The 115,343-nt window shown below is 33.9% G+C and carries 106 protein-coding genes and 1 tRNA gene (1 of these 107 running past the window's edge); 74 read left to right on the top strand and 33 right to left on the bottom strand.

Features of this window, described 5'->3' with window-relative positions; genetic code table 11:
• The 7 genes from EQG63_RS08800 to EQG63_RS08770 all read right to left on the bottom strand — a co-directional run.
• Window positions 1-543, bottom strand: partial view of an alpha/beta hydrolase gene (locus EQG63_RS08800; RefSeq protein WP_129436005.1) — the 5' portion only. Its footprint begins 267 nt before the window's first position; only the first 543 of its 810 coding nucleotides appear in the window; its start codon is at window positions 541-543; the stop codon falls past the left edge of the window.
• A gap of 12 nt (window positions 544-555) precedes the next feature.
• Entirely contained in the window at window positions 556-1,191 is a 636-nt protein-coding gene (locus tag EQG63_RS08795) for a DEAD/DEAH box helicase (protein ID WP_129436004.1), read from the bottom strand.
• Window positions 1,192-1,264: 73 nt separating this feature from the next.
• Window positions 1,265-2,428: a sigma-54-dependent transcriptional regulator gene (locus EQG63_RS08790; RefSeq protein ID WP_129436003.1), complete on the bottom strand. Its 1,164-nt coding sequence runs from the start codon at window positions 2,426-2,428 to the stop codon at window positions 1,265-1,267.
• Window positions 2,429-2,514: 86 nt separating this feature from the next.
• Window positions 2,515-3,825: an ABC transporter permease gene (locus EQG63_RS08785; protein ID WP_129436002.1), complete on the bottom strand. Its 1,311-nt coding sequence runs from the start codon at window positions 3,823-3,825 to the stop codon at window positions 2,515-2,517.
• On the bottom strand, window positions 3,825-4,748 hold the full coding sequence (locus tag EQG63_RS08780) for an ABC transporter ATP-binding protein (protein ID WP_129436001.1): 924 nt from the start codon (window positions 4,746-4,748) through the stop codon (window positions 3,825-3,827). The genes EQG63_RS08785 and EQG63_RS08780 overlap by 1 nt, the downstream gene beginning before the upstream one ends.
• A gap of 122 nt (window positions 4,749-4,870) precedes the next feature.
• Entirely contained in the window at window positions 4,871-5,989 is a 1,119-nt protein-coding gene (gene dnaJ / locus EQG63_RS08775; RefSeq protein ID WP_129436000.1) for a molecular chaperone DnaJ, read from the bottom strand.
• A gap of 42 nt (window positions 5,990-6,031) precedes the next feature.
• Window positions 6,032-6,604, bottom strand: a complete 573-nt coding sequence (locus EQG63_RS08770; protein ID WP_129435999.1) for a nucleotide exchange factor GrpE — start codon at window positions 6,602-6,604, stop codon at window positions 6,032-6,034.
• A 149-nt stretch (window positions 6,605-6,753) separates the two neighbouring features.
• Here EQG63_RS08770 and EQG63_RS08765 point away from each other — a divergent pair, with 149 nt between their 5' ends.
• The gene (locus EQG63_RS08765; protein WP_129435998.1) at window positions 6,754-7,416 is read left to right on the top strand and encodes a YceI family protein; all 663 of its coding nucleotides are present in this window, start codon (window positions 6,754-6,756) and stop codon (window positions 7,414-7,416) included.
• Between the two features lie 7 nt (window positions 7,417-7,423).
• Here EQG63_RS08765 and EQG63_RS08760 read toward each other — a convergent pair whose 3' ends face one another.
• A complete protein-coding gene (locus EQG63_RS08760) occupies window positions 7,424-8,338 on the bottom strand; it encodes a TIGR01777 family oxidoreductase (protein WP_129435997.1) in 915 nt (304 codons plus the stop codon).
• Between the two features lie 73 nt (window positions 8,339-8,411).
• The gene (locus tag EQG63_RS08755) at window positions 8,412-8,867 is read right to left on the bottom strand and encodes a DUF4442 domain-containing protein (RefSeq protein WP_129435996.1); all 456 of its coding nucleotides are present in this window, start codon (window positions 8,865-8,867) and stop codon (window positions 8,412-8,414) included.
• Window positions 8,868-9,156: 289 nt separating this feature from the next.
• Between EQG63_RS08755 and EQG63_RS08750 the strand changes: the two genes are divergently transcribed.
• The 6 genes from EQG63_RS08750 to EQG63_RS08725 all read left to right on the top strand — a co-directional run bounded on the left by EQG63_RS08750 (window position 9,157) and on the right by EQG63_RS08725 (window position 14,615).
• Window positions 9,157-9,621 carry a DUF4870 domain-containing protein gene (locus EQG63_RS08750; protein WP_206733264.1) on the top strand — a complete coding sequence of 155 codons (465 nt, stop codon included), beginning with the start codon at window positions 9,157-9,159 and terminating at the stop codon, window positions 9,619-9,621.
• A 176-nt stretch (window positions 9,622-9,797) separates the two neighbouring features.
• A complete protein-coding gene (locus EQG63_RS08745) occupies window positions 9,798-10,127 on the top strand; it encodes a PadR family transcriptional regulator (protein WP_129435995.1) in 330 nt (109 codons plus the stop codon).
• A gap of 5 nt (window positions 10,128-10,132) precedes the next feature.
• The gene (locus EQG63_RS08740; protein ID WP_129435994.1) at window positions 10,133-11,851 is read left to right on the top strand and encodes a PspC domain-containing protein; all 1,719 of its coding nucleotides are present in this window, start codon (window positions 10,133-10,135) and stop codon (window positions 11,849-11,851) included.
• 5 nt (window positions 11,852-11,856) lie between these two features.
• A complete protein-coding gene (locus tag EQG63_RS08735; protein ID WP_129435993.1) occupies window positions 11,857-12,936 on the top strand; it encodes a M23 family metallopeptidase in 1,080 nt (359 codons plus the stop codon).
• Window positions 12,937-12,967: 31 nt separating this feature from the next.
• Window positions 12,968-13,696 (top strand): head GIN domain-containing protein, encoded by a 729-nt coding sequence (locus EQG63_RS08730; RefSeq protein ID WP_235827824.1) that lies wholly within the window; start codon window positions 12,968-12,970, stop codon window positions 13,694-13,696.
• A gap of 82 nt (window positions 13,697-13,778) precedes the next feature.
• Window positions 13,779-14,615 carry a GIN domain-containing protein gene (locus tag EQG63_RS08725; protein WP_129435991.1) on the top strand — a complete coding sequence of 279 codons (837 nt, stop codon included), beginning with the start codon at window positions 13,779-13,781 and terminating at the stop codon, window positions 14,613-14,615.
• 60 nt (window positions 14,616-14,675) lie between these two features.
• Here EQG63_RS08725 and trxB read toward each other — a convergent pair whose 3' ends face one another.
• On the bottom strand, window positions 14,676-15,626 hold the full coding sequence (gene trxB / locus EQG63_RS08720) for a thioredoxin-disulfide reductase (protein WP_129435990.1): 951 nt from the start codon (window positions 15,624-15,626) through the stop codon (window positions 14,676-14,678).
• A gap of 163 nt (window positions 15,627-15,789) precedes the next feature.
• Here trxB and EQG63_RS08715 point away from each other — a divergent pair.
• The 6 genes from EQG63_RS08715 to scpA all read left to right on the top strand — a co-directional run bounded on the left by EQG63_RS08715 (window position 15,790) and on the right by scpA (window position 21,196).
• Window positions 15,790-15,864: transfer RNA gene (locus tag EQG63_RS08715), tRNA-Pro, on the top strand.
• A gap of 299 nt (window positions 15,865-16,163) precedes the next feature.
• Complete coding sequence (gene udk, locus EQG63_RS08710) at window positions 16,164-16,772, top strand: uridine kinase (RefSeq protein ID WP_129435989.1); 609 nt, start codon at window positions 16,164-16,166, stop codon at window positions 16,770-16,772.
• 125 nt (window positions 16,773-16,897) lie between these two features.
• Window positions 16,898-17,227, top strand: a complete 330-nt coding sequence (locus tag EQG63_RS08705; protein ID WP_129435988.1) for an FtsB family cell division protein — start codon at window positions 16,898-16,900, stop codon at window positions 17,225-17,227.
• Window positions 17,228-17,257: 30 nt separating this feature from the next.
• A complete protein-coding gene (locus EQG63_RS08700) occupies window positions 17,258-18,592 on the top strand; it encodes a methylmalonyl-CoA mutase subunit beta (protein ID WP_129435987.1) in 1,335 nt (444 codons plus the stop codon).
• A gap of 12 nt (window positions 18,593-18,604) precedes the next feature.
• Window positions 18,605-19,057, top strand: a complete 453-nt coding sequence (locus EQG63_RS08695) for a hypothetical protein (RefSeq protein WP_129435986.1) — start codon at window positions 18,605-18,607, stop codon at window positions 19,055-19,057.
• 9 nt (window positions 19,058-19,066) lie between these two features.
• Window positions 19,067-21,196 (top strand): methylmalonyl-CoA mutase, encoded by a 2,130-nt coding sequence (gene scpA, locus EQG63_RS08690; protein WP_129435985.1) that lies wholly within the window; start codon window positions 19,067-19,069, stop codon window positions 21,194-21,196.
• Window positions 21,197-21,288: 92 nt separating this feature from the next.
• Here scpA and EQG63_RS08685 read toward each other — a convergent pair whose 3' ends face one another.
• Together EQG63_RS08685 and EQG63_RS08680 are read right to left on the bottom strand one after the other, a co-directional pair.
• Window positions 21,289-24,429, bottom strand: a complete 3,141-nt coding sequence (locus tag EQG63_RS08685; RefSeq protein WP_129435984.1) for a DEAD/DEAH box helicase — start codon at window positions 24,427-24,429, stop codon at window positions 21,289-21,291.
• On the bottom strand, window positions 24,426-24,815 hold the full coding sequence (locus EQG63_RS08680; RefSeq protein ID WP_235827823.1) for a (deoxy)nucleoside triphosphate pyrophosphohydrolase: 390 nt from the start codon (window positions 24,813-24,815) through the stop codon (window positions 24,426-24,428). The genes EQG63_RS08685 and EQG63_RS08680 overlap by 4 nt, the downstream gene beginning before the upstream one ends.
• Window positions 24,816-25,051: 236 nt before the next feature.
• Here EQG63_RS08680 and EQG63_RS08675 point away from each other — a divergent pair, with 236 nt between their 5' ends.
• From EQG63_RS08675 to EQG63_RS08645, 7 genes are all read left to right on the top strand, one after another.
• Window positions 25,052-25,816: a ParA family protein gene (locus EQG63_RS08675; protein ID WP_129435983.1), complete on the top strand. Its 765-nt coding sequence runs from the start codon at window positions 25,052-25,054 to the stop codon at window positions 25,814-25,816.
• 18 nt (window positions 25,817-25,834) lie between these two features.
• Window positions 25,835-26,737 carry a ParB/RepB/Spo0J family partition protein gene (locus EQG63_RS08670; protein ID WP_129435982.1) on the top strand — a complete coding sequence of 301 codons (903 nt, stop codon included), beginning with the start codon at window positions 25,835-25,837 and terminating at the stop codon, window positions 26,735-26,737.
• Window positions 26,737-27,294 carry a DUF5683 domain-containing protein gene (locus EQG63_RS08665; RefSeq protein WP_129435981.1) on the top strand — a complete coding sequence of 186 codons (558 nt, stop codon included), beginning with the start codon at window positions 26,737-26,739 and terminating at the stop codon, window positions 27,292-27,294. The genes EQG63_RS08670 and EQG63_RS08665 overlap by 1 nt, the downstream gene beginning before the upstream one ends.
• Entirely contained in the window at window positions 27,294-27,476 is a 183-nt protein-coding gene (locus EQG63_RS08660; protein WP_129435980.1) for a hypothetical protein, read from the top strand. The genes EQG63_RS08665 and EQG63_RS08660 overlap by 1 nt, the downstream gene beginning before the upstream one ends.
• A complete protein-coding gene (gene dapB, locus EQG63_RS08655; protein ID WP_129435979.1) occupies window positions 27,476-28,180 on the top strand; it encodes a 4-hydroxy-tetrahydrodipicolinate reductase in 705 nt (234 codons plus the stop codon). The genes EQG63_RS08660 and dapB overlap by 1 nt, the downstream gene beginning before the upstream one ends.
• A 136-nt stretch (window positions 28,181-28,316) precedes the next feature.
• Window positions 28,317-29,876, top strand: coding sequence for a signal peptidase I (lepB, locus tag EQG63_RS08650; protein WP_129435978.1), 1,560 nt, complete (start codon window positions 28,317-28,319; stop codon window positions 29,874-29,876).
• 65 nt (window positions 29,877-29,941) lie between these two features.
• Window positions 29,942-30,553 (top strand): WbqC family protein, encoded by a 612-nt coding sequence (locus EQG63_RS08645; RefSeq protein ID WP_129435977.1) that lies wholly within the window; start codon window positions 29,942-29,944, stop codon window positions 30,551-30,553.
• Between the two features lie 4 nt (window positions 30,554-30,557).
• Here EQG63_RS08645 and EQG63_RS08640 read toward each other — a convergent pair whose 3' ends face one another.
• The 6 genes from EQG63_RS08640 to EQG63_RS08615 form a co-directional block, all read right to left on the bottom strand.
• A complete protein-coding gene (locus EQG63_RS08640) occupies window positions 30,558-31,610 on the bottom strand; it encodes an endonuclease/exonuclease/phosphatase family protein (protein WP_129435976.1) in 1,053 nt (350 codons plus the stop codon).
• A 58-nt stretch (window positions 31,611-31,668) separates the two neighbouring features.
• Window positions 31,669-32,643 carry a rhomboid family intramembrane serine protease gene (locus EQG63_RS08635; RefSeq protein ID WP_317125549.1) on the bottom strand — a complete coding sequence of 325 codons (975 nt, stop codon included), beginning with the start codon at window positions 32,641-32,643 and terminating at the stop codon, window positions 31,669-31,671.
• Window positions 32,624-33,364, bottom strand: coding sequence for a rhomboid family intramembrane serine protease (locus EQG63_RS08630; RefSeq protein WP_129435975.1), 741 nt, complete (start codon window positions 33,362-33,364; stop codon window positions 32,624-32,626). Before EQG63_RS08630 ends, EQG63_RS08635 begins: the two co-directional genes overlap by 20 nt.
• The gene (gene mutL, locus EQG63_RS08625) at window positions 33,361-35,214 is read right to left on the bottom strand and encodes a DNA mismatch repair endonuclease MutL (protein ID WP_129435974.1); all 1,854 of its coding nucleotides are present in this window, start codon (window positions 35,212-35,214) and stop codon (window positions 33,361-33,363) included. The genes EQG63_RS08630 and mutL overlap by 4 nt, the downstream gene beginning before the upstream one ends.
• Window positions 35,215-35,386: 172 nt before the next feature.
• Window positions 35,387-35,893: a 6,7-dimethyl-8-ribityllumazine synthase gene (gene ribH, locus EQG63_RS08620; RefSeq protein WP_129435973.1), complete on the bottom strand. Its 507-nt coding sequence runs from the start codon at window positions 35,891-35,893 to the stop codon at window positions 35,387-35,389.
• Between the two features lie 71 nt (window positions 35,894-35,964).
• A complete protein-coding gene (locus tag EQG63_RS08615; protein WP_129435972.1) occupies window positions 35,965-36,765 on the bottom strand; it encodes a tetratricopeptide repeat protein in 801 nt (266 codons plus the stop codon).
• 129 nt (window positions 36,766-36,894) lie between these two features.
• On the opposite strand from EQG63_RS08615, the gene recF reads away from it, so the two are divergent.
• The 15 genes from recF (at window position 36,895) to EQG63_RS08540 (ending at window position 54,517) form a co-directional block, all read left to right on the top strand.
• Window positions 36,895-37,974, top strand: a complete 1,080-nt coding sequence (gene recF / locus EQG63_RS08610; RefSeq protein WP_129435971.1) for a DNA replication/repair protein RecF — start codon at window positions 36,895-36,897, stop codon at window positions 37,972-37,974.
• A 189-nt stretch (window positions 37,975-38,163) separates the two neighbouring features.
• The gene (locus tag EQG63_RS08605; RefSeq protein WP_164974489.1) at window positions 38,164-40,266 is read left to right on the top strand and encodes an ATP-binding response regulator; all 2,103 of its coding nucleotides are present in this window, start codon (window positions 38,164-38,166) and stop codon (window positions 40,264-40,266) included.
• A gap of 63 nt (window positions 40,267-40,329) precedes the next feature.
• Entirely contained in the window at window positions 40,330-41,022 is a 693-nt protein-coding gene (trxA, locus tag EQG63_RS08600) for a thioredoxin (protein WP_129435969.1), read from the top strand.
• A gap of 1 nt (window position 41,023) precedes the next feature.
• The gene (locus EQG63_RS08595; RefSeq protein ID WP_129435968.1) at window positions 41,024-41,698 is read left to right on the top strand and encodes a DUF2461 domain-containing protein; all 675 of its coding nucleotides are present in this window, start codon (window positions 41,024-41,026) and stop codon (window positions 41,696-41,698) included.
• A 1-nt stretch (window position 41,699) separates the two neighbouring features.
• Entirely contained in the window at window positions 41,700-42,749 is a 1,050-nt protein-coding gene (locus EQG63_RS08590) for a glycosyltransferase (RefSeq protein ID WP_129435967.1), read from the top strand.
• A 14-nt stretch (window positions 42,750-42,763) separates the two neighbouring features.
• The gene (asnB, locus tag EQG63_RS08585; RefSeq protein WP_129435966.1) at window positions 42,764-44,611 is read left to right on the top strand and encodes an asparagine synthase (glutamine-hydrolyzing); all 1,848 of its coding nucleotides are present in this window, start codon (window positions 42,764-42,766) and stop codon (window positions 44,609-44,611) included.
• Window positions 44,612-44,637: 26 nt separating this feature from the next.
• Window positions 44,638-45,651 (top strand): UDP-N-acetylmuramate dehydrogenase, encoded by a 1,014-nt coding sequence (gene murB, locus EQG63_RS08580; protein WP_129435965.1) that lies wholly within the window; start codon window positions 44,638-44,640, stop codon window positions 45,649-45,651.
• A gap of 19 nt (window positions 45,652-45,670) precedes the next feature.
• Window positions 45,671-46,273 (top strand): FMN-binding negative transcriptional regulator, encoded by a 603-nt coding sequence (locus tag EQG63_RS08575; RefSeq protein ID WP_129435964.1) that lies wholly within the window; start codon window positions 45,671-45,673, stop codon window positions 46,271-46,273.
• 71 nt (window positions 46,274-46,344) lie between these two features.
• Window positions 46,345-47,457, top strand: coding sequence for a glycosyltransferase (locus tag EQG63_RS08570; RefSeq protein ID WP_129435963.1), 1,113 nt, complete (start codon window positions 46,345-46,347; stop codon window positions 47,455-47,457).
• A complete protein-coding gene (locus EQG63_RS08565) occupies window positions 47,448-47,996 on the top strand; it encodes an RNA polymerase sigma factor (RefSeq protein WP_129435962.1) in 549 nt (182 codons plus the stop codon). Before EQG63_RS08570 ends, EQG63_RS08565 begins: the two co-directional genes overlap by 10 nt.
• Before the next feature lie 90 nt (window positions 47,997-48,086).
• Window positions 48,087-49,331: an MFS transporter gene (locus EQG63_RS08560; protein WP_129435961.1), complete on the top strand. Its 1,245-nt coding sequence runs from the start codon at window positions 48,087-48,089 to the stop codon at window positions 49,329-49,331.
• Window positions 49,332-49,446: 115 nt separating this feature from the next.
• Window positions 49,447-50,268: an energy transducer TonB gene (locus EQG63_RS08555; RefSeq protein WP_129435960.1), complete on the top strand. Its 822-nt coding sequence runs from the start codon at window positions 49,447-49,449 to the stop codon at window positions 50,266-50,268.
• 129 nt (window positions 50,269-50,397) lie between these two features.
• Window positions 50,398-51,270, top strand: a complete 873-nt coding sequence (gene lipA, locus EQG63_RS08550; RefSeq protein ID WP_129435959.1) for a lipoyl synthase — start codon at window positions 50,398-50,400, stop codon at window positions 51,268-51,270.
• Between the two features lie 15 nt (window positions 51,271-51,285).
• Window positions 51,286-52,284 (top strand): type I glyceraldehyde-3-phosphate dehydrogenase, encoded by a 999-nt coding sequence (gene gap, locus EQG63_RS08545; protein WP_129435958.1) that lies wholly within the window; start codon window positions 51,286-51,288, stop codon window positions 52,282-52,284.
• Between the two features lie 31 nt (window positions 52,285-52,315).
• Window positions 52,316-54,517, top strand: a complete 2,202-nt coding sequence (locus EQG63_RS08540) for a tetratricopeptide repeat-containing hybrid sensor histidine kinase/response regulator (RefSeq protein ID WP_129435957.1) — start codon at window positions 52,316-52,318, stop codon at window positions 54,515-54,517.
• On the opposite strand, the gene EQG63_RS08535 is transcribed toward EQG63_RS08540, so the two are convergent.
• Both EQG63_RS08535 and lpxK read right to left on the bottom strand, forming a co-directional pair.
• Window positions 54,504-55,316, bottom strand: a complete 813-nt coding sequence (locus EQG63_RS08535) for a purine-nucleoside phosphorylase (RefSeq protein WP_129435956.1) — start codon at window positions 55,314-55,316, stop codon at window positions 54,504-54,506. The genes EQG63_RS08540 and EQG63_RS08535 overlap by 14 nt on opposite strands.
• Window positions 55,288-56,319 carry a tetraacyldisaccharide 4'-kinase gene (gene lpxK / locus EQG63_RS08530; protein WP_129435955.1) on the bottom strand — a complete coding sequence of 344 codons (1,032 nt, stop codon included), beginning with the start codon at window positions 56,317-56,319 and terminating at the stop codon, window positions 55,288-55,290. Before lpxK ends, EQG63_RS08535 begins: the two co-directional genes overlap by 29 nt.
• A 47-nt stretch (window positions 56,320-56,366) precedes the next feature.
• Here lpxK and EQG63_RS08525 point away from each other — a divergent pair, with 47 nt between their 5' ends.
• The 5 genes from EQG63_RS08525 to rluF all read left to right on the top strand — a co-directional run bounded on the left by EQG63_RS08525 (window position 56,367) and on the right by rluF (window position 60,493).
• Window positions 56,367-57,461, top strand: a complete 1,095-nt coding sequence (locus tag EQG63_RS08525) for a Nif3-like dinuclear metal center hexameric protein (RefSeq protein WP_129435954.1) — start codon at window positions 56,367-56,369, stop codon at window positions 57,459-57,461.
• Window positions 57,462-57,465: 4 nt separating this feature from the next.
• Complete coding sequence (locus EQG63_RS08520) at window positions 57,466-58,242, top strand: zinc ribbon domain-containing protein (protein WP_129435953.1); 777 nt, start codon at window positions 57,466-57,468, stop codon at window positions 58,240-58,242.
• Window positions 58,243-58,277: 35 nt separating this feature from the next.
• On the top strand, window positions 58,278-59,126 hold the full coding sequence (locus EQG63_RS08515; protein WP_129435952.1) for an alpha/beta fold hydrolase: 849 nt from the start codon (window positions 58,278-58,280) through the stop codon (window positions 59,124-59,126).
• Between the two features lie 28 nt (window positions 59,127-59,154).
• Window positions 59,155-59,592: a DUF1801 domain-containing protein gene (locus tag EQG63_RS08510; RefSeq protein WP_129435951.1), complete on the top strand. Its 438-nt coding sequence runs from the start codon at window positions 59,155-59,157 to the stop codon at window positions 59,590-59,592.
• A gap of 130 nt (window positions 59,593-59,722) precedes the next feature.
• On the top strand, window positions 59,723-60,493 hold the full coding sequence (rluF, locus tag EQG63_RS08505) for a 23S rRNA pseudouridine(2604) synthase RluF (RefSeq protein WP_129435950.1): 771 nt from the start codon (window positions 59,723-59,725) through the stop codon (window positions 60,491-60,493).
• Between the two features lie 5 nt (window positions 60,494-60,498).
• Here the strand turns inward: rluF and EQG63_RS08500 are convergent, their stop codons facing one another.
• The 6 genes from EQG63_RS08500 to EQG63_RS08475 form a co-directional block, all read right to left on the bottom strand.
• Window positions 60,499-60,990, bottom strand: coding sequence for a GNAT family N-acetyltransferase (locus tag EQG63_RS08500; protein WP_129435949.1), 492 nt, complete (start codon window positions 60,988-60,990; stop codon window positions 60,499-60,501).
• 1 nt (window position 60,991) lies between these two features.
• Window positions 60,992-61,873, bottom strand: a complete 882-nt coding sequence (locus EQG63_RS08495; RefSeq protein WP_129435948.1) for a bifunctional 5,10-methylenetetrahydrofolate dehydrogenase/5,10-methenyltetrahydrofolate cyclohydrolase — start codon at window positions 61,871-61,873, stop codon at window positions 60,992-60,994.
• 76 nt (window positions 61,874-61,949) lie between these two features.
• Window positions 61,950-63,299: a signal recognition particle protein gene (gene ffh, locus EQG63_RS08490; protein WP_129435947.1), complete on the bottom strand. Its 1,350-nt coding sequence runs from the start codon at window positions 63,297-63,299 to the stop codon at window positions 61,950-61,952.
• Between the two features lie 150 nt (window positions 63,300-63,449).
• Window positions 63,450-63,926 (bottom strand): DoxX family membrane protein, encoded by a 477-nt coding sequence (locus tag EQG63_RS08485; protein ID WP_129435946.1) that lies wholly within the window; start codon window positions 63,924-63,926, stop codon window positions 63,450-63,452.
• Between the two features lie 21 nt (window positions 63,927-63,947).
• Complete coding sequence (locus tag EQG63_RS08480; protein WP_129435945.1) at window positions 63,948-65,045, bottom strand: HmuY family protein; 1,098 nt, start codon at window positions 65,043-65,045, stop codon at window positions 63,948-63,950.
• A gap of 12 nt (window positions 65,046-65,057) precedes the next feature.
• A complete protein-coding gene (locus EQG63_RS08475; RefSeq protein ID WP_129435944.1) occupies window positions 65,058-67,172 on the bottom strand; it encodes a TonB-dependent receptor plug domain-containing protein in 2,115 nt (704 codons plus the stop codon).
• Window positions 67,173-67,279: 107 nt separating this feature from the next.
• On the opposite strand from EQG63_RS08475, the gene EQG63_RS08470 reads away from it, so the two are divergent.
• Entirely contained in the window at window positions 67,280-68,182 is a 903-nt protein-coding gene (locus EQG63_RS08470) for a DUF6607 family protein (RefSeq protein ID WP_129435943.1), read from the top strand.
• A gap of 2 nt (window positions 68,183-68,184) precedes the next feature.
• Window positions 68,185-68,535, top strand: coding sequence for a DUF6686 family protein (locus EQG63_RS08465; protein WP_129435942.1), 351 nt, complete (start codon window positions 68,185-68,187; stop codon window positions 68,533-68,535).
• 29 nt (window positions 68,536-68,564) lie between these two features.
• Here EQG63_RS08465 and argS read toward each other — a convergent pair whose 3' ends face one another.
• Entirely contained in the window at window positions 68,565-70,343 is a 1,779-nt protein-coding gene (gene argS, locus EQG63_RS08460; protein ID WP_129435941.1) for an arginine--tRNA ligase, read from the bottom strand.
• A gap of 195 nt (window positions 70,344-70,538) precedes the next feature.
• On the opposite strand from argS, the gene EQG63_RS08455 reads away from it, so the two are divergent.
• The 3 genes from EQG63_RS08455 to EQG63_RS08445 all read left to right on the top strand — a co-directional run bounded on the left by EQG63_RS08455 (window position 70,539) and on the right by EQG63_RS08445 (window position 80,667).
• Window positions 70,539-75,350 carry a T9SS type B sorting domain-containing protein gene (locus EQG63_RS08455; protein ID WP_129435940.1) on the top strand — a complete coding sequence of 1,604 codons (4,812 nt, stop codon included), beginning with the start codon at window positions 70,539-70,541 and terminating at the stop codon, window positions 75,348-75,350.
• A gap of 213 nt (window positions 75,351-75,563) precedes the next feature.
• Window positions 75,564-77,969, top strand: coding sequence for an outer membrane beta-barrel family protein (locus EQG63_RS08450; RefSeq protein WP_129435939.1), 2,406 nt, complete (start codon window positions 75,564-75,566; stop codon window positions 77,967-77,969).
• A 184-nt stretch (window positions 77,970-78,153) separates the two neighbouring features.
• Window positions 78,154-80,667 (top strand): TonB-dependent receptor domain-containing protein, encoded by a 2,514-nt coding sequence (locus EQG63_RS08445; protein ID WP_129435938.1) that lies wholly within the window; start codon window positions 78,154-78,156, stop codon window positions 80,665-80,667.
• A 58-nt stretch (window positions 80,668-80,725) separates the two neighbouring features.
• On the opposite strand, the gene EQG63_RS08440 is transcribed toward EQG63_RS08445, so the two are convergent.
• Window positions 80,726-81,352, bottom strand: a complete 627-nt coding sequence (locus tag EQG63_RS08440) for a peptidylprolyl isomerase (protein WP_129435937.1) — start codon at window positions 81,350-81,352, stop codon at window positions 80,726-80,728.
• Between the two features lie 3 nt (window positions 81,353-81,355).
• The gene (locus EQG63_RS08435; protein ID WP_129435936.1) at window positions 81,356-82,363 is read right to left on the bottom strand and encodes a 3-oxoacyl-ACP synthase III family protein; all 1,008 of its coding nucleotides are present in this window, start codon (window positions 82,361-82,363) and stop codon (window positions 81,356-81,358) included.
• A 136-nt stretch (window positions 82,364-82,499) separates the two neighbouring features.
• Here EQG63_RS08435 and EQG63_RS08430 point away from each other — a divergent pair, with 136 nt between their 5' ends.
• Window positions 82,500-83,273 carry a sulfite exporter TauE/SafE family protein gene (locus tag EQG63_RS08430; protein ID WP_129435935.1) on the top strand — a complete coding sequence of 258 codons (774 nt, stop codon included), beginning with the start codon at window positions 82,500-82,502 and terminating at the stop codon, window positions 83,271-83,273.
• 66 nt (window positions 83,274-83,339) lie between these two features.
• Complete coding sequence (locus tag EQG63_RS08425) at window positions 83,340-85,754, top strand: S9 family peptidase (protein ID WP_129435934.1); 2,415 nt, start codon at window positions 83,340-83,342, stop codon at window positions 85,752-85,754.
• A 32-nt stretch (window positions 85,755-85,786) separates the two neighbouring features.
• On the opposite strand, the gene EQG63_RS08420 is transcribed toward EQG63_RS08425, so the two are convergent.
• The 3 genes from EQG63_RS08420 to EQG63_RS08410 form a co-directional block, all read right to left on the bottom strand.
• Window positions 85,787-86,722 carry an ABC transporter ATP-binding protein gene (locus EQG63_RS08420; RefSeq protein WP_129435933.1) on the bottom strand — a complete coding sequence of 312 codons (936 nt, stop codon included), beginning with the start codon at window positions 86,720-86,722 and terminating at the stop codon, window positions 85,787-85,789.
• Window positions 86,723-86,810: 88 nt separating this feature from the next.
• On the bottom strand, window positions 86,811-87,506 hold the full coding sequence (locus tag EQG63_RS08415; RefSeq protein WP_129435932.1) for an OmpA family protein: 696 nt from the start codon (window positions 87,504-87,506) through the stop codon (window positions 86,811-86,813).
• 1 nt (window position 87,507) lies between these two features.
• Window positions 87,508-87,993 (bottom strand): lipocalin family protein, encoded by a 486-nt coding sequence (locus tag EQG63_RS08410; RefSeq protein ID WP_129435931.1) that lies wholly within the window; start codon window positions 87,991-87,993, stop codon window positions 87,508-87,510.
• A gap of 155 nt (window positions 87,994-88,148) precedes the next feature.
• On the opposite strand from EQG63_RS08410, the gene htpG reads away from it, so the two are divergent.
• Window positions 88,149-90,047, top strand: a complete 1,899-nt coding sequence (gene htpG / locus EQG63_RS08405; RefSeq protein WP_129435930.1) for a molecular chaperone HtpG — start codon at window positions 88,149-88,151, stop codon at window positions 90,045-90,047.
• Window positions 90,048-90,095: 48 nt separating this feature from the next.
• On the opposite strand, the gene EQG63_RS08400 is transcribed toward htpG, so the two are convergent.
• Window positions 90,096-92,243 carry a TonB-dependent receptor domain-containing protein gene (locus EQG63_RS08400; protein WP_129435929.1) on the bottom strand — a complete coding sequence of 716 codons (2,148 nt, stop codon included), beginning with the start codon at window positions 92,241-92,243 and terminating at the stop codon, window positions 90,096-90,098.
• A 101-nt stretch (window positions 92,244-92,344) separates the two neighbouring features.
• Here EQG63_RS08400 and EQG63_RS08395 point away from each other — a divergent pair, with 101 nt between their 5' ends.
• The 26 genes from EQG63_RS08395 to EQG63_RS08270 all read left to right on the top strand — a co-directional run bounded on the left by EQG63_RS08395 (window position 92,345) and on the right by EQG63_RS08270 (window position 115,084).
• Window positions 92,345-92,743 carry an iron chaperone gene (locus EQG63_RS08395; protein WP_129435928.1) on the top strand — a complete coding sequence of 133 codons (399 nt, stop codon included), beginning with the start codon at window positions 92,345-92,347 and terminating at the stop codon, window positions 92,741-92,743.
• Between the two features lie 12 nt (window positions 92,744-92,755).
• Complete coding sequence (locus EQG63_RS08390; protein ID WP_129435927.1) at window positions 92,756-93,547, top strand: hypothetical protein; 792 nt, start codon at window positions 92,756-92,758, stop codon at window positions 93,545-93,547.
• Between the two features lie 90 nt (window positions 93,548-93,637).
• Window positions 93,638-95,023 (top strand): DUF1800 domain-containing protein, encoded by a 1,386-nt coding sequence (locus EQG63_RS08385; protein ID WP_129435926.1) that lies wholly within the window; start codon window positions 93,638-93,640, stop codon window positions 95,021-95,023.
• Window positions 95,024-95,033: 10 nt separating this feature from the next.
• Window positions 95,034-96,200 carry a DUF1501 domain-containing protein gene (locus EQG63_RS08380; protein ID WP_129435925.1) on the top strand — a complete coding sequence of 389 codons (1,167 nt, stop codon included), beginning with the start codon at window positions 95,034-95,036 and terminating at the stop codon, window positions 96,198-96,200.
• A gap of 72 nt (window positions 96,201-96,272) precedes the next feature.
• Entirely contained in the window at window positions 96,273-97,184 is a 912-nt protein-coding gene (locus EQG63_RS08375; protein WP_129435924.1) for an EamA family transporter, read from the top strand.
• A 56-nt stretch (window positions 97,185-97,240) separates the two neighbouring features.
• Entirely contained in the window at window positions 97,241-97,597 is a 357-nt protein-coding gene (locus tag EQG63_RS08370; RefSeq protein ID WP_129435923.1) for a DoxX family protein, read from the top strand.
• A 19-nt stretch (window positions 97,598-97,616) separates the two neighbouring features.
• Complete coding sequence (aqpZ, locus tag EQG63_RS08365; RefSeq protein ID WP_129435922.1) at window positions 97,617-98,318, top strand: aquaporin Z; 702 nt, start codon at window positions 97,617-97,619, stop codon at window positions 98,316-98,318.
• 59 nt (window positions 98,319-98,377) lie between these two features.
• Complete coding sequence (locus tag EQG63_RS08360) at window positions 98,378-98,977, top strand: alpha-ketoglutarate-dependent dioxygenase AlkB family protein (RefSeq protein ID WP_129435921.1); 600 nt, start codon at window positions 98,378-98,380, stop codon at window positions 98,975-98,977.
• A 44-nt stretch (window positions 98,978-99,021) separates the two neighbouring features.
• A complete protein-coding gene (locus tag EQG63_RS08355) occupies window positions 99,022-99,846 on the top strand; it encodes a sterol desaturase family protein (protein WP_129436101.1) in 825 nt (274 codons plus the stop codon).
• Window positions 99,847-99,926: 80 nt separating this feature from the next.
• Entirely contained in the window at window positions 99,927-100,205 is a 279-nt protein-coding gene (locus EQG63_RS08350) for a TIGR03643 family protein (protein WP_129435920.1), read from the top strand.
• Between the two features lie 81 nt (window positions 100,206-100,286).
• On the top strand, window positions 100,287-102,137 hold the full coding sequence (locus tag EQG63_RS08345) for a M61 family metallopeptidase (protein ID WP_129435919.1): 1,851 nt from the start codon (window positions 100,287-100,289) through the stop codon (window positions 102,135-102,137).
• An 85-nt stretch (window positions 102,138-102,222) separates the two neighbouring features.
• Complete coding sequence (locus tag EQG63_RS08340; RefSeq protein ID WP_129435918.1) at window positions 102,223-102,936, top strand: DUF4369 domain-containing protein; 714 nt, start codon at window positions 102,223-102,225, stop codon at window positions 102,934-102,936.
• An 88-nt stretch (window positions 102,937-103,024) separates the two neighbouring features.
• Window positions 103,025-104,095 carry a tyrosine-type recombinase/integrase gene (locus EQG63_RS08335; RefSeq protein ID WP_129435917.1) on the top strand — a complete coding sequence of 357 codons (1,071 nt, stop codon included), beginning with the start codon at window positions 103,025-103,027 and terminating at the stop codon, window positions 104,093-104,095.
• A gap of 191 nt (window positions 104,096-104,286) precedes the next feature.
• Window positions 104,287-104,823, top strand: a complete 537-nt coding sequence (locus EQG63_RS08330; protein WP_129435916.1) for a hypothetical protein — start codon at window positions 104,287-104,289, stop codon at window positions 104,821-104,823.
• A gap of 180 nt (window positions 104,824-105,003) precedes the next feature.
• Entirely contained in the window at window positions 105,004-105,744 is a 741-nt protein-coding gene (locus EQG63_RS08325; protein WP_129435915.1) for a hypothetical protein, read from the top strand.
• Window positions 105,745-105,926: 182 nt separating this feature from the next.
• Window positions 105,927-106,532 carry a hypothetical protein gene (locus tag EQG63_RS08320; protein WP_129435914.1) on the top strand — a complete coding sequence of 202 codons (606 nt, stop codon included), beginning with the start codon at window positions 105,927-105,929 and terminating at the stop codon, window positions 106,530-106,532.
• Between the two features lie 187 nt (window positions 106,533-106,719).
• Window positions 106,720-107,421, top strand: a complete 702-nt coding sequence (locus EQG63_RS08315; RefSeq protein WP_129435913.1) for a nuclease-related domain-containing protein — start codon at window positions 106,720-106,722, stop codon at window positions 107,419-107,421.
• 175 nt (window positions 107,422-107,596) lie between these two features.
• Window positions 107,597-108,037, top strand: coding sequence for a hypothetical protein (locus EQG63_RS08310; RefSeq protein ID WP_129435912.1), 441 nt, complete (start codon window positions 107,597-107,599; stop codon window positions 108,035-108,037).
• 146 nt (window positions 108,038-108,183) lie between these two features.
• Window positions 108,184-108,768: a hypothetical protein gene (locus EQG63_RS08305; protein WP_129435911.1), complete on the top strand. Its 585-nt coding sequence runs from the start codon at window positions 108,184-108,186 to the stop codon at window positions 108,766-108,768.
• Window positions 108,769-108,947: 179 nt separating this feature from the next.
• Window positions 108,948-109,472: a hypothetical protein gene (locus tag EQG63_RS08300; RefSeq protein ID WP_129435910.1), complete on the top strand. Its 525-nt coding sequence runs from the start codon at window positions 108,948-108,950 to the stop codon at window positions 109,470-109,472.
• A gap of 168 nt (window positions 109,473-109,640) precedes the next feature.
• On the top strand, window positions 109,641-110,468 hold the full coding sequence (locus tag EQG63_RS08295) for a hypothetical protein (RefSeq protein ID WP_129435909.1): 828 nt from the start codon (window positions 109,641-109,643) through the stop codon (window positions 110,466-110,468).
• A gap of 157 nt (window positions 110,469-110,625) precedes the next feature.
• Window positions 110,626-111,651, top strand: coding sequence for a hypothetical protein (locus tag EQG63_RS08290; RefSeq protein WP_129435908.1), 1,026 nt, complete (start codon window positions 110,626-110,628; stop codon window positions 111,649-111,651).
• Between the two features lie 216 nt (window positions 111,652-111,867).
• Window positions 111,868-112,632 (top strand): helix-turn-helix domain-containing protein, encoded by a 765-nt coding sequence (locus tag EQG63_RS08285; RefSeq protein WP_129435907.1) that lies wholly within the window; start codon window positions 111,868-111,870, stop codon window positions 112,630-112,632.
• A 123-nt stretch (window positions 112,633-112,755) separates the two neighbouring features.
• Window positions 112,756-113,604 carry a DUF1398 domain-containing protein gene (locus EQG63_RS12335; RefSeq protein WP_206733263.1) on the top strand — a complete coding sequence of 283 codons (849 nt, stop codon included), beginning with the start codon at window positions 112,756-112,758 and terminating at the stop codon, window positions 113,602-113,604.
• A gap of 4 nt (window positions 113,605-113,608) precedes the next feature.
• Window positions 113,609-114,130 carry a cupin domain-containing protein gene (locus EQG63_RS08275; RefSeq protein ID WP_129435906.1) on the top strand — a complete coding sequence of 174 codons (522 nt, stop codon included), beginning with the start codon at window positions 113,609-113,611 and terminating at the stop codon, window positions 114,128-114,130.
• A 147-nt stretch (window positions 114,131-114,277) separates the two neighbouring features.
• Window positions 114,278-115,084 carry a hypothetical protein gene (locus EQG63_RS08270; protein ID WP_129435905.1) on the top strand — a complete coding sequence of 269 codons (807 nt, stop codon included), beginning with the start codon at window positions 114,278-114,280 and terminating at the stop codon, window positions 115,082-115,084.
• Window positions 115,085-115,343 lie beyond the last annotated feature (259 nt).

Below are 115,343 nucleotides of genomic sequence, written 5' to 3'. Positions count from 1 at the left end.
GACATTATAATAGGGTGACAATAAAATTAATTTTTTCGGGTTATTTTCAGCCGCCAAATAACTGGCTAAACCGGAGCCGATTGAATATCCTGTTATGATGACATTTTTCTCATCATATCGTTTGATTAATTTTTGATAGGCGATAGAAATATCTTTATAAATCTGCTCTTCATCTTCGATAGCCCCTTCACTTTTACCAAAACCTCTATAATCTAATATAAAAATATCATATCCGAATTGTGTATAATTATCAGCAATATCTCCCCACGTATCTAATGCACCTCTATTTCCATGCAGATAAAAAATGAGCCCTTTCGAATTTTCAGCTTTAAATAAAACTCCATTTAATTTGGTTCCATCAAAAGAAGGAATGGAGAATTCTTCAAATTTCTGATTGAAATTAAATTTATAATCCGCCGGCAACTTCGAAGCCAAGAAAACCATTTCTTGCTGGTTGATATAAAAATACCCAACGGCAAATAAATAAAGGATTGCAAAAAGACTCACAACCGAAATAGCAACAAATTTTAGAGCTCTCACCATAGCTAACAGATATTAATCTTCTTCCTCTTCTTCATAATCTTCCACCCCAAACAAGAAAGGCTCTAGCATGATTTTATCGGCTAATACCTCTACTCTTTCGGTCAAATCGGCAGAAAAGAAAATACGTTGTGTTTTTTCGACACTCATCGACAAACGTTGCACGATGGTATCACTTCGGAGTTTGAACAATTCATCGGCATCATCTACCACGAAAATCTTAATGGTATTCATGTTAAACCCTGCTGTGGCGAACATGGCATTGATGCGAGTTGGAGTTCCGACCAATACGTCTACCCCTAAGGAAATTTGATTTTTATCATAATCCAAATCGCCTTTTTCATGCGTTCCAAAAACACGCAAATCGGTGTACTTGGCAAACTTTTCAAACATTTCTAGCATGGCTAAAACAGCCTCTTTATCTTTCACTAGAATTAAAGCACGAGTTGATTCTCCGACTGCTTTTTCTAATTTTTGAATCACCGTATAGACAATGGTAGTCGATTTCCCTTCCCCCTTCGGAAGGATAACAACAGCATCTGCACCGCTTTTAAGGGTACTCCAACAATCGGATTGTACTTCAGTGGCTTCTGTTATACCGTTTTCAATAAGGGCATTTTGAAGGTTTGGATTTATTTTTTTTAAATTCATATGTTTAAAGTTAACAGTTAACGGCTAACAGTTAAGTTCGAAATTTTTAAACTTAAAACTGTAAACCGTAAACTTATTTCGATGCAAACAACTTCACATCATTTTCTGAAATTTCATTTCCGCCCAGAATAATAAGGCGTTCTACCACGTTGCGAAGTTCACGAATATTTCCGGTCCAATCGTATTCTTGAAGCAGTTTAATGGCTGCTTTAGAAAATTCTTTACGAGCGCTTCCATGTTCATCTGCAATTTTTCTTGCAAAATGTTCAATTAAAGCTGGAATATCATCTCTTCTGTCATTCAAAGCTGGCACTTTGATTAAAATTACCGCCAAACGATGGTACAAATCTTCACGGAAACGTCCTTCTTCGATTTCTTTTTTCAAGTCTTTGTTGGTAGCAGCTACCACTCGAACATTTACTTTAATGTCTTTATCGGCACCTACACGTTGAATCAAACCTTCTTGTAAAGCACGTAATACTTTTGCTTGAGCGGGCAAACTCATGTCGCCAATTTCATCTAAGAAAATGGTCCCTCCATCAGCAGCTTCAAATTTACCGGCACGATCTTTTACGGCAGAGGTAAAAGCGCCTTTCATATGACCGAACAATTCGCTTTCAATCAATTCGGAAGGGATTGCCGCACAGTTTACTTCAATTATAGAAGCATTACAACGTTCGCTTTTTTCATGAATTTGGTGTGCTACCAATTCTTTACCTGTTCCGTTTGGACCGGTTATGAGTACACGCGCTTCGGTTGTGGCAACTTTTTCAATCATGTCTTTGATATGATTGATCGCTTCGCTTTCCCCTATCATTTCGTAGTTTTTAGAAACTTTCTTTTTCAAGATTTTATTCTCTACTACCAATTGTTTTCTGTCTAAAGCATTACGAACAGTATTGAGCAAACGATTCAAATCGGGCGGTTTCGAAATATAATCGAAAGCGCCTAATCGCATTGTATTGACCGCTGTTTCCAAATCACCATGACCTGAAATCATGACCATCGGAATTTCCGGTTTTATTTTTTTGATGGCTTCCAATACCTCAACACCATCCATTTTTGGCATTTTGATATCACAAAGGATCAAATCATAATCGTCGTTTTTGGCTTTTTCAAGACCTTGAACACCATCCTCCGCTTCATCTACTTTATAAGTATCGCTTTCTTCCGAAAGAATTTTTACTAAAACTCTTCGAATAGCTGCTTCGTCTTCTATGATTAATATTTTTGACATATCAGTTTATATGTGGATTCGTGGATTTGTTAATTCAGTTATTCGAAATTACAAAATCAAATTAACAAATAAACGAATTACCAAATTTAGTACTTAAGCCATTTGTATAATTCTTTCCAAGTTGGTTTTTTTCCATACATTAAAATACCTACTCGGTAAATTTTGGAAGCAAACCAAACCACTCCTAAAAACGTTCCAAAAAGCAACACTAAGGATAGTATCAATTGCCAAACCGGAACTCCGAATGGAATACGCATTAACATTACTATTGGTGAAGTGAAAGGAATCATAGAGAATACAGTGGCAACGGTTCCGTGTGGATCATTAATTACGGTAAAAAATCCGACATAAATACCCAACATCAACGGCATAATGATTGGTAACAAGAATTGTTGCGAATCGGTTTCAGAATCTACAGCAGCTCCAATCGCCGCATATAACGAGCTGTATAAAAAGTATCCTCCAATGAAATAAATCAAAAAGAAACTTACCGTCAATAATACCGGAATTTCTTGATAATATAAATTGATTTTTTGCATTAGTGAAGCTACAACATTGGCATTTTCTGGAATATTATTCATGGCTTGTGCAGCGGTGGAAGCGTCGGCAGGATTGGTTCCAAAAATCATGGATGCACCAATAATCACTACTAATCCGATAATTACCCAAATCATGAACTGAAGAATTCCGGCCATCGCATTTCCAATAATTTTACCCATCATCAATTGGAAAGGCTTTACCGATGAAATGATAACTTCAATAATTCTTGACGTTTTTTCTTCAATCACACTTCGCATGACAAAGTTTCCATAAATGATTATAAACATCATAATCAAGTAGCCAAAAGCACCTCCAAAAAAGACTTTTACTTCGTTTAAAAATTTCAATCCTTCTTCTCCTGAGAACTTAGTGATGTGTAATTCGGAAGCTACTTTTGCTTTTTCAATTTTGGTAGAATCAAATCCTAATTCTTTTAGGTTATTGTTGGTGAGTTGATTGTCGATTACTTTTTCGATTCCGGAAACAAATTCAAGACTTGGACTTTCATCTGAAATATATTGAACCGAATTCACTAATTCTTTTGGATTTCCAACTTTTGGAACATACAACAAACCTTCATAATTTTTAGAAGCAGTATCTTTTGCTAATTGCAAAGGCATCTGCGACAAATCAACATATTTTGTATCGGTAGTATTTTTAAAATCCGATTTTAAGAGTCCGATTTCGTCGTGAATGGCTATTTTTTTAACTTCTCCTTTATTCATGTTAGTTAAAAAGGCTATTAAAAAAGACATTCCAACAAACAATAATGGACTTAAAAAAGTCATTACGATAAATGATTTATTACGCACTTTGGCAATAAATTCTCTCTTTATAATTAATGATAAAACTCCCATTATTTTTGACTTACAGTTTGAATAAATATATCGTTAACACTTGGAATATTTTCGGTAAAATGAGTGACTTGTCCGTTTTTGACCAAAACTTCTAACAATTCATTTTGCGTGCGATTTCCTAAATCGATTTCTAGTTTTAAATCATCATTTAACGATTTGAAATTGGTTTGACCCACTGTGAATTTTTGTGTCAAATCGTACATAAAACCTTCCACATTGGGAGAAATAATTCCGACTTGGAATTTGTGTGTACGATACTGACGTTTTACATCTTCCAATTTCCCTTCAATTAGTTTATTCGATTTATGAATTAAGGCGATGTAATCACACATTTCTTCCACACTTTCCATTCGGTGGGTTGAAAAAATAATAGAAGTCCCTTGTTTGTTTAATTCGATGATTTCGTCTTTAATCAAATTGGCATTAACTGGATCAAATCCCGAAAACGGTTCGTCTAGAATTAAAAGTTTTGGTTGATGTAAAATGGTCACAATAAACTGAATTTTTTGCGCCATTCCTTTGGAAAGTTCTTGGATTTTTTTGTTCCACCAACCTTCAATTTCAAATTTCTCGAACCAATACTTCAATTGTTTTTTAGCATCGTCATACGGCATTCCTTTCAATTGTGCCAAATACAATGCTTGTTCCCCAACTTTCATTGTCTTGTACAAACCTCGCTCTTCCGGCATATAACCAATATAGGAAACGTGATGGGGTGCCAGTTTTTCACCTTCTAACAATACTTCACCGCTATCGGGTAAGGTAATTTGATTGATGATTCGAATTAGTGAGGTTTTTCCCGCTCCATTCGGACCTAATAGTCCGTATATACTTCCTTTAGGAACTTGTAATGAAACCGAATTTAAGGCTGTATAATCGCCATATTGCTTCACTACATTTTTGACTTCAAGAATGTTGTTCATTATGTTTGTTTGATTTTATGTAAAAGTATTAATCTTATTGCTAGATTAGATACAATTGTAATGGAAATGTTACAAAAAAAATCCCACTATTTTGTGGGACTTTTTAAAATATTTATTTGACCTTATGAAAACATGTCTTTTACTTTTTCGAAGAATGATTTTTCAGATTTTTCAGGTTGTGGAGCGAAATTGGCGTCTTCTAAATTCGATTCGAAAAATTTCTTTTGTTCTTTAGAAAGATTTTTAGGTGTCCATACATTGACATGAACCAATAAATCTCCGCTTCCATAACTATTTAAACTTGGAATTCCTTTTCCTTTCAAACGCAATATTTTACCCGATTGAATCCCTTCTTCCAATTTGATTCTCACTTTTCCATTCACGGCTTCGATATCTTTGGAAACTCCTAAAATCGCTTCTGGATAACTGATATATAAATCATAATGAAGATTCTCCCCTTCACGTTTTAATGTTTCGTGCTCTATTTCTTCGATTGCGACAATCAAATCACCTGCCACTCCGTTTCCGGGCGCATCGTTTCCTTTTCCAGAAACTTTCAATTGCATGCCATCTACAACACCCGCCGGAATTTTGATTGATACAGTTTCGTCTTCCAAAATCATCCCTTGTGCATCGGCATTGTTTGGTTTTTTATCAATAATTTGACCCAAACCACTACAGGTTGGACAAGTTGTTGCGGTTTGCATTCTACCCAAAATGGTATTGGTAACACGCATTACTTGACCTTGCCCGTTACAAGTGGAACAAGTTTTATAGCTTACCCCTTCCGCTTGGATTTTACGTTTAACTTTGACTTTTTTCTCTACTCCATTGGCAATTTCTTCCAAAGTAAGTTTTACTTTAATTCGAAGATTGCTTCCTTTGGCGCGACGTTGCCCGCCTCCACCTCCAAAACCATTAAATCCACCTCCAAAAGCACTTCCGAAAATATCTCCAAATTGACTGAAGATATCGTCCATGTTCATGTGATGTCCGCCACCATATCCACCAGCACCATCAAATGCGGCATGACCATATTGATCGTATTTGGCTTTCTTTTGGGCATCGCTTAACACTTCATAAGCTTCTGCGGCTTCTTTAAATTTTTCTTCAGCAGCTTTGTCACCTGGATTTTTGTCAGGATGAAACTCAATCGCTTTTTTGCGGTACGCTTTTTTAATTTCAGATTCCGAAGCGTTTTTGTTAACGCCTAATATTTCGTAAAAGTCTTTCTTGCTCATAATTCTATCCCTTCGACTATGCTCGGGGCGACAATTTTAGTATTAATTTCCAGTAACTACTTTAGGGAAACGAATAATTTTGTCTCCTAATTTGTATCCTTTCTCGATTACATCTACCACTTTACCTTTTAGTTTATCACCAGCAGGAATTTGAGTAATGGCTTCGGCAAAATCGGCATCAAAAACATCGCCAGCTTTAATATCTACAACCTCTAATCCTTTAGACATTAAAGTAGATTTCAATTTTTCGTGGATTAGTTCGACACCTTTCACTAAAGCTTCATCCTCTGATTTAGAAATTTCAGCCCAAGCTCTGTCAAAATCGTCCATTACTGGCAACATGGCTTGAAGCACATCTTGGTTGGCAGTTTTAAACAACTCGATTCGCTCTTTCGATGTACGTCTTTTATAATTTTCAAATTCAGCAAAAAGACGTAAAAATTTATCTTTTTCGGCAGCTAAATCATTTGTCAATTGTTCTTCAACGCTTAATTCTTCTACTATTATCTGCTCTCCATTAGCATTATGTTCTAATGTTGCTTCATCAAATTCGCTATCCATTTCAGTATTCTCAGTAGTCATTTGTTTATTATTTTTAAATATTTTTTTAAACATAGTTTATAGCTTGCAAAAGTATTGCCAAATCACATATAAATGTCAAAATGTCATTGTTTTTTTTCATTTGGTATTGTAAAGACCGCTTAACTTGCTTAACTTAGTAGCTATTAATACGTTACGACTTTTAAACCATAAAAATTGACTTTATGAAAATTTTATACTTATCACTAGTTTTCGGTGTAGTAACATTCACAACTTCTTGCAAAAAAGAAAAATCAGAACCGAATGAACCTTATAAAATTGCAAAACCTTCGGCAACAGATGGAACGATCTATGCCTTAGATATAAATGAGTCAGTAGTCAATTGGTCGGGTTCAAAACCAGGAGGAAAACACACCGGTATTATTAAATTAAAAGAAGGCTTCATCACACTAAAAGATACTGTGATTACCTCTGGACGCTTTTTCATGGATATGAATACCATCACTGTAACCGATTTAAAACCTGAAGATGGAAAAACAGATTTAGAAAACCATTTAAAAGGATTAGGAGACAAAAAGCAAAAAGACCATTTCTTTAATGTGACCAAATATCCAACCTCTGATTTTAAAATTACTAAAGTAGAAAAAGCTGAAGGCAACTTTTTAATTTATGGCAATCTATCTATAAAAGGAATAACAAAAGCTGTTAATTTTCCAGCAACTCTTACTATTAATCAAAAGGAAGTAACTATCAACAGTGATACATTAACCTTAAATAGAACCTATTTTAATGTAAAATATGCTTCTAAGTCTTTATTTGGAGATTTGAAAGACAAATTCATTAATGACGATATTAAAATACAAGTCAAGATAAGGGCAACACGTTAGTTTTCTTTTACTTTTTTTGCTTCAACAAATTAGAAAAGGCAGATTCAATTTGCGTAAAATGAAATTCAAATCCGCTTTTTTCTGCTTTAAGAGAAGATACCTTTTGTGAATCAAAAAGTAATGCATGCATTTCACCTAAAATCAAATTCATTATAAATTTAGGGATATTTGGGAAAAACAGCGGTTTTTTCATTTCGCGTGCTAAAGCAAACATAAACTCACGATGTGTAACCGGGTTTGGCGCCACTGCATTGTAAGTACCTGTCCAGTTATTTTCAATTGAAAAAACAAACAACTGGGCTAAGTCCTTAATATGAATCCAAGATTGCCATTGTTTCCCTGAGCCAAAAACAGCCCCCAATCCAAACCGTACGGGTTTAATCATACTGGGAAGTGCTCCGCCTTTGGTGGATAATACTAAACCTATTCGAAGTTTACAGACATTGATATTCAAACGTGAAAACTGATTGACAGACTCTTCCCATTTGACCACAACATTACTCAAGAAAATATCTTTAAAATCGGTAAATTCTTCAGTATATAAATTAGAGGTACTACTAGGATAAATTCCAATTGCCGAAGCAGAAACAATTTGTTTGACTTGATTTGGATGATTTTTAAGTGTTTGAAATAATAAATTAGAGGAAAGTACTCGGCTCTCTACTATTTCTTCTTTGTAGTGTGTCGTCCAACGTTTAGCAATTGTGGCTCCTGCCAAATGAATGATAGCATCGACACCTAAAAGGCAGTTTTCATCAATTTCACCTGTTTTAGGATTCCAATAAAAACCTTTGGTATTAGTCTTAACAGTAGCTTTGGAAGCATTGGTGGTTAAATAATGTACCGTAATTCCTTTGGTATGTAAAACTTTTACTACCGCTTTTCCTACTAGCCCTGTTGCCCCTGTAATTAAAACTTTCACGACTACTTCTTTTTTTTATACAAAGTTAATTACAGAAAAATAGTACTTTCAGTTAATTGTGAATAGTTTAACGCTATTTTTTTATTCGTAAGGTCCATTCAAACTCCATAACCGAAACTTGGTCGCCTTTTTCATCAACACCAACAGATTTCATCCAGATGGTTTGTCCTTCACCAGTGGCAATAGTTCTTTCTATTGCTTCGGTAATGAGATGGCCGTCAGTACAGGTAAAAGTAATTCTCCCTGTTGCTTTTTTTGTAAAGGAACCTTTATTATTAAGTACTAACATTGAAATATTCTTCCCGCTTTCTTTGATTTTTTTCATTACCAATGCCCCAGTTGTAAGCTCTGCCGCCATAGCTTGAACCGCAAAATACATAGAATTGAATGGATTTTGGTTGAACCAACGGTGTTTTACGGTTACCACACAATGGTTTTCAGCAATTACTTTCGTACGTACTCCACTCCAAAAAGCAGAGGGTAATTTGAAAAATAAGAAGGTATTTAGTTTTGCAGGAGTAAATTCCATAGTTGATTTTTTTTGCTAAAGTACTAAAAAATACTATGCATGCCTAATAAATTTAAAATTTATCAAAATGCAAAAAAACAGTTCATTTTTAACAAAACTCCAGTATTTAATATACTTAACCCTACTTTTTAGAAAATATTCAAAATTTTAAATTGTTAAAATTTTGTTAATAATTAGTACTTTGCTTTGCATAATACTTGTTTTTAACCTTATCTTTGTATAAGAAATTAATAGTCTAAAGAAAGTATTATTCAGTTTTAATCATCATTAATCAAATAAATCAAAAATCATGGAAACACTAACAGTAACAAAACAAGAAAAAAATTTCGCTTCATTTATTCATTTGAGCGCATTAAGTAAATATTTTATTCCATTAGGGAATTACATATTACCTATCGTTTTATGGACAGTAAAGAAAAACGAATCCGCTTATGCTGATTACAATGGAAAACAAATTATCAATTTCCAATTGAGCATGCTTTTATATAACATTATGTTATTATTAATTTCCATTCCAACTATTTTGGCAACAGTCTTTAGTAATTTTTCATGGAATGAAATAGAAAGTGGCAACTTAGTGTTGAACGAAGCAAACATTGCAAGCTTAACTGGTGTAGGTATTTTTGGAATTTTTTGTATCGTAATTCTAGGAGCTTTAACAATAGCTGAATTCTTCCTAATCATTTATGGTGCCATCAAAGCCAATGAAGGCAAATATTTCAAATACCCATTGACTATTAATTTTATAAAATAAGTTTTAATCATCAATCAATCAATCAATCAATCAATCAATCAATCAATCAATCAATCAATCAATCAATCAATCAATCAATCAATCAATCAATCATCACCCGAGGCGCAACTGAACTGTTTGGAGCGTAGCGGAAAAAATCAAAAAATGAACAGTTTAATCACAAAAAAAGGAATCCTATGAACATTGAGAACACAAAAGCTCAGATGCGTAAAGGGGTTTTAGAATTCTGTATCTTATCGGTTTTAAAAGAAAAAGATGCCTACACTTCTGAAATACTTGACACACTGAAAAACGCAAAGCTACTTGTTGTAGAAGGCACCGTATATCCGCTGCTAACAAGATTAAAAAATGACGGATTACTCAACTATCGTTGGGAAGAATCTACCTCGGGACCACCAAGAAAATATTACGGTTTAACCGAGGACGGAAAAGAATTTTTAAAAGAATTAAGCCTAACCTGGAATGAACTCGCAGGGGCGGTAAACACAATAACCACGCAAAACTAAGTGCTATGAACAAGACAGTAAATATGAATTTAGGAGGTTTCTTCTTTCACATAGATGAAGACGCTTATCAAAAATTAAATCGCTATTTTGATGCGATTAGAGCTTCACTCTCAAAAGATGGTCGCGATGAAATTATGAACGATATTGAAAGTAGAATTTCAGAATTGTTTTCTGAAAAACTAACTACAAACAAGCAAGTTCTTAGCCTTAAAGATGTCGATGATGTTATTGCCGTTATGGGACAACCAGAAGACTATAAAATCGAAAATGACGAACCTACCAATTATGCTTATACCAATACTAGCAACAACAAAAAACTGTATCGTGATAGAGAAAGTGGATTAGTGGCTGGGGTATGTTCTGGTTTAGCGCATTATTTTGGAGTAGATGTTGTTTGGATCAGAGTAGCATTAGTACTATTAGTGTTTGCAGGATTTGGAACTGGAATTTTAGCGTATATCATTTTATGGGCCGTAACTCCAGAAGCCATTACTACCTCTGAAAAATTAGAAATGAAAGGGGAACCGATTAACATTTCCAATATAGAGAAAAAAGTAAAGGAAGGCTTCTCCGAATTTAGTGATACTCTAAACAATTTGGATCATTCTAAAATTGCCACCGAAGCTAAAAACGGAGCTCAAAAAATTGGAAGCACATTAGGTGATATCATCATTGCAATTATGAAAGTATTTTCAAAATTTGTAGGAGCAATAATGGTACTTGTTGGAGGTGTAACCCTTATTAGTTTGTTAATCACATTATTCACTATGGGTTCTACAGAGCACATTCACATGCCATGGTTAGAATATTTCCAATCGTTCAATTACACCAATACATCCATGTGGATAATTGCTTTCTTATTCTTTTTAGCGATCGGAATTCCATTTTTCTGCCTAGTGCTATTAGGATTGAAAATATTGGTAAACAATTTAAGATCAATTGGAAACATTGCTAAATACACATTAGTTTCAGTTTGGATTTTGGCTGTATTAAGTTTAATTACAATCGGTGTAAAAACATCTAAAGAAGTTGCTTTTGAAAACAAAGTAATGAGCAAAAGTACTTTAGACTTATCGCCAAATGACACTTTAACCTTAAAGTTTCGCAACAGTGATTTTTATGCAAAAGATGTGGATGACAGAGATGACTTCCGATTTGTACAAGACTCTTTAGGGCACGATTTTATCTATTCTAACGATGTTAATTTAGAGATAATGCCTACTGACGGAAATGTAGCGTATATCCAAATTGAAAAAATCGCTAATGGAAGTTCAATGACAGAAGCTAGAAAAAGAGCCAATACTATTGAATACAAGTTCGAAAAAGTTGGAAATACCTTAATTTTTGACAACTATATTTTAATGGATGTAAAAGATAAATTTAGAGATCAAGAAGTGAAAATCTATCTGTATTTACCAAAAGGAACGCATATTAAACCAGATGCTTCTTTACGAAATTATGATAGCACAGATGGCGACTATTTTACTTTTTACCCAGAATCAAATGATTATATCTATAAAGTTGGCGAAAGCAAAATAAGCTGTCTAAATTGCCCTAAAAACATTGAAGAAGATTGGGATAACGAAGATAGCGACGATGAAAACACATCGGTAATCATTAACGAAGATGGCGTACAAATTAAAAAAGACACTACCATTACAAATTCAAAAGAAATTAAAGAATTAAAAATTAACGAAGACGGGATTATCATCAAAACCAAATAATTAAAATGAAAATCATCAATCAAAAAATCAATCCGTTCTTTTCTTTATTTGCTTTATTTATTGGAACAACATTTGTAGCGCAGGACTTCATCAAAATTGCGCACAAACCAGAACAACCTTTAATTGAAAAAGTCAACAATTCAACGGTTTTGAATTTCGATTTTATCATCGAAAATCAGTCGAAAGACACTTTGAAATTAACAAAACTGGAAGTTCGTCATTTTGACAAAAACAACATCCTAGTACTGCAAAAGTTCCTAGACAATAATGGTACAGCTCCTAGTATAAACACCATTCCTTCGAAAAATTGGGATGGTGTTTCTAAAAAGCTTTTGTTTAATCCGTTTCCTGAAATGCATTCGGTTACTGTAAAGTTGGAATACATTTTTACGTTCAATAATACGATTGAAGTTAAAAAAACCGTTATTCCGAAAGAATACATTCAAACAACGAATTTTATTTTGCCATTAAAAGAAAAACTATTGGTTTATGATGGCCATGATTTTAATTCACATCACCGTCGTTTCGATTATGAATTTGAATTCATCAAGCAACTCGGTTTTGAAAGTAATTTTATGAGATATGCCTACGACTTTGCCGTTGTAAACAATGAGAACAAACAACATACCGGAACTGGGGAAAACAATTCCGATTGGTTTGGTTTTGGAAAAGAAGTGTTGGCAGTGGCCGATGGAGAAATAGTTGCTTTGGAAACATTAAAGTTAGACGACAAGAATTTTGATGTTCCTTCACTAAAAAAGAATCCGTTAGCACTTTATGGAAACTATGTCGTAATCAAACACAGCGACAATGTTTTAAGCATGTATGCGCATTTAAAAAATAAAAGTTCTGAAGCCTTAAAAGTGGGTGACAAAATAAAAAAAGGTCAAGTAATAGGACAAATTGGAACTTCGGGGAGTTCGTTTTTTCCTCATTTACATTTTGAAGTTAGAAATGGTATCGATCACAAGACCGAAGGAATCCCTTCTTATTTCAATAATTATTCCTTACATTTAGGGGCCTTAAAACAAGAAATTAAAAAAGGAACAGTAAATACAGGAGATATAATTCAATCAAATCAATAAACAACAAACCAACTAAAAAATGATACAGGTTATGATACATTTAGTAAAAATAGTAATCGCTTTTGTAGTAGCGTTATTATTTAGTTCATGTAATATGAACATGAATTTTGATGGGAAGTCCATAAAAGGAAGCGGCAATGTTGTTACCCAACAACGTAATGTAAAAGATTTTACTAAAATTGAAGTCAAAAGAGGGATTGAATGCATTGTTACGCAAGGAAATCCTTTTAAAGTGGAAGTGGAAGCCGACGACAATTTACAAGAAGGAATTCTAACGACTGTCGAAAATGGAACATTAAAAATTAACTCTGAATACAACAATTACCATAACGCTACCAAAAAAGTATACGTACAATTACCTGTGATAGACGCATTAGAATCGACCAGTGGATCTGAATTGAAAACCAACGGGGTGATTAAAAGCAACACTATTCTTTTAAAATCAAGTAGTGGAAGTGATTTATATGCCAACATCGAATCGGAAAAAGTAGCTTTAGAATCTACCAGCGGAAGCGATTTAAAAGTGGAAGGAAAAGCCATAGATGTTACAACAGCATCCTCTAGTGGCAGTCATATAGATGCTCAAAAATTATTAGCCAATAATGTCGTTGCACAAAGTTCTAGCGGAAGTGATACAGATGTTCATCCCATACTTTCTTTAAAAGCAAAAGCCTCTAGCGGAAGTAGTATTGATTATCATTCCAATCCGAAACAAATTTCAAAAGAAGAATCTTCTGGAGGAAGTGTTGACGGGCATTAAAAAATTAATACTCAATTTATTTAAAATCATTCATATCCGTGAATGATTTTTTTATATTTGTGCAAATCAAATACCCGCACAAATGAAAAAAATTACTTTTCTGCTTATAACATTGTTATGTACTACTTTGGCTTTTGCTCAAAAGAAGGAAAAAGTAAAAGGAACCAAAATTCTTAAAACCGAAAAACACGAAATTGCTTCTTTTCAAGAAATTGAAATTGAAGATAATTTAGAAGTGTTTTTAGTAAAAGGAGATCAAAACTCAATAGAAATTGAAACGGATGACAATTTGCATTCGGCTATCGATTTTAAAAATTATGGTAAAATATTGCGATTAAACACCAACAAAGAAATTTCGGGATTCAAAAAATTAGAAATTCGAGTAACCTATACTGATAGTTTAAAATTGGTTTCGGTAAAACACAACGCCAAACTAAGCGCAATTAGCGAATTAAACGTAAAGAATATTACCGTTAAAACATTCGATTATTCTAAATCTTCATTAAATGTAAACGCGCCTAATTTTACCTTAATTACCAATGATAAGTCGGAAATCAATTTAAATTTAAAAAGCGATGATGCTTCTATAGAGATGAGTAAAAACTCCGAATTGAGAGCCATCATAAATTCAAACAAATTGAAATTTGACTTGTATCAAAAAGCCGAAGCTACTATAGATGGTGCTACCAATGAATTAAAACTACGTTTGGACAATAATTCGAAATATACAGGTACCAATTTAACGTCAAAAATGACCAGTATTACGATTGAAGGAACAACAGAATGTGGCGTTTTTTCTAATGGAAATTTGAGTATTTCTGCTGCAGGTAAAAGTAAGTTAAGCATTTACGGAGATCCAAAAATAGAAATCAAGAAGTTTGCTGATGAGGCAATTTTACAAAAGAAATTAAAGCAATAACCTACATAAAAAAAAACCAACCGAAAGGTTGGTTTTTTTTATTCTATATAGGAAAGCTTATTAATGTTCTTTAGCTGCCAAATAGCGTTCTGCATCTAAAGCCGCCATACAACCCGTTCCTGCCGCAGTAATTGCCTGACGGTATACATGATCGGCAGCATCACCAGCTACAAATACACCTGCCACATTTGTTTTAGAAGTTCCAGGAACATTTACAATATAGCCCGTTTCATCTAACGTGATAAAGTCTTTAAAAATATCGGTATTCGGTTTATGTCCAATAGCTACAAAGAAACCAGTGGCTGGAATGTCATGTTTCTCACCAGTAGCTCTATTTACAGCTCTAACTCCAGTAACTACTTGACCATCACCTAACACTTCATCGGTTTCAGTATGCATTAAAATTTCGATGTTTTCTGTTTTGCGAACACGTGCTTCCATAATTTTAGAGGCTCTAAATTGTTCGCTACGCACTAACATTGTTACTTTTTTACACATTTTGGCCAAATAATGTGCTTCTTCACAAGCACTATCTCCTGCTCCAACGATGACAACTTCTTGATTGCGATAAAAGAAACCATCACACACTGCACAAGCCGAAACACCACCACCAAGATTCAAGTATTTTTGTTCTGAAGGTAATCCTAAATATTTTGCTGAAGCCCCGGTGGAAATAATTACCGTTTCACAGTGTAATTCAATGCTATCATTAATCCAAACTTTATGGATATCTCCTGAAAAATCTACTTTAGTAGCCCAACCGTTGCGAATATCAGTTCCAAAACGCTTGGCTTGTTCTTGCAATTGCACCATCATTTCCGGACCGGTAACTCCTTCAGGATAGCCTGGGAAGTTTTCCACTTCATTGGTAGTTGTTAATTGTCCGCCAGGTTGTGTTCCTTGGTATAAAACGGGATTCATGTTGGCTCTGGCAGCATAAATTGCAGCAGTATATCCTGCTGGCCCCGAACCGATAATAAGGCATTTTATTTTTTCAATTGAATTTGACATAACTTAAAAATTTTGAAGTCCAAAAATACAGAAATTAAACCTGATAAAAAGAAATGCAAATCACAGTTATCAATAGTTTTATAAACAATCTTGATATTTGCCATAAAAAAAAATCAGAAACTCTTTTTTTACTGAAAAAACTTATTATATTTGCACCCGCTTTCGGGGTGTAGCGTAGCCCGGTTATCGCGCCTGGTTTGGGACCAGGAGGTCGCAGGTTCGAATCCTGCCACCCCGACGAAAGTAGAATCCTTCTTGTTTACAAGGAGGATTTTTTTATTTTAAAATACTTGAATTTATTCCAAGTGATTTTTAAATAAAACAAAGACTACGGTTTTGTAACAACCGAAATGGATTCACTTTTAGCAACAAAACCAATTTCAGGATATGCAATCCTGCCACCCCGACGAAAGTTAAAATCCTTCTTGTTTACAAGGAGGATTTTTTTGTTTGAATCCGATAAAAAACATAAATTCTAAACAAAATACTCTAAAAAATATTTCCTACTTTTGCCCTTTACCCACAACACACTTTTATATGTTAATAATAGGCATTGCAGGCGGAACAGGTTCAGGAAAAACAACTGTTGTTCATCAAATCATGAACGAATTACCCGAAACAGAAGTCGGTATTATTTCTCAAGATCATTATTATAGAGAAACTAGTGATTTGTCACTTGAGGATCGTACCAAAATCAACTTCGATCATCCGCGTTCCATCGACTTTGAACTTTTAGTGCAACATCTAAAAGATTTAAAAGACGGCAAACCCATTGACCAACCTGTTTATTCTTTCGTAAAGCACAACCGTACTGGCGATACTATTCATACCCATCCCCGAAAGGTAATGATTGTCGAAGGTATTTTAATCCTAACCAATCCAGAACTTCGCGAAATGTTTGATATCAAAATTTATGTCCATGCCGATTCTGATGAACGCTTAATTCGCCGTTTAAAACGCGATATTGCCGAGCGTGGTCGCGACATGGAAGAGGTTTTAAGCCGTTATCAAACGACTTTAAAACCAATGCACGAACAATTCATCGAACCTACCAAAGCCCATGCCGATATCATTATCCCGAACGATAAATACAACACGGTGGCTATTGATGTGGTACGAGCAGTAATTAATCAGCGTATTTCATAAATATTTACTATTTTTAGGAGCTATTTCCTGCTATCCGTTGCAATCTGTCATTGCGAGCTTGCGAAGCAATCTCACACCAACAGGATTTCCACTATTATCAGGGCTAGTGTAATTGCATTTCAAAAATGAAAAACCCTTTCAAAAAAATAATCGAAAACAATAGTTGGCTCCAATTCTTGGGGAACAAATACTTTATTGTTACCGTTTTTTTTATTGTATGGTTACTCTTTTTAGACAATTATTCCTATTTAGATCATCGGCTTTTAAACAAAGAAATTGAAGAGCTTGAAGACAATAAAAAATACTACCAAGACGAGATCACTAAGGATAGAAAAAGCATCAAAAAGCTTAAAAATCCTGCCGAAATTGAACGGTATGCTCGCGAAAAATATTACATGAAAAAAGAAAACGAAGATATTTACATCATAGAATTTGAAGGCGATACCATCGAGTAAGCTTCAAAATAATAAAATACAAATAACAGAATGTCAAAAGAGTTATTTAACGAATTCGATGCGGTTTCCTCCAAACAATGGAAACAACAAATTCAGTACGAACTGAAAGGTGCCGATTATAACGAAACATTGGTTTGGGAAAGTCCGGAAGGCATAAAAGTCAAGCCATTTTATCATATCGATGAGACCGTAACTCCGGCTCAAATCACTACGTCGGCCACCAACTTCAAAATCGTTCAAAATATTTTTGTGCATGATGTAGACAAATCGATCACAAGAGCCTTAGACACCTTATCGCGTGGTGCGGAAAGTATTCGATTGACTATTGCAGACGAAACTATTGCTGTAGAGAAATTGTTACATGCTATTCCTTCCGATGTTCAAGTGTACATCAAACCTACTTTTTTAAAGGCTGAATTCGTAAAAAGCATACAATCCGTAAGACCAGATACCATTATAGAATTGGATCCAATCGGACAATTAGTAAAAGATGGCAATTGGTTTTCCAATCTTGATGCCGACTTTACTACACTCAATCAACTCAATGCAACGCTAAGTGTAAATGCCGAAACCTATCAGAATGCTGGTGCCAACATGGTACAGCAATTGGCTTATATTTTAGCACATGTGAATGAATATTTCAACCGCGTTTCAGCTATCGATAAACCGATAACGATAAACGTCGCTGTCGGCACCAACTATTTCTTCGAAATTGCCAAACTTCGTGCGCTGCGACAACTATTCAATGCATTAGCAAAAGAATACAATCATCAATTCGATTGCCACATCATTGCTACTCCAACTAAGCGAAATAAAACCTTATACGATTATAACGTAAACATGCTTCGCACGACAACCGAATGCATGAGTGCGATTTTAGGAGGTGCCAATGCGGTTTCGAATCTAGCGTATGACGCGATTTATCATAAAGACAACGAATTTGGAGACCGAATTTCAAGAAACCAATTATTAGTGCTTAAAAAAGAGAGTTACTTTGACAAAGTCAACAATCCAGCAGATGGTGCTTACTATGTGGAAGAAATCACCAAACAACTAGCCGAAAAAGCTTTACTTTTATTTAAAGAATTAGAAGCCAATGGCGGATTTATTACCCAATTGATAGAAGGAAATATCCAACGAAAAATAAAAGAAAGCGCCGAAAAAGAACAAACTTTATTTGATGAAGGAAAAGAAACCTTACTCGGAACGAATAAATATCCAAATAAAAATGACCGAATGAAAGACGATTTAGAACTCTATCCATTCGTAAAAATACAACCCAGAAAAACCCTAATTACTCCAATCATTGAAAAACGCTTGGCGGAAAAATTAGAACAAGAACGATTAGCCACCGAAAACCAATAAACTTTCAACAACATGAAAAAATTAATTTCAATCCTATTAGTATTTCTATCCCTAACTACAGTAGCTCAAAACAAAAAGCTAGAAGCGGCAAACAAAGTAAATGGCAAAACGGTACTTTTTGAATCAGGTACTCGAGTAAAAATAACCACGCTAGATCGTAAGAAATTTGTCGGAGATTTAGCCGTAAAAGATGCTGAAACCATTACAGTTAACGGAAATGATGTCGCTTTAAGTAACATTGGAAGTATAAAAAACTACACCAAAGGAGGCCGTACTGCAAAAAACATTCTATACGGAGTGGGCGCTGGACTTATCGTAGGTTCGGGAGTAGCTGGTGCTGCTAAAAGTGGAAGTGCTTTTGCTTTATTTATGGGAGGAACAGCAACAGCTATCACTGGTGCATTGGTAAACAACAAACATAAAACATTGGTTTATCGCAACTATATTTTCAAAGTTGTGGAATAGTAATCATTTATGAGAAAAAACATTCAACATATTACTTTAAATTCAGAAGTCAGAAATCAAAAATCGGAAGAAATCGTTTCGAGCCCATTTCTAACTGCTGAAGGGATCGAAATAAAACCAACCTATTCTGTATCCGACATCGAAGGATTAGAACACTTAGAGTTCGGAGCAGGTTTTGCGCCCAACTTACGAGGCCCATACGCTACCATGTATGTTCGTCGTCCTTGGACAATTCGACAGTATGCCGGATTTTCAACTGCAGAAGAAAGTAATGCCTTTTACAGAAGAAATCTTGCTGCGGGACAAAAAGGATTGTCGGTTGCGTTTGACTTAGCCACACACCGTGGTTATGATTCTGATCATGAAAGAGTGGTTGGAGACGTCGGTAAAGCGGGTGTTGCCATCGATTCGGTGGAAGACATGAAAGTGCTTTTCGACCAAATTCCACTTGATGAAATGTCGGTTTCGATGACCATGAATGGTGCGGTTTTACCCATCATGGCCTTTTATATTGTCGCTGCCGAAGAACAAGGCGTGGCACCTAACCTATTGTCGGGAACCATACAAAACGATATTTTGAAGGAATTCATGGTACGTAATACGTACATTTACCCACCTACGCCTTCTATGAAAATCATTGCCGATATTTTCGAATATACGAGCAACAAGATGCCGAAGTTCAATTCGATTTCGATTTCGGGTTATCACATGCAAGAAGCGGGAGCTACCGCCGATATTGAATTGGCCTATACGTTAGCTGATGGATTAGAATACATCCGTACCGGATTGGCCGCAGGAATGGATATTGATACCTTCGCTCCTCGCCTTTCTTTTTTCTGGGCAATTGGGATGAACCATTTTATGGAAATTGCCAAAATGCGTGCCGGTCGAATGTTGTGGGCAAAACTCTTAAAACAATTCAACCCAAAAGACGACAAATCCTTAGCCTTACGAACGCATTGTCAAACTTCAGGTTGGAGTTTAACCGAGCAAGATCCTTTTAATAATGTAGCCCGTACTGCCATTGAAGCCGCTGCGGCTGCCTTTGGCGGAACCCAATCGCTACACACCAACGCTTTAGATGAAGCTATTGCTTTACCGACCGATTTCTCGGCACGTATTGCGCGTAATACGCAAATTTTCTTGCAAGAGGAAACCAAAATTTGCAAAACGGTTGATCCTTGGGCGGGAAGTTATTATGTAGAAAGTCTGACTGCTGAAATTGCCGAAAAAGCTTGGGCTTTGATGGAAGAAGTAGAAGAATTAGGTGGCATGACCAAAGCGATTGAAGCCGGAATTCCAAAATTACGTATTGAAGAAGCGGCAGCACGTAAACAAGCGCGCATCGACAGTGGGCAAGATATTATTGTGGGGGTGAACCAATACCGATTAGACAAAGAAGATCCCTTACATATTTTAGAAGTGGACAACCAAACGGTTCGTAAACAACAAATTGAACGTTTGGAGCAAATCAAAGCGACACGTGATACAGCCAAAGTACAAGCAAGCCTTTCAAAATTGATCGAATGTGCCAAAGGAAATGGTGGAAATTTATTAGAATTGGCCGTAGAAGCGGCGCGAAACAGAGCCACTTTAGGTGAAATTAGCGACGCTTTAGAAACGGTTTTCGGAAGATACAAAGCACAAATTAGAAGTTTTAGTGGCGTGTATAGTAAAGAAATCAAAAACGACGAAAGCTTTGAAAAAGCAAAACAATTAGCAGATGCCTTTGCTAAAAAAGAGGGACGTCGCCCACGAATTATGATTGCCAAAATGGGTCAGGACGGACACGACCGTGGTGCTAAAGTAGTGGCCACCGGTTACGCCGATGTTGGTTTTGACGTAGACATTGGGCCATTATTTCAAACGCCACAAGAAGCAGCGAAACAAGCCGTGGAAAACGACGTACATATTTTAGGGGTTTCTTCTTTGGCAGCGGGACACAAAACCCTCGTACCACAAGTAATTGAAGAACTCAAAAAATACGGTCGTGAAGACATTATGGTGATTGTAGGTGGAGTAATTCCAGCACAAGATTACCAATACCTTTTTGACGCCGGCGCGGTTGCCGTTTTTGGTCCTGGAACTAAAATTAGTGAAGCAGCGATTAGTATTTTGGAAGTTTTGATGGAGGAGTAACTCTCAACCAGTCATTGCGAGGCACGAAGCAATCTCACATTATAATTAAACACTAACAGAAATGTTGGTGTTTTTTTTGTTTACAAAAGACACTATCCAATAGACATTTTTGCAGAATCTTTCCATAAATAATTTGGCATAGGCTCATTTAGCTCCCATTTGATATTCATTGGTTTAGATCCTTCGCTTTCCAAAAAGTTTCCTTCACCAATAAATACATAACCCATTGTATTTCCATTCTTGTCGTTTGCTTTTTCTCTAACAAAAAGAAGAATTTTTTTATTGATTTCAAGATGATTTATGTATGATTGTCCTTTAGAAGTTTCTGGTCCATAAGCATTATGAGATTGCCAATGAAATAAAGTTTCATTGATAGCATAATCATCATACATTGTGGTTGGTGAGAAATCTTCTTCTGATTTAATTAAATTAATAAAAAGAATCTCTGTATTCAATTTTGCATTAAAAGCTGCACCTTCTCTATTAGAGGATTTTTTATTAAATGTACTTAATCCAAAAGCAACTAATATTTGGTCTCTTGTATATCGGGCATGCAACTTCAAAGGTTGTTCGTAAGGAAGTTTAATATCAATTTCTTTAAAACCAATTTTATCAACTAATAGTTCTAATACTTCATTAATTTCCTTAACAAGAGTTTTGTTTTTTCCAATTTGATTTATACTTTTTTCTAACGAATCAAACCCTCCTGCATTTTGCCAAACATCGTAATGTAGCATTAATATCATTGTTTTTTCATTTTGACTAAAATCATCAATTTTAATGTCAAAATTTTGTTTTGCTATCTGTAAGATGAAATTGAAATAACTTATCGAATTAGTGGAAAGCCATTTTTTTGCAATTGCCGAATAAATTTGTTTTTCATTGATTGGTTCAAAATCATCAATCACTCCTGCTTTTTGACATAATCTCGACCAACTATCTTTTTTGTAAATGGTTTCAATTGATAAATGATTTAAACTAATAAAATTTTCTAATGTTAATGGTAACGTTGTTTGATGTTGAAAATTTCTAATCTTTGCTATCAACTGATTTACATTTAGTGATGTTGCTCTTTTGATGTTTTCTAAAATATTTTCTTTAGCCTTCTTTTCTAAAATAACGGAACATCCTAAGGGTAAATGAGGAAAATCATCTTCTATTTCCTTTTGCACAGATGTAGTAGTTTTTCCAATCAATGCTCTAAACTTACTTTCAAAATCATATTCTGGTCTTGAATTTCCAACAAAATCCAATACTGTTAGACAATCTTTTCCTTCAGCCAAACGTAATCCACGTCCTAATTGTTGAAGAAAAACTGTCAAACTTTCTGTTGGTCTTAAAAACAAAACAGTATCAATTTCGGGTATATCAACACCTTCATTGAAAATATCTACGACAAATAAATAATTGAATTCTTTTTTCTTGAATTGTGCTCTAATTCTATCTCTTTCACTTGAATTTTTACTTGTCAAACATTCTGCTTTTAAACCCGCTAAATTGAACTTTTCTGTCATAAATATTGCATGTTCGACAGTTACACAAAATCCAATTGCTCGCACATCATTTATATCATTTGTGTACTTCTCAAGATTTGAAATTATTTGACCAACACGCACATCATTTTTTGTATATAAACTCGTCAATTCACTTGCAACGTACTTTCCTTTTTCCCATTTTACATTAGTTAAGTCTATACTATCTGTAATTCCAAAATATTGGAACGGACTTAATAATTTCTTATTTAAAGCTTCAGGAAGTCTAATTTCGGCAGCAATACGATTACAGAAATCCTCCAAAATATCTTCATCATCCATTCTTTCTGGAGTTGCTGTTAACCCTAAAAGAACTTTTGGTTTAAAGTAATTTATAATCGGTCTATAAGTTGATGCAGATATATGATGTACTTCATCTACAATAATAAAATCGTAATATTCCGGTGAAAGTTTAATTTCTTTTAGTCGATTATTTAAAGTTTGAACCGAAGCAAAAACATATTCATTTGAGTTTGGTTCCATTCCATCAACCCATAAATCGCCAAAATTATTGTCTTTTAAAATTCCTTGAAAAGTTGCTTTTGCTTGTTGTAAAATTTCTTTTCTATGAGCCACAAAAAGTAACTTCGATGATTGGTTATTATTTCTAAAATTTTTATAATCAAAAGCAGAAATAACTGTTTTTCCAGTTCCTGTAGCTGCAACTAAAAGATTTCTATATCTATTATGAACTGATCTTTCAACTTCTAATTTTTCAAGAATTTCACTTTGATAATGAAACGGTTTTAAATCAAAATAAGATGTTGTAAAAGTATATTCTTTAGAAAATTTTCCTTGCTTTAAAGCTTCAACTAACTTTACAGAATGAATATTTTTATCATACAATTCAAATTCTGAATTTTGCCAATATGCTTCGAATGTTTTCTTGAATTTATCAATAATATGACCAACTTCTTTGGTTGTTATTTTTAAATTCCATTCTAATCCATCTGTTAATGCAGAACGAGAAAAATTTGAAGATCCGATATATCCTGTATGAAAACCTGTTTTTCTTTGAAACAAATACGCTTTTGCATGTAACCTCTCATTTCCTGTATTATAAGAAACTTTGACTTCAGTATTTTTTAAAGAAGATAAAAACTCAACTGCTTTTGCATCTGTTGCACCAATATATGTTGTTGTAATTACTCTTAGCTTCCCACCTCGTTCAGTAAATTCTCTCAATTCACGTTCTAGAATTCTAATCCCTTTCCATTTTATGAATGAAACTAACAAATCAATTTCATCTGATGATAAAATTTCTTTTCTTAATTCACTTTCTAAAGTCGTCCCAGAATTTCCGCCTGTAAAAAGTTCACTATGAATTAATCTAGTGTAAGGTGTAATTTCTTTTAGGTGTAAATCTAAATCAGCAAAATGACTGTCTACTTTTGTAAATACAGCTTTTAATATTTTTCCTTCAGTTTCTATCAAATCATTTGCAAACTCTTCTCTTTTTAATTCTTCTTTTAAGAAGAAAATAATTTTATTAGCGATTTCAATTTGAGTTTCAAGTATGTCGTCACCTTTAATTAGATTAAAAGCTTGCTTTATAGTTTTGCCGATATGTTGAGATAATAATTGAGCAGCTTCTGCTTTGTCAATTAAAGTTTTCTTTATATGAAAAGTGTCTTTGTTTAATTCGTTTAATTTATAGTTTATCAGTTTAGTAACTAATTCTTCATACAATCCTTGGTTCATAGTTCCAGTTTTAGAAATTCTTTAACAATCGGTAAATCAGCTTCAGCCCAATCTAATTGCAAAAGTTCAGATTTTTCAAGTAACTTGTAGTCATTATGTTCAAATAAAATAATTTCTCCTGACACATATTCCGATAGAAATGGTATCAAATTAACAGTAAAAATTTCATAATTATAAATGCTATTAGTTAATTGTTTTACAACTTCAATTTCAATATTAATCTCTTCTTTGATTTCGCGTTTAATACATTCAACAACATTTTCACCCTCTTCCAATTTTCCGCCTGGAAATTCCCATTTCAATGGTAATTTCATTTTTTCACTTCTTTGAGTTACAAGTATTTTATTATTAATCTTAATGATTGCACAAGTTACATTTATCATCATGTATTTTTGTAAGTAAAACAAATGTATTTATTTCTTTTAAATAAAAAACTAAAAACCAGCCTCCCAGCTGGTTTTCTTATTTCAAATATACCTCCATTTTCAATTTTAAATTCATCAACAATAACTCAACCCTCCCAAAACCATTCCCAATCAAAACTTTACAAGATTGTTAACAAAATACATTTTCATATCCCATAATAAATTGTATTTTTACGGCTCAAAATTTCAAAAATCAAATGGGTAAAATCATAGCAATTGCTAATCAAAAAGGAGGCGTTGGAAAAACCACTACTTCCATTAATTTAGCGGCCGCATTAGGTGTTTTAGAGAAAAAAGTACTGTTAATAGATGCAGACCCACAGGCGAATGCCAGTTCGGGTTTAGGCATTGATGTGGAAAGTGTGGAAATTGGTACCTACCAAATTTTAGAACACAGTAATACCCCAGCCGATGCTATCGTTAAAAGTAGTGCTCCCAATGTAGACGTGATTCCTGCACATATTGATTTGGTGGCGATCGAAATAGAATTAGTCGACAAAGAAAACCGCGAATACATGCTAAAACAAGCCTTAGCAAGTGTGGTTGACCAATACGACTATATCATTATCGACTGTGCTCCATCACTAGGATTACTAACCTTAAATGCGCTTACAGCTGCCAATAGTGTGGTGATTCCAATTCAGTGTGAGTATTTCGCATTGGAAGGTTTAGGAAAATTATTAAACACGATAAAAAGTGTTCAAAAAATACACAATCCAGAATTAGACATCGAAGGCTTATTACTTACGATGTACGATTCTCGTTTACGTTTGTCAAATCAAGTGGTAGAAGAAGTGCAAAAACACTTCAATAACATGGTATTTGAAACCGTAATCCAAAGAAATATCAAGTTAAGTGAAGCGCCAAGTTATGGCGAAAGTATTATTGGGTATGATGCTACCAGTAAAGGAGCAACCAATTACTTACACTTAGCAGAAGAAATTATTAAAAAGAATAGTTAAGATTTAGGAGAAAGATATATGGCATTGGCAAAAAAACAAGCAATGGGTAGAGGATTATCGGCACTTTTGAAAGATCCTGAAAACGATATTAAATCGGTAACCGATAAAAATGCTGACAAAGTAGTTGGGAATATCATCGAATTGGAAATTGATTCGATTGAAATTAACCCGTTTCAACCGCGTACCAATTTTAACGAAGAATCTTTACAAGAATTAGCAACATCTATTCGCGAACTAGGAGTTATTCAACCGATTACGGTTCGTAAAATGGATTTCAACAAATACCAATTAATTTCTGGAGAACGCCGTTTGCGTGCTTCTAAATTATTGGGATTAAAAACGGTTCCGGCGTACATTCGCTTAGCCGATGACAACGAATCGTTAACCATGGCCTTGGTGGAAAACATCCAACGTCATGATTTGGATCCAATTGAAATCGCTTTATCGTACCAACGTTTGATGGACGAAATTCAATTAACACAAGAGCAAGTAAGTGATCGCGTAGGAAAAAAACGTTCTACCGTTGCAAACTACATGCGATTATTAAAATTAGACCCAATTATCCAAACGGGTATTCGCGACGGATTCATTTCAATGGGGCACGGGCGTGCGATTATCAATGTAGACAACCACGACGTTCAAACGGATATTTACCAAAAAATCGTAAGCGAAAATTTATCCGTTCGTGAAACAGAAGCTTTGGTGAAAGCGTATCATGAAGGAACGCCTGAAAAACCTTCCACTAACACAAAAACTACTGCTACTTCTTTTGAAATTGGAACTGAAGAGAAAAAAACCTTCAACGATTATTTCGGAACTAAAGTAGACGTAAAAGTAGCGGGTAATGGAAAAGGTAAAATTACTATTCCGTTTCATTCCGAAGAAGATTTCAACAGAATTATCAAACTAATTAAAGGTTAGTGAAATTTTGGTTATACATAGCACTGTTTAGTATAGGCTTTGGAAATTTTTCTGGATTTAGTCAAGATGAAATCAAATTAGTAGCCAACGATACTGTTACTACAACTATTGATCCTTTACGACCTGCCAAAGCGGCTTTTTTCTCTGCATTATTGCCTGGAGCAGGACAAGCGTACAATAAAAAATACTGGAAAATTCCAATTGTCTATGCCGCAATTGGAACGGGTATTTATGCGTACACTTGGAATCAAAAACAATACAACATGGTTCGTGATGAATACAAGAAACGACTTGCCAACGATCCGAATCTAAATCCTGAACTAACACGATTGACGGATGATCGTTTACTTACGGCTCAAAAAGGTTATCAAAGAAATCGTGATTTATCATTATTAATCACTTCCGCATTATACATTTTAAATATTGTTGACGCTAATGTTGATGCGCATTTGCAACAATTTAATGTCAATGGTAAACTGACAGTACGACCACAAATTCAACAAAACGAATTCACATATAAACAAAATGTAGGTTTAACCTTAAATTATAACTTCTGATGATGAAAAATAGAAAACTTCCAATAATTGCTATTCTTTTATCATTATCGATAATGAATTATTCCAGAATTAAAGGCACAGAAGCTATTCGAACCATCGAATTTCTTTCCATATTTGTAATTGGTTTGTTAAGTGGTTTGCTACTGCTAACTTTAATTGAAAAATTTAAAAACAAAGCGTAATGAAAATCGCACTTCTAGGATACGGAAAAATGGGCAAAGTGATTGAACGAATTGCTTTGGAACGCGGTCATGAAATAGTTTTGAAAAAATCAAGCAGCGCTTCTTTCGACGGACTAGAAACTGCAGATGTAGCTATCGATTTTAGTGTTCCTGATAGTGCCGTGTGTAACATTTCGGAATGTTTTGCAACTAATGTTCCTGTAGTGAGTGGTACCACAGGTTGGTTGGAAAAGTACAATGAAATGGTAGCGCTTTGTAAGAAAAAAAATGGAGGGTTCATTTATGGTTCAAATTTTAGCTTGGGCGTAAATGTTTTCTTTGAATTGAATGAATACTTGGCCAAAATAATGGCGAATTTAAATCAGTATAAAGTATCGATGGAAGAAATTCATCATACTCAAAAGTTAGATGCGCCTAGCGGAACTGCCATTTCATTAGCTAACGGAGTAATCAAAAATTCGGCTTACCAAGAATGGACATTAGAAAATCCGACGGAACATCAAATTCATATTGAAGCCAAACGAATTGGAACTGTTCCGGGTACACATAGTGTTTTTTATGATAGTGAAGTTGATCAAATTGAAATCAAACACACTGCTCACAGCCGTGAAGGATTTGCATTAGGAGCCGTGATTGCCGCCGAATGGTTGGTCGGTAAAAAAGGTATTTTCACTATGAAGGACGTATTAAATCTAGGTCGTTAGATCTTTAGACTGCTTAGATCTTTAGAAAATTAGCGACAAACAAAAAATAAAAAATATAAATTAATGAAATTTTAGATGTTTAAAACTTCTCTCAAATCTAAGAAGTCTAAAAATCTAAAAATCTAAAAATCAAATTATGACAGCATTACAGTGGTTAATTTTTTTCTTAGTAGTTCAACTTATTCACGGATTAGGGACTTGGAAATTATATGAAAAAGCCGGTAGAAAATCTTGGGAAGCCTTTATTCCTGTGTACAATTCTATCATCTTAATGAAAATCATAAATCGTCCTACTTGGTGGACGGCTTTATTGTTTGTACCTATTGTCAACCTAATCATGTTTATAGTCGTTTGGGTAGAAACGCTAAGAAGTTTTGGCAAAAACACGAGTAAAGATACCCTATTAGGAGTCCTTACCCTTGGTTTTTACATTTACTACATCAATTACGCTGAAGATGTTACTTACAAACGCAATAGAAGTTTGGTTCCCACCACTAAATCAGGCGACACCATTGCTTCTTTATTGTATGCTATTATTGTCGCTACATTGGTGCATACCTATGTGATGCAACCGTTTAATATTCCGACATCCTCGTTAGAAAAATCGTTATTGGTAGGTGATTTCTTATTTGTGAGTAAATTTCATTATGGCGCAAGAACTCCGTCTACTGCTGTAGCCTTGCCGATGGTTCATGATAGTATGATGGTGGTCAAAGCAAAATCATATTTGAGCAAACCACAATTGCCTTCTTTCCGTTTACCTGGATTGCAAAAAATAGAACATAATGATATTGTGTGTTTCAATTGGCCTGCGGATACTGTGTATCAATTTTTTGATCGCTCTGGAAGACATATCGACAAACCTAAGGACAAACGTTCTAACTATGTAAAACGTTGCGTTGGATTACCTGGAGACAACTTATCCATAAAAGAAGGATTTGTTTACATTAACAATAAAAAATTAATTTTACCAGAAAGAGCACGACCACAATACTCGTATACTTTACTAACCGATGGTTCTGCTTTTGACGAAAATTATATTGTTCGTGAAATTGGAATTACGGACGGAGTGTATCCTACCGGAAATCCAAACGAATATATCATTGGAGCACTTACTGATGCTGGAGCACAAAAATTAAAAAACAATCCAGCAGTAAAATCACTGACACGAAATATAGCACCATTCCCAACTGAAATTGACAAAGGTTTATTTCCACACAACCAAAAATGGTCACAAGACAATTACGGTCCAATCTATATTCCGGAAGCCAATAAAACAGTAGTTTTAAACAAAGAAACTTTGCCTTTATACAAAAGACTAATCACAGTCTATGAAGGTAACAAACTAGAAGAAAAAGGGGGTAAAATATTCATTAACGACAAAGAAGCGACGAATTACACCTTCAAACAAGATTATTACTGGATGATGGGAGATAACAGACATCGTTCGGAAGACAGCCGTTATTGGGGATTTGTTCCAATGGATCACGTAGTAGGGAAACCAGTTTTTATTTGGTGGAGTATTGACCCAAATACACCTTGGAGCAAAGCCATTGATAAAATTCGTTGGGACCGATTATTTTGCACTGTTGGTGGCGACGGACAACCCACTTCATACTTTAAGTATTTCTTAATCCTTTTAGTAGGTTGGTTTGGTTACGATTTTTACAGAAATAAGAAGAAGAAAAATGCATAAAGTTTATGGTTTGTAGTTTATTGTTTGACGCCTAACTATAAACCTTAAACAATAAACTCTAAAAAATGAACATTCTCCTCCACCCCACTTATTTTCCTTCTATAAGCCAAGTAGCCGCTATGGTTCAAGCTGATTCGGTAACGTTTGAAATGGAAGACAATTTCCAGAAGCAAACCAACCGAAATCGAATGTATATCTATAGTCCAAACGGATTGCAGTTATTAAACATTCCTATCAAACACAGCAGTGAACCACATCAAAAAACAAAAGATACACGTTTAGAAACCGCTTTCGATTGGCAAAAACAACATTTTAAATCTTTAGAAGCGGCCTATAGAACTTCGCCATTTTTTGAATATTATGAAGATACCATTTCTTCAATATTTACAAAAAAACATACTTTTTTAATGGATTTGAATTTTGAAACCATCGAAATTGTATCCAAATGTTTAGGGGTTTCTTTTGGGAATAACAAAACCACAGAATACTTCCACGAAGTAACTGATTTTACCGATTTTCGTCATTTGGCCAACGGAAAAAAAGACACTACTATACTAGAGCCTTATACTCAAGTCTTTGAAGAAAAGCACGGATTTATCAACAATCTAAGTATTTTGGATTTGTTATTTAACGAAGGACGTTTCGCGAAAGAATACTTACTCAAGCAAGTTTTATAGCAAATTATTCAATCTCCACTCTAGCCATAATTGGCATATGATCAGAATTGACAAACTCGGGAAAATGCTGAAAATTTTTGACCGTAAACTTAGTGTCGGCAAAAATATAATCGATTCGAGCAGGGTAATGATTAAAATTATACGTCTTTCCGAAACCTTGTCCGGCTTCTTCAAAAGTATCCTGCATATCGCCTTTTACAATACGATACACATAGGAAAAAGCACTATTATTCATATCTCCACAAACGATTTTAGGATACGGACATAGTTTTTTATGCTCCATAATAATTTCGGCTTGTTGCTGTTGTTTGGCAAAGGTCTCCCCTATTCGTTTGGCAATAATTTTTGGATTTTTTTGTTTGATTTCTTCCACATTCTCGGAAATATCATTCACATCTGGTGAAATTTTCAACGATTCCAAATGCAAATTATACACGCGAATCAAGTCTTTTCCAATTTTTACATCGGCAAAAATGGCATTGTTATTTGAAAACGGAAAATCAATTTTCCCTTCATTTACAATTGGAAATTTTGAAAAGATGGCATTACCCGTTTTGATTTGATCACCAGTCATAAAAATGGCACGATAGGGATAAATTTTCAAATCAATTTTAGCGGAAGCCGAAGTGGAGTATTCTTGAATGCAAAGCACATCGGGATTTTTATCATTCACAAACGTCAAAATATCCTGGGCTACATTGTCACGAGGAATCCAATTAAAAAGATTCAGCAATCGCACGTTATAACTCATCACCACAAAATCCTTGTCCGAATCTTCTAAATTCTTTTCCGAAAACTTATAAAACTTGTTGATAAACGTAATACCAAGTAATAAAACCAACCCGGATAATATCATTTGTCTTTTAAATTGCAGAAACCAATACATAAAAAACAAGGTATTCAGAATAAGAAACAAAGGAAGAATTAAAGTCAAAACCGATAAAAGAGAAAACCATTTGGGAGCCAAAAACGGCAATGCGTACGCTAAAAACGTGAGAATCGTTAGCACTACATTACAAAAAAGGGCCAATTTATTAAACCAAGAAAGGTTCTTCATTTTATATTAATCAATTGAAACTAATACAAATAAACGATTTTGTGAGAATTTTACAAAACTATTTACCTGCTTTAAATAGAAACTCTTTTTCTTCTTTGGTCAAACTATCGTACCCTGATTGACTAATTTTATCCAGAATTTCATCTATTTGTTGTTGGGTTTTATCTTTAGTAATGATCCTTGAACCCGATTTTGTATTGGATTTCCCTTGCGTGTTTTTATGCACTTTTTTAAACGGTGTTGCGTTTCTTGGCGAAAACAAAGTCGCAAGCCTATCTAAAATAGCATTTAAACCATTTCCTAGGTCAATTCCACCTCTCAACGCCTTGATGTATATAAATCCGAAAAACGCTCCGCCAAGATGTGCTAAATGACCTCCAGTATTTTCAAGTGGCAATTGAATCAAATCCAACACCAAAAAAACAACAGCAATATGCCAAAGTTGGACATTTCCAATTAAGGCCAATCGCAAATTCATATAGGGTTGATAGGTAGTCGTAGCAAAAACAATCGCCATAATAGAGGCCGAAGCACCCACAAGCAAAGCACTTTGATTGGCTAACATGGGTAAAAACAAATAACTCAGAATATACACTATACCACCAAAAACACCTCCCAACACATACACCGAAAACAATTGCTTCTGCGTAAAATAAGTGCTGAAAATTTGACCCGCAAAGCGCAACATCAACATATTAAACACCAAATGGATGATACCACTGTGAAAGAAATTATAACTGATGATCGTCCAAGGTTTTGTAAGAAGTGCTGAAAAACTATCTGACAATCCAACATATTGATAGTAATCAATTTGAATGGTAAATAATTTCAGTATTCCAAAAACAATACTCGGAAGGGCAAATAACAAGACATTCCAAAAAATTAATTTGGTGGTGATATCGCCAATTTTATATTGTTGTTTTAAATCTTGTAAAATATTCATTAGGCTAACAATTGCTACTGATTCTTGAAATTGATTTTTTTGATATTGCCATTGATATGTCATTGAAACCTTAATTCCAACGTCGATCATTAAAGGAATTTTTCTTCCAATACCACATCATGATAAAACCAATTAAGGCCCCACCAATGTGAGCAAAATGAGCAATACCACCCCCAAAAACAGAATATCCCGTTACCCCTGAAAACAAATCCATTCCAACAATAAACGGAACAAAATATTTGGCTTTAATAGGAACCGGAATAAACATCATCATCAATTCTGCATTAGGAAACATAAATGCAAACGCTACTAGTAAACCATAAATTGCACCGGAGGCACCAACCGCTGGAGTAGCATAAGATCCTATAAAGTTTTCAAAATCAGTTTTAGACAATACTTGCTCCCAATTCAAATTATACTGGCCAGTAGCTAAAATTTTAAGTATTTCCGATTTGTTTTCTCCACTACCCACCAAAGCATTGATTCCTTCTTGAAAATGATAAAAATTCACTCCCGAATGAATCAAAGCAGCTCCCAATCCACAAGAAAGATAAAAAAACAAAAACTTTTTACCGCCCCAAAAATGTTCTAGTGTTGAACCAAATGAATACAAGGCAAACATGTTGAAAAAAATATGCATTAGATTTCCATGCATAAACATATGCGACAAAGGTTGCCAAAATTTAAAACTTGGATTTTGAAAATAATAGAGTGCAAATAATTTTTCAGCCATCGGCACAAAATGACTTCCAGCAAAAAATATAACATTTAGAATCAGTAATTGTTTTACTACTGGCGTTATCTCTCTCATATACTAAATTTTTTATCTAAATCTTCTACACTCAACGTGATAAAAGTCGGTTTATTAAAAGGGGAAACGGATTGTTCTTTGCAACCAAAAAGATTGTTTACTATATTTTCTTGCTCTGTTTCGGTCAGATACGTCCCTGTTTTTACCGCCAAACTTTTCGCCATCGATTTGGCCATACTGTCCATTTGACTAAAACTACTGTCTGGAATTTCATCTTGTAAATCGGAAATTAACTGTTCCAAAACAATCGAAACTTCACTTTCGGAAACCGTTACGGGCATACCTGAAATTAGAACGGATTCGGAGGTAATGTCTTCGAAAACAAACCCCGTATTTTCAAGCGAAGAACGCAATTCCTGTAACAAAGCCAACTCATTCCCCGAGAAATATAAGGTCAACGGAAACAATAATTGTTGACTGCTGGCGTGCTGTATCGTTATATTTTTTAAAAACTGTTCGTACAAAATACGCTGGTGCGCCCTTTGTTGGTCAATGATTAACATTCCCGATTTTATGGGACTTACAATGTATTTTTTATGAATTTGATAGGTGGCAGTTTTCGCTTTTTCGACTTCATTTTCACCAAATAACGAACTTGTAATCGCTTCCGATTCGAATTGCATTTCTTGTGGTTCAAAAGCATCTTTCAACCCTACATACAAACTATCCCAACTCGACGGAGCTGTTGTTTTGGTTTTATAACTGAATGAATTGCCCGAACTAGCAGGTTGTTTTTTTTCTTCTGCAAACGGATTAAAAGTACTGTCTACTTGAATCGTTGGATAATCCGCTTCTTTATTTTGATAACTGTACGGCGTATCTAAATTGGCATCGCGATCAAAATCCAACACAGGAGCGACATTAAATTGTCCTAAACTATGCTTGGTTGCCGAACGTAAAATGGCATACAACGCATGCTCGTCGTCAAACTTGATTTCAGTTTTGGTTGGATGTATGTTGATATCTATGGTATGTGGTGGCACATCAAGATACAAGAAATAACTCGGTTGCGCTCCATCTTTTAACAAGCCTTCATAGGCCGACATAATTGCGTGGTGCAAATAACCATTTTTTATAAATCGGTCATTGACAAAGAAAAACTGTTCCCCTCTATTCTTTTTTGCGAACTCGGGTTTCCCAATAAATCCTTGAATGGAAAGAATATCGGTCGTTTCATTGATAGGCACCAATTTTTCATTGGTTTTCCCTGCAAAAATATTAACGATACGTTGTCGTAAATTCGATTGTGGTAAATTGAACACTTCGCTTCCGTTGTGATAAAGCGTAAAATGAATATTGGCATGTGCCAAAGCCACGCGTTGAAAATCATCTATGATATGTCGCAATTCGACCACATCGGATTTCAAGAAATTACGACGCGCCGGAATATTAAAAAACAAATTTTTGACTGAAAAGGAAGTGCCTTTGGGTAATACCGCAGGCTCTTGTGAAACAAACTTACTGCCTTCAATAACAATATGACTTCCTAATTCTTCTTGCTCTTGTTTGGTTTTAAGTTCAACGTGCGCAATCGCCGCAATAGATGCCAAGGCTTCCCCACGAAATCCTTTAGTATGTAAATCAAATAAATCTTCGGCTTTGCGAATTTTGGAAGTGGCGTGACGCTCAAAACACAGGCGTGCATCGGTCACACTCATCCCTTTGCCATTATCAATGACTTGAATTAATGTTTTTCCAGCATCTTTACAAATTAGCTTGATATCGGTCGCACCTGCATCAATGGCGTTTTCGAGTAATTCTTTGACCACCGAAGCCGGTCGTTGAACCACTTCTCCAGCTGCAATCTGATTGGCCACATGATCAGGAAGTAATTGTATGATGCTTGACATTGAAAATTATAAGTTATGAATTATGAGTTGTCATTATCCAACACATATTGGCAAATTTAAGTAAAAGGAATGGGTTTTAATAGCCAAAGAAATCTTAATTATTGATAAAAAAATCCATTCAAATGTAATGAATGGATTTTCAGATATTTTTAAAAATTTCTTTGAATTGAAACTATTCGGAAAAATACTTACTATTATTTTTTTTGAAATCTATCATTTTAATAGCTGCTATCGCTGCTTCAACTCCTTTATTTCCATGTAAACCACCACTTCTATCAATCGATTGTTGCATGGTATTATCAGTCAACACACAAAAAATTGTTGGAATATCGTATTTAATATTCAAATCTTTAATGCCTTGTGTAACACCATCACATACAAATTCGAAATGCATCGTTTCACCTTTAATGACGCAGCCTATAACGATAATCGCATCAAATTTATATGATTTATGCATTTGATTAGCCCCATAAATCAGCTCAAAGCTTCCAGGAACACTTGTGCGAATGATATTTTCGGGTTTTGCTCCACAATCTACCAATGCATCAAAAGCGCCTTTATAAAGCCCTTCCGTTACATTGTCGTTCCATTCTGAAACAACAATCCCAAACCGAAAATCTTTCGCGTTTGGGATTGTGTTTTTATCGTAATTCGATAAGTTTTTATTTTCTGTAGCCATCTTACTATAAGATTGCAGATAGTAGAAATCAGATTTTAGAATTCTAAAATCTAAAATCTAAAATCCTAAATTTATTGCGCCATTCCGATTAAAGCATCAATATTTTGAGCTTCAGGAGCGTCTTCGTATTTTTCTTTAATTTCAGTAAAATATTTCAAAGCATCAGCTTTTTTACCTAAAGTAAAGGCTAATTGACCTGCTTTTAATAAGAAACGAGGCGTCGTTAATTCATTTGCATGACTTTCAGACGCTTTTACATAGTATTCTAAAGCTTCGTCCGATTTTTTTAATTCTGATTTTGCATCACCAATAGCACCAATTGCTAAGGCATTTGTAAATGGATCTTCCGTTTTGAATTTTCCTAAGTAATCAATTGCTTTTTGGAATTGTTTTGTATTCAAAAACGCCATTCCAGCATAATAATTAGCAAGGTTTCCAGCATCTGAACCACTGTGGTTTTTGGCGATATCCACAAATCCTTGTTTTCCTTCTCCACCATTTAATGCTAAATTGTATAGTGAATCGTTCGCTTGAGGAGCGTCAACCGCTTGTTGAAAATATTTCTGTGCTTGGAACATATCACTAGCCGCTTCATCTTCTGCAGGACCAGACACAAATTTATTATACATTAAGTAACCTACAACTACAAGAGCAATTCCTCCTAAAACTGAAAGAATAATGTTTTGATTTTTTGCGATAAACTCTTCTGTTTTGTTCGCAGTTTCATCTAACGTATTAAAAACAGAGGCTGTAGTACTGTCTTTTTCTTCAATGGAAACATTTTGCTCTAAATCAGCTACATTGTCTAAATTTTCTGTCTTTTCAGCTTCTGGTTTTGGAGATTTATATCCTCTTTTATTATAAGTTGCCATTTATTATTAATTTAATGAGGTGCAAAAATAAAATTTTTATTGAAAAACAAAACAAGTTTTCGTTATATTTTTAATAATTTGCGACCACTTTAACAACAATCGTTGTAAACCCGCAACCGTCAGTATTTTATGCACTTAAAAAAACTTTCATTATTCAATTTTAAGAACTTCGAAGAAGCAAGTTTCGAATTTGAGCATAAAATAAATTGTTTTGTCGGTAAAAACGGAATTGGAAAGACCAATGTGCTCGATGCCATATACCATTTGGCCTTTGGGAAAAGCTATTTCAATACCCTTTCGGTTCAAAATATCAAACACAACGAAGACTTCTTTGTTGTAGATGGTGCATTTGAAAAACAAAATCGCACCGAGCAAATTGTTTGTAGCTTAAAAAAAGGACAAAAAAAAATCCTAAAACGAAACGGGAAATTATATGAGAAATTTTCAGATCATTTAGGCTTTATTCCCTTAGTAATCATATCACCCACTGATGCCGACTTAATTCGAGAAGGCAGTGACATTCGACGTAAATTTATCGATACCGTTTTGTCACAGTTGGATCATTTGTATTTAAATGAATTGATTCAGTACCAAAAAATTGTAGCGCAACGCAATGCATTGTTGAAATATTTTGCTCTCAACCGCGTTTTTGAAACGACCACTTTAGAAATATACGACGAACAATTAGCCAATTTTGGATCCACTATTTATCAAAAAAGAAAGCAATTTCTAAATGATTTCATTCCGATTTTTGACAAATTTTATAAACTTATTTCCAATTCGGAAGAAAATGTGCATTTGGAATATGAAAGTCAGTTAGGCCATAGCAATTTACTTTCCCTTTTGAAAGGAAACATCAATAGAGACCGTGCATTACAATATACCAGTGTTGGTATTCACAAAGACGACTTAACGTTTACTATTGATGGCTTCCCCATTAAAAAATTTGGTTCCCAAGGCCAACAAAAATCTTTTTTAATAGCGTTAAAATTGGCGCAATTTGAATTTGTAAAAAAGCAAAGCGGTGAAAAACCTATACTGCTTTTTGATGATATTTTTGATAAATTAGATGAAACACGTGTTAGCCAAATTGTTTCGATGGTAAATAATGACGATTTTGGTCAATTATTTATTTCCGACACGCATCCAGAGCGAACTGAGACGATCGTCAAACAAACCCATCAGAGTTATAAAATATTTAATTTGTAATCGCCTGAAAATCATTTACACGTACTTTCTTGTTAAATTTATATTTTTTTTATCCTAAAATTTAATTTTGGTTCATTTTTTGTACTAATATTACTTCAAAAAAATGTAGAACCTTAATTCCTAACGAATTAATAAAATTACCTGAAGTATCTTATGCCGTTCTCTTACAAAAAAAGAAAACAGACACACTTGACTTTGTTTGTTGTTTTAATAATTATTCAAATTTTATTGTTCTACTTTTGGAAAACCAATCATACTAATCAAAACGATATTACAACTGCTTTTGAAAATCTGAACCAACCCAATAAGGCATTATTTTTTTCTAACGAAGCCAATAAATATTATTTTGAAGCACAATCCAACTTTGAAGATTACTTAAATAGCAATAGTGCAAATTCTTTCCAAGCTTACCAAAAAGGAATTCAAAAAATGACAATCTATCTTGATAGTTTGTATTTGTTAAACAATAAAAAAGCAGATTTTAAGGAAATCATTTCTTCTAAGAAAAGAACAGAAGGAGATGTTGTTACTTTAAAAAAACAATTAGACTCACTGATTATTCTTGGGCATCAAAGTGCTAAATTAATTTCAAAAAACTCCCTGCAATTTAAAAATTACGATGCTACTAATGTTCTAAAATCAGTACGAATAGACACGATAAGAACTTATGAAAAAGCAAAGAAAAAAGGCGTGTTTGGAAGATTATCTGATGCAATATCCAACAAAAAAGAATCTGAAAAAGAAATCTTGAAAATTTTTTACGTCATCACTTATGAAAAAGCAAACAAACAAAAAAGCCTAGAAAGTCCATTTAAATATGATCTTAATGATACCGATAACACTTCCCATTATGATTTAAATAAAATTAAAAATGTGTATGTTAATTTAAAATTAAAAGGGGAAGATTTATTATCGATCAACAAACGTATTTTAAATAAGAGTCAAGATTTAATAAAATTATATTCTCAAAGTGCACAAGAAATTGAAAACACAAAATATCAAAATGTCGTACGCACTTATTTTGACGTCAATAAACGTCAAAACGATTTTATTTTCTACTTATTACTAGCTACTTCATTTTTCACAATCTTATTGCTATACTACACCTACAATGCGATGCAGAATGAAGAAAAAATAAATATGGCTAAACTTCAAACAGAAAAAGATCTAGATTTTAAAAACAGAATTATAGGCATGTTAAGTCATGAAATGCGAGCACCACTTTCAATCCTATCAACTGTAACCAGCGAAATTAAAAAACGAAATAATGACCAGACATTAAAACAATACACCAATACCTTACATTTTACTTCTAAATCACTTCAAATTACAGTAAATCAAATTTTAGATTTTTTTAAAAGAGAAAATAGCGAATTGATTTTATACCCTTCTATGTTTAATTTAAAAGCAGAAATTGATGCTATAATTGATTCTTTAAAACCTTTAAGCGAAACCAAAAAAATAGACTTGATAGCTAATATTAACCCTAAATTAGACAGACTGGTTTGGGCTGACAGTACTAAAATCCATCAGATTTTTTATAACATTATCGGAAACGCGCTTAAATTTACCGAAAAAGGAAGTGTTACCATTAGCGCAAATTTAACGGAGGAAAACGCTAAATTAAAATTAGAAATAAGCATAAAAGATACCGGAATAGGCATTCCACCAGAAGATCTAAAACATATTTTTGACAAGTATTATCAAAGTCACCATTCTTCCAGTAAAGTAAGTTTGGGCATTGGATTGGGCTTAAATTTATGCAAGGAAATTGTAACCTTACACCAAGGAACTATAGAAGTTAAAAGCCAAAAAAATGAAGGTACAGAAGTATTATTTCACCTGCTTTTAGACCAACCCAACGTAAATATACATTCAGCAAAAAAACAACTAATAAGTCAATATAAAGATCAAAACATTAAGGTAGCACTAGTAGATGACGACCTTTTTATTCTTTCTATCATGAAAAAATTAATGGACAAAGTACATTTTACTTTACTCGATTTTAACACGGTTCAAGACATCAAAAACTATTTGGCACAAAATAAAGTCGATATCATTATAACCGATTTAAACATTTCCACCGATTCGGGATTAACATTAGCCAAGGAAATAAAAACGACAAGCAACATCAATCAACAAGTTCCTATAATTGCTATTACTGGAAACAATTACATCAACAACACGGAAGCAAATCCAGAGTTTACGGATGAGTTACTGATAAAACCAATTCATGAAGAAGAATTATATTCCAAAATAGTCAAAGTACTAACAAAGAAAACCAGTAGTTAAACTTCTAAAATTGTATAAACTATTTAATCCATAATTAGTACTTTAGCCTAAAAAATTATCCCAATGAAAAATCTAGTTTTAAGTCTAGTATGTGTAACCTCACTACTATTCAACAGTTGCAAAGGACAAACTAATAAAATAAACCAAAACATTGAGCCAAAGGTTTTTTCAGAAAAAATCACCAATAACGACATCTATTTAATTGATGTAAGAACATCGCAAGAATATGCTAGTCAACATATTGGAAATGCTGTAAACATTGATATTAATGGTAGTGACTTTGATTCTCAAATCAACAATTTAGATAAAAACAAACCTGTATATGTATATTGTTTGGGAGGTGGAAGAAGTGCCAAAGCGGCTCAAAAAATGAGTGATTTGGGTTTTAAGGAAGTCTACAACTTATCGGGAGGAATTACCAAATGGAATGCAGAAGGTTTCGGAAACCCTGTAAACGCTGGTGGAATGACTGCTGCTGATTTTCAAAAATTAATCAACTCCGACAAAAAAATACTAATCGATTTCTATGCAGAATGGTGTGGACCGTGTAAAAAAATGGCACCTTATTTGGCTAAAATGAAAGAAGAATACAAAGGCAAAATTACTATTGTAAAAATTGATGTCGATAAAAACCAACAATTAGCACAACAACTTCACATTGAAGGTTTACCTACTTTAAAGTTATACGAAAACGGAAAAGAAAAATGGAGTAGCCTTGGATTCATTACGGAAGAAGCACTAAAAAGCAAATTGTAATATGCTTACTTCAGAAGCCATTCAATTTATATCCGATTTAGGTAAAAACAACGCTACCGAATGGATGCATGCTAATAAAAAACGCTATGAAAGTTATAAAAAAGACTATCATAGTTTTATTGCTTCAATTTTAGAAGCCATGAAACCGTTGGATACTTCTCTAGAACCTTTAGAAGTCAAAAACTGCACATTTCGCATCAATCGTGATATTCGTTTTTCCAAAGACAAATCACCGTATAAAACCAATATTGGTGTGTGGTTAACGACAAATAAACTGCGTAAAAATAGTCCTGGTTATTACATCCATTTTGAAAAGGGAAATTCATTTATTGCTGGTGGTGTTTGGTGTCCTGAAGCTGAGGACTTGAAAAAAATTCGCAAAGAAATTGCTTTTTTCTATGAAGATTTAGAAGAAATTGTAAGCAATAAAAACTTTAAATCGACTTTTAACAACATTACTTTTGAAGAAGGTCAAATTTTAAAAACGGCTCCAAAAGGATACGACCCCAATCACCCTGCCATTGAATTTTTAAAGTTGAAAAGTTTTACTGTTTCTCAAAAAATTGAGGACAAATTTTTTACGGACAAAGATTTTTCAAAAAAAATAGCAGAAAAGTTAATCCTAATAAAACCTTTTAATAATTTCCTGACACGCGCTTTAGAAACCGAAGAATAAAATGCAAAAAAAAAGAATACTCTTTCTTGGCGAAACCTATAGAGCCGATGCTATTACCTGGATTGAAGGGTTAAAGCAATTTGGAGATTTTGAAATTGTTTCTTGGGAACTAAAAACCAACAGTAATGGCATAAACCGATTGAAAAGAATTTTTGAATTAGCAAAGACGTTTGTCACCATAAAAAAAATTGCCAAAAAATTCAATCCCGACATGGTAATTGCCGAAAGAACAACTAGTTACGGTTTCTTAGCAGCACTATCAGGAATTCAACCTATAGCCATCGCACAACAAGGCATTACCGACTTATGGCCCGAAAATTCTCCTTTATATATTTTTAAAAAGATACTACAGCGGATTGCCTTTAGAAAAGCCGATTTAATTCACGCTTGGGGACCTGTGATGGCAACACATATGAAAAATTCCAATGTAGATATGAATAAAGTGCTGGTACTTCCCAAAGGAATCAATCTCGATTTTTTTCAATTTGAGGAAGTCAAAGACACGCAATTTATCAATGCCATTGTCACCCGTTCACTCCTACCGGAATACAAACACGATGTGATCTTAAAAGCCTTTTCCATACTAAAACAAAACAATTTACCTTTTAAGCTAACCATAGTTGGGGATGGAATATTATTAGATTCACTGAAAAATTTAGCTAAAAAATTAAATATTGAAAACGAAGTAGTTTTCACTGGTCGAATCAAAAATACCGATTTACCTCTTTTACTTCAAGAATCAAATTTTTACATCAGTATGCCTACAACCGAAGGAGTTTCCGCTTCATTATTTGAAGCCATGGCTTGTGGCTGTTACCCAATTGTAACTAATTTACCTGGAAATAAAAGTTGGATTAGTAATCGTGAAAACGGAATTCTAGTAACCTCTGAACATTACAAAAAACTTGCAGAAGAAATAATTTGGGCTTCTCAAAATGATATACTAATAAAAAGTGCTGTAAAAGCTAACCGAAAATTTATTGAAGAAAATGCTAATTATGCAATAAATATGAAAATTATTGCAGACAAATACCACGAACTTATCGACTAAAAACTACTTGCCATATGTGTGGAATAAACGGAATTTTTCATCTAACGAAAGCAACGATAGATGAAAACCAGTTACTAAAAATGAGAGATTCTCTAGTGCATCGTGGTCCCGATGATGCTGGCATTTTTATTGACCAAAATCTTGGTCTTGGTCATCGCCGTTTGTCAATCATAGACACAAGTAGCGCTGGACATCAACCTTTTCAATCTGAAAATGGTCGCTACAGCATTGTTTTTAATGGCGAAATCTATAACTACAAAGATTTTTATCCAGAAATTAAAAACTATGGATTTCATTTAAAATCGGGTTCCGACACTGAAGTTTTACTTTGTTTGTACCAAATGTACGGACTTGAAATGTTAAAAAGGCTGAATGGCATGTTTGCCTTCGCCATTTGGGATACATTAGAACGTAAACTTGTTTTGTGTCGAGACCGAATGGGTGTCAAACCTCTATACTATAGTTTTCATAAAAATACTTTATACTTTGCATCCGAACAAAAAGCACTTTTTACGGCTGGGGTTCCGCTAAAATTAAATGATGACGGAATTGAAGAATACTTTTTTAATCGCTTTGTTGCTGGAGAAAACACCCTGTATGAAAATATTAAAAAAATTCTACCGGGGCATCACATGACAATTGAAGAAAACGGAAAAATAAAAAGTCATAAATGGTGGAATTTAAAAGAAGAAATTCAAAATCATTCCTCAATCATAGATCCAAAAAAATGGTTCGAAGAAACCTTCTTCGAATCGGTTCGCTTGCGAATGGTTAGCGATGTTCCGGTTGGTATTTTATTAAGTGGTGGATTAGATTCTTGTTCAATTTTATCTTCTTTGTACCATCAAAACTATAAAGACATTCAAACCTTCAATATTGGTTTTTCTGAAAAAGAACATAACGAATCCTATTTAGCCAAACAAATTACAGAAGAATACGACTATCATTTCAATTCTATTCGGTTAGAAAACGAAGGATTATATGCCGATTTAAGAGAAATATCTTTTATAAATGATGAGCCCATTATGCACCTAAATGAGCCGCATTTATTAGCCATCTCAAAAGTAGCCAAAGACAAAGTCAAAGTATTACTTTCCGGCGAAGGGGCCGATGAACTTATGGGTGGATATGTGCGCTACAAAGCCTTACAAAGACCAAATCTTTTAAAAGTAATTTCACAGTTATCTCATTTTGATTTTGCATTAAAAAATCCACGTTACAATAAATTGTTACGCTATTCTAAAATTAAAAATGAAAGTGATTTAGTGATTTATAATGGAACCAGTAATTATCCAAAAGACGTTAATACTTTCTATCAAAACACCCACAAACCCTACAACGAGTATCGCTATGAAATCTTAAAAGAAGCAGAAGAGCTTTATCCAAATAATTTAAGAAGACAAGCACTTTATTTTGACCAACATACCTACATGTGCTCCTTACTAGATCGTAATGACAGATGTACCATGGGTGCTTCCATTGAATGTAGAGAACCTTTTTTAGATCAACGACTAATTGCAGGATTAGGCACTTTAAGTGACGATTGGTTCTTTACTGGAAAAAAAGGAAAACACATCCTTAAAGCCACCATGGAAAATAAATTGCCGGCCGACATCGTTAATTTTAAAAAAGTTGGATTGAGCACTCCTTGGGGTAATTACTTTTTAGAACACCCAAAATTTATCGAAGAACTAGAGTATTTCGCTAAAAGTGACATCTTTAATTTACCATTTTTACAAAATATAAATGCGCAAAAATTAGTTTCCGAAATTAGAAAAGGAAACAAACAAATCATTCCGTATGTTATGCCTTTATTTATGCTACATAAATGGCAAAAAAACTACTTTACTAAGTTTGTTTAATTATTTTTGTGCGTAAATACGATTTTATGAATATCCAAAATAACTTCTCTTTAAAAAAATACAACACTTTTGGTATTGATGCCAAAGCCAAACAATTCGCAGCCGTTCATTCGGTAGCAGAATTGCAAGAAATATTGCTAAAACACGCCAACGAAACTAAATTTATTTTGGGTGGCGGAAGCAATATGCTTTTGACGCAAGACATTGAAGCACTAGTGATTCACATCGATTTAAAAGGAAAAAAAGTTATCAAAGAAGACGACGATTATGTTTGGGTAGAAAGTCAAGCCGGCGAAAATTGGCATGAATTTGTCCTTTGGAATATCGAAAACAATTATGGCGGATTGGAAAACATGTCTCTCATTCCTGGGAATGTTGGTACCACACCGGTTCAAAATATTGGAGCGTATGGCGCCGAAATTAAAGACACCTTCGTTTCCTGCGATGCTATGAAAATTACCACTCAAGAAATGAAAACGTTCACCAAAGATGAGTGTAAATTTGGCTATCGTGAAAGTATTTTCAAACAAGAAGTAAAAGACCAATACATCATTACTTCGGTGGTATTTAAACTCACAAAGAAAAATCATAAAATCAATACAGGTTACGGTGATATTCAAAAAGAATTAGAAAAGCATCACATTACAAACCCAACGATAAAAGAAGTAAGTAATGCGGTAATTGCGATTCGTCAAAGTAAATTACCTGATCCGAAAGAATTAGGAAACAGCGGTAGTTTCTTCAAAAATCCAATCGTTTCGAGAGAATTATTCAATAAGGCCAAAGCACAACACCCAGAAATGAAACATTATGATGTTTCTGAAACCGAAGTTAAAGTTCCAGCCGGTTGGCTTATCGAACAAGCAGGCTTTAAAGGAATGCGTCGTGGTGACGCAGGAGTACACAAAAATCAGGCCTTGGTTTTAGTCAATTATGGCAATGCGACTGGACAAGAAATTGTGAGCTTATCGAAAGAAATTCAGAAAACGATTCTCGAAAAATTCGGAATTCCAATTGAGGCAGAAGTGAATATTATATAGTTTTAAATAGCTAATCAAAATGTATATCCCTGACCTCTATAAAAACGAAAACCAACACGAAATCGAGCAATTTTTGCACGAGAATGGTTTTGCTATTTTGATTAATCAAACCGATGGCAAACTTTGGGGAACCCATACACCCCTATTTTTGGAAGCGGATAAACCAATTTTAAGTGGTCATATTTCTCGGGAAAATCCACAAGCTCAAAGTTTGCAAAATGGTGATGAAATTTTAGCTATTTTCACTGGACCACATACCTATATTTCCTCTTCTTGGTACGACCATGAAAATGTACCCTCTTGGAACTATATAGCAGTTCACGTTTATGGAAAAGTACGCCTTTTAGATTATGATGAAACCGTTGCATCACTCAAAAAACTAGTCGATAAATACGAAAAACCACAACAGAATCCCATTCGAGTGGAAGATTTATCTGAAAAAACAATGCGTCAAGCTCGTGGTATTTTAGCCTTTGAAATTGAAATTACGGACATTCAGGCCAAGAAAAAATTATCTCAAAATCGAGATGACAAAAACTATAAAAATATTATCAATCAGCTTGAAAAATCAAACGACAATAGTGATCAACAAATAGCTATTGAAATGCGAAAAAATAGATAAAATTCTAATTCCTGAATACTGCAAACTGAATACTTTTTTACTACATTTGCACCAGAATTTCAGAAGCGTTTATGGAGCAATTTTTACTTATTTTATTTTATTTTTTCATTGCAGTAGTTACCATTCAAGTAATCTATTACTTATTTATTTTTGGTAAATTTTCTTTTGCAAAACCAGAAGAAAATAAAGTCAAACACATTCCTATTTCGGTTTTAGTTTGTGCCAAAAACGAAGAGGAAAATCTAAAAAAATTAATTCCGCTATTAATCGATCAAAATTACCCAAGTTTTGAAATTGTAATTATTGATGATGCTTCTTCCGACGATACTCGTTTTTTAGTCGAAGATTTTCAAAAAATTTACTCCAACATTAAATTGGTTAAAGTTGACAATAACGAGACTTTTTGGGGGAATAAAAAATTCGCCTTAACCCTTGGAATTAAAGCAGCTACTAAAGAATATCTATTACTTACCGATGCCGATTGTTTCCCAAATTCTGAAAATTGGATTGCCGAAATGTCGTCGCACTTCACCTTACATAAAACCATCGTTTTAGGATATGGTGCTTACGAAAAAGAACCTGGTTTCTTAAACAAATTAATCCGTTTTGAAACCCTTTTAACCGCTACGCAATATTTTTCTTGGGCAAAATTAGGCAAACCTTACATGGGTGTAGGTAGAAATTTAGCTTATAAAAAAGACGAGTTCTTCAAAAATAACGGATTCATTAATCATATGAAAATTCGTTCGGGTGATGATGATTTATTCATCAACGAAGCGGCTAGAGGTGAAAACACAACCATAGCTTGGAACACTGACGGATTTACCTATTCGGCTCCCAAAACAAGCTTCGGAGAGTGGTTTATGCAAAAACGTCGCCATGCTTCTACCGCAAAACATTATAAAGCATTCGACCGAAGTCAGCTGGCTTTATTTTACCTTTCACAGTTTCTGTTTTTTGTGACACCAATTACACTTTTAGCCTTCCGATACCAATGGATAATTGTGTTGAGTTTAATTGCTTTTCGTTATTTAACCGCTTGGATTTCTTTAGGATTTTCGGCAGGAAAATTAGAAGAAAAAGACGTAATGTATTGGTATCCAGTTCTAGAAATAATTCTTATCTTCACACAATTAAATGTGTTTTTTAGAAACATTTTCTCAAAACCAGTTACTTGGAAATAAAACAGTATATCGATAAAGCCAAACAAGGCGATCAAGTGGCATTCACTTTTTTGTTAGACCACTATTGGAATGAAGTTTACGGTTTTATGCTACAACGCACCGAAAATGAAACTGATGCAGAAGATATTACCATCGAAACATTTTCCAAAGCATTTGATAAAATCGCTGCCTATAATCCTGAATTCCAGTTCAACACATGGCTAATTGCTATTGCCAAAAATGTGCATATCGATTTATTGCGTAAGAAAAAATCTTCCCTTTTCATTGATATTACTGACGAAGAAGACGATATCGCTTATGGTATTGCCGACGATTCTCCCTCTGCAGAAGACCAAATCATTACCGAGCAAAACTTAAATCGCTTGTTGCAATTCATCAAGCAACTCAAACCGGCGTATCAGGAAGTTATTCAAATGCGTTATTTTCAAGAAATGAGTTACCAAGAAATCGCTGAAGATCTTAACGAACCACTCAACAACGTAAAAATCAAATTGCTTCGCGCTAAAAAACTATTGGCAGAAATAATTTCGAAAAGCTAAAAAGCTAAAAAAGTACGAGTTAAATTTCCTTTTCTCTTTTCCCTTTTCCCTTCTTGTAAAAACTTCTATCTTTGGCAAAAACCAAAACAAATGCAAGAATTCTCTAACCAAGAAAAACTAAAACATCTTTTTTCTTTACCAGTTATTGTCGCTTCTCTAGGCTATTTTGTAGACATTTACGACCTCCTTTTATTCGGAATTGTACGGGTACCCAGTTTAAAAGATTTGGGTTTAAACCCTGATATTTCAGGCACTATTATCATGAACTACCAAATGATTGGTTTGCTTTTAGGCGGTATTCTTTGGGGCATTTTAGGAGATAAAAAAGGAAGACTTTCAGTACTTTTTGGTTCTATAATTGTGTATTCGTTAGCCAATATAGCTTGTGGTTTTTTACCTCAATTGCCCTTTGAAGACAAAACCATGACCTATGCTATTTTACGATTCATTGCAGGTATTGGTTTAGCAGGCGAATTAGGTGCCGGAATTACTTTAGTTTCCGAATCATTACCCAAACAACTTCGCGCCATCGGAACTTCTATCGTGGCTGGCTTTGGATTGTTTGGGGCTGTAGTAGCAAATCTTACGGTTGAATTATCCGGAAATTGGACTACCGCTTACTTTATCGGTGGAATTTTAGGTTTGCTCTTACTATTTTTACGTGTAGGAGTTGTAGAATCGGGTATTTATAAAGATATCGAACATACTGAATACATTTCGAAAGGAAACTTTTTTTCGTTTTTTACCAATTGGAACCGATTTGTACGCTATATAAAGTGCATCTGTATTGGTTTGCCAACATGGTTTTGTATTGGAATTTTAGCGGTTATGGCCAATCAATTTGCTCCCGAATTAGGCATTTCATCTGTTGTCCCTGGAAAAGCAATCATGTGGGCCTATGTAGGAATTTCCATTGGGGATTTTGCCAGCGGATTTATCTCCCACGCATTACATTCTCGTAAAAAAGCGATTTTATACATGATGTTATTCACTATTGTTGGTATTGTACTAATGTTATATAGTGGAAAAATGACGGAAAATACCTATTATTTCTATTGTGCTTGGCTCGGATTAGGAACGGGTTATTGGGCAATGTTTGTGACTGTGGCCTCCGAACAATTTGGAACAAATGTGAGAAGTACCGCTACCACGACCATTCCGAATATGGTTCGTGGACTTTTACCTTTAATGTTACTTGGTTTTGATTTTTTTAAAAAGAGTCAATCTGTAATCACATCGGCTACAATTATAGGACTAATTGCTTTTGTATTAGGTATTTACGCTACCACAACCATTTCAGAAACGCATAATCGCGATTTAGATTTTACCGAATAATTATATTTTTAAGAAATATTTTACGAAATATTCAGTAGTAGGGAAATTTTGGCATAGTTTTTTCATAGTAATAATCATACCAATAAAAGATTATTAATTATAAACCAAAATTATTATGTCAAAATTAAACATTAACAAAAATGAGTGGTTAGAACTCGTTTTTGAAGGAAAAAACAAAGAGTACGGAGCTTACCAATTTCGTCAAGAAGAAGGAAAAACAACGCTAAAAGCCTTTTTTAGTGCCCTAGCATTACTAACTGGATTGGCAACAATTCCTTTTATTTTAAGTTCGTTTGGTGAAAAAGCATTACCGGTTCAACCAACCGTTTTAGATGAAGTTAAGGTTAGCCTTGTTCATTTTCCAGAAAAAGAAAAACAGAAAGAAATTGAAAAGCAAATCAAAAAAGCCGAAGTGTTGAAAACACCTAAAACAAAAGATTTGCAAAATATCACTGTAGTAAAACCAGAAGAAGCTACTCCGACTGAAATAACTAAAAATGAAAATTTAGGTAAAAACACCAGTGAAAACCCATTGGCTGCTAATGGAAGCACCACTGGAAGTAATACAGGAACAACAATCGAACCTGTTAAAGAAACGCCTAAAACTGGAAATGGAGAAACTATTGTAAACACTTCAATGGTAGAAAAAAATCCATCTTTCCCCGGCGGAATCGATGCTTTTTTAAGAATTGTAGGCAATAAATTCGTAGCCCCAGAAATGGAAGAAGAAAAAACGGTAAAAGTAATTGTACTTTTCGTGGTTGAAAAAGACGGAAGTTTATCAAATATAACAGTACCAAGAAGTCCAGGTTTTGGATTAGACAAAGAAGCCATTCGCGTTTTAAAATCAATCAAGACCAAATGGGAACCAGGAATTTACAAAGGAGAGCCTGTGAGAACTCAATATACCTTACCAATTGTAGTGAAAACAAACTAAGGCCAAACATCAAAACTCAGAAGCCATTCATTTCTAATAAATTTGAATGGCTTTTTTTGTTAAATATAACAAATAAACAAATCAACGAATAAACTACATTCCTTATCTTTGCATGGCAAAAACGATTTTATGGAAACGGCATCACAATCAAATATATTACCCGTAGGCAAACCCAAATGGTTAAAAGTAAAATTACCCATTGGTGAAAAATATACCGAATTGCGAGGATTGGTTGACAAATACAAACTAAACACCATCTGTACCTCCGGTAGTTGCCCGAACATGGGTGAATGCTGGGGAGAAGGCACTGCAACGTTTATGATTTTAGGCAATGTATGTACGCGTTCTTGTGGTTTTTGTGGCGTAAAAACAGGCCGTCCGGAAGATGTAGAATGGGACGAACCTGAAAAAGTAGCGCGTTCGATTAAAATCATGAAGATTAAACATGCGGTGATTACCAGTGTCGATCGTGATGATTTGAGAGATATGGGTTCTATTATCTGGTTGGAAACAGTGAAAGCCATAAGAAGAATGAATCCAGAAACCACACTTGAAACCTTAATTCCCGATTTTCAAGGGGTTGAAAGAATTATCGATCGAATTGTAGAAGCCAACCCAGAAGTAGTTTCCCACAATATGGAAACCGTTCGTCGTTTAACCCGTGAAGTCCGTATTCAAGCAAAATACGACAGAAGTTTAGCGGTTTTAAAATACTTAAAAGACAGCGGAATTCGTCGCACAAAATCGGGTATCATGCTAGGATTAGGCGAAACTGAAGAAGAAGTCATCCAAACGATGAAAGACCTTCGCGAAGCCCATGTAGATATTGTGACTATTGGGCAATACCTTCAACCAAGTAAAAAACATTTGCCTGTGAAGGAATTCATCACCCCCGAACAATTTGCAAAATACGAGCAAATCGGAAAAGAATTAGGCTTCCGTCACGTTGAAAGTGGCGCTTTAGTACGTTCTTCTTACCACGCTCAAAAACACATTCTTTAATTTACGAAGTAAACTTTGAAAACAAGAATTGCAATCAATGGCTTTGGACGAATTGGAAGAAACGTATTCCGATTACTATTGAATCATCCTTCTATTGAAGTTGTAGCCATAAATGATATTGCCGACAATAAAACGATGGCACATTTGCTGAAATACGACAGCATTCACGGGGTTTTACAGCATGATATTACACATAACGACACCTCCATTTCTATTGATGGAAAGTCAGTGTTGTTTTTTCACGAAAAAGAAATCAAAAACCTGAATTGGAAATCGTTAGATATTGATTTTGTAATTGAAAGTACTGGGAAATACAAAACCTACGAAGAAATTCACCAACATATTTTGTCGGGAGCAAAAAAAGTAATTTTATCGGCACCCGCAGAAGTTGATTCTATAAAAACAGTAGTTTTAGGAGTAAACGAATCAATTTTAGACGGTTCTGAAATTATTGTTTCCAATGCAAGTTGTACCACCAATAATGCAGCTCCCATGATTAAAGTCATTCAGGAGCTTTGTGGAATTGAGCAAGCCTATATCACCACGGTACATTCCTACACCACCGATCAAAGTTTACACGACCAACCTCACAAAGATTTACGTCGAGCCAGAGGCGCTTCTCAATCTATAGTACCTACCACTACTGGTGCTGCTAAAGCTTTGACTAAAATTTTTACCGAATTAGATGGTAAAATGGGAGGCTGTGGTATTCGAGTTCCAGTTCCAGATGGTTCTCTGACCGATATCACTTTCAATGTAAAACGTGAAGTGACCATTGAAGAAATCAATACTGCTTTTAAAAAAGCGGCTGAAACCAACCTCAAAGGCATCCTTGCCTATACAGAAGATCCTATTGTTTCTGTAGATATCATTGGAAATCAAAATTCTTGTGTTTTCGACTCGCAATTGACTTCCGTTATCGATAAAATGGTAAAAGTAGTGGGCTGGTATGATAATGAAATTGGCTATTCGTCGAGAATTATCGACTTAATCTCTCATATTGTTAAAAATTAACTATATTTAGGTTATTTTTGGGTTATTCCGTATGTATAAGAAACTACTTTTATTATTACTTTTTTGTGTCAACTCATTTGCTATTCCGCCTTTTTTAGGAAATAATGGAGTGATAGATAGTTCTTTTGCTTATGCCGAATCGGCAATGTATTTCAAAGACAAAAAGATATATGAAAAAGCGTTAGAAAGCGCCAACAAGTCTATTCTGTATGCTCAAAAAACCTCCAACAATTCTTCTTTAGCAAACGGATATTACACACTGGGTTTAATCTTTTTGGAATTAAAAAAATACGACATTGCTACCGAAAAATTTATTCGAGCCGTATCGGTCTTTAACACACTTGAACCCAATTCCAAATTAGCTTTAACGTATTATAATTTAGGTGTTTGCTACATCAACAAAGGGAATTATTCAAGCGCAGAATCGTATTTCAGTAAAGCCAATGCTGTTTATGACAACATTGATTTATCGAATGCAAAAAACATGGTCAATCTTCAAAAGGCCATTTTGTATATTGAAAAAAACGAAAGTAAAACTGCCGAAAAAATACTTATAGACCTTACTCAATTACCTATTAAAGATGATTCTGAGAAATTTCAATGTGAAGCATATTACTATTTAGGAATAATCAAAGCAAAAGAAAATATCAATAATCTAGCCTTAAACTATTTTAATAGTGCTTATGAACTAAGTAAGAAAGAAGACGATATTGAAATGCAGATTAAAGTCACTAAAAAACTAAGTGAAGTCTATGATAAAATGGCTTTGACCAATAATTCGCTAGCTTTTTTAAAAATTCATTTAAAACTTACCGATTCCCTTAGCGCCGTAAACTCAAACGAACAACAACATTTTATTTCCAAACAAATAAAAGTCGACGATATTATGCGTTCTATGGATAAAATGGAAAAGGATAAAAAAGAACAAGAGAAAGCGGGTAAATTTTCAAAACTCATTAACATTTTGAGTATTGCGTTAATTACGATTTTATCGCTTTTGAGTTTGTCGTTATATAAAAACAATATCATTAGAAATAAATCGAACGAATTATTAAAAGAAAAAAATAACGAGTTAGAAGAAGCCAAAGAGCGCATTGAAAAAGCGTCTCAAGCCAGAGCCGAATTTCTTTCAACGGTGAGTCACGAACTTCGAACACCTTTAAATGCGATTAATGGAATTTCTCATATTTTACTGGAAGACAAACCCAAAGCCAGTCAGATTGAATATTTAAAATCCTTGAAATTTTCTGGAAATTACTTACTCACTTATATCAACGAAATTCTTGAAATCAACAGAATTGAATCCAATAATATTGAAATCGAAAACATAAACTTCAATATTAGGGAGCTTTTGCATAATATTCAAAATTCATTAAAAGATCACGCCAGTCAAAACAACAATGACTTCAACTTAGTTATCGACCCAGAAGTTCCAGAAGTTGTAATTGGTGATCCGACCAAGCTTTCACAAATTTTCATCAATCTTATCAATAATGCCTTAAAATTCACGAAAGACGGTAGCGTTAATGTGTATACGAATTTGTTGAGTATCGAAAATAAAAAGAGTAAAATTTTGTTTAAGGTTGTGGATACAGGAATTGGAATTCCGGAAGACAAACAAGATCAAATTTTTGAAAGCTTTTCACAAGGCTCTGTAGAAATAAACAGAAAATACGGAGGTACTGGACTTGGACTGACTATTGTAAAACGACTTATCAAGCTGATGAACGGCGAGATAAAATTGAAAAGTGCCGTTGGAAAAGGTTCTGAATTTAGCTTTGAATTAGAATTTTTAATTGGAGATAAAATAATTCCAAATACTTCCAATGTCATTATTGACGACAAAATCTTTATCAAGAAAAAAGTACTATTGGTTGAAGACAATAAAATCAATCAAATGATTACCAAAAAAATTGTCGAGAAAAAACAGATGATTTGCGAAATTTGCGAAACAGGAGAAGATGCCATCGAAAAAGTACGAGCCAATAAGTACGATTTGGTTTTAATGGACGTTCATTTACCTGGAATTAACGGAACCATTGCGACACAAGAAATTCGAACATTTGATGAAATTACACCAATCATTGCTTTAACGGCAATTTCTTTAAATGAAAATAGAGAAATGCTGATGTCCTATGGAATGACTGATGTAATTACCAAACCGTTTAATCCCGAAAATTTCTATAAAATCATCGAGACCAACTTATTACAGGTTAAAACTAGTATTGCGTAATCAGTTCTTTTATTAATCGACGAACGTGTGGTTCTGCTTCTTTTGCGGCTTCTAACACTTCTTCGTGTGTAATGCTATCAATACTTTCTTCATTGCCCATATCCGTTATTACAGAAATTCCGAAAGTCTCTAATTCCATGTGACGTGCTACAATTACTTCTGGAACAGTTGACATTCCCACACAGTCAGCTCCTAATAACTTTACCATTCTGTATTCTGATAAGGTTTCAAAAGTTGGACCTTGCAAGCCCAAATAAACACCATCATGAACTGTAATATCTAAATCAGAAGCAATTTCTTTAGCTTTAGCCATCATTTTTCGACTATAAGGTTCACTCATGTTAACGAAACGCGGACCAAACTTCAAGTCGTTTTTACCACGAAGTGGATGTTCTGGCATCATGTTAATATGATCTTTAATAATAACAATAGAACCTACTTTATAATTTGGGTTTACGCCTCCCGATGCATTTGATACAATTAACTTTTCAACGCCTAAGTGTTTCATTACACGAACCGGAAAAGTCACCTGCTTCATATCGTAGCCTTCATAAAAATGGAAACGACCTTGCATCGCTACCACTTTTTTTCCGTTTATATTTCCAAAAACCAAAGCTCCTTGATGTCCTTCAACCGTAGAAACCGGAAAGTTTGGAATTTCGCTGTACGGTAAAATATATTCCACTTCCAAATCATTGGTAAATCCACCTAAACCCGAACCCAAAATCACTCCGTATTCTGGACTAAAATTGGTTTTACTTACAATATAATCAACCGTTTCTTGTACTTGCTCCCACATACGCTAAAATCTTTTTATCAAATTCATTACTATCTTTTACAAACGATGATTTTATTGGCAAATAATACAATTGCGCTGCTGGCAATTTTCCTTTTAAACGCACAAAATCTTTTTCGGTTGTAATTATTTTTCTCCCGTTTGCTGTTTCTAAAATCGATTTAATATCATTTTCAGAAAAATCATGATGATCAGGAAAAACCATCGTTGATTTTTTTTCAGCCTGCAAATATGCAAAAAAAGGTTCGGGTTTTGCAATGCCCGCCACTACTAATTTATCAACAGCTGTCAAATCTTCAACCGATACTTTTTTATTTTCACTGTAAAAGCAATCATCATAGTCGATATAACTAAAGAATACGGGTTGATTTTCTTTTACATAACCATTAATTTTCTGTTTGATTTTTTCTTGTGCAATTTCTGAAATATCCTGGGGACATTTCGTGACAATTATCATATCCGCTCGATTGGCTCCATTCCTACTTTCGCGCAAATTACCTGTCGGAAGTATAAAATCCTTATAAAACAAATCATCATAAGACGTCAGCATGATATAAAAACCAGCTGTTACTTTTCGGTGTTGAAATGCATCATCTAACAATATGATTTCTGGCTTTTGCTTTTGAGCAAGGAGTTGCTCGATTCCGTTTTTACGGTTAGCATCAACCGCTACTTGAATTGTTGGAAATTTTTGGTAAAACTGAAAAGGTTCATCGCCCAATATTTCAGCATTGGAAGTTTCATTTGCCAATACAAATCCTTCCGATTTTCGTTTGTAGCCACGACTCAGTGTAGCAATTTTATATTTGTCCGATAACAGTCGAATTAAATATTCAATTTGAGGTGTTTTCCCGGTTCCGCCAACACTCAAATTACCTACAGCAATAATTGGTAAATCAAATCGATAAGATTTCAGAATTCCCTTATCAAAAAGAAAATTTCGGATCGATGTTATCCAACCATACAAAAAGGAAAAAGGGAAAAGTATTTTTCTTAAAATATCCATACTACGAAAGTATAATATTTTATCTTTGAATGAAAATATTAGTCCAAATGAAAATCAAAGAAATACTATCTATACTTGAAGAAATGGCTCCCCTAGCCTACGCAGAGGACTTTGACAATGTTGGATTATTAGTTGGCGATGCAAATTCGGAAGCCACAGGCGTTTTAGTCTGTCATGATGCCTTAGAAAGCGTAATTGACGAAGCAATAACAAAAAAACACAACCTTGTCGTTTGCTTCCATCCTATTTTATTTTCTGGAATTAAAAAAATAACCGGTAAAAACTATGTAGAACGCTCAATCCTAAAAGCAATTAAAAACGATATTGCCATCTATGCGGTCCACACTGCTTTAGACAATCATCAAAACGGAGTGAATAAAATATTTTGCGATGCTTTGGGATTGATGAACACTAAAATTTTAGTTCCGAAACAAAATTTTATCCAAAAATTAGTCACGTATACCATCCCCGAAAATGTTGAAAAAGTGCGCAATGCCATATTTGATGCTGGTGCGGGAAAAATTGGCAATTATGACGATTGTAGTTTCAATTCGAAAGGAATTGGCACCTACATGGGAAATGAAAATAGCAATCCCGAAATTGGAGAACGTTTTGAGTTTGTAGAAGCGGAAGAAATCAAAATTGAAGTCGTTTTTGAAAAACATTTACAAAGCAGAATTTTGAAAGCTTTATTTTCGAATCATGTTTATGAAGAGGTGGCGTACGAAATTTATGACTTACAAAACACCCACCAAAATATTGGTTTAGGAATGGTTGGCGAACTGCCGAATGAAATGAATGAAATGGACTTCTTGCGATTTGTGAAAGCAAAAATGGAATGTGGCGGCATCAGACATAGTGAGTTCACTGGAAAAAAGATAAAAAAAGTAGCCGTTTTAGGAGGTTCCGGAAGTTACGCCATTAAAAACGCCATTCAAGCCGGAGCCGATGCTTATTTGACTGCCGATTTGAAATACCATAACTTTTACGAAGCTGAAAACACTATACTTTTAGCTGATATCGGACATTTTGAGAGCGAACGTTACACAAAAAATTATATAGTTGATTATCTTACGAAAAAAATTCCTAATTTTGCAGTCGATTTATCACAAATAAATACAAATCCAGTTAAGTACTTATAAGAATATGGCAACAAAAGAATTGAACGTTGAAGAAAAGTTAAGAGCGTTGTATGATTTACAATTAATAGATTCTAGAATCGACGAAATAAGAAACGTAAGAGGGGAATTACCTTTAGAAGTGGAAGATTTAGAAGATGAAGTGACTGGACTAAGCACTCGCTTAGAAAAATTAAAAACCGATTTAGACAGCATTGAAGAGCAAATCAAAGTGAAAAAAGTAGCTATTGAGGAGCACAAAGAAGCGATTAAAAAATATACTGCACAACAAAAAGAAGTTCGTAACAACCGTGAGTTTAACTCTTTAACAAAAGAAGTAGAATTCCAAGAGTTGGAAATTCAATTGGCTGAGAAGCACATTCGTGAAATGAAAGCTTCTATTGAGCACAAAAAAGAAGTGATTGCTGAGTCTAAAGAAAGATTAGAAGCAAAATCTTCTCACTTAAAACACAAAAAATCGGAATTAGACGCTATTATGTCTGAAACTGAAAAAGAAGAAAACTTCTTATGTCAAAAATCAGAAGAATTCCAAGGACAAATCGAAGAGCGTTTATTATCGGCTTACAAACGTATCCGTGGAAGCGTTCGTAACGGTCTAGCAGTCGTTTCTATTGAAAGAGGTGCTTCTGCAGGTTCGTTCTTTACTATTCCGCCACAAACTCAAATGGAAATTGCTTCTCGCAAAAAAATCATTACGGATGAGCACAGTGGAAGAATTTTAGTTGACACGGCTTTAGCAGAAGAAGAAAAAGAGAAAATGGAGCAATTATTTGCGAAAATATAAGTAATTTAAATCCCGATTAACCTCGGGATTTTTTTATGAATAAAATCACATTTTTTCTTTTCACTAAGTCAATTGGTTTGTATATAAACCTACTGAGTTTCTTGTTTCCCAAAAAGGCAACGCAACTTGCATATCAACTTTTTAGCGAACCTCGAGAAGGAAAATTATCGAAAGAAAAGCTTCCCAAAATATTACAAAACACCACCACCGAAACTTTTTTCGACAACGAGCATCACACTCAAGTGTATATTTGGGAAGGTAATGAGACTAAAATTTTGTTGGTGCATGGTTGGGAAAGCAATGCTTCTCGATGGGAAAATCTTTTACCTTACCTCAAAAAATCAGGAAGTACCATCATTGCCATTGATGCTCCCGCCCACGGATTGTCTAGCGGAAAAGAATTTAGCATCCCGCAATACGCAAAATTCATCCACAAAACGGTCGAAAAATACAATCCTCAATATTTAATTGGGCATTCCATTGGTGGTAAAACGTGTTTGTATTACCAACACACCTATCCTAACGACGGAATTAAAAAGATGGTCATTTTAGGAACACCTAGTGATTTTAAAATCCTACTTAACAATTACATCAATTTATTGAGTTTAAACGCTAGTATTGCTAAAGATTTAGAGAACAAATACATTCAAGATTACAAACAAAAAATTGAAGATTTCTCTGGACGAAAATTTGCCGCCACATTAAAAGTAGCCGGTTTAATTGCACATGATATTGATGATGAAGTGGTTTCGATTAATGAAGGCAAAAAAATTGCAGAGGTTTGGGAAACAGCACAATTTTTAGAAACCAAAGGATTGGGACACAGCATGCACGATGATAAACTTTATCAAGAAGTATATAATTTTCTGTTTTTAAAACAATAGGTTTTACATTTAAAATATTGAAACAGATATGGCTGGAATAAAAACAAAGGAAACGGAAATTGATGTCGCTAATTTTATAAATTCATATGTTGAAAATGACAAAAAAAGAGAGGATAGCTTTCAGTTAATTAAACTGATGAGTGATTGGACAACATTTGAGCCAAAAATGTGGGGACCCACCATTATTGGATTCGGAAGTTATCATTACAAATATGCCAGTGGACATGAAGGTACTATGCCTTTAATTGGGTTCTCCCCTCGTAAAGCAGAATTTTCACTTTATGTGTATTCACCAACTCCAGAAAACAAACATTTATTAGACGACTTTGGCAAATTTAAAATGGGCAAAGCCTGTATTTATGTCAAAAAACTATCCGACATCAATATTACTGTATTGGAAAAAATGTGCAGAACAACTATTGAATATCTAAAGCAGCATCATGAGTGTGCTTGTAGAGAAAAATAACTTATCCTCTCCAATAAACAAATAACTACAGTTTGATTTTTTAATACACATATTTCACAAGGTGTTTAACGCGTCAAATTTCTGAAGTCGGGATACTGCAAACTGAAAACTGAATCACTATCTTTGCCGAATGGAAGAGAATAAAACACGAATTAATAAATTTTTATCTGAAACGGGATATTGCTCCCGTCGTGAGGCTGATCGATTATTGGAAGAAGGTCGTATTACCATTAACGGCGTTGTACCTGAATTGGGAACAAAAGTATCTTTAGATGATGAAATTCGTGTGGATGGTAAATTAATCCGTGAGAAGACTTCCAAACCTATTTATTTGGCTTTTAACAAACCAACAGGGATTGAATGCACTACCAACCAATCGGTTCGCGATAATATTGTCGATTATATCAATTATCCGAAACGTATTTTCCCTATTGGACGATTGGACAAGGCCAGCGAAGGCTTGATTTTCATGACCGATGATGGGGATATCGTGAACAAAATTCTTCGTGCTCGAAACAATCACGAAAAAGAATACATTGTAACGGTTGACAAACCCATTACCGACCGATTTATAGAAAGAATGGGCAATGGTGTTCCTATTTTAGAAACTGTCACTAAAAAATGTAAGGTAGAACAAGTAAGTAAATATGTTTTCCGAATTATATTGACACAAGGATTGAACCGCCAAATTCGACGTATGTGCGAATACTTAGGGTATGAAGTAACAGCATTAAAAAGAACTCGAATTATTAATATTTCGTTAGATGTTCCATTAGGACGTTACCGAGATTTAACCGATGCTGAAATTGAAGAATTGAATACTTTGATTGCACCATCTAGTAAAACAGAAGAAGCTAGTTTTCCAAAACCATTGCAACGAAATACAAACAAGAGAAATTAAATTTTTTATAGTTTTTTCTCCATTACATAATCATCCATGATATAGTCGTTTCCAATAGGAATGACTTCATCTAAAATGATTTCAAAATTTTGCTTTTCATAAAAACGTTGCGCTTTGTTGTATTTGTTCACATTCAAAAACAAATGGGTATTATTGGCTTGACGAGCGCTATTTTCAACTTCTTCTAAAAACATTTTACCCAAACCTGTACCTTGTGTCGCTGGAAGTACATACAACTTATGCAACTTGGTTTTAGTAGTTGTTTTACAATTTAATTCAAAAGCAGCAAAACCCAAATAGTCACCCTTTTCTTCCGCCAATAGAAAAACATGCCCAGCCTCAAATTGTGCTTCAAGCGAAGAAATAGCATAAAAATTTTCCAACATATATTCCAATTGGGCTACCGAAAGAATTTCGGAATAAGCATCAGGCCAAATCGTATATGCTAATTCTTTAACTATTGTTAACTGTTCTTTTGTTGCAACCGAAATTGTCATACTATTTCATACGTTTTTGTTCACGAGCCAACAGTGTATTTTTCAACAACATGGCAATCGTCATTGGACCTACTCCACCTGGAACCGGTGTAATATAAGAAGCTTTTTTAGAAACATTTTCAAAATCAACATCACCTGTAATCACATATCCTTTTTCATTGGTATCATCAGCTACACGAGTAATTCCTACATCAATAATCACCACATCGTCTTTCACCATTTCGGCTTTAAGATAGTTTGGCACTCCTAAGGCAGTAATAATAATGTCGGCTTGAGACGTAATTTGATTGATATTTTTAGTGTGACTGTGTGTAATAGTTACAGTAGAATTTCCAGGAAATCCTTTACGTCCCATCAAAATACTCATTGGTCTTCCCACAATATGACTACGACCAATAACAACTGTGTGTTTTCCTTTGGTTTCAACATTGTAACGCTCCAAAAGTTCTAAAATTCCGAACGGCGTTGCTGGAATAAACGTACTCATATCAAGCGCCATTTTTCCGAAATTTTCAGGATGGAAACCATCAACATCTTTACTTGGATCGATCGCCATCAATATTTTTTGAGTATCAATTTGATCGGGTAACGGAAGTTGGACAATAAATCCGTCGATATTGTCGTCATTATTGAGTTCGTGAATCGTTTTCAATAATTCCGTTTCAGAAGTCGTGCTTGGCATTTTAACTAAAGTCGATTCGAAACCGACGCGTTCGCATGCTTTTACTTTGCTTCCCACATACGTCAAACTCGCGCCGTCGTTACCCACAATGATAGCCGCCAAATGAGGTACTTTTTCATTATTGGCTTTCATTTCATTTACTTCAGCCGTAATTTCATTTTTAATGTCTTCTGAAACTTTTTTTCCGTCTAAAATTTGCATTGTTGTTGTGTTGTTTATTGTTTAGTTGCTTGTGTTTTATTCATGAAAAAAGGCGCGAATAAACGCACCTCATTTTTTATTTCATTCCCGGCATTCCGCCTTTCATTCCGCCCATCATCTTCATAAGGTTCTTCCCTCCTGGTCCTTGCATCATCTTCATCATTTTACTCATTTGGTCAAACTGTTTCATTAACTGATTCACTTCTTCCACTTTACGGCCAGAACCTTTTGCAATACGAGTTTTACGTTTTACATCTATAATGGTTGGTTTGCTTCTTTCTTGAGGTGTCATCGAGTAGATAATCGCTTCAATATGTTTGAAAGCATCGTCTTCAATTTCTACATCTTTTAAGGCTTTTCCAGCACCTGGTATCATTCCTACCAAGTCTTTCATGTTCCCCATTTTTTTCACTTGTTGAATTTGACTTAAGAAGTCATCAAAACCGAATTCGTTTTTGGCAATTTTCTTTTGCAATTTACGAGCTTCTTCTTCGTCATACTGCTGTTGCGCACGTTCTACTAGGGAAACAACGTCTCCCATTCCCAAAATACGGTCGGCCATACGATCCGGATAGAAAACATCAATGGCGTCCATTTTTTCACCCGTACCGATGAACTTGATTGGTTTATTCACTACCGATTTAATCGAAATAGCGGCTCCACCACGGTTATCACCATCTAATTTAGTAAGGACAACTCCGTCGAAATTCAATCTATCGTTGAATGCTTTTGCTGTATTCACGGCATCTTGTCCCGTCATCGAATCCACTACAAAAAGTGTTTCATTTGGTTGGATTGCTTTGTGAACGTTGGCAATTTCGATCATCATCTCTTCATCAACCGCCAAACGACCAGCAGTATCGACAATCACTACATTGAAGCCATTGGCTTTTGCATGCTTGATAGCATTTTCAGCGATAGAAACTGCATTTTTATTTTCTGGTTCCGAATATACTTCTACCCCAACTTGATCTCCAACTACATGCAACTGATTGATTGCCGCAGGACGGTAAATATCACAGGCTACTAATAATACTTTTTTATTCTTTTTGGTTTTTAAGAAGTTCGCTAGTTTACCAGAGAAAGTCGTTTTACCAGAACCTTGTAATCCTGACATTAAAATGATCGATGGATTTCCTGAAAGATTAACTCCAGCTACATCACCTCCCATTAATTCAACTAACTCATCTTTTACTATTTTAATTAAAAGTTGACCAGGTTGTAATGTTGTTAATACATCTTGACCTAATGCTTTTTCTTTTACGCGAGTGGTAAAATCTTTTGCAATTTTAAAGTTAACATCGGCATCAAGTAAAGCACGACGTACTTCTTTTAAAGTATCGGCAACATTGACTTCGGTAATTTTACCGTGTCCTTTTAATATATGGAAAGCTTTATCGAGTTTTTCGGATAAATTATTGAACATAACTATTCTTTTTTAGAAGTGGCAAAGATAGTTTAAAGTTACAAAGTTGCAAAGTTAGAACGTTATAAAGTTTAACCTTGAATTGCATGAATAATAAAGGCTACTCAAAACTATGAGTAGCCCTTAAACTCAAATACAAACAAATACAATTTACTTATCAGTAACAGACACTAATTTTAGCGCCTGTTTGTCTATCAATAAGGGTTTCCAAATTCTATAAGTAAAGGCGATTAAAGCTACATTTGCAGCAAAAAGGCCGAAAGTTAATCCCAATTCACCCAGTTCTTCAAACTCCAAAAATAAGTGAAATAAGAAAATGTTAAGCGTTAACGGTAAGGCGATGATGGCACCGATTCTTGCAAAGAATTGACTTAAAAGTAACACTCCTGCGAATAATTCGGCAAATCCAAGAAACTGCCAGAAATAATTAGTTTGTTTCATACCGAAGATATAGTTTTTGATAACCAATACTTCTGCATTTGGGGCTATTTCTTCTCCTTTTTGGACTTGTTCAATAACCGCATTTGGCTTTGGAATGGGTTTTGTAAACTTTCCGATTCCGCCATAAATCATGAATCCACCTACAAACAGGTTCAATAAAATGATTAAAATTTTGATTGTTTTCATCGTTTAAAAATTAGTTTAAGATTATTTTAAAATTGCGTATTGAATAGTTGGATTACCTCTTACACCAGCATCATTTGTCATGGCAAGAAATTGAACTTTATAATAATTATTGGCAGCATCTTTAATCACATAAAAACGATCTGTTTTTACACTCGGTAATGTTGATGGCCCTCCACCGTTTCTCCAGTTAGAACCAATGATTCTTTGATCTGTAGCCGAAATTGTAAAATTAGCTTCGACAATATTTCCTTTTTTAAACGCATCATAGGCAAACTCAGAAGTTAAAACTTGATACACTTTTGTACCACCTTTCATGTTGGAAGTAATAAAATCGGAATAACCATAAGTTACTTCACTTCCAAAATTCACATAGTTGGTAAATGTGGTGAAACACACATCCCACTTCGTTTTTTGTGGTTCAACACTAACCGTATTTCCAGTGTTCATACTAAAAAAGGTGAAATTAAAATCAGCATCTTTTGCAATTGTTCTTTCTGTATAGGTGGCAGAATTTAAATCGGCATACTGAATTTTGTAGCCGTTACTTCCATTTCTTAAAAATCGAACTTTCTTCCAACCTCTTGAAGCACCATCAATACTCACAGAACCTGCGCTTGGAGTGGTTGTAGAGACTGCAAACCCTAGGTTTACCAAATACACTTTATTATCGGCATCAGTTGCTGAAACTTCTGCAATAGCTGTTCCAATACCTGAACCAGCACCCGCTAAAACGCCTGTTGGATTATCGCAATATCCGTTGCTTGAAGGATTAGAACCAGCACCAACAGCCACATTAGAATCTTCCGTTTGCGTAATTGACATGTCGTTGGTGGCCAATTGCTTTACCGCCATTTTTACTGCTCCGTTAATGGCAACTCTAAAATCAGCTCCAGAAGAAAATCCAAAATCCCAAGATGCTCTATTTATTGGTGTTGAAACTTCTGTACTTAAATCTAAAAATACTTGATTGGGTTGATTAGCACCTCCCACTGCTGGCTGTAAAATATCTCCATTTGAAGGCGGTGTTGGTGATTGTAATATTGGATTAATGTCTTCGTCTTTTGAGCAAGATATTAGTGCTAGTAAAGCGAAACTTAAAAATAAAATTGTCTTCTTCATGATATATAAATATTAAAAATTAAGGTTATACGTGACTTTCAAGAAATAAGAGCGACCATAAGCCAACATAATTTGGGAAGTTGTGGCATGTCCTGCGCTTTCATTTGTTTTGGTTTGATTAATGCTGGTTACATTGAGCAAGTTTCTTGCTCCAAGGGTTGTTTCTAATTTGTCTTTGAAAAATGTTTTCCGAATAGAAGCATCTAGCCAACTACTTGAATCGATATTAGAAATGATGTATTCAGAATTCCCTTCTATGAATTGTTGTGATTTACCGTTTAGTTTATAATAGGTTGATAAAGTCGTTTTTAATTTTGGAATGGTATACGAAATACTACTATTAAGATTGAACGAATACAAATATTTCTCATTGGAAGCAAAAACTAAATTTTCTATTTTTTGAGAAATTCCAATCAGTGAAGCTCCTAAATTGACGGTCCAATTGTCTCTTTTGAATTGGTTCATAGTGGAAAAATTCCACATTCGATATTTGCTGATATTGATGAATTGATATTCTCGAATTCCATCTGTATTGATGCGAATTAAAGCCATGTCAATTCGGTCATTCACATCTAAAAAACTTCCAGAAAAAGTGTTTGAAATTTGAAGATTAGATTCTAAAAAAGTTGTTTTTTTAACACTGACTTCATACGAAGTACTGGTTTCCGGAATAAGCTTTTCGTTTCCAATATACGAGTGACTATCATTAATGAATTTATAGTAGAGTTCTTCAAAAGTGGGCGTTCTAAACGAATTTCCATATGAAGTACGAAGCTCGATTCCTTTCTCAAACAAATATCGTAGCCCCAATGAGGAAGCATATTGGTTTTTAAATTTGGATTGAGCTGAAAATCGCATTCCGGGACGAATAGAGAATTTTTCGGTTGCTTTTATTTCAGAAGAAACAAAGAAATCATAGTTTTCAAGTGTTTTTGCTATGGGTACAAAATAATTATTAGCTTCTTGAACAAGTGCAAAACCTTTGTTGTTGACGATTTCGTACCCCAATTGTAAATCGATTTTTTTATCAGAAAAGAAATTACTCAAAGTCCCTGTAGAATACAAAACTTCCATCGATTGGTCTTTTACTATTTCATTATTTCCTTCCGTTCTGGTTTTTAAATAATATTTGAAATCTTCAATATTTCTAGCTTGTTTTTGATGAGAAACAGAAACATTATAATTCAGTTTGGAAAAAATCTTTCCAATGCTATTCAAATTGTGGAAATATCTATTGACACTATATCTTTTGTCTTCAGCATAGCGATAAGAACCCAATTGTGTGTTATAACCCGATTGCACCGTGCTGTTATAAAAATCTAGGTTTTCATCTAAATATTCGAATTTGTAGAAAACATTGAAATCATTTTTGCGATACGATACTAGCCCAGTGGTATTTAATTGTTCTTTCGGGAGCCATTTGAATCCGCGCATTTTATCATTCTCGTCATAGTTTTTCCCTTTTTTATCGTCTAAAAAACCTTGAAAATCAGTTCTATTTGCCCCCAAACTCACAAACCAGTTATCGGCAATAGCATGGGAAAGTTTTAGCGATTGAATATGGCGTCCTTTGTCAAAAAATTCAAACTCTTCCTTAACTGTTTCTTCTTGTGTCGTTGCTGAAATAGTCCATTTCGCAGATGAAGATTTTTTTGTTACAATATTCAAAACACCACTTACAGCATTAGCGCCATGGCTAACGCCCATTGAACCTTCCACAATTTCAATTTGGTCAATGTCGTTTAAATTTATTTGAGATAAATCGGTGTTATTTCCCAAACCTGCTTCGTTTACTAAGGGCACATTATCTACTAGAATTTTAAAATATTGCGCATCCAATCCGAATAATGAAACGGTTGATCGTCCATCTGTACCGCTTGGTCTTACTGTAATATTCAAATATTGACTCAATACATCCGATAAATTATTAGCCGCTAAATTTTGAATGTCTTTTGCTGTAATCAATCGTACATTAAAAACAGATTTTTTTATAGACTGTGGTGTAAATTGTCCCGTCACCACTACTTCACTTATTTGTTTGGTACTCGTAGAATCAATCTTTTTCTCTTGACTTATTCCTTTAAAACTTATAATAATTGTGGAAAATATAACTAGCGTATTTTTCATTGTTTAGAATCGTTCTTAATAATTTTTGACAAATATATATCTTATTTTTAATTATTCTAAATAAATATAATATATTTGCATCAGAAAAATCTTAAACAAAAAATGTTATGAAAAAAATAGCCTTTTCCCTTTTGACAACTCTTTTTATTGCAACGAGTTATGGTCAAAACAAAAAAGAAGAAGACCAAAAAGCGATTAAATCGATGTGTGGATGTTATGAAGTGCAATTCAATTTTGCCGAAACTTTTAGCTATTCTAAAGATAGTTTGTATAAAAAATCACCTGTAAAACATGACACCGCTTTAGAATGGGTGGAGCTTTTAGAAGACCAACCTAATAAAATTGTCATGCAACATTTATTAATTACAGGAAAAACAGAAGAATCTATTGTAAAACACTGGCGTCAAGATTGGTTGTTTGAAAATACAGAATTTTATAATTTCAATAAAGAGACAACTTGGAATTTTAAGAAAGTGAATTCAAAAGACGTTAAAGGGCAATGGACACAAAAAGTATATCAAGTAGATGACAGCCCGAGATATGAAGGAACGGCTACTTGGATTCACGCTGATGGAAGACATTATTGGGAAAACACAACAGATGCTCCATTACCTAGAAGAGAACATACAATACGTAATGACTATAATGTTTTACAACGAACTAATGTACATGAAATAACCAATTATGGTTGGATTCACGACCAAGATAACAGCAAAATTGTTAGAAAAGACAACGAAAAAGATGTTTTGTTGGCACAAGAAAAAGGACATGATGTGTACACCAAAGTGGCCGATTCTAAATGCAAATTAGCACAAGATTGGTGGGCAAAAAACAATACGGTTTGGAAAAAAGTCAGAGACAAATGGGAAATCGTTTTCTCAAAAAACAAAAATTTATCTCTTCATAAAACCGTAGACAAACAACCTCTTTTTATGAGTTTATTCGAGTTAAAACCAGATGATTCAAGAGAAGAAGTCAACAAAATAATTGATAGCTATATAATTAATTAGAGATGTGCTGCAATTTTACAAAACTTAAAGAAACAGAAAATGGCTTATTGTTATACATGCCCAACTGTAAAAATTATCAATTGAGTTTTAACAATTTGCATTTTTGTTTGACCGCTGTAGAGCTTCAAACTTTTAAAGAATATTTACAAAAAGTGGACATCAGCTATTGGGAAAAAGAATACGAACATTCTATTTATAGCAAGAAAATTCCAATTCCTACTTTGCAGAAAAACTTTATGATTTTAATCAATCGGTTTGAGCTTTTTGAATTACAAAGTCTGATGGATTTTAATAAAAAGAAAAATGGTTTTATTGATTATAAAGATTTTGAAGGCGATTTCAATCTAAATTAAAAAGGTCCGCTTTTAGCGGACCTTTACTTTTACATTCTCTCTGGAACATTAATTCCTAAAAGACCAAATGCATTTTTAATCGTTTGACCCACTTTATTAGCAAGTTGTACTCTAAAAACTTTTTTATTATGATCTTCTTCCCCTAAAATAGATACATTTTGATAGAAAGAGTTGAACTCTTTTACCAAATCGTAGGTGTAATTTGCGACCAAGGCTGGACTATGGTTTGTCGCCGCACTTTGAATTATTTCTGGAAATAAACTCACCTGTTTGATCAGTTCTTTTTCTTTTTCATGCATAACCTCAACCTTACTTTGTATAGAAAAATCGAAATCCGCTTTACGTAAAATCGATTGAATACGCGCATACGTGTATTGAATAAAAGGGCCTGTATTTCCGTTAAAATCGACCGATTCTTCCGGATTAAACATCATCGTTTTCTTTGGATCAACTTTAAGCATGTAATATTTTAAAGCACCCATTCCGATTGTTTTATACAATTCCGATTTTTCACTTGCTGAATATCCTTCCAATTTTCCTAATGCTGAAGAAATAGACTGTGCTGTAGCAACCATTTCTTGCATCAAATCATCCGCATCCACTACAGTTCCTTCTCGCGATTTCATTTTTCCTGAAGGCAATTCTACCATTCCGTAAGACAAATGATACAGACTTGCTGCCCAATCAAACCCTAGTTTTTTCAAAATTAAGAACAATACTTTGAAATGGTAATCTTGTTCATTTCCAACCGTATAAACCATTCCACCCACATCAGGATTGTCCTTTACACGTTGAATGGCCGTACCTATATCTTGGGTCATATATACCGCAGTACCATCGGAACGTAACACAATTTTTCGATCGAGACCGTCTTCCGTTAAATCAATCCAAACTGAACCGTCCGGATCTTTTTCGAAAATCCCTTTTTCTAGTCCAAATTGCACCACTTCTTTACCTAACAAATAGGTATCACTTTCATAATAATACGAATCGAAATCAACGCCTAGGTTTTTGTAGGTTACCCCGAATCCATCATACACCCATTGATTCATTTTTTTCCAAAGTGAAACCACTTCTTCATCTCCAGCTTCCCATTTACGAAGCATTTCTTGAGCTTCCAGAATTGACGGAGCTAATTTTTTAGCTTCCTCCTCTGTTTTACCTTGAGCCATTAAATCTTTGATTTCGGCTTTGTAGGTTTTATCAAACTCTACATAAAAATTCCCTACTAGTTTATCTCCTTTTAATCCTGCAGATTCGGGAGTTTGACCGTTTCCGAATTTTTCCCAAGCCAACATTGACTTACAAATGTGAATACCACGATCGTTAATGATCTGCGTTTTATAGGATTTTTGACCAGAAGCTTCAATGATTTGCGCTACCGAATAGCCTAATAAAATATTACGAATGTGACCTAAATGCAAAGGTTTATTCGTGTTAGGTGATGCAAATTCGACCATTATTGCCTTGCTATCTTTCGATGGCGAAACAAAACCGAAGGTTGTATCGTCTTTGATTTGATTTAAAAACTGGATATAGTAAACCTCCGAAATGACAATATTCAAAAAACCTTGCACCACGTTGAATTTAACAACCTCAGCAACATTTTCGACTAAATAATTTCCAATTTTAGTTCCAATTTCAACTGGATTGCCTTTTACAAGCTTTAACAAAGGAAAAACCACCATCGTAATATCACCTTCGAATTCCCTGCGTGTGGCTTGAAACTCTACTTTATCAAGTTGAACTTCAAACAAGTCTTGAACGGCTTGTGTAATTTTTGGCGTAAGAATTTGTACTAATGACATAATTAATGATTTTTTAAAGTGGCAAAGATACTATTTTAATAGAATTTTTAGTAAATTTATGCAAGACTACACTTTGTTGTGTTCCTTAAAAAATTTCATCCAATTTTTGATCAATTATTGAAAAAAAAAGTAATTCGTCGATAAAATTTTACTTTTTGTCGATAAAAATATATATTTGGCCCTTATGTATAGTCTATGAAAAAGATTTTATCCCTACTTACAATTTTCTTCACTTGCTTCGGTTTTTCGCAAGTAATCACAATTAATGATACTCGAACAGCAGATGATTTAGTTCGAAATGTATTGGTTAACAGTCCTTGTGCCAATGTAGCCAATGTCACTTCAAGAACGGGGACTTTTTATGGCTCCAGCAACGGAATTGGTTATTTTACCAATACAAATCCAGCTTTTCCGTTGGCTTCGGGTGTAGTACTGACTACCGGAAGTGCCATTAATTCTCCAGGACCTAATACTTCCGATTTGAGTGATGGTAGTCCAGCATGGCTTGGGGATACGAATTTAGAAACCACCTTGTTGGCATCAGGTATTTCAATGAATTCAACAAATGCTACCACATTAGAATTCGATTTTACATCGTTTTCCTCTTATTTCAACTTTCAATTTTTATTTGCTTCAGAAGAATATGGGACCTTTCAATGTCAATCACCTGATGCATTTGCTTTTTTATTGACTGATGTTGTAACAGGTACCACAACCAATTTAGCGGTTATTCCGAGTACAACTACCCCGATTTCTGTAGCGACCATACGCGATGCCTTATACAATTCCTCTTGTCCTTCGGCTAATCCAAGTTATTTTGGAAGTTTTAATGGAGGTTCTGCAGCTGCTGGTTCACCCACTAATTTTAATGGTCAAACCGTTTTAATGAATGCTGCTTCGACATTAATTCCAAACAGATTATATCATATAAAGTTAGTTATCGCCGATAATGGAGGAACGAATAATGACGTCCGTTTTGATTCTGCTTTATTTTTAGGAGAAAGTAGTTTTGTTTTCAACCAAGATGTTTTAGGACCAGATTTAACGGTAGCAAATGGTACAGCATTGTGTTCAAATGACGGCACTAATGTAAGTTATACTATAACCTCTGGATTAGATCCTTCTCAATTTACTTTTATTTGGAAAGACGTAAATGGTGTACCGATTCCAGGTGAAACAGGTCCAAATTTAACTATTAATACGCCTGGTACTTATTTGTTAACCTATTACATTGCTACCACTAATTGTGAAGTAGCCACTAATGATATCATAATTGAATATAATTCATCGATTTCAACTCCAGACCCTGTTGATCTTTATAAATGTAATAATGGTCAACCTACCTATACTTTTGATTTATCTTACAATACAGTAGTTGTCGATCCTTCAAACACCTTTACGATTAGTTATCACAACTTACAAACGGAAGCACAAAACAACACCAACCCTTTAGCGGTATCTCATATTGTGGCTACTGGAGCATTACCTAAAATGATTTGGATGCGAATTCAAGATAGTAACGGTTGTTATGTGACGAAATCCTTTAATTTGCGATTAACACCACCTCCTACTGCAACAGACCCAGGTGATATTACACGTTGTGAAACAGCCTCTGGCTCGAATTCTGCCGCTTTTGATTTGGCTGCATTATCAGCGACCATTATGGGTGGACAATCGACAAGTGTGTATACCCTAAGTTATCATTTCAGTCAATCGGACGCTGATAATGACATCAATCCGATTGATATCAGTTCTCCACTAATTACTGGAAACACCACTATTTTTATTCGAATTGAGAATAGTACGGAACCAACCTGTTTTAACACTTTACAGTCATTCAATTTAATTGTTAAACCAAGACCGGCAGTTGATTTAATTTCAGATCAATATGTTTGTGTACAGTACACATTGCCTACTCTTGTAAATGGCGGAAATTATTATTCTGGACCTAATCAAGGACTACCATTATTACCAGTAGGAACAGTAATTACCACTGATACCACGGTTTATATTTACAACGAAACAGGAGGTACTCCAAGTTGTTTTTCGCAACACAGTTTTGACATCACCATTGTTGATGTGAATGACATTACTCCGAATGATTTGTCAGTTTGTGCTGCTGCAGAATTACCAACTTATCCCATGCCAGGAACTAGATATTTTTTAGACGCTGCCTTAACACAAGAAGTATTTCCAGGTCATATTATAAATACCTTGGGAACAACTACCATTTATATTCAATTTACGTATACAGATCCAAGTTGTACCCCATATGTAGATAATTTCGATGTAACTATAATTCAAACTCCAACTATAAGTACTGTTTTTTCTACAATTTTTGATTGTACACAAGTGAATACGTTACCAGTTATTGTAACCGATGTGGGAACCGGCAATTATTATACTTATGATCTTCCAACAGATACGTACACACCACTTACTTTACCAATTACTACCACGACACATGTGTATGCTTTTGCAGAAAACAATACCTGTCGCTCTACAGTATATGATTTTATGGTGTATATCAATACACTGGGAATTCCTAATGTTGATTTATGTACTCCTCCGTATACATTAACTGCTTCTCCTTTTGGCGAATATCGTGATGCTCCTAACGGTGGCGGAAATGTTATTCCTCCAGGAGATATTAATCAAACCACTAGAATTTACACTTTTGTTCCTGGAGCTTCATGTACAGATGATGATTTTTTTGACGTAACTTTTCATCAACCTAATTTAACATCGCCACAACCTGTTACCGCTTGTGAAAGTTATTTATTACCAGTAAATCCTGAAGGAGGACGTTATTTTAGAGGACAAAATGGTCCAGGAAATGGATTGACTGAACTTTTCGCTGGAGTTGACAGTATTACAACTACTGAAACCATTTGGGTGTACAAAGAATCTACTTTGGCATTGACACCTGTTTGTTATAATGAAGTTCCGTGGACCATAACTATTAATCCAAAACCAATTATCGACCCGAGAGGAAATCCTATTGAATGTTATTCTTATACTTTAACCCCTTTAACTGTAGGTAATTATTTTGACAATCCGTATGATCCAAATAATCCAAGTGCGCAAATTCCAATTACTGATTTTGTAATCGACGCTAGTGATTTGAATGCTGAAGATGATATTCCAAACCGAAGAAAAATAATTTATATTACCGCAGTCAGCCCAAATGATCCTTTTTGCTATACTGAAGAATCATCTATAATAACATTAGACGGAATTGAAGCAGTTGATTTAGGACCAACTCAAACGCATTGTGATTTTTACGATTTACCAACGCTTCCTCCGAATAATTTTTATTATGATGCACCAGGAGGTCCTTATGGAACTGGTAATTTAATCACACTACCGAGAAGATTTACTACTTCTACACCAGTAGGTTCACCAATATATGTATTTACAGAAACAAACAACCGTAAAAATTGTATTGATGAGAATGCCTTTGATATTGTAATTAACTATACCCCTGTGCTTACCCCTGCTGTACAAAACAGTATTACAGCTTGTGACACCTATACATTAGATCCATTAACTATTGGAACCTATTATACAGGTCCAGGAAAAACAGGTTCTATAATTAATGCACCGGTTACTTATGATATAAATAATCCACCACCAGCGGTAATTTATGCTTATGCCGAAACAGCAACAACACCAAATTGTACTGTGGAAGAACAAATAAGAATTACTTTAAACAATGTGACAGAGCTTCCTGACGTCCCTCTCACTTGTGAAAGCTATACATTAGACCCAAGCGCTTTACAACCAGGTGAAAATTATTATTCTAATCCTGGTGGTGTAGGTTTATTAGCAGCTAATGCCACAATTACTGCTACACAAACTATCTACATCTATCGCAACTTTGGAACATGTACAGATGAAAGTGATTTTATCGTAAACATTGTACCTCGACCAATTGCAAATCCAGCAATTATTCCTCCAGTTTGTGATACCTATACTGGAAATGGTTCAACCAATTTCGATTGTATTTATCAATTTGATTTAACACAAGTAGAAGCAACAGTATTAGGAAGCCAAACACCTGCAACCGATTTTGCAATTAGTTATTATACCAATAGTACGGATGCAATTGCTGGAACAAATCCTATTGCCAATCCTTCAGCTTATATAAATACTAACCCGACGAATATGAGTCCGTATTTTGGAAGTATTTGGGTTCGTATTGCAAATATCACTTCAACCAATCCTTGTCCTAATTTTACCGAAGTGCAATTAAGAATTAACCCGCTACCAAATCCTCAACTTGAAGAAAAATATTTTGTTTGTAGTGTAAATCCGTCAGAAGTTATACCTACTACAATTGATACTGGATTATCCGCAGCCAATTATTCATTTCAGTGGACCTCTGCAGGAACAGGATCCACAATATTAGCTATAACACCAAGTTATACTACAAATACCGCAGGGAATTACACGGTTACAGTGAGAGATAATTCTACAGGATGTTCAAATCCAGTAACATTCGAAGTTGTAGATTATGCACCTTACATAACCATTGATTATAGTGATGCTTTTACCAACCCAACTTATATAACCGTAAATGTTTTAGGTCCAGGTTCTGGAAATTATGAATATCAATTGGATGGAGGCTTATTTCAAGATAGCAACATATTCTATAATGTGACTCCAGGAGATCATACGGCATCAGTTAGAGATAAAGATGGTCATTGTTCACCCAAACCAAAAAAAGCAACAATCATTAATTATCCAAAATATTTCACCCCTAACGGAGACAATTATCATGAAACGTGGAATATCACCGATTTGAAAACGACAAATCCAAACGCTCCAATTTTCATTTTTGATCGATTTGGAAAATTAATCCAACAAATAACGCCAAGTACAACGGGTTGGAACGGAACTTATAACGGTCAACCATTACCCGCAACCGATTATTGGTTTACCGTCGATTATAATGACAAAGGATCTAACAGAACCTTTAAAGCCCATTTTAGTCTAAAACGATAACAAAACTTTCACACTTAAAACCCTTTTAATCATAGAATTCAAGAGGGTTTTTTAATTTTATTCCCAATTCCTGTAACGTTTCTCTTCATCCGTCGTCTAGTAAGTAAGCAAAAGTAAAATGTTAAATTTTAATAAAAAATAGTACTTTGTATTGCATAGTATTATTTATTGTGTTACTTTTGACCCATCATCAATCATAAATCAATCATCAAAATGAAATTAAAAGCAATTTTAATTTGCATCTGGGCAACGTTTGCTCAACTGCAAGCACAAACTTCAGCACCCGAGAGTGCAATTGTCCTTAATCAGGGAAATATTACTGGAAAAGTAATTGACAAAAGAAACAATGAAGCATTACCCTACGCTTCGGTAACAGTAAAACAAGATGGAAAAGTAATTTCTGGTGGAATTACAAAAGACAACGGAAACTTTACTGTAGGCAACTTACCTCTAAATACACTTCAAATTGAAGTCGTATTTATGGGATATAAAAAGTATGAAACTACTATTACTTTAAATTCCGATACTAGAAGTTTAAATTTAAAAAACATTTTACTCGAAGAAGAAGCCAAAGCATTAGCAGAAATAAGTGTTGTTAAGGAAAAATCTACGATTGAACAAAAAATTGACCGCAAAGTCATTACCGTTGGGAAAGATTTAATTTCTGCAGGAGCGACTGCCGCTGATATCATGAATAATATTCCTTCAGTGAGTGTGGACCAGCAAAACAATACGGTAAGTTTGCGTGGAAATGAAAATGTTAGAATCTTTATTGATGGAAAACCTTCCAATCTTTCTGCAGCACAAGCTTTACAACAAATTCCTTCTACGTCAATCAAACAAATTGAACTGATCACTAATCCATCTGCCAAATACAATCCGGAAGGAATGAGCGGAATTATCAATATTGTATTGCATAAAAATTCCAATTTGGGTTTTAATGGAAATATAAATTCTGGGGTAAATTTTGGTATCACTCCAAAATTTAATGGTTCTATTGATTTAAATTACAGAGTAAATAAATTCAACTTTTACACTACATATTCAATGAATCATGGGAAAAGTTTTAATAATGGACTTATACATTGGGACAAATATAACAGTACAGAGGATTACGATTTAAGTTTTGATATTAATCCGTTTCAAAAAAATCACTTTACCAAATTAGGTACCGATTTTTATGTTAATGACAAAAACACTTTATCTTTTTATACGATTCAATCGTTTAATAGTCCAGTAGCAATATTTAAAAACGGCATTAATTATTACAATCCATTGACTCCAGATAATATGCAAATTCAAACCGCGACTGGAAAAGAAAAAAATCAAACATATAATTTAGCGTACAAGCACAAATTTGAAAAACCAGAAAAAACATTGGATGTTGAGTTGAATTACAACCTTACAGAAGAACCAGAAAATAGTACATTCAAAGACGGAAACAACATTTTGTTCAAAACAAACAATATCAGTAAAGATGGGGAAAACTTTATTGCCAATATTGATTTTGCCAGTCCTTTAAATGAGACTTCAAAAATTGAGCTAGGTTTAGAGAGCCGTATTGATGGGACTAGAAACAAATTTAATTTGGACGGTAATTATGATTCTGATTTTGAATTCAACAGAAACATTCAATCGGCTTATGGAAATTACAGTAGTCAAATTGGAAAATGGAATTATCAATTAGGATTGCGCTTAGAAAGTTATGATGTAAACGGAACATTCAAAAAAGTGGGTCAAAATGATGATACTTTCAAAGATTATATCTTCACTTTTTATCCTTCAGCTTTCGTAACATATTCGCCTTCTGAAAAAAATACGTTCAATTTTAATTATTCTAGAAGAGTTGACCGTCCAAACATGGAGCAAGTAAACGAAATTAGACAATGGACAGGTCTTACGGTGGAACAAATTGGAAATTCAGATTTAAAACCACAATTCACCAATTCTGTTGAAGCAAATTATACTCGAAAAGTAAAAATCGGAAGCATTACTTCTGGAGCTTTCTTTAGATATATTAAAGACGATATTTCACAAGTATTAACTACAAACCCATTTGATGCCAATAAACAATTGTTAACCTTTACCAACTTCGATCACAATTCGGAATATGGTGTAGAAGTTTCAGGAAATTTAGATTTCAACAAATGGTGGAATACGAATTTTGGAGTAGACGGTTACTTTAAAAACAACAAAGGGATTATTGAAGACCGCAATGGAAATTTAGTCGAAAAAGAAATTAATGCTACGTTGTTCAATACAAGAATGAATCACACTTTCAAAGTAACGAAAGATTTGAGACTGATTTGGTTTACAATGTACAGAGCGGGAGAAAGAAGTTTGCAATTTTCGAACGGTGACATGTGGAAAACCGATTTAGGAGCGAGAATAAATCTTTTAAGTGGTAAAGGAACGTTGAGTGTTCGTTATAACGATATCTTCAAAACGATGAAATCAACTTTTCATAGTTCTGATCCAGCAAAAATTAATGGTAGTTTCCGTTGGGAAAGCAGAACCGTAAATGTCAACTTCAGTTACCGTTTTGGAAGTGGAAAAAACAAAGCGTTAGATCGCAAGCAAAGAGAACAAAACGATTCGCAAGGTGGCGGAATGTTTTAAAAAAAAAGAGTTTGGTTACGTTTTATTGTGCAAAATCCCTCGGAGCATTCCTTCGGGGGATTTTCTTTTGCCTGTTAAACATTTCTTAAAACTGTAACATTAGGCGTTAATGAAAGTCTACTAGCTATTACCTTTGTGGCGAATTTCCACAAAATCATCAATCGCAAACAAATAAACAATTAGCATGAAATTAAAACTCTTAATTATTTGTATTCTAGCTCAGTTTGCCAGCGTACAAGCACAAAACTCTGCCCCAGTAGCATCGCTTTTAGGGAGTATTTCAGGAAAAGTAATCGAAAAGAAAACGGGAGAACCAATTCCTTATGCGACTATTTCTGTAAAAGAAGACGGCAAAATTATTTCTGGCGGAATTTCTAAAGACAATGGAAGTTTTACAGTTTCAAATTTACCATTAAAAGAACTTACTGTTGTAATTCAGTTTATGGGATTTAAAAATTACGAAAGTAAATTTACCATCTCCAACGAAAATAAAAACTACGCATTAAAAACAGTAGCTTTAGAAGAAGAAGCACAACAATTAGGCGAGGTTGCTATCGTAAAAGAACGATCGACAATCGAACAAAAAATTGACCGAAAAGTAGTGAATGTTGGTAAAGATTTAATTGCATCAGGAACAACGGCTTCTGAAATTTTAAATAATATTCCGACCTTAAGTGTCGATGCGCAAACCAAAGAAATTAGTTTACGTGGTAACAGCAATGTACGTGTGTTAATTGATGGAAAACCTTCTAATGTTGAAGTTGGACAATTATTACAACAAATTCCGTCTTCTTCGATTAAACAAGTTGAATTAATTACGAATCCTTCAGCAAAATACAACCCAGAAGGAATGAGCGGAATTATCAATATCATTTTGCACAAAAATGCGAACTCTGGTTTTAACGGAAGTGTTAACAATGGGGTGACATTTGCCAAAACACCAAAAATTAATTCTTCTTTAAACTTAAATTATAAAGTTGGAAAAGTAAACTTTTACACCAATTATGGTTACAATCACGGGATAAACGCCAATCGTGGTTTTGTCAATTCAGAAAATCCAACCAAAGAAAACGAACAATTATTTAGATTTAGAAACAGAAATAATTCACACTTGTTCAAATTAGGAATGGATTATTATATCGATGACAGCAATACGCTTTCGGTATATACCAATCAAAACGTTACACATTTGGATGGAAATAGTACAACTCATGTCAACTATTTTGACAATACTACTACGTATAACGATGACAATCCTAATGTTCCGGGAGGTATCGACTTAGGTGATCCTAGTACGTATATTCTAAGAAATAATTACGATACTTTTCAAGGTTCTGGAAACGAAAACAACAACAAAAACCAAACCTATGATTTGGCTTTCAAACACGATTTTACCAAGAAAGGTGAAAATATCGAGTTCCAAACCAATGTCTCTACTACCAATAACCAAGAAAACACAGATTATAACAACATCATCTATAATCCTTCTACATCAACGAATAATAGAGATAACATTATTGAAAACGAAACCAATTATGTTCAATTTAATATAGATTATACCAACCCTCTAACAGAAAAAACCAAATTAGAATTAGGGTATGAATCACGTTTTCAAAGTACAACCAGTGATTTTAAAAATGCAGGCTTCAATTATTTAGCGTTAAATAATTTTGATTTTAAAAGAGACATTCATGCATTTTACACGAACTATAGTAAAAAATGGGAAAAATGGAGTGCTCAGGTAGGTTTTAGAGCGGAAGTATATAATTTATCGGCCGATTTCCAAACGGTTTCTTCCATTGCAACTGAAAATGATGCAAAAAGCGTGAAAGATGAAATTTTTACCGTGTATCCTTCAGCGTTTATTAATTATACACCAAACGAAAAAAACTCCTTCAATTTAAATTATTCTCGAAGAGTAGACCGACCAAGTATTGGGCAAATCAACCCGATTCGTGAATGGACGACTCCAACCATCGAATCAAGAGGGAATCCTAGTTTAGAGCCACAGTTTACCAATTCGTTTGAAGTGAATTATACGCGTACTATTAAATTAGGTACTATAACAACCGGAGTATTTTACCGAATGATTAACGACGAAATTTCAAGAGTTACCTTCAATGATCCAAACGACATTAACCGTAGAATTTTATCTTACGATAATTTCAGAAATAATAATGCTTACGGAATTGAGGCTTCTGCTAACTTAAAACCGACAAAATGGTGGGGAACTAATATTAGTGCCGATACCTATTTTAAAACGGTAAGAGGAACAGTTCAAAACGGAATTACAGGCGTTTATGAAGACAAAGAGATTGATGTGAATTCTTTCAATGCGAGAATGAACAACACCTTTACCGCTACTAAAAAATTACGTTTTCAATTATTTGGAATGTTCAGAGGTCGTGATTTGAGTTTACAAGGCGAAAGAAAATCAATGTACAAAGCCGATATTGGTTCTACTTACAGTGTTTTAAAAGGAAAAGGAACAGTAACTTTACGTTACAATGATATTTTCAACAATATGCGTTTTGCTTTTGATGGCGAAATCCCTTACCGTCAAAATGGTGCTTTTTTCTGGGAAAGTCAATCCTTTAACGTGAGTTTTAACTACAACTTTGGTGGTGGTAAAAACAGAGCTTTACAACGTAAACAACGTGATGCCAACGAAACACAAGGTGGTGGCGGAATGTTTTAATTCTATAAATAACTACAAAAAAACCTCGAAGTGATTTCGAGGTTTTTTGTTTTTAAATCTATTTCTGTTTTATGATGTAAGCTTTTTTAATAGCATCTAACTTGGGAAATTTTTTCAAAAATTCTTTGCGATTGACGGCCAAAGAATCATAAATTTTCATGGTTTCGTTACTGTAACCCGAATACAATTTTTCTACTACTTCCATTCCTTTCATCACTTTCCCAAAAGCCGGGAATCCTCTAACTTTATTGTAATAAATGGTATCCAATCGCTTATTATCCTTCAAATTAATGAACAAGTGATTTCCGCGTGAATCAACTCCTGCCCTAGCATAACTTAACGCTCCTTTTACATTACTTGCCTTTACAATCTCGTCTTTTACTTTAAATCGGTCCCAAGTATTGATGGTTTTTGTCGAATCCATATGTCCAAACTGCACAACAAAATTAGGAACCACTCTATAAAACAAGGTATTATCGTAAAAATGATGTTTGACTTGTTGATAAAAATGGTCTGCAGCATTAGGCGATAAATCTCTAGTAATTTCCAATTCAAAATCGCCTTTTGAAGTTTCAAAACGAGTTTGATACACTTCCGGTGCTTTTTCTTGCAACCAATCGGCATGGAAAGTTGCTTGACCACAACCCATTAGGAAAAGAGAAGCTAAAACGATTGGTTTTTTCATCAATTACCACTTAATAATCACACTTCCCCAAGTAAATCCAGAACCAAAAGCCGCTAAAACAACTGTGTCACCTTCTTTAATTTTTCCTTTTTCCCAGGCTTCTGTCAAAGCAATTGGAATAGATGCTGCGGTCGTATTACCGTAATCCATGATATTGTTATAGACTTGGTCATCGCTTAATTGAAATTTCTGCTGAATAAATTGTGAAATTCTCAAATTCGCTTGATGCGGAATTAACATATCGATATCAGAAACTTGCAAATTATTCGCTTGCAAACCTTCATTAATCACTTCACTAAAACGAACTACTGCGTTTTTAAACACAAACTGTCCGTTCATGTAAGGATAGTAACTTTCATCCTCCGGATTATTATCGGCAATAATATCCGTAACCCAACGTTGCCCCATTCCCGGTGCTTTCACGATTAATTCTTCCGCATGTTGTCCTTCAGAATGCAAGTGGGTTGATAAAATTCCTTTGGTCAAATCTTCCTCACGAGACAAAACAGCTGCTCCTGCACCATCACCAAAAATTACGGAAACACCACGTCCGCGAGTCGTCATATCTAAACCTGTGGAGTGTACTTCTGAACCAATGACCAAAATGTTTTTATACATTCCAGTTTTAATATATTGATCGGCAATCGAAACCGCATACACAAATCCAGAACATTGATTTCTTACATCTAAAGCTCCAACCGTTTTTAACCCTAAATCTCTTTGAACCAATACACCTGGTCCTGGAAAATAATAATCGGGAGATAACGTAGCAAAAATCACGAAATCAATATCCTCTTTCGCTAAGCCTGAACGTTCAATGGCTATTTCAGCAGCTTTAACACCCATAGATGTGGTAGTATCCTCACCTCTTATAATGTGTCTTCTTCTTTGAATACCGGTACGCTCTTGAATCCATTCATCGGTAGTATCAATTTTTTTTGATAAATCATCATTCGTTACAATATTATCGGGAACATAAAAACCTAAACCAGTTATTTTAGAATGGTACATATTTTACTTTTAAATTAAAATTGAGTGTGCAAATTTACATTTACTGCAAAATTTAACAATACAAATTACACAATTTTTCTGAATTGACAATTTCAATATTGCTTATCTTTGGAAATAGGAATTGAAAAACTCAAAAATGGAGTATATAATTATTTGTCTCGTGGCACTTATTGGCGCTGGGTTGACTTTATTTTCAGGATTTGGATTAGGAACATTGTTACTTCCGGTCTTCGGATTGTTCTTTCCAATTGAAATAGCGGTAGTATTGACAGCCATGGTGCATTTTATGAATAATATTTTCAAATTTTTTCTGTTTGGAAAAAACGCAGATAAAACCATCATTCTCAAATTCGGAATTCCGGCCATACTCTTTTCATTTGCTGGCGCTTATGTACTACAAACACTTACGGATAGCAACCCAATTACAACATATGAAATCGGAAACAAAACCTTCCAGATCACTCCTTTAAAACTAATCATCGGCTTTTTATTAATTGCTTTTGCCTTGTTTGATTTTATTCCGAAATTCAAAAAATTAGAATTTGACAAAAAATACCTTTCCATAGGTGGCATATTGAGTGGCTTTTTCGGAGGATTATCAGGTCATCAAGGGGCCTTGCGAAGTGCCTTTCTAATTCGAGCGGGGCTTTCTAAAGAAACGTTCATCGCCACGGGTGTTGTTATTGCTTGTTTGATAGATGTCACCCGATTGAGCGTGTATTTACCCAAAATAATGAACAACGAAGTCCATTTGGATTACAAACTAGTAGGATTTGCCACTTTATCGGCGTTTATCGGCGTTTATTTTGGCACTAAACTACTTCAAAAAACAACAATTTCTGTCATGCAAAACATTGTGGCAGTGTTGTTGTTAACGTATGGCGTTTTATTGATTTTGGGTATTATATAAATCTTTGTTAAAAATTATTTTAAGTATTTACGCTGAGTTATTTTTACACTACAAACTAATTTAACTATGAAAAAATTATTTATTTCTGCATCGTTCCTGTTTATAGGTTTGATGGGATTTAGTCAAGAGAATGTAACGTATCAAAAACCCTCTTCTGAAATTTTGGTCCTTGCCGATTATGAAAGAGCTCCTTCCGTATTGATGGATACAAAAAAAGAGTACATGATTTTAACCTATCGTAGTACTTATAAAACGCTAAGTGATTTAAACCAGGAAGAAATGCGATTGGGTGGACTTCGAATTAATCCCGTTACCAATATTTCAAGTACGTTAACGTATATCAACAACATAAAAGTTAGAAAAATAAAAGACAAAAATGAAATTCAAGTCAGTGGCTTACCTCAAAATCCGAATATTGCTTATTTGAGTTGGGCGCCAGATGAAACAAAAGCAGCTTTTACTAATACTACTTCAAAAGGTGTTGAATTATGGGTATTAGACATTCCAACAGCTACCGCTAAGAAATTAACCGAGGATAATTTAAATGCAAATTCTGGTAGTCCATTTTCATGGTATCGTGACGGAAAAAGTATTTTAGTGAAAGCCCTTCTGAAAAATAGAGCGACTTTAATCGATACTAAAAAAGATTTACCCAATGGACCAACCGTTTCAATGGGTGAAGGAAAAACCTCTTCCAACAGAACTTTTCAGGATTTATTAAAAAATCCAACCGATGAGATTAATTTTGAAAACTTAATCACTTCCGAATTATACAAGGTAAACCTTGATGGCACTTCAACTTTATTTAAAAAAGCCGATTCTTATATTGGAGAGTCATTTTCTCCTGACGGCAATTACCTGCTAATAAATGTTTTAAAGAAACCATTTTCTTATATTGTCCCTTACGGTAGATTTCCCATCACAACAGAAGTCTATGATTTAAATGCAAATCTTGTAAAAGTAGTAAACGAATCACCGTTAACTGAAATTATGCCAAAAGGTTTTATGGCTGTAAAAAAAGGGAAACGTAATATTTCATGGAGAAATGACGAACCAGCTACTTTGTATTATGTAGAAGCTTTAGACGGCGGTGATCCAGCAACTAAAGTCGATTACAGAGATGAAATATCGTTATGGAAAGCTCCTTTTAGCGAAAAACCAGTTGTAATTTTAAAAACACCACAACGTTTTTCTGGCATTTTTTGGGGAAATCAATCCATAGCGATTGCCTATGACAATTGGTACGATACCCGTAATATAAAAACGTATTTATTCAATCCTTCAAATCCTGCAGAAGCGCCTAAGGTTATTTCAGACAGGAATCAACAAGATATTTATACTGATCCAGGTACCTTTGAAACAAAACGAAACCAGTACGGAAGAAATGTATTAGCCATTGAGAACAACAATTTATATTTATTGGGAGAAGGTTTTACCAAAGAAGGACAATTCCCTTTTATAGATGAATTTAGTTTGGCTACTTTAAAAACGAAACGTTTGTACCAAAGTGCCTTTAAAAACAAAAAAGAGGACATCTTTTCTATAGAAGATTTCAAAAAAGGAGACGTTTTGGTGAGCATTCAATCGCCAACTGAATTTCCGAATTATTATTTCAGAAATATAAAATCGAAAGATAAACTTACTCCAATTACCAATTTCAAAAATCCATTTGAAAGCATTAAAAACGTTTACAAAGAAGTAATTAAATACAAACGTAAAGATGGTGTAGAATTATCGGGAACTTTATACCTTCCAGCAGGTTATGATAGAGTCACAAAAAAAGAAAAACTTCCATTATTGATTTGGGCGTACCCAGCAGAATTTAAAGACAAAAATTCAGCGGGACAAAACAATAAAAATCCAAACGAGTTTACGTTTCCTAACTACGGTTCATTTATATACTGGGTAACGAAAGGATATGCTGTTCTTGATGATGCTTCTTTCCCGATTATTGGAGAAGGAAAAACAGAACCTAATGACACATTCATCACACAATTAGTGTCTAACGGAGAAGCTGCCATCGATGCTATCGATAATTTAGGTTATATTAACCGAAAAAAAGTAGCTGTTGGAGGTCATTCTTATGGTGCATTTATGACAGCTAACTTATTAACGCATTCTAATTTATTTGCTTGTGGTATCGCTAGAAGTGGCGCCTACAATAGAACATTAACACCGTTCGGATTTCAAAGTGAGCAACGTAATTATTGGGAAGCAACTGAAGTATACAATACCATGTCTCCTTTTATGAATGCCGAAAAAATGAAAACTCCTTTACTGTTAGTTCATGGTGAAGCAGATAACAATCCGGGTACTTTTACCTTACAAACGGAGCGTTATTTTCAAGCCTTAAAAGGGTTGGGCGCCCCAGTGAGAATGGTAATTTTACCAAAAGAATCACACGGATATGCGGCAAAAGAAAACATATTTCACTTGCTGTGGGAACAAGACCAATTCCTTCAAAAGTATCTAAAAAATTAATAAAAAAAGAGGCTCAAATTGAGCCTCTTTTTTTATACTTGTACTTCCAAATTCACATCTAAGTGCAAATCTAATTCGGTTGCATGCTCAAAAAACAAAGGTTTTCCGTTGAAAGCCGATTTTATTAAATAAAAACTTCCTTTAAAATAGCATTGCTTTACAGTAACTTTTAATGTTCCTTTTTCGGAAACTTTCAATTGATGTGGGTACAACAAAACCGTTTCGGATTCTCCTTCCTTTTGAATGACCAATTCGTTGACTTCCCCAAATAAAGACGCAATATATTTTGATTTTGGATTGCTATAAATTTGCATTGATGGTGCTTTAACTACTAATTCTCCATCGTGTAACACAATTGTTTCATCAGCAAACGACAAAGCATCGGTACTGTCATGAGTCGCCACCATCACTGTAATACCTCTAGCTTTTAAGTAGGCAAAAAGGTTTCGACGTAAAGCATTTTTCCTAAAATTATCAATATGACTGAAAGGTTCATCTAAAAGTAAAATCTCAGGTTCCACCGCCAAAACTCGAGCAATCGCCACCCGTTGTTGCTGTCCGCCACTTAAATACTTGGCTTTTACATCCGCATATTCGGTCATTTCGACCACTTCCAACAACTCGGCAATACGTTGTTGTTTTTGTTCCGGATAAAAATTCGATAAAAATTTTCCAACATTTTCCGCCACAGTGATATAGGGCATCAAATCAAAATCTTGTGCCAAATATTTTATAAAAGGCATTCCTGGAACCAAATGAAACTTCGGCCCAAGTACTTGTTCGTCATTCCAAAAAATGGTACCCTTATCAAGGTCGTACAACCCATAAATTAGTTTTAATAGGGTACTTTTTCCACAGCCACTTTCGCCTAAAACAGCAATATTTTGCCCTTTAAGGATTTCGAATTGAATGTTTTTGATAATTGTTTTTTCGGTATATCCAAAAGTGATGTTAGCAACCTGAAGCATTGTATTAAATTAGGGGTACAAAATTACGAAGAATAGGCATAAAAAAAGCTGTCACAACGGACAGCTTTTTGTTAAATTTTATAACGGATTATTGTCCAGCTTCTTTTTTTGCGTCTTGAATCATTTTATCATTTGCAGTAATAGCAAATTCAACACGACGGTTTTCCGCGCGACCCGCATCGGTATCGTTACTAGCAATCGGATCAACTTCACCCATACCTTGTGTTACAAAGCGAGAACCATTTAATCCTTTAGCATCCAAATATCCTTTTACTGCCGAAGCTCTTTGATTTGATAAATTTAAATTATAATCATCGGCTCCTTTAGAATCGGTATATCCGTAAATTTTAATATCTGTATCGGGATACTCTTTGAATACAGGCACCAGTTTATCTAAATTGGCTTTCGCTTTTGAGGTTAACGTCGCTTTATTAAAATCGAAATTTACTGAGTTTTCCCCTAAAGTCAATTTAATTCCTTCCCCTACTCGTTCTACTTTTGCTCCAGGAAGGGACTCGCTAATTTTACGCGCTTGACGGTCCATTTTATTTCCAATAACACCACCAGCAACACCACCAACGACACCACCAAGTACTGCTCCTAATGCACCATTTCCACCTTTACCAATGTTATTTCCTAAAACACCTCCTAAAACAGCACCTCCAACAGCGCCAATAACAGCACCACGTTGTGTATTATTTGAATTTTTTACTGCTTCACAGCTCGAAAGAATACTTCCTAACAAAAAAGTTACCGAAAGTATGTGTATACATGTTTTTTTCATCTTACTTAGAATTATTTTTTTTGAATTGATAAACCACTTTTGCTTTGTTATTACCAACCTGAACAACATCTGTCAGTTGAAATGACTCTAATGTTTGATTGCCTAAAGCTAAAATATAACCTGAAGTTACTTTTCTTGCTTTATCACCCTCATTTAAAAATTTAAGAACCACTTGTTGCTCTTTGGTCACATACCATTTAAAATCGGAAGCATACGCTGGACAACCTGATTTTGTTAATGCCATTTTTCCTGTGTCGTTGTTCGACACAAATTCCCATGTACTACCTTCAAAACATTTGGCATCTGCTACTTCAAAAGAAGTTACCTTAAAATACTCTGAACCTGGAAATGAAACGGATGTCAACGTCCAACTTCCTTTCATTGCTACCTGTGATTTTCTGTCTACAGTAGTAGAAACAAGCTGTTGCTTTGGTTTACAAGAAACAATCACCCCTAGTAATCCCAATACTAAAATTAGTTTTTTCATTTTATTATTTTTTATGTTTGACTAGTTTACAATAGTCATGCCAATTTACGAAAAATTAACAAGAAAATAAAGCAATTTCAAGTCAATTTGTCACTTTTTACATTTTGGTATTTCTTTTGACTGAATCTAGAAAACATAAACTAAAATTAAATACTATGACAACAGGAAAAATTAATGTTTCGGTAGAAAACATCTTTCCCTTAATCAAGAAATTTTTATATAGCGATCACGAGATTTTCCTACGTGAGCTAGTTTCTAATGCGACCGATGCAACTTTAAAATTAAAGCATTTGACCAGTATTGGTGAAGCTAAAGTAGACTATGGTAATCCGAAAATCGAAGTAAAAATCGATAAAGAAGGGAAAAAACTACACATTATCGACCAAGGTTTGGGTATGACTGCTGAGGAAGTGGAAAAATACATCAATCAAGTCGCTTTTTCAGGGGCGGAAGAGTTCTTGGAAAAATACAAAGACTCCGCTAAAGATTCTGGAATTATTGGTCATTTCGGATTAGGATTTTATTCGGCATTTATGGTAGCTGAAAAAGTTGAAATCATCACTAAATCCTTTAAAGACGAACCAGCAGCACATTGGACCTGTGATGGAAGTCCAGAATTTACGTTAGAGCCTCACACTAAAACAGATCGAGGCACTGAAATCGTCCTTCATATTGCTGACGATTCATTAGAATTCTTAGAAGAGTACAAAATAAATCAGTTGTTGACCAAATACAACAAATTTATGCCTGTGCCGATTAAGTTTGGTACTCGAAAAGAAAAAATCGAACAGAAAAAAGGAGAATTTGTTGAAGCGGAAGACAAAGACAATATTTTCACAGAAGTGGAAGTAGACAACATTATCAATAATCCGAATCCAGCGTGGACAAAAGCACCTACCGAATTGAACGATGAGGATTACAAGAACTTTTACCGCGAATTGTACCCAATGCAATTTGACGAACCATTATTCAACATTCATTTAAATGTCGATTATCCTTTCAATTTGACGGGTATTTTATACTTCCCTAAATTGGGTGATAACATTCAAATTCAGAAAGATAAAATTCAATTGTTCCAAAATCAGGTCTATGTAACTGATAATGTGGAAGGCATTGTTCCGGAATTCTTAATGATGTTAAAAGGAGTCGTTGATTCGCCGGATATTCCATTAAATGTATCGCGTTCGTACTTACAAGCCGATGGAAATGTGAAAAAGATTTCGAATTATATTACTCGAAAAGTTTCCGACAAATTAAAATCGCTATTCAACGAAAATCGTGAAGATTTTGAGAAAAAATGGAACGATATTAAAATTGTATTGGAATACGGAATGTTATCGGAACCAAAATTCTATGAAAAAGCAGGTGATTTTGTATTGTATCCAACTACCGACGGAAAATATTACACATTAACGGAATTAAAAGAAGCTATTGCCCCAACACAAACCGACACAAACGGAAAAACGGTGGTTTTATATGCTTCCAACAATGAAGCACAGCACAGTTATATCGACATTGCTACAGCCAAAGGCTATCAGGTTATTTTATTGGATTCTCCAATTGTTTCGCATTTGATTCAGAAATTAGAAGCAGATAACGAAAACTTAGTATTTGCTCGTGTAGATGCCGATCATATTGACAAATTAATTCAGAAAGAAGAAACACAAATCTCAAAACTTTCGGAAGAAGAAAAAGAGAAATTAAAAGGAAGTATTGAAACGGTTGTTCCTAAAGAAAATTATAGTGTGCAACTGGAAGCCTTAGAAAGCACCTCTGCGCCGTTTATGATCACGCAACCAGAATTTATGCGTCGTATGAAAGAAATGAGTGCTACAAGTGGGGGCGGAATGTTCGGAATGAGCCATTTTCCAGAGATGTACAATTTGGTGGTTAACACCAATTCAGAATTGGCATCAACCATTTTAAACAGCTCAGAAGATGCTCAAAAGGAATTGGTCAAACAAGCCCTAGATTTGGCCAAACTTTCTCAAGGATTGCTAAAAGGAGAAGAATTGACATCCTTTGTAAAACGCAGTTTTGAAACGTTGAAGTAAAACCAAATAAAAAACCTGTCAGATAGTTTCCCTGACAGGTTTTTTTTATTAATTCCCAATTACATTTCCATTGTCCTCTTTCTTTTCTTTATTTAAAAGATTTGGATCTTCTTTGGCTAATTTATTTTTAGTCGGGATTTTATAATTGACTGTAAATCCGAAACGTCTCGTATCACTTTTATTACTTGCATATATTGGTGTTTCGAATGATTGAAATACGGAGCGATTCGTATTTAGAATATCATCAAAATTGACAGAAACCGTTAATTGATCACCTAAAAATTTCTTTGAAAAACTGGTATCTAAACTTTCTCCATAAGGTTTTTGTGTAACAAAATAATAAAAGTTTCCTTTAGCAGTAACATGACTATAATTTGTCACCCATTTTATCTCTTTTGGCAACACAACTTGAGACATCAAGTTAACAATCCAATAGGGCTTCGTGTTTATATCTGGAATTTCATGTTTTTGCCTTCCAGCATAAACATATAGAAAATTAATTTTATCCGGATTTACACCTCCGTTCGACATTACTTTAACTGTCTCACTCATTCCTTTTGTAAAAAGCATATACGGAATTGGCATTCCTATATTGAAATTGTGGACTTTCAATTCTCGTACATTTATATTGGTGTTGGTAGTTTGATTGCCATCAACGGTCAAACGTTGTACCACTTGATTATTTCCTACGCTCATATTATAGCCCACAAAAATATAATCGAAAGCACTTACTTTTACTTCGTAATTATCAAAAATAGTAGGTTGTAACTGCGGATTTCCTTTTACAATAACATTTGGATTTGCATAAGTGGTGTTATTCGGATTTAAAGCACTTGTACTCGGTAAAGTAATTTTTTTATTATAATTCGCACTAAAAAAAACTTGTGGAATAAAATTATACTGCAAACTCGCATTAGGGAAAAAGCGATACTGTTGGAAAGGGGTTAATGAACCTGTATTTGTTTTTCCAGTAATGTCATAATCTTCTCCTCTACCTCCCACAGTAAAATCGAATTTTTTGTATTTGGTTTGAAATTCCAAATACGTAGAAGCTGTTCTTCTTCGATATTCTAAATTGGAAATTCCTTGGTTTTTGGTATCAAAATGAAGTTCTTCATATAATGTACCGAAGCTAATCTTCCCTTTTTCTAAAACTTTAATCGGTTGCGAATAATCGGCTTTAAAATTATATACTTTTTGTCCAGAAGCGTTATTTAAAACATTCGTATTCGAAATGTAAGAATTCAAACCAAAATCAACATCATTTTGACTGTAATTGAATCGGAAATCTAACTTTTTAGCCTTATCGGCAAATCGCTTTTGATAAGTAACTACAGCATCCTGACGCACATTCTTTGTATCACCTTTATCGGAAGTTTCAAAAATAGTATTGTCTCCTAACGTTCCGTAAGCATCTGTATAACTATTATTCTTATTATAAAACAAATCATAATTCAATAATAATCGATCATTTCCAAGATCAAAAGTCAATGCTGATTTTGTGAAAGTCCCGCGATTAATTCGGTCAGCTTCAGTATTAGACAAAACAGTCGTTAAATTGTTTTCTTTTTTAATGACACTCGACCATAACGCTCTTTCGGCATAATTTTGCCCCACATTAAACTGCCAACCAAAGTATTTATTTTTAGCATTCAACATTAAACTATTATTGGTTCTAACACGCAGATGATCATAAACAGTAAAATTAGTACTGTTTGTGTAGGTAGCGCTCAAATAATTCTTTGCTTTTTTATTGGTGATGATATTTAAAATGGCACCTCCAGAAGTGGCGGGAAATTCGGCTCCAGGATTGGTAATAATTTCGATTTTTTCTACCGAATTGGCAGGCATGCCTTCTAAAAAAGTAGTAAGTTCATTGGAAGAAATGTTTAATGGACGACCATCTAAAAAAACATCCAACTGCTTTCCTTGATACATCATCCCCGCTACTTCAGATGCGACAAGCCCTGGCAACTTTTTTACTCCTTCTAAAACTGATCCGGAATTTAAATAGGATTGGCTTGCAAATTCAAAAATGGTACGATCGGACTTTTGTTCGACCGCTTTTTTTTCCTTTACAATCGAAACTTCATTAAGCTGATTGGATTTTTCTTTGGTAGTTGTAGTACTTTCTTGCGCATTAGAAATGGATACTCCACTAAAAATGAGCGAAGTAGCTAAAATTATTTTTTTCATTAGTTTATTTAATTGCTCATAAGTGTTGAATTTATTAAAACTGTTACATTAAAATTGCAAAAAAAGTTAGTAAATTTGAGTGTATTCCTCAATTTAAAAATATGGAAAGAAGCACTCCAAAAAATGTTGACGATTATATTTCTTGGTTTCCAGAAGAAACTCAAAAATTATTAGTTGAGATACGAAATCTGATAAAAAAATATGCGCCTGAAGCAGAAGAAACTATAAGCTACAATATACCCGCCTATAAATTGCATGGAATTTTACTCTACTTTGCAGGTTATCAAAAACATGTCAGCATTTATCCTGCCCCTAGGGAGAATGCAATTTTTAAAGAAGAATTACAAAATTACAAAGGAGGAAAAGGAACCCTTCAGTTTCCATTAAACAAACCTCTACCTCATGATTTAATTCAGAGAATTATTGTTTTCCGAAAAGAAAAAAATGCTACCTCATTAAACCATTCAAAAAAGACAAAGTCTAATCATAAGAACCCCTAAAAACCACTCATTATGCGAAACTACTTTACTACCGTATTAATTGTTTTTGGAATGTCAATTTCATTGGGTCAAGAAAAAGATGCTCCCGAATTTGCTGGCGAAAACTTTAGCCTTGAAGGAGCATTAACGATGCTAAAAAAAGCAAGTACCATTGAAGAATTTGAACAATTAATAAACGACGAAAGAAATGATATTAATAATCTGGATTTAAATAACGACGGGAACATAGATTATATCACCGTAGAAGATGTTATTGAAAAAGACAGTCATGTTTTGGTCTTAACTGCTTTAGTTGGAGAAAACGAAAAGCAAGACATTGCTACCATTGTCATTGAAAAAACAGGAAACGAAGAAGCTCGTTTACAAATTTTTGGTGACGAAGATTTATATGCCGAAAACACCATTGCCGAACCATTTGAAACAAATGAAAAAATGGGTGCAGAAAAAGGACCTGCAATGCCTGAAATTATTACCAATCGTATAGTCGTTAATGTTTGGACGTGGCCAAGCGTTCGTTTTGTATTCGCTCCTGGCTATCAAGTTTGGATATCTCCCATACGATGGGCTGCATACCCTAGATGGTGGAAACCTTGGAGACCCATTCGTCATAGCCTTTTTATTGGACGTTGTCATGTGCATAAAGTGTATTTCCATCGTACACCAACTCGACGTGTAGTGGTTCATAAATCGTATAAAACCAGAAGACACACCTCAACAACAGTTGTCAAAAGTAAACGCGGCACAACCGTTATACACAAAGGTAGAGCTGGTAAAGTGAGAGCAGTTCATACTAGAAGAAGATAAACGAAAAACGTTCCAATTGCTGGAACGTTTTTTTTATTCAACACTTAAACCAAATCGTATTTCTGGAGTCTAATGATAAAACAAAAAGTTATGAATTCAAATTCTCTTTGGTCACTACGTTTGGGTTTTTCCAATTCACAGAGCGAACTAATTGCTGCTATCGGAATTGAAAAATTTTTAGAGCTTTCTTTTCAATCCAACTATGAAAAAGAAATACCGCGTTTTTTAGATGATAGTCCGAAGACCTTGGCCGAATTACGTGATAAACGCAAAACTTTAAAAGACGCTAATCCAGAAGAAGCAAAACAATTACTGATTAAAGAACTCCAAATTTCAAATCAAATGAAATCATGGTGGATCGCTAAAATGACAAGTGATAAATATCCACTTCGAGAAAAAATGACTTGTTTTTGGCACAATCATTTTGTGGCGACTTATCAAAAAGTGAAAGTAAATCACTGGATTTATCAGCACAATCAACTATTACGCGAAAATGCCTTTGGAAACTTTAAAGAACTCACCAAAAAAGTACTAAAAAGCAATGCAATGGTTCGCTATCTTGACAATGTAGACAATCGAAAAGATAAAATCAATGAAAATCTAAGTAGAGAACTTTTAGAACTATTTACACTTGGAATAGGCAATTATACTGAATCCGACATAAAAAATGGCGCGAAGGCATTGGCTGGATTGGGATTAGGCCAAAACGAAGCCATGTATCGTCCACAATTTGAAGACAACGATACCATAACCTATTTGGGACAAACGGGTGTTTTTAAAGCCGATGATTTAGTCGATATCATTTTTGAACAAAAAAACATTCCGTATTTCATTACTCAAAAAATTCTGAAATGGTTCATCGATGATAATCCCAAACAAGAATTGGTGACCTACTATGGTGATTATTTCCGTAAAGTCAATTTCGAAATCAAACCTTTATTACTCAAAATTTTCACAGAAGAATCTAAAAAAGATACCGCCGGATCTAAAATTAAAAATCCGTTAGAGTTTATACTACAAGTATTTTCTGAGTTAAATATTGATCTGCCAAATGACCAGATTTTAGTATTCTTTCTAAAAGAACAAGGTATGGATTTGTTTAATCAGCCCAATGTAAAAGGGTGGGAAGGTGGAAAAACATGGTTGACTTCCCAAATTTACATGCAACGTAATAATGTAGTCGATTTATTTTGTGCAGGAAAAACCATCAATCGGAAAATGTTCAAAACCGATGCAGGTGAAGCAAATAGGAGCACTCAAAATATAGCCGTTCAACTCGATTGGAAAAAAGGAACCAATAAAGAAATCATAAAGCAATTAACCAATCGTTTACTTTTTAGTGTGGATGAAACTACTCAAAAAGAGTTCGAAACTATTTTAAAATATGATTTTGATTCCGATGCTCAAAATGCCAAACAAGCGGTAATACGATTATTCAATGCCATCGTAAAAACACCCGAATTTCAGTTAATTTAATTCAGAAATCATGAACAGAAGAAATTTTTTATCGCTCACAGGAACACTTACAGGAGGAATGCTCCTACTTCCCGATTTTTTGTATGCTTATGGTTCACAACCCAACTTGATTATTGGAGAACAATGCTTAGTGTTTATTCAACTGAATGGTGGGAATGATGGCTTAAACACATTTGTCCCTTTTGATGATCCTAATTATTACTACAACCGACCAAAAATTGCGCTATCTAAAGACGATGTGATTGGTAAAAATAACGGCATGGCTTTTCATCCTGCTTTAAAAAGTTTGGCCCAAATTCAGCAAAACGGTGATTTAACAATCCTTCAAAATGTAGGATATCCGGAACCGAATCGATCGCATTTTCGCAGTCAAGAGATTTGGCAAACTGCAACATCATCCAATCAATATCTAAACGAAGGTTGGTTGGGCCGTTATCTTGATTTTCAATGTAAAGAACATACACCAACCGCTGGAATCAATATTGACAACATCGATAATTTGGCATTAAAAGGACAAGAACCGAATAGCATAACGGTTAAAGATCCTAACCGATTTAAAACAAAAAGTGATACGGATGAAAATGTAAAACTATCCAATAATCCGCAACTGGATTTTGTTCGAAAAATTGCCAATTCAGTAACCGAAGGCGCTGAAGAAATTCAAAAAGCCTTATCAAAAACAACACAAGAAATAAATTATCCCAAAACAGGCTTATCTAAAAATTTGGAATGGATTGCCCGTTTGATCAAAGGAAATTTAAACTCAAAAGTATACTACACTTCTTTGGGCGGATTTGATACGCACGACAATCAATTGGCTATTCATCAAAATAAGTTAACCGATTTAAACGATGCTGTTTTTTCGTTCTATTCTGATTTGAAAAAGGCAAATTTACTTCAAAATGTAACGATTGTCATTTTTTCAGAATTTGGAAGAAGAGTTAAAGACAATGGTAACGGGACCGATCATGGTACTGCCGCTCCGATGTTCATCATTGGCGGAAACAATAAAGGAAAAGTCGTCGGTAAAAATCCAGATTTAACCAATTTAGATAATGGTGATTTAAAATTCGAAACCGATTTCAGAAGTGTTTATGCAACACTTTTACAACAAAAATTGAATTTTGATTCTAGTAAAATTGGGATACAGAACAAACAATTAACAACTATTTTTTAAAAAAACCTGAAACTCATGGCCCTAAACTCATAACTATCTTTTATATTTGTCGGCTTTTTAAAAATGAAAAATATGGCAAATAATAGTGTATTAAAAGGAGTTTTTTTGGTTGGTTTAGGTGCAGCGAGTTATGGAATGTTGGCGACTTTTGTTAGACTAGCGTATAATGATAAAGGGATGACTGGATTGCCATTTACTCCAGCTGAAGTAATTAGTGCACAATTTATTTTAGGGATTTTAGTCGTTTTACTGATTAATGCTTTTCAAAAAGCGAAAAAGGGAACAGAAGTAGTTCAATCTACAAAAAAAGACATTATTCAACTAATGATTACCGGAACTTCTACCGGGTTAACCAGTATTTTTTATTATTTGGCAGTCAAATACATACCCGTATCTATTGGAATTGTATTATTGATGCAAACCGTATGGATGGGGCTTTTACTAGAAATTATTTTAGAAAAAAGAAGACCTTCCACTATAAAAATAGTCGCTGTGGGTATCGTTTTATTGGGTACCGTTTTAGCCACTAACATTCTTCAAAACCAAGTAGCATTAGATTGGAGAGGAATTGTATTAGGACTGTTGGCTGCTGCTTCGTTTACCACAACGATGTATAGCGCCAATAAAGTGGCCACTAACGTTTCCTCAGCGCAACGAAGTTTATATATGCTTTTAGGTGGATTTGTAATTGTTATTTTCTTTACTCTATTTACTCAAAATACGCCCTTCAACTATGACATCTTCTTCAAATGGGGAATCATTTTAGCACTTTTTGGAACCGTTATTCCTCCAATGCTTATGAATGCTGGATTTCCTCATACCGGAATTAGTTTAGGAAGTATTGTTGCCTCCTTAGAGTTGCCTGTTTCGGTTTCGATGGCATTTTTAATTCTGAATGAAACCGTAGTGTTTTCGCAATGGATCGGAATTGCTCTAATCATTTTTGCGATTGTCATTATGAACATTCAATTTTCAAAAAAATAATATTCTACTCCTTTTTATAATATTTTTTAGGTAAATTCGTAAGAAATAACTTCTTTATGAGTTTACCTTGGCATTTATATATAATGGCTTTGCTCTACTTTGTAGCGGGTATAAACCATTTCAGAAACCCCAGAATTTATCTAAAAATCATTCCGGCTTACCTACCCAATCCCAAATTAATTAATAGTTTGAGTGGTCTTGCAGAAATTATTTTAGCCATTGGATTATGTATTCCATTCACCTCAAAATTATCTGCTTGGGGAATAATAGCCTTGCTAATGGCCATATTTCCAGCAAATCTCTACATGTTACAAAATGAACAAGCCGCATTAAGATTACCCAAATGGGTACGATTGATTCGATTGCCCTTACAAGGAATTCTTATCTATTGGGCATTTATTTATACTTCGTAATAACTAAACTTAATAAACTATGAAAAAACTATTAGCAGAATCATTTGGAACCTTTTGGTTAGTATTTGGTGGTTGTGGAAGTGCTTTATTTGCTGCCGGCTACCCTGAATTAGGAATAGGATTTGCAGGCGTCGCACTTGCTTTTGGATTAACGGTATTAACAATGGCCTATGCTGTTGGACATATTTCTGGTGGTCATTTTAACCCTGCAGTGACTGTAGGATTATGGGCTGGCGGACGATTTCAAGGAAAAGACATTCCATCGTATATTGTAGCGCAATGTGTTGGGGCACTTGCCGCTGCGGGTTGCTTGTACACTATTTTACTGGGAAAAACAGGTTTTACAATGGACAATACCAAAGCAAGCGTTTTCGCTACAAATGGTTATGGAGCATTCTCTCCCGACGGATACAATATGGCATCTGTTTTTATAGCCGAATTTTTACTCACTATGTTTTTCCTAATCATCATTCTTGGTGCTACCGACCGCTTAGCGAATGGAAAATTTGCAGGAATTGCCATTGGATTAGGACTGACATTAATTCATTTAATCAGTATTCCGATATCCAATACTTCGGTAAACCCGGCACGTTCCTTATCACAAGCAATCTTTGCAGGCGGAATTCCTATGCAACAAGTTTGGGTGTTTTGGGTCGCTCCTATTTTTGGGGCTATCATTGGTGGTTGGATGTATACCTATATTCTTCAAAAGAAAAATTAAACCCATTTTATATAACGAAAAAGCGATAGAATTTCTATCGCTTTTTTTATTTTTGAAGCATGAGTTTATTCCCAGATGAAAAAATAGTCTTTGATTTACCCGATGCCGAAATTGAATATTTCCCTAATTTTATTTCGACGGAGAAAGCCAATATACTTTTCGAAAAACTAAAAACTGAAATTCCGTGGCAACAAGACACCCTAACCGTTTACGGTAAAAATCATTTACAACCCCGACTGACCGCTTTGTTCGGCAATGAAGGGAAACCTTATGGCTATTCTAACATTGTCATGCAACCTCATATTTGGAATCCTTTATTGACTTTTTTAAAAGAAGAAGTGGAAAAGGTATGTCAAGAAAATTTTACGACTGTTTTGCTTAATTACTACCGAAACGGACAAGACAGCAACGGTTGGCATGCCGATAATGAAAAAGAATTGGGTCGAAATCCCATTATTGCTTCTTTAAGTTTTGGACAAGAAAGAGTTTTTCAACTGAAGCATAACACTATTGAAACCGCAAAACAAAACATTGTATTACAACATGGCAGTTTGTTGCTTATGAAAGGGACTACACAACACTTTTGGAAACATCAAATTCCGAAAACAAAAAAAGAAATTGGAAGCCGAATTAATTTGACCTTCCGAATTATTAAATAAAAGTTTTGCTTAAATTTGAAAAACCAATCGACACAACTACTATGATTAATGAAATTATTCACTATTTCGAAACCATTCCTTCTTCGCACCGAAGTATCATTTTATTTGGAGGAATAGCCCTCTTTTGGATTATCGAAAGTGGTCTTCCGCTTTTTAATTTTAAATACAATAAAGTAGGCCACGCCGGAATTAATCTGTTTTTTACATTTACTACCATCTTAATTAATTTTTCGATGGCTTTCCTATTATTTTCTGTCTCCGTTTGGACAGCAGAAAACAAATTCGGAATCCTACATTGGTTACACATAGACAATCTTTGGCTACAAGCCATCATCGGATTGTTATTTATGGATTTAATCGGAGCCTATTCGGCACATTACGTACAACATAAAACTAAATCTTTGTGGCGCTTTCACTTAATTCACCATACTGATACTTGGATTGATACTACTTCGGCCAATCGTCATCATCCTGGAGAAAGTGTGATTCGTTTTATCTTCACTATGCTTGCCATTTTAGTGGTTGGTGCTCCAATTTGGCTGTTTTTTATGTATCAGTCGTTTTCCGTTTTCTTATCGCAATTCAATCATGCCAATATGAAAATGCCTCGAAATCTAGACAAATGGATCAGTTATCTTATTGTTTCGCCTGATATGCATAAAATTCACCATCATTACCAATTACCGTATACAGATAGTAATTATGGAAATATTTTCTCTGTTTGGGACCGATTATTTGGTACTTTTATGGTGATGCCTCGCGAAGAAATTATCTACGGAGTAGACACGCACATGGCACCAGAAGAAAATAATAATCTGAAAAATTTATTAGCTATTCCGTTTCAAAAATATCGCCATTCAGATTCATAAAAAAATTTTAAAAACTAAATACTTTTTAGTAATATTGGTATATAAATTGCATACATTGATATTAAAATACTATTTTATAAATGAGAAAAAGTAAAATAGCTGATTTAGACAGAGAAACATTAGAAAGACTAATCAGCATGGCACAAGAAGAGCGCAAACCTTTTGAAGTGATCAAAGAAGAATTTGGCATTAGCGAAAATGAAGTGACCGAATTATTGCGCAAAAGATTATCTAAAGAGCAGTTTGAACTTTGGAAAAAGAAAGTTACGGCTTCTAAACCCAAACTGAAGCAAGTCAATATTGATGAATTTGATGACGACTTAGACGGAAAATATTATTTGAAAAATAAATTTGATTAAATAGCAACTCCTGAAATATTTCAGGAGTTTTTTTGTAACATTTTTTTTAAAATACAGACTTATAGACAAAACAATCAAAAAATGAAAAAAATAATTTATTCTTTAGCCATTGCTTCTTTACTGATAAGTTGTAAATCGGCACAAACCACAAATGTTACCCCAGAAGTTAGTGTAAACATTGACTTGAATAACATTAAAGACGACAAAGTAATGGTAACCGTGTTGCCAACAGCTTCTACTGAAGATGTAATCACTTTCAATATCCCTAAAACCGTTCCGGGGACCTACTCTACTGATAATTATGGTCGCTTTATCGAAAATGTAAAAGCGTACGATGTCAAAGGAAATACTCTTGCTGTTGCCAAAATGGATGATAACACTTGGCGAATTAGCGGTGCTAAAAAACTTTCAAAAGTAACTTACTGGGTGAATGACACTTATGACACCGAAGTAAGTGGCGGTATGGGTGGTAAAGATGTGTTCTCTCCAGCGGGAACCAATATTGACCCAAACTGTTTTATGATTAATACACACGGATTTGTAGGTTATTTTTCCGATAAAAAAGAAGTGCCTTACACTTTAACAGTGAATCATTCTGACCAACTGTTTGGTGCTACAGCTCTTGTTGATACCGACGCGAGTAATGCTGTCGATACTTTTAAATTGCCGAGATATGCTACTTTAGTAGACCATCCAATCATGTACACCAAACCAGATTACACCACTTTCAAAGTTGGTGATATGGATATTTTGATCAGTGTGTATTCGCCAACCGGAAAATTTAATGCTAAAAGCATCACTCCAGCAATGGAAAAAATGATGAATGCGCAAAAGAAATTTTTGGGTCCAATCAACAATACTAAAAAATATGCCGTGCTTGTGTATTTATCAGACATGATGAAATCGGATGCAAAAGGATTTGGTGCGTTAGAACATACTACTTCAACGACAGTTGTAATGCCGGAAATGATGCCAGCAGATCAAATGGACGAACAATTAAAAGACATTGTTTCACACGAATTTTTTCATATCGTGACGCCACTTGGAATCCATGCGAACGAAATTCACTACTTCGATTTTAATGCTCCAAAAATGTCGAAGCACTTATGGATGTATGAAGGGGTGACGGAATATTTTGCCAATTTATTTCAAATAAACCAAGGCTTAATTACCGAAGAAGAGTTTTATGGAAGAATGGCTGACAAAATCCACCAAGCTTCTGGAATGAATGACACGATGCCATTTACACAAATGAGTGCCAATGTACTTACCACTCCATACAAAGATCAATATTTAAATGTATATCAAAAAGGAGCCTTAATTGGAATGTGTGTGGATATGATTATCCGTGAAAAAAGCAACGGAGAAAGAGGTATTTTAGATTTAATGCAAAAATTAAATAACGAATACGGAATCAACAAACCATTCAAAGATGAAGAGTTATTTGATAAAATTGTTTCTTTAACCTATCCTGAAGTGGGTGAATTTTTCAAAACGTATGTAGAAGGTCCAACCCCAATTCCGTATGAACAATTCTTCAAAAAAATGGGTATTACACAGTCGGAAACAAAAATCCCTGGAAATGTATTCATAAAAGGTCAAACACCTAACATTACCGTAAATCAAGCGACGAAAGAAATCATCGTGTTGCCTGGAATTGAATTACCAGAGTTTTATGGTGTTTTAGGAATTAAAAACGGCGATATTATTACGGGTATAAATGGTAAAAATTATAACTTGGACAATATCTATGATATGATTTCAGCAAGTCAGAATTGGAAAGAAAACGATCCGATAACAGTATCTTTAAAACGTGAAGGGAAAGCATTGGAAGTAAAAGGCAACGTAAAATTACCTTACGAACAAGCGGTTGGTTATAAAGCAACCGATGATTCTAAAAAAGCATTAAAAGATGCATGGTTAAAAGGATAAATTAATCCAAAAAAATAGTTTAAATCCTCATTTTGATATTCAATTTGAGGATTTTTTTATTACTTTGCGGCAAATTTATAAAACTATGTACAAAGTTATTGTTGCTTTATTTTCTGTTTTCTTATTGGGTTCATGTTCAGATAACAAACTGAATGAAAATGAAGTATTAATTACAGGAACTATTAAAGGATTAAAAAAAGGAAAATTATACATCCAAAGAGTTGAAGACACTACTCTAGTGGCTTTAGATACTATTGTATTGAATGGATCATCAACCTTTGAAAGCAAAATAAAACTAGACTCACCCGAAATGTTGTATTTGTTTGTAGATCGTGGTGTAACAAATTCTATTGACAATAATTTATTGTTTTTCGCCGAGCCAGGAAAAATAAATATTGATACTAATTTGGACACTTTTTTAGCGAGTTCCAAAATTACGGGATCAAAAAATCAAGAATTGTACGAACAATACAAGGATATTATTTCCAAATTTAACGACCAGCAATTAGAGTTGTTACACGCGCAAATTATGGGCGAAAAAGGAGCTAAAAATTATTCGGCAGAAGCAAATAGTAAAAAACAAGATGATTTATTAAAACGTCGTTATTTATACGCCGCTAACTTTGCTTTATCAAATGCAAATTACGAAGTAGCCCCTTATATTGCTTTAACTGATATTTACGATATGCAGCCTCGTTTTTTAGATTCGATACACAACAAAATGAGTCCAAAAGTAGCACAATCGAAATACGGAAAAAAATTCACTAGCTATTTAAAAGAACAGAAAAAGAACAATTAGGTTTCAGTCTAATTTTCACAATTTTTCAATTCACTCCTATCTAATTATAAAAAACTTATAGCTATATTTGTTATATATATAAGCCATTATGATTAGTTTGACGCCATACACCTTTACATTAGGGGAACACCGTAATCAGAAAGTCATTTTCATTCGATTTGACAAAAATCCTGTTCATCTTTCAGAAGTTAAAAAATTAGTAGGTTCCTCTTGGAGTCAAACTAATCAGTGCTGGTATGTTCCAGATGTTATTGAATACCGAAAAAAGTTTAATCTTTTAACCGATTATACTATTGGCACCAAAACACTTTCCAAAATCAATCCCCACAATCAGAAGGAATTAGAGCGATTGGTAAATCAACTCCGATTAAAAGGGTATAGTCCAAGTACCATTCGATGTTATAGTCAGGAATTTGCCCAATTTTTATATTTTATCAAAGACAAAGCATCAAACACCTGCAATGAAGTGGAAGTCCGCGAGTTTTTATTGCATTGCATCACCGAATTAAAATTAAAAGAAAACACTTTACACAGTAGGATTAGCGGAATCAAATTTTATTATGAACAAGTGTTGTTTCAGCCTCGAATTTTTGTTGAAATTCCGCGACCGAAAAAGCAACTTAAGTTGCCCAAAGCATTAAATTCGGACGAAGTGAGACGTATTTTTATGGCTTCAAAAAACCTAAAACACAATACAATGCTCAAATTGTGTTACGGAATGGGTTTGCGATTGTCTGAAATTATAAATCTTAAAATTTCGGATATTGACAGTCGAACGATGTTGGTGTATGTAGAGCGTGGTAAAGGAAAAAAAGATCGTTATGTTAATTTACCCGACAGTATTTTATTTCAATTGCGGGAATACTATTTATCTTATAAACCAAAAGAATACCTCTTTGAAGGACAGTACGGTGGACAATACTCTAGTCGATCGTTACAAAAAGTATTTAAAGATGCATTGCATGAAGCACAAATAAGAAAAAAAGTAGGTATCCACAGTTTGCGTCACAGTTATGCCACCCATTTATTAGAAAACGGAACCGATATACGTTTCATTCAAGAATTATTGGGTCACAATAGCATTAGCACCACATTATTATACACCAATGTAACCGATAGAACCTTGCGCAAAATTGTGAGTCCCTTAGATTTTTTATGAAAAATACGCTATATTTGAAATCAAGAATTCAGAAAAAAAACAATTCGAATTACGCAATACATTTTTTTGAATTGTTTTTTATAAACCCTTTAAAAATAGACTTTAGATAGAAATGCCGGAATTTTCAGGTACAGCTATTTAAGAGTTAACGGCAAGTTTGCCAAAAAAATTTCGCATAAAACAACAATCGAATGGGATTTGGATTCAACCTTTTTTTCATACTTATATTAATTCCTCTATCAATAATATTATTAATTTCTTGGGGTGTTTCAAGGAAAAAAATATTTGGTAAAGCTCTTAGTGGAATTTGGATTGCAGTTATTGGATTAGTTTTATTAGTATCAATAATAAATTTACTCGTAAGTTCAAGCGAATTGGATAGAGATGATATTTATGGAGAATATGTTATTGACAGAACTAAATATTCTGGGAAACAATCCGATTGGCAATATGAACATTTTCGATTTGAAATTAACCAAAATGATGAAATTCTATTTCATGTAACCGAGAAAGCTAAAATTACAAAAACTTACAAAGGAAAAATTCATTTTTTAGAACAATATCAAGTTCCACGAATTGTTTTAAATTTTGAAAATTCAAAACATCATATCGTAAATGAAAATCCAACTTTATATAGAAAAGGAAAAACATTTTACTATGTGTTTCATTCTTCCAAATTTGGAAATGTATTCTTTACAAAAGACAAATGGAAAGAAATTGGCAGATGAATTAAATTATAAAACCAGCCGTTAACAGCGGTTTGGCGCCATAGCTAGTTAAATCTTCCGTCGGAAACCTAACGGTTTCCTCAAACCCTTCCCCACGAAGAAAATTTTTCGTAAATTGCCGCAACGGCGCCAAGCCGCCGGACGTTAGCAGCCATATTAAAAAAACCTCTGGAATTCAATATGTTTTGGAATAAAAAGAAAAAACCATCTGTTACAGAAGATGACAAAAAATGGATCGAGGAAAGTTTTATTTTCCTTCGTGAAATTTTAGGGAATGAACACTTCGATAGCTTAAGAACCATTACTCCAACTAAAAATTATTACAATTGGACTTTTAAAGGTAATGAAGAAGATGCTGAATTCGTCCTAGAAAGGACAAAAGAGTTAATGCAAATAGAAGATTCTAACATCCGTATTGAATACTTTTCTGATCAACCTATTGAAATGGCTGATGGAACAATTCTATCTAGTCCAGCTGATATTAATGGGAAATGGCAAAGTGCAACTGGTGTTTATAAAGAACTTGAAAATGAAAAAATTATCTACATTGAAAAAGGGCAATTAAAAAATACTTTTTCCCTAATTGCTACAATTGCTCATGAATTATCACACTTCATTTTGCTTGGGGAAAACAGAATCGAAGAAAATGATGAATATTTAACCGATTTAACAGCTTTAACATATGGCTTTGGAATATTTCTAGGTAACTCAAGATTTCAACATTCCAAATTTCAAAACATTTCTCATTCAGGATGGCAAATGAGTAGTCAAGGATATTTACCTGAACAAGTAATCGCTTATGCAATGGCTTGGTTAAGCATTCACAGAAACGAATCAACTGAATATGAAAAATACTTAAATAATGGTATGGCTAAATTTTTCACTCAAAATATCGAATATCTACAAACAAATAATGAATAAATACGGCTGCTAACAGCGGTTTCACGAAATGGCGAGAATATTGCTAAATTCATATTTATATTTCGCTATTAAATTTTATCTTAGTGGAAAATATTTCGTCCCGAGGTTCGCCACTTCGTGAAGCCGGCGGGACGTTGTGCGTCAGTTTTGAATACCGTGTAAAAAAACTTAGAAAATAAAAAATGAATAGACTCTATATTTTAATTGTTTCAATTGTCTTTTTTAGCTGTAACTCAAAAATTGACAAACCAAAAAATGGCAGTTCTGAAAAAAAAATTCAAAAAAAAGTTAAAACAATTTTGAGAAATGATTCTGAAAAAAATTCATCTATTATTTACGATACTTTAGTCTTTACTGAATTTATGAAAGGTAACTCATTAGATAAGAAAATTAATGAAAGTAAAGACAAACTACATTTCTATAAAAAGTTCATTAAATCAAGTGAAATTAATCAACTACAAATAATTGATGAGAAACATACGAAAACTGAAATAAAATATTTGGGCGAATTAAAAGATATTGATAATGAAAACTCTTATAAAGTTATTACAAATTTCAAGATAATTGGAATTGGCGAAATGTTATCACCTCGAGGAAGAAGTGAAATAGCATTTATTGACAGTAAAAATAACATCATGGTTTATGACATGGGAATGCCTGAAAATTTACCAAACTATATTGAAAATAACACTCTCTTTTTTGAAATTGAAAAAACAAAAATCGGAATACTAATTTCTGGTGGTCTTGCTCCTATACTCTGTTTGCCGAAAATTGGATGTAATGAATAAACCGAACGCACAACAGCGGTTTGCTTCAATGGCTACTTCCGGATTTTCCTACGGAAAATCCGCTGCTGAATGGAATGTTTTGTTATATTTGTAATGGCTTGGTGTTGGTGCAACGCCACTGAGAGCAAGCCGCAGAACGTTATGGGCAAGTTTTAGAAAAATCACAATCAATTGAACCTTATTCTTTATGTTGTATGTTATTATTATATCAATTGTCTTATTTATTCTCTATTACACATTTAAAAAGGATAAAGACAATCTCGAAATTAACCAATTCGAAACAGATTTAGGTCCGAAAAGAGGAACAGTATCTGAAAGAGCTTTGGTATCAAAACTTTCACAATATGGAATTCCATCTCAAACAATTTTTCATGATTTATACTTAAAAAAATATTATGGAAAGTATTCGCAAATCGATTTAGTTGTTCCAACTAAAGTAGGCATTCTAGTATTTGAAGTAAAAGATTATAGTGGTTGGATTTTTGGAACTGGATATAAACCTCAATGGGCACAAATTTTAAACTACGGAAGAGATAAATATTATTTTTATAATCCAATTTTACAAAATGCTAAACATATTGATGATTTAAAAAAACAACTTAAACAGTTCGAAAATATTCCTTTTTATTCAATTATAGTTTTTTATGGAAACTGTAGTCTTAAAGAAATTAATTTTGTTCCTAACAATACTTTCGTAGTCAAATCTGGAAGAGTATTAGAAGTCGTAGAAAAAATTCTCTCTGAAAGTATTCTGGCAAATTATTCTAATAAAAGAGAAATAGTAAATTTATTAGAGCAAGCTGTAAAAAATGGTGAAAACAACGAAGTTATACTTCAGCATTCTAAAAATATAAATGATATGCTTGGAAAAGAGCGAGTTTACAATTAAACCAGCCCATAACAGCGGTTTGGCTCAATAGCTACTTTTAGCTTTAACAGCAACATTCGATTTTCCGCTGAAAATCTTATCTTAGCAAGAAAATAAATCATTCCACGCAGTCGCTACTGCGCCAAGCCGCGGAACGTTACTGGCAAGCGTAGAAATTTACGGTAAAATAAAAAGTATGAATAAATCTGAGCAAGAATTAGAAAAACAAGAATCTGAGATTAGAAGAAACTTAGCTTATGTTTTTATTCCAATCGCTTTATTCATTGCAATTATATTTACATACCAAAACAACTCTTTAGACTACAAAAGAGAAAAATATTTGGAAAGCAAAGAAACAGAATTCAACGGAAAAATAACTGACAAGAAAGAAGATGGAGATTATCCTAGAGCTTCAAGGTTTATGATTTTGAATGACTACAATGAAGTTCAAATTCCAAACAGTATTTATTATCAAATAAATGTTGGCGATTCTGTTTATAAAGAAAGAGGAAAAGATACTGCATATTATTACTTGAAAAATGGAAAAGTACTAGTTCAAGACTGTAACGAATACTTAAGAAAAGAATACCTAAAATTGAAAAGTAAAGAAAAAGAAAAATATAACGCCAGCCAGTAACAGCGGTTTGGCGTAATAACTAGATTAATTTTAACTTCAAGTTCTTCTTCACGAAAAAATTTTATCTTTAACAGAAAATAATCAGTTCGCTGGCTTCGCTACTACGCCAAGCCGCCGGACGTTAGTGGCAATACTAAAACTTCACGATGAAAAAATATCATATTATAATAATTTCACTTTTTTTTCTTTTTGGTTGTAAGAAAAATAACAATACTGAGAAAAAAAATTCAGAAATTATAACTGACCAAAAGTACACGGAAATAATTGACAACAAACTTATTTATGAGTTGATTAACCAAGTACTTTCAGAAAATAAACTCTACAAAGATTGTGGAGCTATAATGGATAGAAAGACTTTTATAATCAAAAATGGTGATGAATTACTACTAGAAGAAATTGACAGTCTTTTTACAGAAAGTGATAAAAAATTCATTCTAAAACAGTTTCGAAATGGAAATAGATTCGTTTTAAATCAAAAGTTCATCAAGAGTAAAAAAATTATAGAACTTGATTCGACAGTAAATTCAAAAGAGCAAAGAGATAAGTATTGGAAAAAAATAAGTTTAGAAAATAATTGTATTGGATATTTTTATATTCCTCTATTTAACCTTAAAAAAAATACTGCAATTATTGAATGTGGAATTAATGATGAAAGTGGAATATTCATATATAAGCTCAACAAAGAAAATAAATGGGAATTATCTAGAACTCTTCAAAGGCTAATTGAATAAAAGTACTGCCACTAACAGCGGTTTGGCGCCATTGCTAGTAACCCGTCCGTCGGAAACCTGACGGTTTCCTCAAATCTTTTCTCACGCAAGAAAATTTTTCGTAAATTGCCGCAACGGCAAGCCAAGCCGCAGGACGTTAGCTGTCATGTAAAAACCGAAACAACAAAGTAAAGTCTAAATTGAAAAAATTCATTTTCATATTTCCTATAATTCTTATGTTCTCGTGTGCAGAACAAAAATATATTGCGGGCTTAAGTAAAGAAATTGAAACACTGGAAAAAACAGTATTTCCATGTCCTGAAAATCAACAATCAATTTTCAAATCAAGAAATTCAAAACTTAGAACTAAAATCATAAATTCTCAATTAGAAAATATTAAAAAAACAAAAAGTAATGAATTTTATGTGATAGAAAGTTATAATTATGATTGGGGTTATAATTATTCTATATACTTAATTATTGACGGAAAAGTTATTGGTTTTGAAAAAGATGATTTTTTAAAATCTTACAATAAATTCGAAGTTGATTTATACGATTATAAAAAAAGAATCACACTTCTTAACGAAAAAAAATATGCAGAAATTGAGAAACTTTACTTTGAAAAATGTCTCACATCCACCCATATTTTTGTAATCTCAAAAGAAATGAAACTAATACATTCATCTGTCAATTTAGACTGTTACAGTTACAATAATGAATATTAAAATACACGACAGCTAACAGTGGTTTGGCGCCATTGCGGGTTGCAGTTTAACCAGGTGCTGATTTTCCGCAGGAAAATCTTATCTTAGCGGAAAACAAATTAATCACGAAACCACAACGGCAAGCCAAGCCACGGGACGTTAGTAGCCATTATAAAACCGAAATGTAATATGATGTTAGCATCAAAATTCATAAATACATGTTTAATAATTTTGATTTCTTTTATGGCATTCAGTTGCAGAAATGAAATTTCCCCTAAGACAATTAAAATTATTGATCCACTAAAAAATTACAATGCATTTTATGTGTTAGATACATTACCAAAATCAATTACTAAAGAATTGGAAAATAAAGCTACTGTAAATGAGCTTAACTTATTAATTGATAATTATAAAAATCCATATATAAAAGCTGTTGCTATAAATGCTCTAATTAATAAAGACAACGATTATGCGTTTGATTTGTTTGAAAAACTCTTGAACGCAAAAGATAGTATTATTTTCAGAACTGAATGTTTAAAAGACAAAATTTCATTACCAGCTTACATTTTTGACTCAACAATTTTTTCAGACCAAAAGAAACTAACTGAACAGAAAGAAATTAACAAACTAAAGTTTTTTAAAATAATATTTAATCAAGATAAGCTAAATGAAGATTTAGTAGATGAAATGTATTTATGGTTACCTAATTCTGAGGAATATTATCAAAAAATTAGACAAAGCATATTAAAAACTAAATCAAAAAAATTACTTCAATCGTTAAGTAAATTCAAAAAAAAGCAAGATATAAATCTTATAAAAAGTTTTGAAATAGATTCTTTCATTGCTATCAGAATTTTTCCTGACGATGCTTTTTTAGAAATGTTTGAAAAATATATGAGTGAAAATAACATGTGGGAATATAAAAGAGCTCTTGTTCAATATCCTAGAGAAAAAAGCAAAAGAATTTATGACAAAATCGAAAATTATAATAAGTCCAAAATAAATAACGGCTACTAACAGCGGTTTCATGAAATAGCGGTAGCTGTTTAAGTCGGTTGCCGATTTTCCGCTGGAAAATCTTATATTAGCAGAAAACAAAAAAATCACGAACTCCGCCACTTCATGAAGCCGCAGGACGTTAGCAGAAAATTTTGAAAAACGAGACGAATACAAAATGACCAATAAAAAAAAGATTACCAAAAAGAAATCAATTAAAGTAGAATTACCTTTCTATAAAAAATGGTCAACTTATTTATATCTAATTGGTGGTTTGCTTTTAATCTTCTTGATATATATTATATACAGAGTTCAAATAAGCGATAGAAAATTATTTACTTTAAGTTTTATTCCATTGCTATTAGGAATAATATATGAAAACAAAAGGCTTTCAACTGACTGGAAAATTATTGCTCTAAAAGTTTTAGGTTCACTTATTTTTAGTTTTTTAGTGTTTTTACCTGGAAAAAGAGAAAGAAATTACGATTTTGAAAATCATATTGAAGCATGGCCTTTCTATTTTTTAGCAGTTTTTGTATTAATTTCAGTAATAATTCATGACAAGAAAGTTGTCCCAAAACTAACAGAAGGAATTACATTAATACAATCTATTTCGATAATATATTGGATTTTTGACTATAAATTTTTTGAAAACATAAATCTGTTTTCATCGATATTAATATCAGTATCATTCTTAATCTCATTATATTCTTTAATTCACGCATTTACCTACATTACTTTAAGTAGAAATGCAAGGCTTTACCTAAGCATTTGGAGTTCAATAATAATGATAATTTTTGCCGTTGAGCATATATTTAGAGTTTTTGACAGTCCAAATATTGAAGAAACTAACATTTTAAATGGTTCGATAATAACTCTACAATACTTTCTTTTGGGGGTATCCTCAATGTACATTTTACAGAATTTTTTCATGTTAGCAGAGTACTTACCAAGTAAAAATAGATTTTATGATAAAGAACATCTAAAAGACATTAAAACTATGACCAAAACGCATATTGAGAGATATTCAGACAAACAGGTAATGAAACTTGATTCTTTATTTTGCCTACTGTATAGTTCGTCATTATACTTCATAAATTTTAAATATCAAATAATTCCAAGACAAACAGCCATCTGGGTTATAATCTTAACTTTTCCGTATATTATATATTTAAAAGAAAAAATATTCCCACAAGAAATTTAAAAGAAAAAATATTCCCACAAGAAGACGAAATGGAAGAATAAATCTTCTGCTAACAGCGGTTTCACGAAATGGCGAGAGCTGTTTAATCCGGTTGCCGATTTTCCGCTGGAAAATCTTATATTAGCAGAAACAAATCAGTCACGAACTTCGCCACTTCGTGAAGCCGGCGGGACGTTATAGGCAATTTTACGGAACACCGTACCAACAGACAAGACGATGAAATTTGACAAATATTTTCCGACTGAACAACTTAAACCCTATATCAAATATTTTGTAGTGTCAGAGAATGCTATGGAAAATGAATATAAAGTTTTCCCATCATCTGGACTAGTAATTGGTTTTCAATACAAAGGACAACTAGCAACTGTAAAAGAAAATACAATAAGCAAACTGACATCAGCAGGAATTACAGGGATTTCTGACAGCTATAAGATTTTTAAAAATTCAAACGATATAGGAACTGTTCTGGTGTTTTTTACGGAAATTGGATTTACTCATTTTGCTTCACATCCTGCCAATGAATTGTTCAATTTAAGTCTTTCTCTTGACGATATTTTTAAAAAAAACAGCATAATAGAAGTTGAAGAAAAATTAGCATTTGCCAAAACAGACAAACTTCGGATAAAAATTGTAGAGCAGTTTTTAGTATCCCAGCTAAAAGATATTCAAACAGACAAATTAATAATTGAAGCGGTTAAACTTATTTACCAAAGTAATGGAACAATCCGTATAAAAGAACTGAACGAAAAACTTTTTATTAGCCAAAGCCCATTCGAGAAGCGGTTTAGAAAAGTGGTTGGAACAACAGCCAAAAAATTTGCTTCCATTGTTCGCTTCAACACCGTTCTTGACAATCTAAGCAAAACAAAAACGCTGACTGAGATTTGCTACGAAAACAATTTCTTTGACCAAGCCCACTTTATTAAAGACTTCAAACAGTTTACGGGCGACACTCCCGAAAATTTCAAACGCTTCTTGTAGAAAAACGATTTTTTACAATTACAGGGGTTTTCATCATCGCATCTTTGCATAGTAATCTTAATGTAAAGACAAATGATAAAACCAATTCTAAAATCGACAATCATATTATCAAATTTGAGCATTATGATTGCATGTAATTCAACAAATTGTTTAACAATTAAAAATCAAGAAAAAATGTTTACAGTAGATCAAATCAAAGAAAAATTGATGCAAGTAAAAACAGGAGCTGACTTTCCTCTTTTGGCAATAAACCTCAAAAATATCGGGGTAACTTATTATGAAACCAAAATGAAAGATGGACGAAATGTTTATCACGGAGAAAATGGTTTCGAACTTTTGACAGGACCAAACTATGAGCCAATGACAGTTGCCGACATAGTAAATTTGGAACAACTGAAAGTGGATATTACTAACCATCAACAAGGTAAGTCCAATTATTTTGAAATTAGCCGTAAATGTGCTGACAACGGAATTGAAAAATGGGTGGTAAGTTTAATAACTATGACTTGTACTTACTTTGATAAAGAAGGGAATAAAGTTTGGATTGAACAAATTCCCGATTCTTCCATTCAAACACCAACTTTTACAGCAGAACAATTAATGGCAACTCACAGTAAAGTGAAATCAGGTGCAGACTTTCCATCTTACATCAAAGAAATTAAAGCAATGGGTGTAACTCATTATGAAACCTATGTAAATGATGGTCATATTAATTATTACGGAGAAAATAATTATGTTGCAAAAGTTCCTGCAAAATATGAAACTATGACAATTGCTGAGAATTCAAATATGGAAGTATTTAAGGCTGAATTATTGGCTCATCAACACGGCAAAACGGACTTTTTAACTTTCATTAAAATGTGTGCTGAAACTGGTATTGAGAAATGGGATGTTTGTATGGATAAAATGACTTGTACTTATTACGATAAAGAAGGGAACGAAATTTTAGTTGAAGAAATTCCACAAAATTAACACGATGAAAGATTTAAATTTAAAAGAATGGAACGATGACGCTTTCATCGTTCCATTGCATAATAATGAGCAATTTCAATGCTACGGAAATAAACTCAAAATAATTATTCCTACTACTTTAACGAACAATCAATTTGGACTATATGAAATTGAAATGGAAGCTAATGCGAGAGGTCCGAAATTGCATTATCATAAACAAATGGACGAAACATTTATAATCGAGGAAGGAACCTTGACGGTTCTAACAGGTAATGGAGAAGTACAGGCAGAAGCAGGAACAGTAATTCATATACCAAGATTATCTGTTCACGGCTATAACAATAATTCGGATGGAATTGTGAAAATGAAAATGATTTTCAATCCAGGATTTGGTAGAGAAGACTTTTTTAGAAAAATGTATCAAATGCTTGAAGAAAATCCGGATGATTTGTCAGCATTTCAAAAATTGTATCTCGAAAATGATAGCTTTACACTTGATGAAAAGAATATGATACCAATGCGTGACAAAAATAAAAACTGCCTATAACAACGGTTTGGCACAATAGCTACAAATCAATAAACAACAACGTTCGATTTTCCGCTGGAAAATCTTATCTTAGCAAGAAATAATCGTTCCACGAAGTCGCTACTGCGCCAAGCCGCCGGACGTTAGCAGAAATAATTTATCATCAGGATGTTTCAAAGAATCAAAAATCTTTTTATACCATCAGTTCAAATCAAAATAAGTGATGAAACTAATTTGAATGTCGAACAATATATAAACCCATTACTAGAAGAATTTTTCACCATTGAGGTTAGAAATAAACTTCGAGGCAAGAAAGTTGAAATCATTATTCCTATTGATTATAAAAATGCTGTATATAAACATTCTTGCAACGAAGAAAAAGCTCATTATGATGCTAACGGTTTATCAGAATCAATGGGTCATTTTTGTATTCCTTTAGATTCAAAATCTATTGAGTTTAGAATTATTATCAATAAATCAACTTTTGACGAATATCAATATTTTAGTACAATTTTTCATGAATTAACTCATGTTGTAGATTTTAATGATTATATATCACATTATGGCAATCCAGTTTTAATGAGTCGTAATACAAAACATGAAAATTACTACTTTGATTTTTATTTATGGACAGAATTTAATGCAAAGAAAACTGGAATCTATCGAATTCAAACTGAACTTGAAAAAAATGAACGTTATTTAAGCCTACCTGTCGCAACCCAAAACTTCATTCAGGATGTTGAAACAGCAAATGGACAGTTGCCACAACTATATCATCTCATGCATTTTTTCGCAAGAATTTCCGCCCAGAATAACTCACTTATTAAATATGATTCTCAGATTTATCCAATAATATATTTGAATGATAAATTTGGAAATAATATTGAGCAAATACATAATGCAATGGATAACATAAAGAATTTTGAAGATTTTCAGAATGATAAAAATTATTTGAAATATTTATTTAATTGGTAGTTATTACTTCTGCTAACAGTGGTTTGGCGCAATAGCTAATTTATTTTTCCTTCATGATTTTCTTTACGAAAATGTTTATCTTTAACCGAAAATAAAACGTTCGCAGGCATCGCTACTGCAAGCCAAGCCACGGGACGTTGTGCGCTATTTTACCTTAACAAAATCTATAACTCACTATGAATAAAATTTATGTGCTTATATTTCTAACACTTTTTTCATTCGCATTTACTTCATGCGATCCTGGATTAATGAATGAATA

The sequence above is a fragment of the Flavobacterium amnicola genome (assembly GCF_004122165.1).
GTDB classification, from domain to species: domain Bacteria; phylum Bacteroidota; class Bacteroidia; order Flavobacteriales; family Flavobacteriaceae; genus Flavobacterium; species Flavobacterium amnicola.
The sequence above is the reverse complement of the archived record's forward strand: the minus strand, read 5'-3'. Positions and strand labels throughout refer to the sequence as shown.

What these genes read in the sequence shown, in the direction of transcription:
- EQG63_RS08795 (WP_129436004.1), bottom strand. Translation starts at nt 1,191, where the DNA reads ATGAATTTAAAAAAAATAAATCCAAACCTTCAAAATGCCCTTATTGAA.
- EQG63_RS08790 (WP_129436003.1), bottom strand. Translation starts at nt 2,428, where the DNA reads ATGTCAAAAATATTAATCATAGAAGACGAAGCAGCTATTCGAAGAGTT.
- EQG63_RS08785 (WP_129436002.1), bottom strand. Translation starts at nt 3,825, where the DNA reads ATGGGAGTTTTATCATTAATTATAAAGAGAGAATTTATTGCCAAAGTG.
- EQG63_RS08780 (WP_129436001.1), bottom strand. Translation starts at nt 4,748, where the DNA reads ATGAACAACATTCTTGAAGTCAAAAATGTAGTGAAGCAATATGGCGAT.
- dnaJ (WP_129436000.1), bottom strand. Translation starts at nt 5,989, where the DNA reads ATGAGCAAGAAAGACTTTTACGAAATATTAGGCGTTAACAAAAACGCT.
- EQG63_RS08770 (WP_129435999.1), bottom strand. Translation starts at nt 6,604, where the DNA reads ATGTTTAAAAAAATATTTAAAAATAATAAACAAATGACTACTGAGAAT.
- EQG63_RS08765 (WP_129435998.1), top strand. Translation starts at nt 6,754, where the DNA reads ATGAAAATTTTATACTTATCACTAGTTTTCGGTGTAGTAACATTCACA.
- EQG63_RS08755 (WP_129435996.1), bottom strand. Translation starts at nt 8,867, where the DNA reads ATGGAATTTACTCCTGCAAAACTAAATACCTTCTTATTTTTCAAATTA.
- EQG63_RS08750 (WP_206733264.1), top strand. Translation starts at nt 9,157, where the DNA reads ATGGAAACACTAACAGTAACAAAACAAGAAAAAAATTTCGCTTCATTT.
- EQG63_RS08745 (WP_129435995.1), top strand. Translation starts at nt 9,798, where the DNA reads ATGAACATTGAGAACACAAAAGCTCAGATGCGTAAAGGGGTTTTAGAA.
- EQG63_RS08740 (WP_129435994.1), top strand. Translation starts at nt 10,133, where the DNA reads ATGAACAAGACAGTAAATATGAATTTAGGAGGTTTCTTCTTTCACATA.
- EQG63_RS08735 (WP_129435993.1), top strand. Translation starts at nt 11,857, where the DNA reads ATGAAAATCATCAATCAAAAAATCAATCCGTTCTTTTCTTTATTTGCT.
- EQG63_RS08730 (WP_235827824.1), top strand. Translation starts at nt 12,968, where the DNA reads ATGATACATTTAGTAAAAATAGTAATCGCTTTTGTAGTAGCGTTATTA.
- EQG63_RS08725 (WP_129435991.1), top strand. Translation starts at nt 13,779, where the DNA reads ATGAAAAAAATTACTTTTCTGCTTATAACATTGTTATGTACTACTTTG.
- trxB (WP_129435990.1), bottom strand. Translation starts at nt 15,626, where the DNA reads ATGTCAAATTCAATTGAAAAAATAAAATGCCTTATTATCGGTTCGGGG.
- udk (WP_129435989.1), top strand. Translation starts at nt 16,164, where the DNA reads ATGTTAATAATAGGCATTGCAGGCGGAACAGGTTCAGGAAAAACAACT.
- EQG63_RS08705 (WP_129435988.1), top strand. Translation starts at nt 16,898, where the DNA reads ATGAAAAACCCTTTCAAAAAAATAATCGAAAACAATAGTTGGCTCCAA.
- EQG63_RS08700 (WP_129435987.1), top strand. Translation starts at nt 17,258, where the DNA reads ATGTCAAAAGAGTTATTTAACGAATTCGATGCGGTTTCCTCCAAACAA.
- EQG63_RS08695 (WP_129435986.1), top strand. Translation starts at nt 18,605, where the DNA reads ATGAAAAAATTAATTTCAATCCTATTAGTATTTCTATCCCTAACTACA.
- scpA (WP_129435985.1), top strand. Translation starts at nt 19,067, where the DNA reads ATGAGAAAAAACATTCAACATATTACTTTAAATTCAGAAGTCAGAAAT.
- EQG63_RS08685 (WP_129435984.1), bottom strand. Translation starts at nt 24,429, where the DNA reads ATGAACCAAGGATTGTATGAAGAATTAGTTACTAAACTGATAAACTAT.
- EQG63_RS08680 (WP_235827823.1), bottom strand. Translation starts at nt 24,815, where the DNA reads ATGATGATAAATGTAACTTGTGCAATCATTAAGATTAATAATAAAATA.
- EQG63_RS08675 (WP_129435983.1), top strand. Translation starts at nt 25,052, where the DNA reads ATGGGTAAAATCATAGCAATTGCTAATCAAAAAGGAGGCGTTGGAAAA.
- EQG63_RS08670 (WP_129435982.1), top strand. Translation starts at nt 25,835, where the DNA reads ATGGCATTGGCAAAAAAACAAGCAATGGGTAGAGGATTATCGGCACTT.
- EQG63_RS08660 (WP_129435980.1), top strand. Translation starts at nt 27,294, where the DNA reads ATGATGAAAAATAGAAAACTTCCAATAATTGCTATTCTTTTATCATTA.
- dapB (WP_129435979.1), top strand. Translation starts at nt 27,476, where the DNA reads ATGAAAATCGCACTTCTAGGATACGGAAAAATGGGCAAAGTGATTGAA.
- lepB (WP_129435978.1), top strand. Translation starts at nt 28,317, where the DNA reads ATGACAGCATTACAGTGGTTAATTTTTTTCTTAGTAGTTCAACTTATT.
- EQG63_RS08645 (WP_129435977.1), top strand. Translation starts at nt 29,942, where the DNA reads ATGAACATTCTCCTCCACCCCACTTATTTTCCTTCTATAAGCCAAGTA.
- EQG63_RS08640 (WP_129435976.1), bottom strand. Translation starts at nt 31,610, where the DNA reads ATGAAGAACCTTTCTTGGTTTAATAAATTGGCCCTTTTTTGTAATGTA.
- EQG63_RS08635 (WP_317125549.1), bottom strand. Translation starts at nt 32,643, where the DNA reads ATGATCGACGTTGGAATTAAGGTTTCAATGACATATCAATGGCAATAT.
- EQG63_RS08630 (WP_129435975.1), bottom strand. Translation starts at nt 33,364, where the DNA reads ATGAGAGAGATAACGCCAGTAGTAAAACAATTACTGATTCTAAATGTT.
- mutL (WP_129435974.1), bottom strand. Translation starts at nt 35,214, where the DNA reads ATGTCAAGCATCATACAATTACTTCCTGATCATGTGGCCAATCAGATT.
- ribH (WP_129435973.1), bottom strand. Translation starts at nt 35,893, where the DNA reads ATGGCTACAGAAAATAAAAACTTATCGAATTACGATAAAAACACAATC.
- EQG63_RS08615 (WP_129435972.1), bottom strand. Translation starts at nt 36,765, where the DNA reads ATGGCAACTTATAATAAAAGAGGATATAAATCTCCAAAACCAGAAGCT.
- recF (WP_129435971.1), top strand. Translation starts at nt 36,895, where the DNA reads ATGCACTTAAAAAAACTTTCATTATTCAATTTTAAGAACTTCGAAGAA.
- trxA (WP_129435969.1), top strand. Translation starts at nt 40,330, where the DNA reads ATGAAAAATCTAGTTTTAAGTCTAGTATGTGTAACCTCACTACTATTC.
- EQG63_RS08595 (WP_129435968.1), top strand. Translation starts at nt 41,024, where the DNA reads ATGCTTACTTCAGAAGCCATTCAATTTATATCCGATTTAGGTAAAAAC.
- EQG63_RS08590 (WP_129435967.1), top strand. Translation starts at nt 41,700, where the DNA reads ATGCAAAAAAAAAGAATACTCTTTCTTGGCGAAACCTATAGAGCCGAT.
- asnB (WP_129435966.1), top strand. Translation starts at nt 42,764, where the DNA reads ATGTGTGGAATAAACGGAATTTTTCATCTAACGAAAGCAACGATAGAT.
- murB (WP_129435965.1), top strand. Translation starts at nt 44,638, where the DNA reads ATGAATATCCAAAATAACTTCTCTTTAAAAAAATACAACACTTTTGGT.
- EQG63_RS08575 (WP_129435964.1), top strand. Translation starts at nt 45,671, where the DNA reads ATGTATATCCCTGACCTCTATAAAAACGAAAACCAACACGAAATCGAG.
- EQG63_RS08570 (WP_129435963.1), top strand. Translation starts at nt 46,345, where the DNA reads ATGGAGCAATTTTTACTTATTTTATTTTATTTTTTCATTGCAGTAGTT.
- EQG63_RS08560 (WP_129435961.1), top strand. Translation starts at nt 48,087, where the DNA reads ATGCAAGAATTCTCTAACCAAGAAAAACTAAAACATCTTTTTTCTTTA.
- EQG63_RS08555 (WP_129435960.1), top strand. Translation starts at nt 49,447, where the DNA reads ATGTCAAAATTAAACATTAACAAAAATGAGTGGTTAGAACTCGTTTTT.
- lipA (WP_129435959.1), top strand. Translation starts at nt 50,398, where the DNA reads ATGGAAACGGCATCACAATCAAATATATTACCCGTAGGCAAACCCAAA.
- EQG63_RS08540 (WP_129435957.1), top strand. Translation starts at nt 52,316, where the DNA reads ATGTATAAGAAACTACTTTTATTATTACTTTTTTGTGTCAACTCATTT.
- EQG63_RS08535 (WP_129435956.1), bottom strand. Translation starts at nt 55,316, where the DNA reads ATGTGGGAGCAAGTACAAGAAACGGTTGATTATATTGTAAGTAAAACC.
- lpxK (WP_129435955.1), bottom strand. Translation starts at nt 56,319, where the DNA reads ATGGATATTTTAAGAAAAATACTTTTCCCTTTTTCCTTTTTGTATGGT.
- EQG63_RS08525 (WP_129435954.1), top strand. Translation starts at nt 56,367, where the DNA reads ATGAAAATCAAAGAAATACTATCTATACTTGAAGAAATGGCTCCCCTA.
- EQG63_RS08520 (WP_129435953.1), top strand. Translation starts at nt 57,466, where the DNA reads ATGGCAACAAAAGAATTGAACGTTGAAGAAAAGTTAAGAGCGTTGTAT.
- EQG63_RS08515 (WP_129435952.1), top strand. Translation starts at nt 58,278, where the DNA reads ATGAATAAAATCACATTTTTTCTTTTCACTAAGTCAATTGGTTTGTAT.
- EQG63_RS08510 (WP_129435951.1), top strand. Translation starts at nt 59,155, where the DNA reads ATGGCTGGAATAAAAACAAAGGAAACGGAAATTGATGTCGCTAATTTT.
- rluF (WP_129435950.1), top strand. Translation starts at nt 59,723, where the DNA reads ATGGAAGAGAATAAAACACGAATTAATAAATTTTTATCTGAAACGGGA.
- EQG63_RS08500 (WP_129435949.1), bottom strand. Translation starts at nt 60,990, where the DNA reads ATGACAATTTCGGTTGCAACAAAAGAACAGTTAACAATAGTTAAAGAA.
- EQG63_RS08495 (WP_129435948.1), bottom strand. Translation starts at nt 61,873, where the DNA reads ATGCAAATTTTAGACGGAAAAAAAGTTTCAGAAGACATTAAAAATGAA.
- ffh (WP_129435947.1), bottom strand. Translation starts at nt 63,299, where the DNA reads ATGTTCAATAATTTATCCGAAAAACTCGATAAAGCTTTCCATATATTA.
- EQG63_RS08485 (WP_129435946.1), bottom strand. Translation starts at nt 63,926, where the DNA reads ATGAAAACAATCAAAATTTTAATCATTTTATTGAACCTGTTTGTAGGT.
- EQG63_RS08480 (WP_129435945.1), bottom strand. Translation starts at nt 65,045, where the DNA reads ATGAAGAAGACAATTTTATTTTTAAGTTTCGCTTTACTAGCACTAATA.
- EQG63_RS08475 (WP_129435944.1), bottom strand. Translation starts at nt 67,172, where the DNA reads ATGAAAAATACGCTAGTTATATTTTCCACAATTATTATAAGTTTTAAA.
- EQG63_RS08470 (WP_129435943.1), top strand. Translation starts at nt 67,280, where the DNA reads ATGAAAAAAATAGCCTTTTCCCTTTTGACAACTCTTTTTATTGCAACG.
- EQG63_RS08465 (WP_129435942.1), top strand. Translation starts at nt 68,185, where the DNA reads ATGTGCTGCAATTTTACAAAACTTAAAGAAACAGAAAATGGCTTATTG.
- argS (WP_129435941.1), bottom strand. Translation starts at nt 70,343, where the DNA reads ATGTCATTAGTACAAATTCTTACGCCAAAAATTACACAAGCCGTTCAA.
- EQG63_RS08455 (WP_129435940.1), top strand. Translation starts at nt 70,539, where the DNA reads ATGAAAAAGATTTTATCCCTACTTACAATTTTCTTCACTTGCTTCGGT.
- EQG63_RS08450 (WP_129435939.1), top strand. Translation starts at nt 75,564, where the DNA reads ATGAAATTAAAAGCAATTTTAATTTGCATCTGGGCAACGTTTGCTCAA.
- EQG63_RS08445 (WP_129435938.1), top strand. Translation starts at nt 78,154, where the DNA reads ATGAAATTAAAACTCTTAATTATTTGTATTCTAGCTCAGTTTGCCAGC.
- EQG63_RS08440 (WP_129435937.1), bottom strand. Translation starts at nt 81,352, where the DNA reads ATGAAAAAACCAATCGTTTTAGCTTCTCTTTTCCTAATGGGTTGTGGT.
- EQG63_RS08435 (WP_129435936.1), bottom strand. Translation starts at nt 82,363, where the DNA reads ATGTACCATTCTAAAATAACTGGTTTAGGTTTTTATGTTCCCGATAAT.
- EQG63_RS08430 (WP_129435935.1), top strand. Translation starts at nt 82,500, where the DNA reads ATGGAGTATATAATTATTTGTCTCGTGGCACTTATTGGCGCTGGGTTG.
- EQG63_RS08425 (WP_129435934.1), top strand. Translation starts at nt 83,340, where the DNA reads ATGAAAAAATTATTTATTTCTGCATCGTTCCTGTTTATAGGTTTGATG.
- EQG63_RS08420 (WP_129435933.1), bottom strand. Translation starts at nt 86,722, where the DNA reads ATGCTTCAGGTTGCTAACATCACTTTTGGATATACCGAAAAAACAATT.
- EQG63_RS08415 (WP_129435932.1), bottom strand. Translation starts at nt 87,506, where the DNA reads ATGAAAAAAACATGTATACACATACTTTCGGTAACTTTTTTGTTAGGA.
- EQG63_RS08410 (WP_129435931.1), bottom strand. Translation starts at nt 87,993, where the DNA reads ATGAAAAAACTAATTTTAGTATTGGGATTACTAGGGGTGATTGTTTCT.
- htpG (WP_129435930.1), top strand. Translation starts at nt 88,149, where the DNA reads ATGACAACAGGAAAAATTAATGTTTCGGTAGAAAACATCTTTCCCTTA.
- EQG63_RS08400 (WP_129435929.1), bottom strand. Translation starts at nt 92,243, where the DNA reads ATGAAAAAAATAATTTTAGCTACTTCGCTCATTTTTAGTGGAGTATCC.
- EQG63_RS08395 (WP_129435928.1), top strand. Translation starts at nt 92,345, where the DNA reads ATGGAAAGAAGCACTCCAAAAAATGTTGACGATTATATTTCTTGGTTT.
- EQG63_RS08390 (WP_129435927.1), top strand. Translation starts at nt 92,756, where the DNA reads ATGCGAAACTACTTTACTACCGTATTAATTGTTTTTGGAATGTCAATT.
- EQG63_RS08385 (WP_129435926.1), top strand. Translation starts at nt 93,638, where the DNA reads ATGAATTCAAATTCTCTTTGGTCACTACGTTTGGGTTTTTCCAATTCA.
- EQG63_RS08380 (WP_129435925.1), top strand. Translation starts at nt 95,034, where the DNA reads ATGAACAGAAGAAATTTTTTATCGCTCACAGGAACACTTACAGGAGGA.
- EQG63_RS08375 (WP_129435924.1), top strand. Translation starts at nt 96,273, where the DNA reads ATGGCAAATAATAGTGTATTAAAAGGAGTTTTTTTGGTTGGTTTAGGT.
- EQG63_RS08370 (WP_129435923.1), top strand. Translation starts at nt 97,241, where the DNA reads ATGAGTTTACCTTGGCATTTATATATAATGGCTTTGCTCTACTTTGTA.
- aqpZ (WP_129435922.1), top strand. Translation starts at nt 97,617, where the DNA reads ATGAAAAAACTATTAGCAGAATCATTTGGAACCTTTTGGTTAGTATTT.
- EQG63_RS08360 (WP_129435921.1), top strand. Translation starts at nt 98,378, where the DNA reads ATGAGTTTATTCCCAGATGAAAAAATAGTCTTTGATTTACCCGATGCC.
- EQG63_RS08350 (WP_129435920.1), top strand. Translation starts at nt 99,927, where the DNA reads ATGAGAAAAAGTAAAATAGCTGATTTAGACAGAGAAACATTAGAAAGA.
- EQG63_RS08345 (WP_129435919.1), top strand. Translation starts at nt 100,287, where the DNA reads ATGAAAAAAATAATTTATTCTTTAGCCATTGCTTCTTTACTGATAAGT.
- EQG63_RS08340 (WP_129435918.1), top strand. Translation starts at nt 102,223, where the DNA reads ATGTACAAAGTTATTGTTGCTTTATTTTCTGTTTTCTTATTGGGTTCA.
- EQG63_RS08335 (WP_129435917.1), top strand. Translation starts at nt 103,025, where the DNA reads ATGATTAGTTTGACGCCATACACCTTTACATTAGGGGAACACCGTAAT.
- EQG63_RS08330 (WP_129435916.1), top strand. Translation starts at nt 104,287, where the DNA reads ATGGGATTTGGATTCAACCTTTTTTTCATACTTATATTAATTCCTCTA.
- EQG63_RS08325 (WP_129435915.1), top strand. Translation starts at nt 105,004, where the DNA reads ATGTTTTGGAATAAAAAGAAAAAACCATCTGTTACAGAAGATGACAAA.
- EQG63_RS08320 (WP_129435914.1), top strand. Translation starts at nt 105,927, where the DNA reads ATGAATAGACTCTATATTTTAATTGTTTCAATTGTCTTTTTTAGCTGT.
- EQG63_RS08315 (WP_129435913.1), top strand. Translation starts at nt 106,720, where the DNA reads ATGTTGTATGTTATTATTATATCAATTGTCTTATTTATTCTCTATTAC.
- EQG63_RS08310 (WP_129435912.1), top strand. Translation starts at nt 107,597, where the DNA reads ATGAATAAATCTGAGCAAGAATTAGAAAAACAAGAATCTGAGATTAGA.
- EQG63_RS08305 (WP_129435911.1), top strand. Translation starts at nt 108,184, where the DNA reads ATGAAAAAATATCATATTATAATAATTTCACTTTTTTTTCTTTTTGGT.
- EQG63_RS08295 (WP_129435909.1), top strand. Translation starts at nt 109,641, where the DNA reads ATGATGTTAGCATCAAAATTCATAAATACATGTTTAATAATTTTGATT.
- EQG63_RS08290 (WP_129435908.1), top strand. Translation starts at nt 110,626, where the DNA reads ATGACCAATAAAAAAAAGATTACCAAAAAGAAATCAATTAAAGTAGAA.
- EQG63_RS08285 (WP_129435907.1), top strand. Translation starts at nt 111,868, where the DNA reads ATGAAATTTGACAAATATTTTCCGACTGAACAACTTAAACCCTATATC.
- EQG63_RS12335 (WP_206733263.1), top strand. Translation starts at nt 112,756, where the DNA reads ATGATTGCATGTAATTCAACAAATTGTTTAACAATTAAAAATCAAGAA.
- EQG63_RS08275 (WP_129435906.1), top strand. Translation starts at nt 113,609, where the DNA reads ATGAAAGATTTAAATTTAAAAGAATGGAACGATGACGCTTTCATCGTT.
- EQG63_RS08270 (WP_129435905.1), top strand. Translation starts at nt 114,278, where the DNA reads ATGTTTCAAAGAATCAAAAATCTTTTTATACCATCAGTTCAAATCAAA.